Consider the following 115,343-nt stretch of genomic DNA (forward strand, 5'->3'; position numbering starts at 1 on the left):
GAGGTCATCTTCACCGCGCGCGGCCACTCCTTCTCCAGGTTGGCGACCCAGCGGCGCAGCGTCAGGGCGTAGTGCTCGCGGAGCGACTCGACGTCGCGGGCCTCGAAGCCGGCTTCTTCGAGGGTCGCGACGGTCCGGCCCACCGGGGCCAGTTCGCCGTCCGGGAAGACGTAGGCGTCGATGAACTCGTCCACGTGGTACGCGGACTCGTCCTTCTCCGGGCGGCGGGCGATCTGGTGGTTGAGGAGGCGCCCGCCGGGCTTGAGGAGTGCGTAGAGGTCGTCGGCGTACTCGCGGTAGCGGACCGATCCGACGTGTTCGGCCATGCCGATCGACGAGATGGCGTCGTACGGGCCGTCCCTGACGTCCCGGTAGTCCTGGACCCGGATCTCGATGCGGTCGGTCAGGCCCTCCTCGGCGATGCGCTTCCTGGCGAAGGCGGCCTGCTCGACGGAGAGGGTCACCCCGGTGACCCGGGCGCCGTACGTGCGGGCGGCGTGGATGGCCATGGATCCCCAGCCGCAGCCGACGTCCAGGAGGCGGTCGTCCTCCTTCAGTGCGAGCTTGCGGCAGACCAGGTCGAGCTTGTCACGCTGGGCGTCCTCCAGGTTCCCGCCGTCCTCCCAGTAGGCGCAGGAGTAGACCATGGACGGGCCGAGGACCAGTGCGTAGAAGTCATTGCCCACGTCGTAGTGGTGGCTGATGGCCTCCTTGTCGCGGCGCTTGGTGTGCAGCGTGCCGCTGCGCCGGCGTACCTCCTCGGGCGGCGGCGGGGGCGGCGGCCACGGGCCGGCCAGGTGCAGCAGTCCCTTGGCCGCGGCGCGCAGCTTCGGGTCGCGGAGCGGGTGGACGCTGTCCTTCGCCTCGCCGCCGCGCTCCCAGATCAGCCCGGCCATCAGGTCCAGGGCCGCGTACAGGTCGCCTTCGATGTCGAGTTCCCCGGCCACCCAGGCCCGGGCGAGGCCCAGTTCGCCCGGCTTCCACAGCAGGCGGCGCAGGGCACGGCGGTTCCTGATGACGAGGACGGGGGCGCCGGGAGGGCCGGATTCGCTGCCGTCCCAGGCCCGGATGCGGACCGGTAGGGGGTCTCCCAGCAACTCCTGGGCGAGAGCGGTCAGCCGCAATGCGGCGTCTGCCATGGCGCACACCTCCGTGATGGTGTTTCCCAACGTGCCCAGACATGCCCACGCATGTCCCGGACCACGCCCCGGCACCCTGGGCTCCGCGGCGAGGTACACCCCTTCAACAGTTTCCGGCGGCCGGGCCATCCCGCTACCGCGCAATGGAACGGCAAAATGCCTGTACCCCACACGCATCCGCCGGGGTGCTGGTCCCCGCGCTCCCGCACCGGCTGCGGCGCCGGCCTGCGCCGATACGCCGAAGGGGCCGTCCGCACCACGGATGGCGGACGGCCCCTTCGGGCGTCGTGCGACTGTCTGTCGCGGATCCGGAGATCCGCGCGCCGGGCGGGAGGGCCGGGGCCCTCCGTCCGGTCCTAGGCCTTGGCCTTCTCGCTCACGGGCTTGGCGGCGGCGGGGGCCGGAGCCGGCTTGGCGGCCTCGTAGAACTCCTCGCGAGGAGTCTCCATGGCGCCCAGCGAGACGACCTCGCGCTTGAGGAACATCGCCAGGGTCCAGTCGGCGAAGATCCGGATCTTACGGTTCCAGGTCGGCATCGCCATGCCGTGGTAGCCGCGGTGCATGTACCAGGCGAGACGGCCCTTGAGCTTGATCTTCACCTTGCCCATGACGATCATCGCGACGCCCTTGTGCAGGCCCAGACCGGCGACCGCACCCTTGTTGGCGTGGCTGTAGTCGCCCTGCGGGAAGCCGCGCATCCCGGAGATGACGTTGTCACCGAGGACCTTGGCCTGACGCAGCGCGTGCTGGGCGTTCGGCGGGCACCATGCGTTCGGGTTGCCGGCCTTGCGGCCGATCATGTCCGGCACCTGGGCGTTGTCGCCCGCGGCCCAGATGTAGTCGGTGCCCTGCACCTGGAGCTTCTCGGTGGTGTCGACGTGGCCACGCGGGCCGAGCGGCAGGCCGAAGCGGGCCAGCGCCGGGTTCGGCTTCACACCGGCGGTCCACACGATGGTGTTGGAGTCGACCTCGAGGCCGTTCTTCAGCACCACGTGACCGTCGACGCAGGAGTCCATGGAGGTCGAGAGGAAGACCTCGACACCGCGGGACTCCAGGTGCTCCCGGCCCCAGGTGCCCAGCTTCGGGCCGACCTCGGGAAGGATCTTGTCGGCGGCGTCGACGAGGATGAAGCGCATGTCCTCGCGCTTCACGTTCGTGTAGTACTTCGCCGCGTCGCGGGCCATGTCCTCGACCTCGCCGATGGTCTCCGCACCGGCGAAACCGCCGCCCACGAAGACGAACGTCAGCGCCCTGCGGCGGACGTCCTCGTCGGTCGTCGAGTCAGCCTTGTCCAGCTGCTCGAGGACGTGGTTGCGCAGGCCGATGGCCTCCTCGATGCCCTTCATGCCGATGCCCTGTTCGGCCAGGCCGGGGATCGGGAAGGTACGGGAGACGGCGCCCATCGCGATGACCAGGTAGTCGAAGGGCAGCTCGTAGGCCTCGCCGACGAGCGGCGCAACCGTGGCGACCTTGCGGTCCTGGTCGATGGTCGTGACGCGGCCGGTGAGGACCTCGGCCTTGGGCAGCACGCGTCGCAGCGGGACGACGACATGCCGAGGCGAGATGCTGCCGGCAGCAGCTTCGGGGAGGAAGGGCTGGTAGGTCATGTACGACCGGGGGTCGACGACCGTGACGGTCGCCTCGCCGTAGCGCATCTTCTTCAGAATGCGCCGAGCTGCGTACAGGCCTACGTACCCACCGCCTACTACGAGGATCCTGGGACGCTCCGTGGTGCTCATGCCATCGAGTATCCACCCCCCTCGGGAGGCACGCTCGTGAGCCCCTTCACAAGGTATGACCCACCCTCTGCTACACTTCGCCGCCCACGTGACCCAGGTCATGGGCCGACAGGGGAACCACGGCGCCTCGGCGAACGTTGTTCACCGCTTGTGAGCTGGCCGTTGAGCCTCCGAGCGGGGTGAACCACCCCTCCAGTTCACACATCCGCAACGCACCCGGAACCGCCCCGCATGCGGGCCGGGCGGCCCCGCACACCCTCCCGCGGGCCCGTTCGGAGCAGAAGTCCGCCCCTGGGGGCCCAATTCCTTGTGAAGAAGTTCACGAACTTCGTGACGACGTGTCGGCGAAGGCACCCCCGAGGCCCTCCACCGGCCTCCCCGACGAGCTCAGAAGTGCAGGCCGGAGTGCCGATGAGCAGGGTCCGCGACTCCCCGCCGACCTGCGCTAACGAGCCGCGTAGAAGGCGATGCCGTCGAGGATGTCGTGCTCGCTGACGACGACCTCGCGCGCCCCGGTCCGCTCCATCACGGCCAGCAGGATCAGCGCCCCGGAGGTGATCACGTCGACCCGGCCCGGGTGCATCGCGCCGATGGCCGCACGCTCGGCGTGGGTCGAGGCGAGGAGCCGTCCGGCGATCTCCCGGACCTGCTCCAGGGAGATCCGCGTGTGGTGGATCGCCTCGGAGTCGTACTCCTCGAGCCCCAGCGCGATGGCGGCCACGGTGGTGACCGTTCCGGCGAGTCCGACGAGTGTGCCCGCCGAGGTCAGCGGCACGGTCTCCTCGGCCAGGTCCAGCGCGGCGGCGACATCGGCACGGATCGCGGCCGCCTGCTCCGGCGCGGGCGGGTCGCTGACCGCCCCGTCCCGCACGAGGTGGCGCTCGGTCATCCGGACGCAGCCGATGTCCACGGACCGGGCCGCCCGGACCCGGTCGTCGCCGACGACGAACTCGGTGGAGCCGCCGCCGATGTCCACGACGAGGTACGGCTTCGCGAGGTCGTCCCGCCCGGCGAGCTCCTTGGTGGCCCCGTCGAACGAGAACGCGGCCTCCTGGTCACCGGTGATCACCTCGGGCTCGACGCCCAGGATGTCCAGCACGCCGCGGACGAAGTCGTCCCTGTTCTCCGCGTCCCGGGAGGCGGAGGTCGCGACGAAGCGGATCCTCTGCGCACCGTGCTCCTTGATCACCGCGGCGTACTGCCGGCAGGCGGCGAAGGTCCGCTCCAGCGCCTCCGGGGCAAGCCGCCCGGTCCGGTCGACCCCCTGCCCCAGCCGGACGATCTCCATCCGCCGGTCGAGCTCGACGAGCTCTCCCGCGACGGGGTCGGCGTCCGCGACCAGCAGACGGATCGAGTTGGTACCGCAGTCGATGGCGGCCACGCGTGTCATGACTTGAGCCTCTCCGGCAAAAAAGCCCCTCGGGCGATCGAGGAGCGGGGGTCCGGGGGCAGGGCCCCCGGCAGGAACCTCAGTCCTCGTCCGCGTCAGGCGTGCCGCACGGTGTCACGCACGGCCCCTTGCGCCACCACTCCGGCAGCATCGCGATCGCCTCGTCCCCGAGCGGGTTCACGCCCGGCCCCGCGGCCAGCGAGTGCCCGACGAGCACGTGCAGGCACTTCACCCGGTCCGGCATGCCGCCCGCGCTCGGGAAGCCCTCCAGCACCTCGATGGCGTCGCGGCGCGCGATGTAGTCCTCGTGCGCGGCCCGGTACGCCGCGGCCAGCTCGGGGTCCGTACCGAGGCGCTCGGTCATCTCCTTCATGACCCCGTTCGCCTCCAGCGTGCCGATCGCGGACGCGGCGCGCGGGCACGTCAGGTAGAACGTCGTCGGGAACGGCGTACCGTCCTCCAGCCGGGGCTGCGTCTCGACCACGTCCGGGTTGCCGCACGGGCAGCGGTGCGCGATCGCGCGCAGACCCCGCGGCGGGCGTCCCAGCTGCTGCTGGAAGGCGGCGATGTCCGCGTCGGTCGGCGCGGTGGACTCGGTCTGGGGAGGGGGCGTTTCCATGCCTGCCTAGGGGTTCTGATCGGTCGGACTGCTCGAACTGCGGTTCTGCAGATGTACGGGTGTACGGGCGTGCGGATGTACGGGGGCGGGACGTACGGCGAAGAAGGGAGACGGCTCAGCCGCGGTCGGCGCTGTCCACACCGTCCCACAGGTTGGAGTGCCAGGGCCGGTCGGTCTCCTCCTGCGTCCCGTTGCGCTCCTTGACCGCATCGGGATCGACCACGGTGTAGCCGGTCTCCCCGGGAAGAAGGTAGTGCAGGTGCTGGCGGGCCAGCCGCTTGATGTACGCGTCGTCCTGGAGCCGCGCCTTCTCGTCGCGCAGCTCCTCGGTGCGGGCCTCGGCCTCCTGCGCCAGCCGCTCCTGATCGGCGATCTCGTCGCGCTGCGACACGTACTGCCGCATCGGATACGCGAGGGCGACGATCAGCGAGCAGACCACCAGGGCCAGGAAGGCGGCCCGGCCGGTGAGCCGGGAGCGGCGCGCCTGACGGCGGTTCTGGGAGCGGTAGACGCGGGCGGCGGTCTGCTCACCGAGCAGCCGCAGCCGGGTCGCGGTGGAGAACCGGTCCCGGTCCTTCGCGGCCATGTCTCCGCCTCCCCATTACGCACGTCCGTCCCCGCACACGGTACGGGACCGAGTGCGGGGACGGACGGAGGCCGGGGCACTTGACCCGGCCGGGCTTCACCGGGCCCGGATGTCAGCCCTTGAAGCGCGGGAACGCCGAGCGGCCCGCGTACACCGCGGCGTCGTCGAGGATCTCCTCGATGCGCAGCAGCTGGTTGTACTTGGCGACGCGGTCCGAGCGGGCCGGGGCGCCGGTCTTGATCTGGCCGCAGTTCACGGCGACCGCGAGGTCGGCGATGGTGACGTCCTCGGTCTCGCCGGAACGGTGCGACATCATGCACTTGAAGCCGTTGCGCTGGGCCAGCTCGACGGCGTCCAGGGTCTCGGTCAGCGAACCGATCTGGTTGACCTTGACGAGCAGGGCGTTGGCCGAGCCCTCCTCGATGCCGCGGGACAGCCGCTCCGGGTTGGTGACGAAGAGGTCGTCGCCGACGATCTGCACCTTGGCGCCGATCTTGTCGGTGATGACCTTCCAGCCGGCCCAGTCGTCCTCGTACAGCGGGTCCTCGATGGAGACCAGCGGGTACGCGGAGACGAGCTCCTCGTAGTACTCGGTCATCTCGGCGGCCGAGCGGGACTTGCCCTCGAACTCGTACTTGCCGTCCTTGTAGAACTCCGAGGCGGCGACGTCGAGCGCGAGCGCGATGTCCTTGCCCGGGGCGTAGCCGGCTTCCTTGATGGCCTCGACGATGAGGTCCAGGGCGGCGCGGTTCGACTCCAGGTTCGGCGCGAAGCCGCCCTCGTCACCGAGACCGGTGGACAGGCCCTTGGTCTTCAGGACCTTCTTCAGCGTGTGGTAGACCTCGGCGCCCCAGCGCAGGGCCTCGGAGAAGGACTCCGCGCCGATCGGCGCGATCATGAACTCCTGGATGTCCACGTTGGAGTCGGCGTGCGACCCGCCGTTGAGGATGTTCATCATCGGGACGGGCAGCAGGTGCGCGTTCGGGCCACCGAGGTAGCGGAACAGCGGCAGGTCCGAGGCCTCGGAGGCGGCGTGCGCCACGGCGAGCGAGACGCCGAGGATGGCGTTGGCGCCGAGCGAGCCCTTGTTCTCCGTGGCGTCGAGGTCGAACATCGCCTGGTCGATCAGCCGCTGCTCGGTCGCGTCGTAGCCGACGAGCTCCGGGCCGATCTGCTCGATCACGGCGAGGACGGCCTTCTCGACGCCCTTGCCGTGGTAACGGCTGGGGTCGCCGTCGCGAAGCTCGATGGCCTCGAACGCGCCGGTGGAGGCGCCGGACGGAACGGCAGCACGGCCCGTGCTGCCGTCGTCGAGGCCGACCTCGACCTCGACCGTGGGGTTTCCGCGGGAGTCGAGGATTTCCCTGGCTACGACGACGTCGATGGACGGCACGAGGCATCTCCTTCTGGGATGTGACGCTTGTGGTGCAGGGTCGCTTTGGCCTTGCGACAAGAGCCTAACCGGCCGGGCCACCGCAACCGGCCGACCGCCCGTCCCCTGGGACGAAAAAGGACCCAAGGGCAGGCACAGCGGGGCAAAAGGCCAGAAATTTACTGGCTAGTAACTACAACAGTTGAACGATCAACGCAGAAACCGGCTCACCCCGGACCGGCACGCACGGGGGGAAGGTGCGCACCGGGCCGGGGCGGCCGGGGTCATCGGCGAGGAGAGATCGCGACTACTTCGTCAGGTGGAGCTGCTGACCCGGGTAGATCAGGTCGGCGTCCGTGACGATGTCCTTGTTCAGCTTGAAGAGCTGCTCCCAGCCGCCCTCGACCTTGTGGTCGGCGGCGATCTTGCTCAGGGAGTCGCCGGTGACGACCTTGTACTCGCCGTCACCCTTCGCGACCTTCTTGCCGGTCGGGGTGGTGACGGTCTTCTTCGGAGCGGCGGCGCGGTCCGAGCGGTTGGTGGCGGGGGCCTCGGTGCGCTCGGCCTTCTTCGGCTCAGCCTTCTGGACCGGCGCGGACTCCTGCTTCGGGGCGGCCTCGGTCTTGGCGGCGGAGGAGCCGGTGTCGACGCCCGGGTCGACACCGTCGTTGCTCAGGTTGCCGGCGCCGGCGCAGGCCCAGGCGCCCGGGCCCTGGAGGGCGAGGAGCTTCTCGGCGGTGGCGATCTGCTGAGCCTTGGTGGCCAGGTCGGCGCGGGCCGCGTACTGGGTGCCGCCGGCGGCGGCCCAGCTGGACTGCGAGAACTGCAGGCCGCCGTAGTAGCCGTTGCCGGTGTTGATGGACCAGTTGCCGCCGGACTCGCACTGGGCGACGGCGTCCCACGTGGAGACGGAGGCGGCGGAGGCGCCGGTCGCGCCCATCAGGGGCACGGCGATGGCGGCACCGGTGACACCGGCGAGCGTGGCGATACGGACGGCCTTGGACGGGCGACGGTGCTTGTTGCCCTTGCTGTTGAGCAGCATCGAGACTTCTCCTCACCGACGCCTGCGAGGTGAGCTGTCGGGTTCGGGCCAAGTGAGTTGCCCGGTCGCACGTCCTAGCGCGCGACTTCACCCCAAGCCGGTCCTGATGCGTCTTGCGACGATCGGGCCCGGCGCTTACCTGGGTCCCCCGCTCCTGCCTACGGCGCTTTACGCGTCTGTTCCCTTCGACCGACGGCAGGATTCGGCGTGACGGTCGACGGGGCCCGCGGTGCGAGCGGTTCCGACCGTAAACACAACCAACCCGCATATCCAAAGATGGACATACCGTATAAACAGCCCTTACTTGCACCCGAAGAAGTACTGTTTGCGCAGGTGGGAACGGATGCGGCGGGACCTCCCGGACAAGACACGCCAGTTCACGCAAAGAGACCCATGTCTCACTTGGTCAAAAGTGGGACATAGACCTCTTAACTACCCCAATATTTGGGGTGTTTTCAGCTGATCATCAGACCGCGCTCATTCGGCCTTCACGCCGAGATCGAGGCTCTGGCCAGGCAGGATGAGGTCGGGGTCGGAGCCCACCTCGGCCTTGTTGGCCTCGTACAGGGCCGTCCAGCCGCCGGGCAGCTCCTGTGCATCAGCAATCGCCCACAGGTTGTCGCCCGCGCGCACGGTGTACGCGCCGTCAGCAGCCGGGGCTCCGGTGTCGCGTGCGCCACTGTCACCGCGCGAGGCGTGCCGGCCCGCGTCCCGGCCGCCGGCGCTCCCAGGGGTCTCCTCGGGAGCCGGGGCGCCACGGTGCTTGCCGCCCTTCTCCTGCCCCTCGGAGGAACCCTTCCCGGCCCCGGAGGCGTCACCCGGGGGCGTCGCGGAGGGCGTGGCCGACGGGGACGCCGACGCGTCCGGCTTCGCGTCCTCGTCCTTCGCGTCGCCCGACGGTGCCTTCGTCTTCGTCTTCGAGGACGCGTCGTCCGACGGGGTCGCGTCCCCGGACGGATCGGCGCTCGCGGACGGATCGGCGCTCGCGGACGGGTCCACGGTGTCCGCCGGGTCGGCGGACGGGGCGCTGCCCGGGTCCACGCCCGGCAGCCCGCTGTCCACGGCGAGGCCCGAGATGACCGCGCAGCTGGGCCACGCCTTCGGCCCCTGGTCCTCCAGGACCTTCTCCGCCACGGCGATCTGCTGCGAGCGGCTGGCGAGGTCCGCGCGCTCGGCGTACGACTCGCCGCCGTACGACTTCCAGACCTCCTGCGAGAACTGCAGACCTCCGTAGTAGCCGTTGCCGAGGTCGGCGCTCCACATGCCGCCGCTCTCGCACTCGGCCACGCGGTCCCAGGTCGAGGCGTCGGCGGCGTGCGCACCCGCCGCACCGAGCAGCGGGATGGCGATGGCCGAGCCGGTCACGCCTGCGGCGACGATGATGGCGGGTGCCTGCCGAGGGCGACGGTGTCTGCCGTTCGCGGAGCCCATGGGAATGCCTTCCGTGTGACTGACGGGTGACGGGTGAGTCGAACGGTGAACCTAGCGGGACTCGAACGCATGTCACAAGTCGATGCAGCGCAGATCACGTGAAAGTCACAGAGTTGACAGAGTGTCACCTTCGTCGCGTACCGGCCCGGGCGTGAACTCCACCGGCAGCGTACGCAGTCCGCGCATGATGAGCCCGCCACGCCACCGCAAATCGGCAGGTTCTCCCGCAAGTCGCAGGTCGGGCAGGCGCTTCAGGAGGGTGGCGAGCGCGGCCTGCCCCTCCAGCCGGGCCAGCGGCGCTCCCAGGCAGTAGTGGATTCCGTGACCGTAGCCGAGGTGCTGATTGTCACGCCGCGCAAGGTCCAGCGTGTCCGGTCCGTCGAAGCGCTCCGGGTCCCGGTCCGCGGCCGCGAGCACGACGAGGACGGGGTCGCCCTCACCGACGCGCTGCCCGCCGATCGTCAGCGCCTCGGTGGCGTACCGCCAGGTCGCGAGCTCCACCGGACCGTCATGGCGCAGCAGTTCCTCGATCCCCGTGGCGAGCAGCTCCGTCTCCCCGGCGGCCAGGGAACGCTGGAGCTGCGCGCGCTGCTCCGGGTGGCCCAACAGGGTGTGGACGCTGTTGCCGATCAGATTGACGGTGGTCTCGAAACCGGCGAACAGGAGGATGAAGGCCATCGCCGCGGCCTCGTTCTCCGTCAGGTGTTCACCGTGGTCGCTCGCCCGGATCAGCCCCGAGATCAGGTCGTCCCCCGGGTTCTCGCGCTTGCGGTGGATCAGTTCGAGGAGGTAGCCGCGCATCTTCTTCACGGAACGGGCCACCCCGCCGCGCGGGCCGCCGCCGTGGCGGATCATCATGCCCGCCCAGTCGCGGAAGTCGTCCTGGTCCTCGCGGGGCACGCCGAGCAGGTCGCAGATCGCGTAGATGGGGAGCGGGAAGGCGAACTCGTGGATGAGGTCCGCCTCTCCCTTCTCGATGAACCCGTCGATGAGCCGGTCGGTCAGCTCCTGCACGCGCGGGGCGAACTCCGCGATGCGCCGGGGCGTGAACGCCTTGGACACGAGGCGGCGCAGCCGGGTGTGGTCGGGCGGGTCGATGTTCAGCAGATGCGTCATCAGCTCCGCGTTGCGCTCGCCCGGGATCCCCGTCTTCCCCTTGGCGTGCGCGGACTCGGCGTGGTGCGCCGGGTTCTTGGACAGCCGGTTGTCGGCGAGTGCCTCCCGGGCGTCCGCGTACCGCGTCACCAGCCAGGCCTCGACCCCGCTGGGCAGCGTGGTGCGGTGCACGGGGCTGTGCTCGCGCAGCCAGGCGTAGGCGGGGTACGGGTCGGTGGCGAACTCCCACGTGAAGAGTTCGGGTGCGGGTGGCGTCGCGTGGGCGGGGCAGCCAGTGGGGGCGTCGGCGGGTCGGTCGTTCACCCCCCGACGGTATCCGCTGTCCTCCGCCGCTAGCCGACGCCCTCCGCCGCCCGGATCGCGTCCCGGTACGCACGCCCCGCCGCCCTCAGTGCCGCCTCCGGGTCGATGCCGTCCTCCTGGGCGTGCACGGCCAGGGCGAGGAGCCGGTAACCGATGCCGCCGTCCTCGTCTCCCTTCCCGCCCTCGGGGAGCGCCACGTCGAGTCCGGCGGTACGGACCCGGCTCGCGAGCTTCGCGGCGAGCGCCAGGCCGGGCTGGCCGAGCGGCACCCCGTCGGTGACGGACTCGCGCTGCTTCTCGATCGCCTTCGTCCGCAGCCAGTGCGCGTGGACGTCCTCCGGTGTCTCGGCGGTCTCGTCGCCGAAGACGTGCGGGTGGCGGTGGATCAGCTTCTCGACGAGGGTGGCGGCGACGTCGTCGACGGAGAAGGGTTCCTCTTCGTCCTCCTCCGCGATGCGCGCGTGGAAGACGACCTGGAGCAGTACGTCCCCGAGCTCCTCGCGGAGCTCCTCGCGGTCGCCGTCCTCGATCGCCTCGACGAGTTCGTAGGCCTCCTCGATGGCGTACTTGGCGAGCCCCTCGTGGGTCTTCTGCGAGGTCCACGGGCATGCGAGGCGGATCCGGTCCATGACCTGGACCAGGTCGAGGAGCCGGGCGCCGGGAAGGTCGTACGAACCGGGCAGCAGCTCCAGGTTCGGCATGTGCACCCGTCCCGAACCGGCCAGCCGGGCCAGTCCGTCGGTCAGCGGCTGGTTGCCCTCGCCGCCGGTGAGGACGACCACGGTCCGGCCGCCCGCGCACGCGTCCACGAGCTCCTGCGCGTCGGGCACGCCGGGCGTCACGGTGATGCCCGCCTCGCGGAGATACGGCAGCTGCGGCTGGTCCTGCTCCCCGCAGTGCACCCGGTCGGCGGCGTGCAGGGTCTGCCAGGCGGGCCAGGACAGCAGTCCGGGCGCGACGCGGTGGCTGGCGGTGAGCAGGACGATGCGGCCGGGGTCTTCAGCGTTCACGACTCGAATCTACCCCGGCCGTCGGACAGTCCTCAGGCCCCGGCCTCCGCGGCCGACTGGGCCGGCTTGGTGACCTGGCTGATCCAGGGCGCCTTGTACTCGGCGAGCTGGATCTGCTGGTTGTTCCAGGCCCCGAACCTCGGGTTGACGTCGACCTTCAGTGCCTTGGACGCCTTCGTCAGGGCGTCGCCGAGGACCTTCGTGCCGGCCGGGGTCGTCGGGTCGGCGCCGAGCGCCTGGCCGAGCTTGGTCAGCTGGATCTGCTCGCGCAGGAAGGCGTCGATCTGGTCCGGGGCGATCCAGCGCTCCTGGAGCACCGCGGCCCGCAGCCCCGCCTCCCCCTGGTACTGGGCGGCGGCCTGCTGCCGCATCTGCTGGATCTCGGCGCGGGTGACGGTCACCCCGGCGTCCGCGGAGGCCTTGTCCAGGACCCGGTCCAGGATCATCCCGTGCAGCTTCGCGCGGCCGAGTTGCCCGGACTGGTTGGTGACCTGGGCGGCCTGCTTCGAGGCGTCCTGCGCCCGGCGGACCTCCTCCACCTGGCCCTGCACGGTGGCCACCGTGATCCGGTCCCCGCCCACGACAGCCGCGGCACCGGGGTGGGCCTGGCTGCCGCATGCGGCGAGGAGTGGCGCTGCGCCGAGCAGTGCGGCGGAGACGGTGAGCGCGGTGCGACGGCGGCGGTGCAAAGGAGCCTCCCGAGGAGATTGTGCGGCGGTGCACAAAGCCTTGCGGTGATCGATGTTAGGCAGTGGAACGGGTCCGGGCCACTGATTCGACCAACGATTCGGCAGGAGTTGGGGATGTGGGGTGTCGGCTTCGCGGATCAGCCGACCCGCTCGGCCGTTCTCCGCGGGGTGTCGGGCCGCAGCATGATCGTGCGCGACACGACGAACGTGATCGGGATGGCGGCCGCGGCCGCCACCAGCGGTGCGTAGCGGCTGCTGAATCCGGCCAGGTCGACCAGCAGGTAGACACCACCGGTCGTGATGACGAAGTTGGCCGCGTTGGTGAGCGGGAAGAGCAGGAACTTCCGCCAGGTGGGCCGGGTGCGGTAGGTGAAGTACGAGTTCAGGAAGAACGACCCGGTCATGCTGAGCGCGAAGGCGAGCACATGCGCCGCTATGTACGGCAGCCGGTGCAGCAGGACGAGGTAGCAGCCGTAGTACGTGCCGGTGTTCACGGCGCCCACCAGGGCGAACCGGGCCATCTGTGCCTTGACCGTCATCGGCGTACGAACTCCATGGGCTCCGGCTCCTGGGCAGGCCGGTGCGCGCGGGTGTTGGTGGCCTTGACCAGGAAGTGCGGGCGGCGCTTGACCTCGTAGTAGATACGGCCGACGTACTCCCCCACCACCCCGACCATCACCATCTGGACACCGGCGAGGGCGGTGAGGACCACGAGCAGGGTGACGTATCCGGGGGTGTCGACGCCCTTCACCAGGGCGACGCCGACGATCCAGGCGGCGTAGACGAGGGCCACGGACATCAGGAGCATGCCGAGGTAGAGCGCGGCGCGCAGCGGCTTGTTGTTGAAGGAGAGGAGTCCGTCGAGGCCGTAGTTCAGCAGCTTGCCGAAGGTCCAGGCGGAGCGGCCCTGTTCCCGGACGGCGTTCTCGTAGCTGAAGGTCGTGGTGGGGAAGCCGACCCAGGCGAAGAGGCCCTTGGAGAAGCGGTTGTACTCGGTGAGTTCGAGCACGGCGTCGGCGGCCCGGCGGGACAGCAGCCGGAAGTCGCCCACTCCGTCCACCAGTTCGACGTCGACGAGACGGTTGATCAGCCAGTAGTAGGCGCGGGCGGTGAGGGTGCGGGTGACGCGGTCGCCCTTGCGGGTGCGGCGGGCGATCACCTGGTCGTAGCCCTGTGCGTGCTCCCGGAGCATGCGGCCGACGAGCTCCGGCGGGTGCTGGAGGTCGGCGTCCATGATGACGACGGCGTCGCCCTCGGCGTGCTGGAGGCCCGCCAGCATGGCGGCCTCCTTGCCGAAGTTGCGGCTGAAGGAGACGTAGCGGGCCCGGGGGTCGGCGGCCGCCAGTTCCTGGAGGATCGGCAGCGTCCGGTCCGCACTCCCGTCGTCCACGTAGACGAGTTGGAAGGCATGGCCCAGGCGGGTCATCTCATCCGTCACGCGTTCATGGAAGCGTTCGAGGATGTCTTCCTCGTTGAAGCAGGGCACCACCAGCGAGATCAGCACGAATGTACATCAGCCGGTCAATGTGTCGGTGGCGGATGGCGGGCGTGGCCTGAGGGCGACGATTGGGTGAATTGAGCTTGCGGAGGAACCCGCTTGAGCGCGGTCTGCCCTGCCGCTTGGATGAGGAACCATGACCCACGACAGAATCGTTCACCCCAGCCGCCGCTCGCTCCTCGCGTGGAGCGGCGCTGGCGCGCTCACCGTTGCCGGCGTCTCGGCCGGCACCGGCACGGCCTCCGCCGCCGACCACCCCACGCCGGGTTCGGCACTGCTGGTGCCGTCGCCCCGGCTCGACCTGAACAGCGCGTCGGACAACTGGATACGCGAGAAGCCCCTGCGTGACACCACGATCATGCAGTCGTTCGGCTACGACAACGCCAACGGCCACATCTACGTCGCCCAGGTGACCCAGGGCGGCCTGAAGCTCGCGGGCGAGTCCGCCGCGGTGAGCAGCGCCGACCGCAACCGGCACGGCGACCTGACCATCACCAAGTGGGACATGTCCGGCAACACGCTGGGCTACATGTACCTGCGCGGCTTCGGCCACGGCATGAGCATCGGCGTCGAACCGGCCGGCGGCAAGGCCTATCTGTGGACGGAGGCCGACGGCCAGGAGGTCCCGGACCCGGTGCACCCGGACGACCCGACCAAGACCACCAGCCGCGGCAGGCGCCTGGCGCGCTTCCCCTTCGTCAACGGCCAGGTGCTCGACTCCGGCTCGGCCGGCCTCACCATGTACGCGCCGGTCCCGGGCGCCACGACGTACACGGCCTCCGTCGACCCGGTCTACGGCCGACTCGCCATCCGCTTCCGCGACACGGACGGCGTGATGGTCTTCCAGGTCCACGACCTGGATCTGGCCCGCCTCGGCATCTGGAGCCAGCCGCTCGCGAACGTCCGCGAACCGAGACTCACCGCGGTTCCCGGCTGGCCGCTGACCACCTACGGCGACCCGTTCCTCCAGGGGTACGTCGCTGTCGGCCAGTACCTCTACATGCTGCACGGCAACAGCTACGGATCCGTCCAGAAGATCAACGGCCAGGACACGGTGATCTCCGCACCCGGCGTCGGCAACACGTTCATCACCTCGGTGAACCTCACCACGGGCTCCCTGGACCCGGCGCCGCCCTCGCCGTTCAAGGAAACCGTCAACCCGGCCCACACGGCGGCCGCGTACACCCTGGACTACCGCGAGCCGGAGGGCTTGGGAGTCCTCGTCCCGAACCCGGCCCAGCCAGGCGTCTTCAGCATCGGCATGGGCTTCGCCTCGGGAGTGGCGGGGGCCCGGGCGGCGACGATCTACGGCAAGGCGGGGCTCGTTCAGCCCTCATAACGCATTGGCCCAGACCGCAGGGCCCCGGGCGGCGCAATCGGCTCGGGGCCCTGCGCCGCCGGCATCACCGAAGCTTCGCGGGCGGCGTCGAAAGCACCTCAAGCCCCGCCGGATACGTTCCGGCGGGGCTTGAGGTTTGCTGCGCCAGTCAACCGATTGCCCGAGCGTGAAGGCAGCGGTCGAACAATTCCATCCGGCCGAAGCACTGACTCCTCATGCGAGACAGACTCCAGCCGGAAAACGATGGCGCCGATCAGGCGTGGCGTCCAGGATCGCCGCGTCGAAGCAACCGAAGGCGGTCTACCGCAATACGCCTCACGCGCTTCGTACCGCCTGTCTCCGCGAGACGGGTCAGCAGACTTGAGTCTGTGGAGACCTCCGCCGCCCGCAGCTGGAGCCAGACAGACCAGTCACCCGGCCCGCCATCCACGGTTCCCCCTTCGCCAAGGGTCTCCATGACGCAATAATCCCTGGCCCGCTGTTCGGCGAATTGGCGATTCTTGCCCGGAGGCAGTCTACGGACCCACTCTCGGGATTCCACCGATGGCAGGCGCTCCATCATCTCCAGGACGATCGAAAGGGCCACGGATTGATCCGGTTCGACCTCGACCGCCCGAAGCAGCAACTTCCTGCCCTCAGGCGAATCCATGGCGCGAAGGTAGAGATGCCACCTGTCATGCTCGGATTCGACCTCTGCGGCCACGCCTCCAAGGTGGGCGGAAATCTCGGAAACTACGGCACCGACTTCGAATTCATTTGACATTTCAACACCCACCCCCTCTGTTCGCCTTGTAAGCGGCCATGCTTTTACGGATGGCCTTTCGAATTGACCCCAGATTGTCGTCGATCACCTTTTGCTGCGCCCGCGACAACTGAACGTTGTCCTTGAGCGGCTTCCCGTTTTGACCAATCTGAATTCCGTGCCCCTTAATTCCAGGGCCCATCAGGTGGCCATGAGCAGGACCATGGTCGTTTGAGAAGATTTGGAATCTGTGTGAACCGTCTCTGAATACCTCCCCTGCCGCATCATCCTGATTGTGCACGAGAACAGGTGTTGCGCCTGCCAGCACATAGTACGTGTGCAGACCCTCGATACTCAGGTCGTACGTGACGCGCTGCGCTGTGTACGCCTTGGTGTCGATCACCACCGCAGGCCCGCCGGTGTCGTTCTGGAGTTTCTGGCCGGCCTTGAGATCGGCAGCCTGGGTCCAGGCATTCTTGGTGGCTTCGTAGAACTGGTGGTGCTTGGTGGTCTGGATCGTCTTCGGGCCGGACTTCGTATCGACGACGACGTCGACGTAGTCGCGGTCCGTCTTGGTGACGATAACCGCCTTTACTTTGTGCTTCTCCGTCTTCTTCTTGCCCGGTTCGGCCGTCAGGACGTAGTCCCCGACCTTTACCTCGGAGATCGGCTTGGTCGTGCCGTTCGCCAGCAGCACCCCGGTCAGGCCCGTGAAACTGTGCGGAACACCAACCCGGCAACTACCACCCGGAGACGTCGGCTCACCGTCCGGCTCCTGCTTCCCCGTCGACTTGCGGCCGAACTTGCTCCCTGCCGCACCGAACACGCCACCGGTCGCCGCGCCGACCGCCGAGGCCTTCGCCGCGCCGGAGACGCTGCATCCTTCCTCGCTGGCCGCACAGGAGATGCCGTAGCCGACCGCGCCTTCCGCAGCGCCTCCCGCGGCGCCCATCGCCGCGCCGTTCAGCGCCTTGCCGCCGACACCGGCGAGCAGGCGGCCCACCGCGCCGGAGGCAGCTCCGCCGGCCGCGCCGCCAAGGGCGCCGGTCAGGGCTCCCACGCCGACCGCGGTCGCGAATCCGCCCAGGGTCTTGGGACCGTCGCTCATCGCGTAGCCGACCGCGTTGGCAGCGGCACCCGCGAGCATGCCGCACGCGACGACGCCTCCACCCAACGTCGCGCCCGTGCAGCCCGCGAAGACCGCCACACCGACCGCCACCGAGGCGATCGTCGAAGCGTGCTGCTTCACGAAGTTGGCTGTGGCCTTCGCCGCCTTCTTGACGGCCTTACCGACCTTCTTGGCGGCCTTGACCACCTTGTGCGCCACGCTCTTGACGGCCTTGGCGACCTTGCGGACGGTCTTCTTGACCTGCTTGACGACCTTGTGGACGTATTTCTTTACGCGCTTGTACGTGCGCTTGACGTATCTCTTGACCTTTTTGACACTGTCGGCCACGTAGTGCACGGCTTTCCGCACCACGCGCTTGGCCTTCTTGACGACCTTCTTGACCGCCTTCTTGATCTTCTTGGCGGCGGCCTTGACCTTCTTCGCGACCTTCTTGACGGCCTTCTTGGTCTTCTTCCAGGCCGACTTCGCGACCTTCTTGACCTTCTTCTTGACCTTCTTGATGGCCTTGTCGACGAAGCTCGGCCAGTGACCCGTCGGGTCGGTGGCCGTCATCGGGTTCTGGTCCGCGTACGCGTAGCGGTTCGCGGACACCGACGTCGGCAGCGGGTTCATGCCCACCGTGTCGCGGCTGTTGAACTGGCCGGTCTCCGGTGAGTACCAGCGCGCCGCCATGTTGACCTTGGCGGTCTCCGGGTCCGTCCACCCCGACTGGTAGCCGAGGTGTCCGACCATGCCGGTGGACTCCTCGACCTTCCCGAACGGGGAGTACGTCGTCGAGCCGGTCAGCGCCTCGCCGTCCGCGGTGAACTGGCCCACCACGTCGTCGTGGATGTCGGTCAGCGCGAGCACCGAACCGATCGCCGACTTGATGCCCATCAGCGAACCGTCGACGTTGCGGCTGTACGACGTACCGCCGTCCGACGCCACGTCGTTGCCGGCCCCGCTGTAGGCGAAGTCGTACATCGTGCCGCCCTGGCCGTCGCTCGCCTTCAGCGTCCGGTCCAGGCCGTCGTAGGTGTAGGTCCGCTCGCCCTCGCTGATGACGCGGTTGAAGGCGTCGGCCTTCACCGACGTCTGCACACCGGCCTCGTCGGTGACCGAACTCATCGTGCCGCGCGCGGTGTACGTGTACGCACCCTGGCCGTCCGAGGTCAGGCGGTTGCGGGCGTCGTACGTATAGGTGTCACCGCCCACGCGGGTCCGGTTGCCGGACGCGTCGTAGCCGTACTGCTCGGTCGCGCTCCCGTTGTTCCAGGACGACAGGCGGTTCGCCCAGTCGTACGTGTACGTGTTGGTAGTGGCCCCGGCGACACCGGTCGTCGTCTTCGACGTCTCGTTGCCGTTGAGGTCGTAGCCGTAGGTGGACGACGCCAGCGACTTGCCGGTCGGCGACGTCAGCTTGTCCGTGGTCAGCTGGCCCAGGGAGTCGTACGAGAAGTCACGCCGCCCCTTGCCCTGGCCGTACTCGATCGACGTCACGTTGGACTCGGTGTCGTACCCGTACGTCATCGACGTACCGGTCGCCCCGTCCTGCGCCGTCTTCAGACGGCCCGCCGTGTCGTACCCGAAGGTCGACGTGCCCGACGCGTCCTTGCGCGAGGTCATCGCGCCGTTGCCGTCGTAGGCGAAGGAAGAGGTGCCCGACGGTCCGTTGGCGCTCAGGAGCAGACCGCGGTCGTCGTAGGAGAAGGTGTTCTTCTCGTCGTCCGCGCCCGCCACCGAGGTGACCTGGTCGTCGTCGTCATACGTGTAGGTGTGGTCGGTGGTCTCCGCCTCCGCGCCCGTGCCGTGCTGGCGGACCAGCCGGCTCCGGTCGTCGTACTCGTTGCTGACGACGACCCCGCCCGGGGAGCGCTGCTCCTGGGGACGGCCCGCCTTGTCGTAGACCATCGTGAACGTGCGGTCCACGAGGTCGGGATGTGTCGGGGTGGAGGGTTCGATCTCCTTCTCCGCCATGCCCCACGTGTTGTACGTGGTGAGGAAGGCGTTGCCGCGGCCGTCGGTGAAGCGCGTGCGGTTGCCCGCCGCGTCGTAGCCGAAGGTCGTGGTGATCGACTCGGTCTCCGAGACCGGCTGGACCGCCTTGGTGATCAGGCCCGTCGCGTCGCTCGTGAGCGTGACGGTGTGGCCCCGGTAGTCGGTCACCGACGTCGGGTTGCCCACCCGGTCGTAGGTGGAGCTGCTGGTGCGCAGCACCTTGCCCGTGGCGTCCAGGTCCTTGGTGGCGGTGAGCTGGCCGTAGCCGTCGTAGGTGTTGACGGTGCTGGTGCCGTCGGCGTCCACCGACGTGAGCGGCCGGCCGTCCATGTCGTACGTGAAGCGGCTGGTGGCGCCCGCGGCGTCGGTCACCTCCGTCGTCTCGCCGAGGACGTTGTACTTGTAGGACTCGCTCACCCCGGTCGGGCTGACCGTCCGGGAGAGTTCGCCTCCCGGTGCGTTGTACTCGTTGATGGACGTGTACGCCCGCTCGGTCGGCTGGCGCACGATGTCCGTGTCCGTGACCGGGCGGCCGAGGTAGTCCCAGGTGGTCTCCTGGCGGGCGCCGCCGGGCCGGGTGGCCGACAGCTGGTCGCCGTTGGCGGTGTACGTGTACCGCGTCGTGGCGCCGCCGGGCTCCTTGACCGAGGCCAGGTCGCCGAGCTGGGTGTAGGCGTACTCGGTGCGCTTGCCCAGCGGGTCGACCTCGGCGGTGACCTGACCGAGCTTGTTGTACTCGTTCCAGGTCGCGGCCGTGATCGGGGCCGAGGCCCCCGGCGGGGTGTAGTTCGGCATCGTCGTCGAGGACTCCTGGCCCTCGGCGTCGTACGCCGTCGTCACCACGTTGCCCAGCGGGTCGGAGGACTCGGTGTCCTCGCCGAACGTGTTGTAGCCGGTCATCGACACCGGGCGGACCGACACCGGGGTGCCGCCGCCGGTCTCACTGTTGACCGCCGGCTCGGTGACGCTGGTCTGCTGACCGGCCTCGTCGTAGCCGTAGTCGGTGGTGACTCCGTTCTCGTCGGTCATGGACAGCGGCAGGCCGCGCTGGTCCAGCTTCCAGCTGGAGGTGCGCACGGAACTGCCCGCGGCCGGCAGGGTGCCGCCCTTGAGCGCGGCCACCTGGGTCGCGGTCAGCGCCTCGCCGTAGACCTGGATGTCGCTCAGCGCGCCGTTGGTGTTCTCCTTGCCCGGGATCCTGCGGCCGATCTGGAGCGGCCCCGTGGCGTCCCAGGGCGTGGTGAACGCCGTAGAGGTGCCGGCCTGCACGCCGTTGACGTACAGCCGGATCTGGGCGGCCTCCTTGTCGTACACACCGGTCAGGTGGGTCCAGGTGCCCGTGGTCACCGCGGCGGTGCCGGAACTGGCCCTCACGATGACCGGGCTGGCCATGTCCGAGCTGTGCCGGTTGAACGTCCAGCCGTACGCCGTGGAGTAGTACAGCTGGAAACCGCTGGCGGACTCTCCGGACTGGGCCAGGAAGGTGTTGTTGGCCGCCGTGGAGTTCAGCTTGACCCATGCCGAGACGGTGTAGGAGCCGCCGGTGTTGACCACCGCGCCCTTCGTCTCGCCGTAGGCGTTGGCCGTGCCGTCGAAGACGGCGGCGCCGCCGTGCTCGGTGGAGTGGGTGACCCCGCTACCGAAGGTGACGGTCCGGTTGCCACCGGAGGAGTCCGCGGCCGACGTGCCACTGGTCTCGCCCAGCTTCCAGCGGGCCACCGGTGCGGTGGTGCCGTCGTGGAGCGTGGATCCGGTGACGTTGCCGAGGTTGTCGTAGAGCGTGTCCTCGGTGCTGGTGCGGCCCGCGGCCGGGTCCAGGTCGGTCTCCGAGACGACGTTGTCGTCGGGGTCGTAGCTGACCTTCGTGGTCCGGGCGAGGCCGCCCGGGTCCATCACCGTGGACGTGGTGCGGTCGGAGGCGTCCACCGTGAACGTGGAGACGGTCTGGCCGTCGTTGGTGACCTGCTTGACCAGGTTGCCGGCCGCGTCGTAGGTGTTGGCCTCCTCGGTGAAGGACAGGCCGTTGGCCGGGTCCTTGCGCATCACCGAGGCGGAGAGTCCGTCGTCGGTGTACGTGTACGCCGTGACGAGGCCCATCGCGTCGGTGATCGACGCGAGCCGGCCAGCCGGGTCGTAGGCCCGGGACTCCTGCACGAGGGTCGTGGCCGGCGAGGGGTTCGCCGGGTCGCCCGTGTAGTTCAGCAGGTTGGTGGTGAGGGGCCTGCCCTCGCCGTCGAACGTGTACGTGTTGACGTTGCCGGCCGGGTCGGTCTCCTTGACCTTGTTGCCGTACACGTCGTACTCGAACGACGTGGTGTCGCCGCCCGGGTCCGTCCTCGACGCCATCCGGTTGTACGCGTCGTACGTGATCGACGTGGCGCGGGAGGCGTCACCGCCCGTCAGGTCGGAGACCGTCTGGGAGAGGACGTTGCCGTCGGGGTCGTACACCGTGCTCGTGCGCCCGGTGTGGACGGCCCCGGTGACCCGGTTGGTGACCGGCGGGTCCGTCTCGGTGAGGACCTGGTCGTCCTTGTCGTACGTCAGGGTCGTGGTGATGCCGCCCGGCTGGGCGTCGGTCACCTCGGTCCTGGTGAGCTGACGGCCGAGGTTGTCGTAGGTGCTCTTCTCCTTCGCCCCGTTGGCGTCCGTGGTCTCGGCGACGTCACCGTTGGCGAAGTAGGAGTACGCGGTCTTCCGGCCGCCCGGTGTGACCACTTCGGCGACCAGTCCGGCCGGCGCCTTCGCGGTGCCGCCCTCCGCCGCCGCGGTGGTGGCGGTCGTGTACGCGGTGGTGGCGGTCCGCCCGTTCGGGTGGCCCGGCACCGGGGGCGTCGTCACCGAGGTGAGGTTGCCCGCCGTGTCGTACGCGTAGCTGGTCAGGTACGTGTTGTCCGTCGGGCCCGAGGAACGGCCGTCGCGCTCGGTGAGCACCAGGTCGTTGCGCGGGTCCATCGGCGGGAACGCCGTGGTCGAGTCCGGGTAGTACGTGTAGTAGTCGGTGGCGCACTTGCCCGCGGAGGTGTCCTGGCACATGGTCTGGGAGACCGTGTTGCCGCGGATGTCGTGGCCGGTGATCGAGCGGTTGCCGTTGGCGTCGGTCACGGTGTGCAGGAAGCCCGCCGTGTCGTAGCCGTAGGTGGTCCGCTTGCCGTTGGTGTCGATCGCGGTCAGCAGACGGTTGCCCATCTCCGCGTCGTACACGTAGGTCATCGTCTTGTCGGTGGGGTCGGTGAGCTTCACCGTCCGCACCGGGGCGACGCCCGCGGATGCCTTGTACGCCGACCAGTGCTGCTCGACCTGCTCCTCGGTGAGTCCGCCCGCGTGCACGGCGACCTCGGCGATGGAGCCGGTGAAGTAGCTGACGTCGGCCGGAGCGCTGATCCAGCCCTTGGCGAAGCCCGCGCCGATGAACGTGCGGGTGTTCGTCTGGTCGTTGGGCGCCCCGGTGAAGTCGGCCTGCTTGACTCCGTCGACGTACAGGGTCTGCGTGGTTCCGGTCGCCGAGAGCACCGCGTGGTGCCAGGTGTTGTCGGTGACCGTCGCCTTGGACCCGAAGTCCGTGGCGGCCGAACCGGACACGCTGTACCAGTGGCCGCGGAGCTTGCCGTCGGCACCCACGTACAGGACGGGGTCGATGGGACCGCTCGCCCCGGCCGCGTCGTTGGGGGCCTTGGTCTGGTCGGACACCAGCACGCCGGGCTTCGCGGTCTTGAACCACAGCTCGACGGAGCGGTCGCCCTTGCCGTGCCAGTTGGCGTACGGGATCTCCGCGTAGGAGCTGGTCCCGTTGAACTGCGCCGCCGTGACGTCACCGGTGCCGAACGGCCCGGCCACGCCCTGGGTGACGCTGTTGTACGTGCCGAAGCCGGTGTGCAGCTCGTTCGCGGCCTGGGCCGCGCCCTGGGTGTCGTCCAGGCGCCAGTATCCGGCCGGCGCCGATCCCATCACCGCGGAGCGGTAGACCTGGGACGAGCCGGTGACCGTGGCCGGGTTGAGCTTCCAGGTACCGCCGTCGCCGTCGGTCGCCTGGACGACCAGGTCGTCGGTGGTGCCGTAGGTCACGGCCGACTGGGTCTTGCCGTTCGGCGTGGTGATCTTGTTGAGCAGTCCCGCGGACCGGGTGGCCGCCTGGTACTGCGCGGTGATGACCGAGGGGTCGAGCGCCTCGGTGTAGACGGCGACCTCGGCGAGCTGTCCGGAGTAGTGCCCCAGCTTGTCGGAGGCGTTCATGGCCGGCCAGCCGTCGGTGTTCACCCCGGCACCGAAGGAGATGTAGGGCTGCTCCCAGTCGTTGATGGTGCCCGCGAGGGTGCCCTGCTTGGCGCCGTCGAGATAGAGCGTCTGGGTGGTCGCCGCTCCGGTGAGGGCCACGTTGTGCCACTTGCCGTCCGTGACGGTGGCCGTGGACGCGATCGTGGTCATGCAGCCCGGGGACATGGCGAGGCAGCCACGGAGCTTGCCGTCCGTGCCGACGTACACCGCCGGGGTGTTCTTCTTCGTGTTCGCGACCGGGTCGGCGTCACTGAGCGGCTTGTCCCCGTAGTAGAAGAGGACACCGCCCGCCTGCGTGGTCTTGAACCACAGCGACACCGTCGTGTACGAGGGCGTGGCGCCGGGGGCGCTCGGGATCTCGACGTACGACGTGGTGCCGTTGAACGTGGCTGCCTTCTGCGTGGACCCGGTCAGCGGACCGGTCCCGCCGAGGGTCACGTTGCGGTAGAGGCCGTTGAACCGGCCCTGGTTCAGGTCGACCGTGTCGCTCGCGACCGTTCCGCCGGTCTCTCCCAGCCGCCAGTACGCGAACGGGTCCGCGTCCATGACGGTGGTGCGGTAGTGGTTGCCCGTGGCGTAGCCGTAGACCGTGCACTTGGTGGGGTCGGCGGGCGGGCAGACCTTGGTGAGCTGGTCGCCGGTGTAGCCGTAGTTCCAGACCTGGGCGGTGCTCGTGTCCCCGGCCTTGGCGGGGTCGGTGGTCACGGTCGCCACGTGCGGGGCGGTGGCCCCGGCCGGGGTCTGCCAGGTGAAGGTCAGCGACCGGTTGGAGGTGGTGTTGGTGACCTTGCTGAGCTTGCCGCTCGTGTAGGTGAAGGTCTCGGCGCGGTTCGCGTAGTCCTTGATGGAGGAGATCGCGAACGTGCCGGCCTTGCCGGTCACCGCCTGCTGGAAGCTGTAGGCGGTGAAGTCCTTGTCGGTCAGCGTGTAACCGCCGCCCGACGCGGCCGGTGCCAGGCGTGCGTACCGTCCCATCGGCGGGACGAAGGTGCCGTCGGAGTTGCGGCCGAAGGCGACCTGCTCGCCGCCCGGGTAGGTGATGATGACGCTGGTCAGGGTGCCGGCGCCGTCCTTCACCTCCGCGGCCGTCATGTCGGTGACCGTCGCCCAGCCGGCGCCGAAGCCACCGTCGGTGCGCGGGTCACGGCTGTTGTAGGAGCGCTCCACGGACAGCGAGGGTCCGACGACCTCGATCTCGGCGTCGGTGTCCTCGGTGGTGTAGTTGGCGTCGCTCGGGTCGAACTCGTGGCCGTCGGTGTTCTGGGCGAGGCCCGAGGTGACCGGTGGCTGCGGTACGGCGGTGGCGAAGCGGCTCGCCGAGTACATCACCGAGTCGTATCCGTCGGTGACGCTGACGTACCAGTCGTAGTTCTTGCTCCACTTGAGCTTGCCGGCGGGTATCTTCCAGCTGCTCTTGGCGATCATCCCGGAGGAGGCGACGGGCGTGGTGCTGTCGCTGTCCGCGTCGTACACCTCGAAGGCGTACGTCAGAGCGGCCATCGGCCACTTGTCGGCATCGCTCGCGTAGACGAGCAGCTCCGGCTGGAGCGTGTTCGACTGGTGGTTGACCGGCGGGTACTGGGCGTTGATCTGCGGCGCCGTGTTGGGCGTGTAGGTCAGGTCCAGCGCGGGCCGGAAGCCGGCCGTGGTGCTGTTGTCGGAGTGGAACTTCTTCCAGTGCAGCCCGTCGCCGGTCGGCGCGGTGAGCGCCAGGCCGTAGTTGGCGCTGCCGGTGGCGACGCCGTCGAACCAGTCGGTGGACAGCTTGACCGGCATCTTCGTGCCGATGCTCAGGTCGTTGGTGCCGCCGGCGTTGTTGGTGCAGGAGGCTCCCGGGGCGGGCGTGGCGGTGCCGATCGCGGCGCCGTAGGCCGGTCCGGGGTAGGAGGTGACTCCGGACGGGGTCCAGGACTTGGTGATCGGGCTGACCGAGAACGGCTCGGCGGTGCAGGTCGCGGACCAGACCGCGTACACGTTCAGGGTGGCGGCCGTGACCCGCTGGCCCTTGAGCGTGGTGCCCAGCGTGGAGAACTGCAGGAACGAGTTCGCCTTGTTGGTGCCGGAGTCGTAGCTTCCGACCTTGATCTGGTTCTCGGTGGAGTGGTCGCCGCCGATGGTGTTCTGCGCGTACGTCGTGTTTCCGGCGGTGACCGTCGGGTCCACGGTGACGGGATAGGCCCGGGCCGGGTCGTCCAGCCAGTCGCGGTCGGCGGTCAGCCGCAGAGCGGGCTTGCCGTCGGCGGTGGTCAGTTCATAGGTCACCGCGCGGGAGATCGCCGCGTCGCCGGAGCGGGGGTCGATCCTGGAGTCCTCCATGAAGGCGTGGGGAATGGTGGCGGTCACCTCCCCGTCCCCGTCGGTGAACTCCACGTCCCCGTTGTCCGCGATGCGAGGGGTGAGTCCCTGGACGTCGAGGGGGAACAGCCAGGAGTTGGGCGCGTCCTTCGAACGCAGGACCAGCCGCTCCTTGAAGCCTTCGGCGAGCGGTGAGAGCAGCAGGTCGGTGTCCGGCAGGACATCGGCGTACGTCGCCGTGTTCTCGGCGTCGACGGTGGCGACGGCCTTCTTCGCCCCGCGGAGCGAGTAGGCGAGGCGCCGGCCGGCGCCGAAGTCCACGGAGGCGAGCTGCTGGTCGTTCGCGTCCGGGGCGAACTCGACGTCGAGGGAGTTGGCGGTCTGCTGGAGCCTGCCGTCCTCGCCCTCGGTCAGATCGGTGTCGATCGGCTTCCAAGCGCCGTCGGCACCCTTGAAGTTGGACCGGCCGGCGTAGTGCCGGACGGTGGTCGACCCGTCGGTGTTGACGAAGTAGTCGGACGTCGCCGTCGACTTCTTCGCGTTCCGCTTGCTGGTCTTCGCGTCGAAGCTCTTGGCGTTGCCGGCTGCGCGGTCGGTCACCACAGTGCCTGGGCGGTCGTCCGCCCGGGCATAGGCGTCGAGTTCGCCCTTGCCCTTGCCTGCGCTGTGCCCGACCGCGGTCCTGCTGCTGGTCTGGTCCGCGGTGGCGGTGTGGCTCTTGCCGCGCGCGGTGCCGCTCTCCTGGTCGGGAGTGTCCAGGGAGGACTTGTCCAGCCACTCCCAGAGCCCGGACAGGGACATCTTCGGCATCGAGAGCGCCGGAAGGGTCTCACCCGTGGCGGACGCCGTCTCGGTCGTGAGCATGCACGAGAGCGAGACGAGTACGGCAACTGCCGTGCCTCGCGCCCTGCGTCGCCCAACGGGACCTGGTGGAAACAACGATGATGGTCTTCGCCATCGAGCACGCATGGGAGCTGCTTTCTCTTCACAAGGCCTACATATGGCCTCGCGAGATTGCCCCATACACCGATCCGAGTTCCACCAAATCCGGGTCGATCTTATGCGATCTTTATCTCATCTCATGAGTTTGGGCGTTTCGCCTCTTGTGGAACGTCCTTGACGGCCCGTCGGACCGCATCCGCGACCTCGTCGGCCAGCCCGGCGCCCGGCGCCACAACGGTGAGGTTCCCGGCCGCGACGTCCCCCGCCGCGGATCCCACCACCACGAACCTCACCCCCGGGTGGTCCCCCGCCGCCTTGCGCACCGTCTCGGTCTGCGCCGCGCCGGTGGCCAGCACGACCTCGCAGTCCCGCTGGACCAGCCCGTTCAGGTGCGGCAGCGCGTTCGCCGCGGTCTGCTCACCCATGACCGGGACATGAGTGACCCGGGCCCGCGTGTCACCGGAGGCCGCTTCCATGCCCTGCCAGACAGCGGCAGCGGGGGTGCCCGCCTTGATGCCGTCCTCATCCGTGAGCAGGCACGCGTCGAAGTCCTGGTACTGACGGGCCCTGGCGTCGGGCGGAGCCGCCGCGTCGTCGTCGCCGCCGAACAGCCACACCGCCACCAGGGCGCAGACGACCAGCAGCGCCCCGCCGCCCACCCATGCGCCACGCCGCCCGCGCAGCAGGGCCGCCGTCCGGTCGAGGAGCAGCCGCACGCGGGGCATGCGCTGCCGCGGCGCGGGAGTCCTGCCGCGCCATGTACGCCGCGTCCTCATGCCGTGCCCTCCGCTCCCGGGGCGGGGGTCCGCCACCAGGACCCGGCGAACAGGGCGTGCGCCGCCGCGCCCGGCATGGTGACCAGCACCAGCAGCAGGTCCGCGGCGAACTCCGCGCCCTGCGTCTCCTCCGGGGTCAGTGCCGCCCAGAGCACCCAGGCGACGTTGGCGGCCGTGAACCCGGCGCAGGCCAGCCAGTCGGCGGCCCGCCGTCGCCGGGCGGCGATGACGAGGGACGGCACGAAGGACAGCATGCCCAGCGTGACCACGGGCACCGCGGCGAGCAGGACGCGCGGGGCGGCCGTCACCACCACCGCCACAGGCCTGCGGGGGCCCGCCTCGGCGGGTACGGGCACAGCAGACTTCACGCTCTGTTCCTTACGGGAGGGGCGCGGGCCACAGTCCCGCTCGGAGGGGCCGGGGCCACTCGCACAGACGCCCGACGGATTCGGACGCCGTAGCGTACACCTACCCTTGACAGGTCCGGCACAGCGGTCGCCCGGCCGGGGCCGCGGAGGCGGTCAGCCCCCGCACAGCTCCAGCATGACCTTCTTGTCCGCGGTCGTGACCGGCAGTTCGTACTTCAGCGAGACCTGGGCGAAGCGCAGCGCGTACGAGCAGCGCACCGGCTTGTACGGCGGCAGCCAGGACGCGGGGCCCGAGTCGCGCTTGGCGTTGTTGGCCGGGCCGTCCACGGGGAGGAGATTCAGCGGGTCGTTGGCGATCTGCTGCCGCTTGGCCTCGTTCCAGCGGGCGGCGCCCATCTGCCAGTCGTACGAGAGCGGCATGACGTGGTCGATCTGGACCTTGGTGGCCTGCTGCTTGCGCCACTCGATGGATGAGCCGGTGTACGGGTCCATGAGCGTCATGGCGACGACCACGCAGTCGGAGCCCGACCGGAGCGTGACCTTCTTGCCGTCCCGGGCCAGCAGGTCGTTTCGCGTGTCGCAACCGTTGCGCGAGAGCGGGACGCCGTCGACCGAGTCCTTCCAGGCGTACCCGAACTTGTCCCGTTCGTAGCCGGTCTTCGGCCCGCGCCCCTTGGTCGCCACCTTCTCGATGACCTTGCGGGCCGCCGCGCGGTCCGCGTCCGAGGTGAGGGGGGCGAGGCCCGGCTTCGTACCGTCCGGGTTGTCCAGCGGGCTGGCGCCGAAGCCGGTGGCGGACTGGCCGGCGCCGTTCGGGCTGCCGCTCGACCGGCCGGCCCCGGAGGACAGCTGGTCGGGGTCGCAGCCGGTCAGGGCCAGCAGCGTCACCACGCCCAGGGCGGGCACGATCATTCGACTATCGCGGGGAGATATCACTCGAAGCCGTCCTGACGGGGAGAAAGCCGAACCAACCAGGGAATCCTACGGTCGTCTGCCCCGCCAGGGCGTGTTCATGGCATCCATGCGCTCCGGATGCGGCCGGGATCACACCTTGCCGATGCCCAGCGTCGTCTCCATCGGCAGCAGCCCGGAGCCGATCGCCGCCACCCACAACGGCCCCAGCAGTTCGACGAGCCGCTCCCGCTCCTCGTCCCGCAGCACCCGCCACGGCCCGGCCGCCGCCTCGTCCGTCCGCCGCTCGACCTCGGCGCGCAGCGCCCCGCCCGCCTCCGTCGCCGTGCCGTCGTCCGCCAACAGGCCGCGCTTCACGAGGCGTTCGCGGGCCCCCGCCCATTCCTCCGCGCTCCACCCCCGGCTCGCGAACACCTCCGGGCGTGCCGCGCCGATGGCGGCGAACGAGACCAGCGCCTCGACCGGGTCGAGTCCGGCGTCGGCGAGTGCCGCGAGATGGCCGTCGCCCCGGTGTTCGCGCAGGACGGTCGCCGCGTGCCAGAGCGCGAGGTGCGGCGCGTCCGGCCGGGGCAGCGCGGCGTTGGCGGCGGCGAGCGGGCGGCCCGCCGTGTCCGCGGCCCCCGCGACGCGGCTCAGGAGCGCGGCGGCCTCGGCCGTGTCCGGTGCGGTGACCGCCTCTCCGAGGATCGTCCGGTACGCCCGGTCGACGGCCCGGCCCCGGGCGGCGAGCACGGCCTCGGGCGAGGCGGCGGACCAGACGGCGGGGACGTACGCGTCCACCATCGCCGGGCTGAAGCTGTAGAAGGTCTCGGCGACCCGGCCGGCCCCGGCGGCCCCGAGCGGCGCCGCCCGCCAGGCGAAGTAGCCCGGCCAGCGCTCGCCGACGACGTACCCGAGCGCCGCGGCCTCCTCGAAGGCCTCCGGCGCGTAGTAGAGCACGGCGTGCAGGGGCTCCAGCAGATGCCACATCTGCCGTACGCGGCCCAGTTCGTCGGACATGTCTCCGCCTTCCGCAGCAGCTTCCAATCTTGCCAGTGACAAGATCCCTCGGCAGCCAGAGTGCACACCATCCCGCTAACTTGTCAATGACTAGATTCTGCGTAGTCTGCTGTCCATGAGCAGCGACCGCACCTACCACCACGGCGACCTGCGACGGGCCGTCCTCGCCGCCGCCCTCGACGTCATCCGCGCCGAGGGCCCCGCCGCGATCAGCCTGCGCGATCTGGCCCGCCGGGCCGGCGTCTCCCACGCCGCGCCCGCCCACCACTTCAAGGACCGCACCGGCCTGCTCACCGCCATCGCCGCCGAGGGCTACGGGCTCTTCGCCGACGCCCTGGCCGACGCGCCGGACCTGCGGGAGCGGGGCGTGCGGTACGTACGGTTCGCGGCCGAGCACCCGGCCCACTTCCAGGTGATGTTCCAGCCGGACCTCTACCGCGCCGACGACCCGGACCTGCTCGCGGCGAAGGAGCGGGCGACGGCCGAGCTGCGTGCGGGCGTCACCGCCCTGCCCTCCGGCGGCGGGGACGACGCCCGGCTCACCGGCGTGGCGGCCTGGTCCCTGGCCCACGGTTTCGCCACCCTGCTGCTCAGCGGAAACCTGAGCGGCGCGGTCGGCGACCGGGACCCGGAAGAGGTGTTCCGGGCGCTCGCCACGCCGGTCTTCGCGCCGGGCGGTCCCAACTGACGCTCGCCCGTGGGGAATAGCCGACGCCTCCGCGCGATTGGCCATGTCGTGCGCACGTGATCCACGAGACGGTCATCCGAAGAGAACGAAGGCGGGAACCATGGAATCCACGAAGGCGGCACGGCGTACGGGCGTCGCGCTGTTATCGGCACTCGCTCTGGTGGCGCTGCCGGTCGTCGGCGGACAGTTCACCGGCGCCCGGGCGCAGGCCGTGACGGCCGGTCACGGCACCACACCGCAGCCGGACCGCGGTGCGTGGCAGGGCGGCTGGGCCGCCTCGCCCCAGGCACCGGCCGAGGTCTTCACGCCGAACTGGTCGCGGCAGGGCTTCGCGAACCAGACGGTCCGCCAGGTCGTACGGGTCAGCACCGGCGGCGCCCGGGCCCGCATCGAACTGTCCAACCGCTACGGCACCGCCCCGCTGCGGATCACCGGTGCGACGGTGGCCCGCACGGAACAGGGTGCATCGGTCCGCGCGGGCTCGGTCCGGCAGCTGTCCTTCGGCGGACACCGCTCGGCCACCGTCCCGGCGGGCGCCGACGCGACCAGCGACGCGCTCGGATTCAGGACCCACGCCCTGGAGTCGCTCACCGTCACGCTCTACCTGGCCGCTCCGACCGGCCCCGCCACCTTCCACATGATGTCGTCGGCCACGAGCTACCGGGCGCAGGGCGATCACCGGGCCGACCGCGACGGCTCGGCCTTCACGGAGACCAGCGAGTCCTGGTACTACCTCACCGGCGTCGAGGTCGGCGGCGGTGGCGCCCCGCGCGGGAACGGGGTGGTGGCGTTCGGCGACTCCATCACCGACGGCGTCGGATCCACGCCGGACACGAACAACCGGTACCCCGACGAACTGGCGGAGCGCTTCGCGGCCACCGGAAGGCCGCGCAGCGTCCTCAACCACGGGATCGGCGGCAACCAGGTCACGAACGACACGGACTGGGCCGGGGAGAAGGCCGTGGTCCGCTTCGAGAAGGACGTGCTCGACGAGCCTGGCGTGGGCACGGTCATCGTGCTGGAGGGCATCAACGACATCGGGGCGAGCGGTGCGGGCGGCGTCGGCGCGCCCACGCCGGAGGTGTCCGTCGCCCAACTGATCGCCGGGCACCGGTCATTGATCCGCCAGGCGCACGCAAGGGGCCTCAGGGTGATCGGCGCGACGCTGACGCCGATCAAGGGCTCGTTCTACGACAGCCCCGTCAACGAGGCCAAGCGCGACGCGGTCAACGACTGGATCCGCACGTCGGGCGCGTACGACGACGTGGCCGACCTGGACCGTGCCGTGGCCGACCCCGCCGACCGGGACAGCATCGCCCCGGCCTACGACTCGGGCGACCACCTGCACCCGAGCGACGCGGGCTACCGGGCGATGGCCGCGGCGCTGGACCTGCGCAGGCTCTGACGGCACCGCCGGCCTCTCCGCCGCCTGCGCGCGGCGGAGGGGCCGCGGGAGCTTTCCGGCCCGTTCGCCCAGCCGTGAGCCCGTACTGCGTGCGAGCCGGCGCAGGGCACGGGGGATGCGAGCGCGTGTCCGTCGTTGACCTGGAGCTCCCGGAGCTCCCGGAGCTCCCGGAGCTCCCGGAGCTCCCGGAGCTCCCGGAGCTCCCGGACAGCGCTCGGCCGATCGAGTGCAAACAGGGCACCGGCCTTCACTTCCCGGCATCCGGCTGCCGACAACAGCGGCATGATCATTTCTCCCTCACGGCGCTCCAAGGTGCTCGCGGCCGCGGCCGCCGCGGTGTGTGCGGTCACGGTGTCGGGCGCGATGCCCGCTTCGGCGTCCGGGGGCGTACCGGCCGCCGCGGAAGCGCCGTTGCTGGTCTCCCTGGGCGACAGCTTCATCTCCGGCGAGGCCGGCCGCTGGGCCGGCAACAGCAACGAGCGCCGGAACGGCTGGTCCGGCACCGACCGGGCCTGGGACCCGGCGACCGACGACAGCGATCCGTCCCGCGTGTACGGGGCGTCCTACGACAACGGGTGCAACCGCTCCGACGTGGCCGAGGTCCGGTCCGTCACCCTGGACGTCCGGCGCGTCAACCTCGCCTGTTCGGGCGCGACTTCCGCGGCAGTGCTGCTCCCGGAGAACGGCGGTGCGCCGTTCAAGGGAGAGCCCTCGCAGGCGGAGCAGCTGGAGGACGAGGCGACCGGCAGGAGCCTGCGCGCGGTCGTCGTGTCGATCGGCGGCAACGATCTCGGCTTCTCCGACATCATCACCGACTGCGCGACCAACTTCCTCAAGCCCTTCGGCGGCTCCCCGTGCGCGCCGGACGCGTCCGGACAGGTCGCGGATCGCCTGCCCGGCGTACGGCAGGCGGCCGTCAACACCCTGGCCGACGTGCGGACCGCACTCGACCGGGCCGGCCATCCGGCCGGTTCCTACCGGCTCGTCCTCCAGTCCTACCCGTCCCCGCTCCCGAATGCCGCCCGCATCCGCTACCCGGGCGAGAAGTACGACCGCCTCACCACCGGCGGCTGCCCCTTCTTCGACAAGGACCTCACCTGGGCGCACGACGACCTGGTCCCCGAGATCAGCTCGGTCCTGGCGGAAGCGGCACGTGAGGGCGGCGCGGAGTTCCTCGACCTGTCCCGGTCCTTCGAGGGACGCGAAGTGTGCTCCACCGCCACCCGTCAGGCCGACGCCGCCCATCCCCCCACCGGCGGGACCAGCGAGTGGGTCCGCTTCGTGACCTCCGGCGCCGGACAGGGCCAGAAGCAGGAGTCGCTGCACCCCAACAGCTTCGGCCAGCAGGCCCTCGGCACCTGTCTGACCCTCCAGCTGGAGCAGCCGTCCGCCGACCACCGCTGCACCAACACCGCCGGCCAGGGGCCCACCGCGATGCGCCTGCGGCCTCTCGGCTGACACCCCGGCCGGCCGACGGGTGCGGTGCGCCGTCCGCGTACCGCACCCGTTCCCGTTCCCGTGTTCAGGGAACCCGACTCGTCACCGGGTCACGACCCCAGGATCGTCGTCAGGAACTCCCCCGTCCACGCCAGCAGTTCGCGTCCCACGACCGGCTTGCCGCCGATCTTCCCGCCGGTCGGCCGCGGCACCAGGATCTGGTGCAGGGCCGGCTTGATGACCGTCTTGGGGTAGAGGCGCTTCAGGCGCAGCTCCTGCGACTCGCGCAGCTCCACCGGCGCGAAGCGGATGTTCGGGCCCTGGAGCACGATGTCGCCGACGCCGCAGGCGCGGGCCAGCATGCGCAGGCCCGCGACCAGGAGGAGGTTCTCGACCGGCTCCGGGAGCTTGCCGTAGCGGTCGGTGAGCTCCTCGCGCACCGCCCTGATGTCGTCCTCCGAGGAGGCCGAGGCGATCGAGCGGTAGGCCTGGAGGCGCAGCCGCTCGCCGGGGGCGTAGTCGTGCGGGACGTGCGCGTCGACCGGGAGCTCGATCTTGACCTCGAGCGGCGGCTCCTCCTCCACTCCGCCTTCGAGGGAGGCCCGGTAGCCGGCGACCGCCTCGCCGACCATGCGGATGTACAGGTCGAAGCCGACGCCCGCGATGTGGCCGGACTGCTCGCCGCCCAGCAGGTTGCCCGCGCCGCGGATTTCGAGGTCCTTCATGGCCACGTACATGCCCGCGCCCATCTCGGTGTGCTGGGCGATCGTGGCGAGGCGCTCGTGGGCCGTCTCGGTGAGCGGCTTCTCCGGCGGGTAGAGGAAGTAGGCGTAGCCGCGGTCGCGGCCACGGCCGACGCGGCCGCGCAGCTGGTGGAGCTGGGAGAGGCCGAAGTTGTCGCCGCGCTCCACGATCAGGGTGTTGGCGTTGGAGATGTCGATGCCGGACTCGACGATCGTCGTGGAGACCAGCACGTCGAACCTCTTCTCCCAGAAGTCCACCACCACTTGTTCCAGAGCCTGTTCGGACATCTGGCCGTGGGCGGTGGCGATCCGCGCCTCGGGCACGATCTCGCGGAGGCGGGCGGCGGCCCGGTCGATGGACTCGACCCGGTTGTGGATGTAGAACGCCTGGCCCTCGCGGAGCAGTTCACGGCGGATGGCCGCGCCGATCTGCTTCTCCTCGTACGGTCCGACGAAGGTGAGGACCGGGTGGCGCTCCTCGGGCGGGGTGGTGATCGTCGACATCTCGCGGATGCCGGTGACCGCCATTTCGAGCGTACGGGGAATGGGCGTCGCGGACATGGTCAGCACGTCCACGTTGGCGCGGAGCTTCTTCAGCTGCTCCTTGTGCTCGACACCGAAGCGCTGCTCCTCGTCGACGATGACCAGGCCCAGGTCCTTGAACTTCGTCTCGGAGGAGAAGAGGCGGTGGGTGCCGATGACGAGGTCGACGGAGCCCTCACGGAGTCCTTCGAGCGTCGCCTTGGAGTCGGTCTCGGACTGGAAGCGGCTCAGTGCCCGTACGCTGACGGGGAACTGGGCGTACCGCTCGGTGAAGGTGTTGTAGTGCTGCTGGACCAGGAGGGTCGTGGGGACGAGGACGGCGACCTGTTTCCCGTCCTGGACCGCCTTGAACGCCGCGCGCACGGCGATCTCCGTCTTGCCGTAGCCGACGTCGCCGCAGATCAGGCGGTCCATGGGGACGGACTTCTCCATGTCCTCCTTGACCTCGGCGATGGTGCTGAGCTGGTCGGGCGTCTCCGCGTACGGGAAGGCGTCCTCCAGTTCGCGCTGCCAGGGGGTGTCCGGGCCGAAGACATGGCCGGGGGCCGCCATCCGGGCCGCGTAGAGCTTGATCAGGTCGCCCGCGATCTCCTTGACGGCCTTCTTGGCGCGCGCCTTCGTCTTCGTCCAGTCGGCGCCGCCCAGCCGGTGCAGGGTCGGGGCCTCGCCGCCGACGTACTTGGTGACCTGCTCCAGCTGGTCGGTCGGGATGTAGAGGCGGTCGCCGGGCTGGCCGCGCTTGGCCGGGGCGTACTCGACGAGGAGGTACTCGCGGGTGGCGCCCTGCACCGTGCGCTGCACCATCTCGATGTAGCGGCCCACACCGTGCTGCTCGTGGACGATGTAGTCGCCCGTCTCCAGCGTCAGCGGGTCGATGCTCTTCCTGCGGCGGGCCGGCATCCGGCCCAGGTCCTTGGTGGCGGTGCGCTGGCCGGTCAGGTCCGTCTCGGTGAGGACGGCGATCCTGAGCTCGGCGTCGACGAAGCCGTGGTCGATGGCGCCGCAGGAGACGTGGACGAGGGACGGGGTGATCTCGGCGAGGTCCGCGTCGAGGCGGGCCGGGACGCCTTCGCCGCTCAGCACCTCGACGGTACGGGAGGCGAGGCCCTGGCCCTCGGTGACGTACACCGTGCGCCAGCCGTCGGCCAGCCAGCCCTTGGTGTCGGCGAGCGCGCGGGCGGTGTCGCCGCGGTACGCCTCCGGAGCGCGCATGCGGAGCTTGAGGGTGTCCTCGTCCAGCTCCTCGTCGGCGGCGAACGGGGAGACCGACCACCACATCATGTTCAGCTCGCGGGCCCGGTCGCGGACGTCCGCGATGCCGCGCAGCGAGGCCGCGCCGACGTCGATCGGGGCCTCGCCGCCGCCGGCGGTGGCGGCCCAGGACGCCTCCAGGAACTCCTGGCTGGTGGCGACCAGGTCCGCGGCCCGGGTGCGGACCCGCTCGGGGTCGCACACGATGGCCATGGAGCCCTTGGGCAGGACGTCGATCAGCAGTTCCATGTCGTCGACGAGGACCGGGGCCAGGGACTCCATGCCCTCGACCGCGATGCCCTCGGCGATCTTGTTGAGGAGTTCGCCCAGCTCGGGATGGGCCTCGGCGAGCTCGGCCGCGCGTTCACGGACCTCGTCGGTCAGCAGGAGCTCGCGGCAGGGCGGCGCCCACAGGCCGTGCTCGGCGATCTCCAGGGACCGCTGGTCGGCGATCTTGAAGTAGCGGATCTCCTCGACGTCGTCGCCCCAGAACTCCACCCGCAGCGGGTGCTCCTCGGTCGGCGGGAAGACGTCCAGGATGCCGCCTCGTACGGCGAACTCGCCTCGCTTCTCGACGAGTTCGACCCGGGAGTACGCGGCTGCCGCGAGCGCCTCGACCGTCCTGCCGAGGTCGGCGCTCTGCCCGATCCGCAGCGCCACGGGCTCCAGGTCGCCGAGCCCCTTGACCTGCGGCTGGAGCACGGAGCGGATCGGCGCGACGACGACGGAGACCGGCCCGGTCTCCGGGTCGTCCGGCCTCGGATGCGCGAGGCGCCGCAGCACGGCCAGCCGGCGGCCCACGGTGTCGGAACGGGGCGAGAGGCGCTCGTGCGGCAGGGTCTCCCAGGACGGGAACTCAGCGATGGTGTCCGGCGGCAGCAGGGTGCGCAGCGCGGCCGCCAGGTCCTCGGCCTCGCGCCCGGTCGCGGTGACGGCGAGCACGGTCCGCTGCGCGTCGCGGGCGAGCGCCGCCACGGCGAAGGGCCGGGCGGCGGGCGGGCCCACCAGGTCGATGTGCATCCGGTGCCCGTCCCCGGCGGCCTTCACCGCTTCGTCGAGCGCCGGATCACGTACGACGACATCCAGCAGACCGTGCAGGCTCATGAAGGGCTTCCGTCCGGGTAACGAGGGCGAGAATCTGGCAGCCGGCTGCTGCCAGGGGCAACGCGAAGGGCCCGACACGTCAGACGGGCCGGGGGTTACCCCAGCGTACGACTCCGGGGTGAGCGCCGCGCCCGCAACCGGGCAGCGCGCCGCGCGGCGGGGCGTGCGGGTACGGAATCCGGAAAGGTCCCCGCAGACGAAATCCGGCCCCGGGCGCTTGGAGGAGCGTCCGGGGCCGGAACCGTCAGTCTATGCGGGACGTCCTGCTCACCCGTCCGTGGCGATGGCGTTCAGGACGTTCATCCGTCCCGCCCGGAACGCCGGGACCAGGGCCGCGAAGAGTCCGACGAAGGCCGAGGCGACGAACACCGTGATGATGGTCGGCCACGGGATCTCCAGGACGCCGAGGCCCTCCAGGGCCAGCAGCTTCTGGGCGGAGGTGCCCCAGCCCATGCCCAGGCCGAGGCCGAGCAGGGCGCCGAACAGGGCGATGACGACCGACTCCAGCCGGATCATCCGGCGCAGCTGGCGGCGGGAGAGGCCGATGGCGCGCATCAGGCCGATCTCGCGGGTCCGCTCGACGACGGAGAGCGCCAGGGTGTTCACGACCCCGAGGACCGCGACGATGATCGCGAGGGCGAGCAGGCCGTAGACGATGTTCAGCAGCTGGCTGATCTGGTCCTTCAGATCCTGCTTGAAGTCGGCCTGATTCTGCACCTTGTACTGCGGGTACTCGGCGAGCGAGCTCTTCAGGGCGGCGTAGGCCTCCTTCTCCTTGCCGTCCTGCGCCTTGGCGAACATGATCACGTTCTTGGGCATCTTGTCGGCGGGGACGTACCGCTCGGCGGTCGCGGTGTTCATGTACATCGCGCCCTGGTCCACGGTGGTGTCGTCCGAGGTGATCGCGGCGACCTTCAGCTTCGCCGGCTCACCCGCCTTGAACGCGACGGTGATCGTGTCACCGACCTTGATGCCGTGCTCGGTGGCGTAGTCGTCGCCGACCGACATGGCGTCGTCCCCGTACGCCGCGGACAGGTCGCCGGCCACGGTCTCGCGCTGGAGGTCCTGCGGGTAGGTCGGGTCGGCGGCGGTGACGTCCTCGTCGGACGTCGAACCGTCGGGGTTGGTGAGCTTCGCGCCGATGGCCTTGTAGTTCGTGATGTGCTCGATGCCGGGCGCGGTCTCCAGCGCCTTCGCGGCCTGCGGCACGATCAGCTGGCCGGTCGACGACTGCACGATGAAGTCCGCACCCACCGAACGGTCCAGCTCGTCGGTGGCCGAGGCGACCATCGAGGAGCCCACCACCGACAGGCAGGCCACCAGGGCCAGGCCGATCATCAGGGCCGCACCGGTCGCACCGGTCCGGCGCGGGTTGCGCAGCGCGTTGCGCTCGGCGAGCCGGCCGACCGGGCCGAAGAGCCTGAGGACGACGACGCTGAGCGCCCGTACGACGACTCCGGCGAGCAGCGGGCCGATGACGATGAAGCCGATGAGGGTGAGGACCACGCCCAGGCCGAGGAAGAGCGAACCGTCGCCCGCCTCGTCCGCCTGCGTCGTCGCCCACAGGGCTGCCGCACCGGCGCCCGTGAGGACCAGGCCGATGCCGGCCCGGATCCAGCCGGACTTGGCGTCGGCCGGTGTTCCGGCGTCGCGCAGCGCGGCCATCGGGGAGACCTTGCCGGCCCGGCGGGCCGGGATGTAGGCGGCGAGGACGGTCACGATGATGCCGAGCGCGAGACCGGTCACGGGGGTCGTCCAGGCGACCGTGAGGTCGCCGGTGGACAGCTCCATGCCGATGGCGCCCATGAGCTTCATCAGCCCGACCGCCAGGCCGACGCCGGCGGCGACGCCGAGGATCGATCCGACGATGCCCAGGAGCACCGCTTCGAGCAGCACGGACCGGTTGACCTGCTTGCGGCTGGAGCCGATGGCCCGCATCAGACCGATCTCGCGGGTCCGCTGGGCGACCAGCATCGAGAAGGTGTTGACGATCAGGAAGATGCCGACGAGGAAGGCGATCCCGGCGAAGCCGAGCATCGCGTACTTCATCACGTCGAGGAAGTCGCCCATGGAGTCCTTGTTGGACTCCGCGGCTTCCTTCTGGGTCTGCACCTTGTACGCGGCCGAGCCGTCCAGTGCGGCGGCGACGTTCTGCTTCAGTTGGGTGTCGCTGACACCGGGTTCGGCGGTGACGGAGATCTGCGTGAAGACGTCGGGGCTGCCGAGGAGCTTCTGCTGGGCGGTGGCCGTGTCGAGGTAGACGATGGCCGCGCCCGGGTTGGTGACCTTGAAGGTGGCGATGCCGCTGATGCGCGCCCTGACATCGCCGGTGACCGCGATGGTCCGCAGCTCGTCGCCGATCTTCAGATCGTGCTTGTCCGCGGTGTCGGCGTCGACCATGACCTCGGTCGGGCCGCGCGGGGCGTGGCCAGAGGTGATCTCCATGGAGCGCAGGTCGTTGGAGGTCCAGTTGCCGGCCAGCGTCGGGGCGCCCGTGTCGGAACCCATGTTCTTGTTGTGGCTGTCGACGACCGTGACCGACGAGCTGGAGATGGCGCCTTCGGCCTTCTTCACCCCGTCCGCCTTCTCGACCCGGGCGACGACGGAGGCGGGCAGCGACTGCGGCTTGCCGTTCTCCGGTGTGTCGTCGACCCTCGCCGTCTTCGGGCTGACGGTGACGTCGGCCGAGGTCGCGGCGAAGAGCTTATCGAACGTGGTGTTCATCGTGTCGGTGAAGACGAGCGTGCCGCACACGAACGCCACCGACAGCAGGACGGCGACGGCGGAGAGCGCCATGCGTCCCTTGTGCGCGAAGAAGTTACGCATCGAGGTCTTCCAGACGGTCATGACGTCCGCCCGCGCGCGTCGAAGTCCTTCATGCGGTCCAGCACCTGGTCGGCGGTCGGGTTGAGCATCTCGTCGACGATGCGCCCGTCCGCGAGGTACAGCACACGGTCGGCGTAGGAGGCCGCGACCGGGTCGTGGGTGACCATGACGATGGTCTGGCCGAGCTCGTCCACGGACTTGCGCAGGAAGTTCAGCACCTCGGCGCCGGCCCGCGAGTCCAGGTTCCCGGTCGGCTCGTCACCGAAGATGATCTCCGGCTTGGCGGCGAGCGCCCGGGCCACCGCGACACGCTGCTGCTGACCGCCGGAGAGCTCGGTCGGCCGGTGCTTCAGCCGCTCGGCGAGACCGACGGTCTCCACGACCTGGCGCAGCCAGGCGGCGTCCGGCTTACGGCCCGCGATGTCCATCGGCAGCGTGATGTTCTCCAGCGCGTTGAGCGTCGGCAGGAGGTTGAACGCCTGGAAGATGAAGCCGATGCGGTCGCGTCGCAGCTGGGTGAGCTTCTTGTCCTTGAGCCCGGTGATCTCGGTCTCGGCGAGGTGGATCTGCCCGGAGGTCACGGTGTCCAGACCCGCGAGGCAGTGCATCAGCGTGGACTTGCCGGAGCCGGACGGGCCCATGATGGCCGTGAACTGGCCGCGTGCGATGTCGACGTCGACGTGGTCGAGCGCGACGACCCGGGTCTCACCGACGCCGTACGCCTTGACGACCTGCCGCGCTCGCGCAGCCACGGCCGTACGCCCTCCAGTGCCCCCGTGCCTGGGAATGGTTACAGCCGTTGTCACGGTTTTACTCCTATGTCGGTCGATGACAGCTCGTCGCTGTCTGCTGTGAAGTCTGGTCGTGGGAGGGGGTGCGGCGCGCTGGTGCCCAGCGCAGTCTTCGGGTGGGGTTTTCCCCACCCCGCCCCCTGTGGTCTGCCGCAACCCCGGTACATGACCACGCTACGGAGCGGATGGGGCGGGGCACGTCCTCCGCCGGGAGGAACGGTCCCTGGCCAGATGTAAGGAGCTCCCCCTAGGGGTCTGGTCCCCCGGGTGGACACCTTTCTCAGGGACTGCGCCCAAGGGTCCACACCGCTGGGTGGAGCGGCAGGGCCCGGCCGTACGGAAAAGCCCTGCTGAGGGGCTTCAGCCGCGGCGGCCCGGGGCCGGGGCGGCCGTGATGCGCGGCCTCGGGGCCAGCGCCGCCGCCAGGGCCGGGGTGAGGACGGTGCGCGCCTGGGCCGGGGTGAGGGAGGCGGGGGTGGCGAGCGGGTTGAGGTAGCGGGTGTAGATGAGTCCGCCGAGGATCGTCACGACGGCGGTGGCGCGGGCGGTCGCGTCCCGGCCGCCGAGGAATTCAACGAGCCGGGCCAGCAGCTCGCGTTCCAGGTATTCGCGGATCACGGCGGCGGCCTCGTCGCCCTGCGCGGTCAGCCGGCGGAAGTCGGCGTCCTCCCACAGGTCCGTGACCGCGTCGATCAGCCGTCCGGGAAGCGTGGCCGGGTCGCCGCCCAGGACCTCGTCCACCGCCAGCGCGTTGGCGCACTGGAACTGCATCACGTCCGCGAACAGGCCCTTCTTCGAGCCGAAGTGGTACGCGATCAGGGCCGGGTCCACCCCGGCCGCGCCGGCCACCGCGCGCAGGGTCGTGGCCCGGTAGCCGCGCTCCAGGAACAGCGCACGCGCCACCGGGACGATCGACTCGCGGGTCGGCGGATTCCCGCGGGGCCGGCCCCGGGAGCGGCCGGGGGCGGGTTCGGCGTTATTCATCAGCGTTGAGCCTGCGTTTCGTGATCGGCACAGTCAAGGGCGTTCCGGCCACCACACGAAGGAATGACCGACACCATGCGCATCGCAGTCTTCGGCGCCAACGGACCGACCGGCCGCCATCTCACCGAACAGGCCCTCGCCGCAGGCCACGAGGTCGTCGCCGTGACCCGCCGCCCCGGCTCCCTGCCGGAGCGCCCCGGCCTGACCGTCGCCGTCGCCGACGCCACGGATCCGGCGGCCGTCGACGCCGCGGTCGACGGCACGGACGCCGTCCTCTCCGCGCTCGGCGCCCGCTTCAGCAAGCAGGCCGTCACCCTGTACTCGGCGAGCGCCGCGGCCCTCACCGAAGCCATGTCCCGCCACGGGATCAAGCGGCTCCTCGCCATCAGTTCCAGCATCGCCGACCCCGGCTGGCGTCCCACCGGAGCGCACTTCTTCAACCATGTGCTCGACCCGCTGGTGAACCGGCGCCTGGGCCGCACCCTCCACCAGGACATGCGCCGCATGGAGGACGTGATCCGCGGAACCGGCCTCGACTGGACCCTCGTACGGCCCTCGGGCCTCTTCGAGCACCCCGTCGTCACGGACTACCGCACCGCGCCGGTCAGCGCCGACGGCGTCTTCACCGCCCGTGCCGACCTCGCCGCGAGCATGCTGCGCGAACTGGAGGAGCGGCGCTACGTCCGTTCGGCGATGGGCGTCATCACCACCGCGGTGAAGCCGAACATCGCCAAGATGATCTGGAACGAGGGAGTGAAGAAGCAGTGACCCCGGCCGCTCCCGAACTCCCCGCCTCCGCACTGGAGTTCCTCGCCCTCCCGCTCACGGCCACGTTCACCACACTGCGCCCGGACCGCACCCCGCACGTCACGCCGGTCCGGTTCACCTTCGACGCGTCCACCGGTCTGGCCCGGGTGACCACCAGGGCGCGGGCCCGCAAGGCCCGCAACGTGGCGGCAGGAGGCGCGGCGGCCCGTGTCGCGCTCTGCCAGGCGGACGGCTTCCGCTGGCTCACCCTGGAGGGCCGGGCCGTGGTCGGCGACGACCCCGTGCGCCTGGCCGAGGCGGTCGGCCGCTATACCGCCCGCTACCGGACGGCCCCGCCCGCCCCGCCGGACCTGGTCGTCGTCGAGATCGCCGTCGACCGCGTCCTGAGCCTCGGCCTCTGACCCGTACACCCACCACCCACTTTCCCGACCCGAAAGCGACGTGACACCGCCATGCCCACCGTTCCCGTTCTCGGCACCACCATCCACTACCGCGAGTCCGGCGACCTCGACGGTCTGCCGTTCGTCTTCCTCCACGGCAATCCCACCTCCTCCCACCTGTGGCGCAACGTCACGCCGGGCGTGGCCGCGCCCGGCCGGCGGCTGCTGGCCCCCGACCTGATCGGCATGGGCGAGTCCGGGAAGCCCCGCCTCGACTACTCCTTCGACGACCACGCCCGCCATCTCGACGCCTGGTTCGACGCACTCGGCCTGACGGAGGCTGTGCTGATCGGCCATGACTGGGGCGGCGCGCTCGCCTTCGACCGGGCCGCCCGCCTCCCGGGCACCGTCCGCGCCATCGCCTTCACCGAGACGATCGTCAAGCCGCTGACCGGCGACGAATTCCCGCCTGCGGGACGTGAGTTGTTCACCCTCCTGCGCACCCCCGGCGTGGGCGAGAGCATGATCCTGGAGCAGTCTCTGTTCATCGAGAAGCTCCCGGACACCGTCACCACTCCGCTCGCCCCCGCCGATCTCGACGTCTACCGGCACCCCTTCCCGACCCCGGACAGCCGTCGCCCGATCCTGGCCTGGACGCGCATGATGCCGCTGGACGGTGAGCCCGCGGACGTCGCGGCCCGCGTCGAGCGGTACGACGCCTGGCTGGCCGCCAGCCCCGAAGTCCCCAAGCTGCTGGCCGCGTTCGAGCCGGGACCGGGTGCGATGACCGACCGGGGCGCCGTGGCCTGGTGCGAGGAGAACATCGCGGGCCTGGAGGTCTCCCGCCACGGCGAGGCCGGCCACCACACCCCGGAGGACCGCCCCGAGGAGCTGGCAGCGGCGATCGACGCCTGGGCCCGGCGCCACGGCCTGGCACGCCCGACGCCGGCCGGCTGAGGCACCGTCCTCCTCGGGTACGAGGTCCAGGGCCTCTCGTCCGGATCAGGCCGGGCTCGCGGGGCCCGGTGCGTGATCCGGCCTGACCCGGACGGAAGACCCCAGCCGCGCCAGCTCCGCCTCGCTCAGCTCGGTCTCCGCGGCCAGGGCCGAGTCCTGGATCGAACCGGGCCGACTGGCCCCCGGCACCGGGACGACCGCCGGGGAGCGGCTCAACAGCCATGCCAGGGCGACCCGTTGCGGACTCACCCCGCGCTCGGCAGCGATGTGGTGGAAGGCCGTCCCCACGGAGGCCGGTCCCGGCCGGCCGTCGAGCGCGCTCCGGGAGATGCCTCCCAGCGGGCTCCACGGCAGGAAGGCGAGGCCCAGCCGCTCACTCAGCCGGAGCTCCGGCTCACCGATGCGCACAGCGGGCGAGTACTGGTTCTGCACGGAGACCAGTCCGGCGCCGAGGATCGCGTGCGCCTCCCGGATCTGGCCGGTGGACACGTTGGAGATCCCGGCGGCCCGGATCGTGCCGGCGTCGAGCAGGTCACGCAGCGCGCCGACGGATTCGGCCCAGGGCACGGCCGGGTCGGGCTTGTGCAGCTGGTAGAGGCCGATCGCTTCGACGCCCAGGCGCCGGGCGGAGTCCTCGGCGGCACGCCGGAGGTGTCCGGGGGTGCCGGTGACCGTCCAGCTGCCGTCGCCGGGCCGCCCGCGCCCGCCCTTGGTGGCGAGCAGGACGCCGCAGGTGCCGCCGCCGTAGCTCCGCAGCGCGCGGGCGAGGAGGAGTTCGTTGTGCCCCCTCTCGCCGGCGTGCCAGTGGTAGCTGTCGGCCGTGTCGATGAGCGTGACGCCGGCATCGAGGGCCGCGTGGACGGTGGCGACGGCCTGCCGCTCGTCCGGACGCCCCTCGATGGAGAGAGGCATGGCGCCCAGCCCGATGGCGCCGACCGTGAACCTGCCGATGGTGCGCTGTCGCATGGCGGTGTCCTCCTCAGACCACGGGGGTGCTGGACGCGGCGAGGGATTCCGCGGCGGCGCCGGGCAGCCATGCGGCCGTGCTCGAAAAGGCGAAACCCAGTTCTCTGGCACGGGTGTTGCTCATGGCGTAGTACCGGTCGAAGGAGAACGGACCGGCCTGCTCCCCCGCGGTCACGGTCCGGTACACGGGGCGACGGCCCGTCCGCGCGGCCAGGATGCCGGTGAGGTCGCGCACGTCGAGCAGACCGTCGGAGCACGCGTTCAGCGGGCCGGTGCAACCGGTGGCCGTCGCCGCCCACAGGAGCAGGTCCGCCAACTCCGCGTAGTGGATGAACACCGTGGGCAGCTCCCGCGCGTGCACGGCGATCTCCGCCCCCCGGACGAGCCGGTCGGTGTAGTACGCGAGCCGGCCGGTGAACTCCAGGGCGCCGCCGCCCAGTACGTGGGCGCTGCGCACGGAGGCGAAGGAGAACCGGCCGTCGCCGGTGAAGACGGCCTCGGCCTGCCGCTTGCCCTCGGCGTAGTGGGCCTCGCGGTAGGACGCGTCGTGCCAGGGCAGGTCCGGCCGTACCGGCCAGGTGGCCGGGTCGACGCGTTCCTCCGGCACGGGGGTGTGCGGCGCGGTGGCCGGCAGGGCGGCGGTCGCCGGGTCGTAGACCTCGATGGTGGAGGTCATGACGTAGCGCGGGGTGCGTCCGGAGAAGGCGCGGACGGCAGCCTCCGCCTGCACCGGCGTGTAGCAGACCTGGTCGACGACCGCGTCGAACGAGCGCGACCCGAGCGCGGCGGCGAGAGCGGCCTCGTCGTCGCGGTCGACGACGAGATGCTCGGCACCCACGGGATGCGGGGCCGAACCGCGGTTGATGAGCGTGACCTGGTGCCCGGCCGCCAACAGCCGCTGGACCAGGAGCTTTCCGAAGTACCGGCTACCGCCGATGACGCAGATCCTTTGCATGCCCCCATGCTGGAGACCTACCGTCATCAGTGGAAGTACCGGCTTGCTGGATGGGTAGTAAGGGAAACTGTTGATCGATGTACAGCGGCTCCGCGTCCTGCGGGCGGTGGCGGAGCACGGCAGTTTCAACCGGGCGGCCGTGGCCCTGCGCCTGACCCCCTCGGCCGTCTCGCAGCATGTGGCCGCCCTGGAGCGCGGCCTCGGCTCCCAGGTCGTCACCCGCAGCACGCGCGGGGTCAGCCTCACCCCGGCCGGCCGGATCATGGTCGGTGCGGCCGAGTCGGTGGCCGCCGAGATCGAGCACGCGCGCCTGCAGGTGACCGAGCTGGGGACGGGCCGGGTGCAGCTCACCGTCGCGACGTTCACCAGCGGCGGCAGACTGCTGCTCCCCGGCGCCCTCGCCGAGCTCACGGCGGCCCACCCCGGCACCGTCCTGCATGTCCGGGAGTACGAGCCCGAGGACAGCCTGCCCCTGGTCCGCCGGGGTGCCGTGGACCTCGCGCTCGCCTACCACTTCGACGGCCCGCTGCCCGGCCGGACGGGCAGCGGCCCCGCCCCGGAGTGGACCCCGCTCATGGACGACCCGCTGCACGTCGTCCTGCCCGAGACGCACCGCCTGGCCGGGCGCGAGGAGCTCGCCCTGACGGAGCTGGCGGGCGAACCGTGGGTACTCGGCTGCCTCAAGACCGAGGCGTACCTGCGTCGTTACGCCGAGCGGGCGGGCTTCGACCCCGAGGTGCGCGGGACGACGACCGACTACTTCTTCGCCCGCTCGCTCGTCGCCGCGCACATGGGCGTCTCCCTGATCCCGTCCATCGCGCTGACCCCGCGGGTGCCGGGCCTGTGCACCGTTCCGGTCAGGCAGCCGGCCCCGGCCCGCCACATCGGCGTGGCCACGAGCGGCCACCGCCGCGCCCATGCGGAGGTCACGGCACTGGTGCGGGCGCTGCGAAGGCAGGCTGCCGGCCACGCCGGACCTCGCTGAAGACGAGGGGCACCGCCGCCCGTCGCACGGTCCTCGGACCGCGCACGGGCCGTCGAGGAGCGACGGGCGGACGAGGCGGAGAAACCGAGGATCCTCGCGGACCCGCCGCCGGCGGACCGGACCCAGGGGGCCACGGTCCCGGTCTGCTGCGGCCTGCCTGCCCGCGGACCGCTGCGCCTACTCGGGCAGCCTGGCCCAGAAGTGGTCGACGATCTCCTCGACGTAGCGTCGCCCGTCCTCGCCGGACGCGGTGCTGCCGCTGGCCCGGCTGAGGGTGGCCGCCATGAGCGCCTGGTACTCCTGGTACATGGAGTCCAGCGGCCCGTGCAGCTGTTTGCGCTCCACCGAGATGAGCTTGGCGATGGCGCGGGCATGGGCCTGCCACCGGGTGCTGACGGCCTCGGTGAGCAGGCGGGCGAGTTCGTCCTCCAGGCCGGTGATCGCGATGTGGTCGCGCGGCGGGAGACCGAGCAGGCTGCCGAGTTTCGCGGACTGCCGCTGGTCACCGGTCCACCGGCCGGTCTCCTCCATGTGGACGTAGGCGTCCAGGGACAGGCCCGTGGCGCGGGCGACGTCCTCGGCGGACATCCCGCGGGCGATGCGGTGCTCGCGCAAGGTGCGCGGGTGACCCATGACCTCGCTCGGGTGGCACCACAACGCGCCGGCGAGCGCCGCGAGTTCATGCGGATCGGGCAGGGCGGACCCGCGTTCCCACGCCGCGATGTGGTCGGCGGTGACATGAGCCGTCCCGAAGGACGTCCTCATCGCGTACGCGACGTGGCCGGGAGCCATCCCGAGCTTTTCGCGCAGGGCCCGGGCCGCACGCGCATTGAAGGGGGGTGGTGGATGCACGCACAGAACGTATGGGCATCGTCACCGGAAAATCCATGACCGCTGTCGCCTGAATCACGGTTTGCCTCCATAGATCACCGACGATTCCGTAGGAACCGACAGACGGATTCGCGTCATCAACGCCGTTATGCGGCAAGGCACTTGAGAGATCTGCGACGGCACGTATGATCCGCTCGCAAGAAGCCGCATGTGTGTTCGCACCACTGCCTGTCACCCGTGCCGGGCAGGAGCGGCTTTTTTCCCTTTTCCCTTCCCCCAGTCCGTTGCAGGCCCAGGAGACGTCCCCATGCAAGCCAACAAGACCAGCCCGGCCGACATACCGCCGACCAGATCCGGCGGCAGCGCCCTCGACCGGTTCTTCCGCATCACCGAACGCGGATCGACCTACGGCCGGGAAGTCCGCGGTGGCTTCGCCACCTTCTTCACCATGGCGTACATCCTCGTGCTCAACCCGATCATCCTCGGTGGCGCGAAGGACAAGTTCGGCGAGCAGCTGGACACCGTCCAGCTGGTGACCGCCACCGCGCTCGTCGCCGCGGTGATGACGCTCATCATGGGCGTGGGCGGCAATCTGCCGCTCGCTCTGGCCGCCGGTCTGGGCATCAACGCCGTGGTCGCGTACCAGGTCGCTCCGCTCATGGCCTGGGACGAGGCGATGGGCCTCATCGTGCTCGAGGGCCTGCTGATCTGCGTGTTCGTGGCGACGGGTCTACGCGAGGCGATCATGCACGCCATCCCGCAGGCGCTCAAACAGGCCATCAGCGTCGGCATCGGCCTGTTCATCGCCTTCATCGGCTTCGTCGACGCCGGCTTCGTCACCCGCATCCCGGACGTCGCGAACACCACCGTGCCCGTCCAGCTCGGCAGCGGCACCCTCACGGGCTGGCCCATGCTGGTCTTCTGCCTCGGCGTGATCATGACGATCGTGCTCCTCGCCCGCAAGGTCAAGGGCGCGATCCTCATCAGCATCGTCGTGATGACCGTCGTCTCCGTCGTCATCAACTCGCTCGCCGACGTGAAGTCCTGGGGCCTGACCGTCCCCTCGATGCCCGACAAGCCCGTCGCCGCACCCGACTTCGGGCTGCTCGGCCAGTTCGACCTGTTCGGCTCGTTCGGCCAGATCAGCGTCCTGACCGTGATCCTGCTCATCTTCACGCTCATCCTGTCGGACTTCTTCGACACGATGGGCACCGTCGTCGGCGTCACCGCCGAGGCCGGGCTCCTCGACGAGCGGGGGCAGGTGCCGGGCCTGGGCCGGGTCCTGCTCATCGACGGCGCGGCCGCGGTCGCCGGCGGTGCCGCCTCCTCGTCGTCCGCCACGACCTACGTCGAGTCCGCCGCCGGTGTCGGCGAGGGCGCCCGTACCGGTTTCGCCAACCTGATCACGGGCGGCATGTTCGCCCTGGCCCTCTTCTTCTCGCCCGTCCTGACCATCGTGCCCATGCAGGCCGCGTCGCCGGCACTGGTCGCGGTCGGATTCCTGATGATGACCCAGGTCAAGCACATCGACTGGGACCGCTACGACCTCGCCATCCCGGCGTTCCTCACGATCACCGTCATGCCGTTCACCTACTCCATCACCAACGGCATCGGTGCCGGCTTCGTCAGCTACGTCATCATCAAGGCGTGCCTGGGCAAGGCCCGTGAGGTCCACTGGCTGCTCTGGGGCACCGCGGCACTCTTCCTCGTCTACTTCGCGATCGACCCGCTGGAACAGATCCTCGACATCAAGTAGCCCGCCGGTACACGCCGAGGCGGTCCTCCGGGTGCGCACCGCGCCACCCCGGGGGACCGCCTCGGCGGGTTCTGTGTCCGGGTCAGTTCTTGGCCGCGGCCACCTCGGGAGCGGCGGCCGCCCCGGCCTTGTCACCGGCGGACGCGCGCACGGCCGGGATGAACGTCGAGATCACCACGGCGACGAGGGCGACCCCGCAGCCGAACATCAGGCCGGTACGGAACCCGGCCTCGGACGTGAAGGTGTAGCCGGCCGTCTCCGTGGTCATCTGGCCGAGGACCGCGCCGATCACCGCGGCACCGATCGAGGTGCCGAGCGCGCGCATGAGGGTGTTGAACGCGTTGGCGGCGGCCGTCTCGGACGCCGGGACCGCGCTCATGATCAGGGCGGGCATCGCTCCGTAGGCGAGGCCGACACCGCTGCTGCTGACCATGAGGAACAGCATCAGGCCCCAGGCGGAACCCATCAGGGCGATGCCCAGACCGTAGGCCGCCGCGATGACCAGCACGCCGCTGATCAGCGTGAACTTCGGACCGCGGGCGTCGGTGAGCTTTCCGCCCAGCGGGGAGACGATCATCATCATGATGCCGCCGGGGGCCATCCACAGACCCGCCTGGAGCATCGACTGGCCCAGGCCGTAGCCCGTGGCCTCGGGGAACTGCAGCAGCTGCGGCGCGATCAGCATGCCGGCGTACATGCCGAAGCCGACGAAGAGCGACGCGAGGTTGGTGATCAGCACCCGCGGGCGGGCCGTGGTCCGCAGGTCGACCAGCGGGTCCTTGGTGCGCAGCTCCCAGAAGCCCCAGGCGACGAGCACCACGACGGCGGCGGCGAACAGGCCGATCGTCGTCGCGGAGCCCCAGCCCCAGTCGGCACCCTTGGAGACGCCGAGGAGCAGGCAGACCAGACCGGCGGCCAGGCCGAGGGCGCCGGGCATGTCGAAGCGCTGCCCCTTGGCGGCGGCCGGGACGTCCGGGATCAGGAACCAGACCAGGGCGAAGATGGCGAGGGCCAGCACGGCGGAGCCCCAGAACAGCACCCGCCAGTTTGCGTACTGGGCGACCGCCGAGGCGATCGGCAGGCCGAGGGCGCCGCCGATCCCGAGGGAAGCGCTGACCAGGGCGATGGAGGAGCTCAGCTTCTCCCTCGGCACCACGTCACGCAGCAGGGCGATGCCGAGCGGCACCATGCCCATGCCCATGCCCTGCAGTCCACGGCCGACGATCATGGGGACGACGGTCGACGACAGCGCGCAGACCACCGAGCCGGCGAACAGCGGCACCGCGCACACGAGCAGCATCCGGCGCTTGCCCAGCAGGTCGCCCAGCCGTCCGGAGACCGGCACGCACACCGCCGAGACCAGCAGGGTGGCCGTGATCACCCAGGCGGCGTTGGAGGAGGTCGTGTCGAGGATCTTGGGCAGCTCCGCGATGAGCGGCGTGACCAGGGTCTGCATGACCGCCGCCACGGTGCCGGCGAAGGCGAGCGTGGCGATCACACCGCCTGATCTGGCTGTCGGCTGGGGGGCATCCATGAGGGAGGAACTCCTTGGGGTCGTGGTCCCGTCCACCGGGACAGCGACGTGCATCGTACATGCCTAATGTGTCATACACATGCCGTGCTCCGTGCACACCGCATGAGAGCATGGAACGTCGCCCAGAATCCGACGCGCGACCGATCCCGGCACGGAAAATCGACCGATCCCGGCGCGGAAGCAGCAGAAGCAGGAGGCCGCAGACATGCCGAGGCCCACGGAAGAAGTGGAGTACGAGCAGATGCTGCTCGGGCGCCACAGCCTCGCCGACCACCGGGGCGGACGGCACAAGAACGCCCTCCTGGACCGGAGCGCCTACACCCTGCTCAGCCGGCTCCGCGTCCAGGGCCCCATGTCCAACGGCGAACTGAGCGACGCCTTCGGCCTCGACGCCTCCACCCTCAACCGCCAGACAGCCGCCGTGACCCGCGCCGGACTGGCCGAGCGCATCGCCGACCCCGACGGCGGCATGGCCCGCAAGTTCCGCATCACCGGCAGGGGCACGGAACTGCTCGACGCGGAACGCGAACGCGTCGTCCACTCCCTGGACCAGGTCATGAAGGACTGGCCGGACGACGACATCGCCGCCTTCGCCGGCTACCTCAAGCGCTTCAACACCGGGATCGAGCAGATCTCCCGACGCCCCTGGCCACGCCCCTGACCCGGACGCGACGGCCCCGTCAGTCCTCCGACGGAGCCACCCGCCCGGTCAGCGCCGCCAGCGAGTTGCGCACATGCGCCATGTGCGCCTGCACATCCTCGCGCCCCTCCGCGTGCTCGCGCAGGATCCGCTCCGTCTCCCGCACCACCCGCTCCTCACGGACCCGGGCCCCCGCGATCAGCTCGGCCCCCCGCGCCACCGCGTCCTCGTGACCGTGGCGCGCGGCCTCCTCCGCCTCGGCCCGCGCCCGCCGCGCCGCGGCGAGACCGGCCTCCGCCCGCTCCGTCAGCTCCGCGTGCTCCGCCGACTGCGCCGCCGCGGCCCCTTCCAGCTCCTCCCCCAGAGCCTTCCAGCGCTCGCCGTGCTCCTGCGCCTGATGGGCCAGCACGCTGTCCGTACGGCTCACGGTCGCCGCCATCGCGGCCCCCGCCTCCTCACGGGCCCGCGCCGCCTCCTGCCGGGCCGCGGCCAGTTCCTCACCGGCGGCACCCTCGGCAGCGCTCAGCACCCGCTCGGCATGGGCCGTCGCCGCCGCACGCATCGCCTCCGCGTCGGCCCGCGCCGACTCCCGCAGGATCCGCGCCGCAGCGTCCACCTCGTCCCGCAGCGCCTGCGACTCCTCCGCGGCAGCGGCCCGGACCACCTCCGCCTCGCCCTCAGCCAGCGCCAGGATCTGCTGCGCCCGCTCCCCCAACGACGCGTAGTCCTGCGGCGCCAGCGCGGCGACGGCCTCGTCCAGCCGCGCCGACTCGGCCACCAGCCGCTCCGCCAGCGCCGTCAGCTGCGCCTCCCGCTCCCGCGCCCCGTCCCGTTCCGCCGACAGCGCGGCCACGGTCCGGTCCACCTGCTCCGGACGGTAACCACGGCCACGTACGCCGACGAAGCCGTGCGCGGACACCGGTGCAGAACTCATCCTTGACGCCTCTTTCCGACTCTCGGACCACTGAGCAATACGTCAAGGATGCGGCAATTGGCCAAGAAGTCGGAATCGTTTCGATGTTTTCAGGCCGGAAGCGACAGGCGTCACAGCCCGCAGAACAGCTGTGGCGCCCCTCCCCCGAAGGGAAGAGGCGCCACACCCGCACTGCCGGGACGGCCGGACCGTCAGATCAGCCCGTCCCACATCTGCTCCAGCAGGACCGACCACCAGCTCTCCGGCGACGCCAGGGCCGCCGGGTCGACCGCGACCAGCTGCGCCTGGAAGTCAACCGTCCAGCGACCCGCCTGCTCCGGGTTCAGCCCGTACCGCAGCCGCCACATCCGGCCCAGCAACGCCATCGAACGCGTGAACTCCGGCAGCCCGGTGTTCACGAACTGCGGCGGCACCGACTGCCCGCCCGGCCCCGCCTCCACCGGCACGGCCACGATGTTCGCCGTCCCGTACTGCACACAGATCGCCCGGCCGAAGTCCGAGCCCATCACCAGGTACGACCCCGCGTCAGGAGCCGCCTGCACCTGCCGCTGACCCGCCAGCTCCGCCAGCGTCGGCACCACCGGCTGCCCCGGCTGCGCCCAGAAGAACGGCCCGAAGTCGGCCGGCAGCCCCGCCCACACCAGGGTCCGCGCCACGATCTCCGGCACACCCTGGCGGGACACCGCGCGCTGATCGAAGCGCAGCACCCCCTGCGGACCGAACGTCTGCAGCATCTCCTCCGCGATCGCCTCCGGCGGCACCTGCACCGGCGGCGGCGCCTGCGGCAGCGGAGCCCGCACCGGCGCCGGCCGCGCCGGACCGTCCGCGACCTGGTGCAGCTCGCCCTGATGGGTCAGCAGATGCTGCATGCCCTGCTGCCGGCTCGCGTGGTCCGTCCCGTACGGAGCCACGCTCGTGATCCGCACCTGCGGCCATGTCTCACGGATCATCCGGGCGCAGTAACCACCCGGAAGCTCGCACGACTCCAGCTCCGTGTGCAGCTCGATGACCTGCTGCGGCGGCACGTTCATCGCCCGCAGCTCGTGCAGCATCTGCCACTCGGGGTGCGGAGTACCCGGCGCCGAACGACGGATCAGCTGCTGCTCACTGCCGTCCGGTCCCCGGTACCGCAGCACGGCCTGGTAGCCGGGACCGACGGTCGGCTGACCGGCCGGCGCCTGCGGATACCCGTACGCGGGCGGCGGTACGGGACCCGGGGCCCCGCCCAGCGACCCGCCCTGCACCATCGGCGCACCGGGCGGACCGGGCGGACCGGGCGGCTGCGGGGCCGACGGCCCGACCTGGCCCGGACCCGCGAGCATCGTCGCCGCGTGGTGCACGTTGCCCCCGCCGGGCGGCGGCGTGGAACCGGGCGGCGCGGGCGGCTGCGGCACACCGGGAGCCCCCGGAGCACCCGGCGGCTGCGGCGCACCGGGCGCACCGGGAGGACCCGGCGGCCGGGGCCCGGACGGACCCATCGCGTTCGGGTCGGCGAACATCGTCGCCGCGTGGTGCACGTCGCCCCCGCCGGGCGGCGGCGTGGAACCGGGCGGCGCCGGCGGCTGCGGCACACCAGGAGCCCCCGGAGCACCCGGCGGCTGCGGCGCACCGGGCGGGCCCGTCTGCGGCACGAGCTGCGTCGGCAGGTACCCGCCCGCCGGAGCGCCCGGCGTACCGGGCCCCGAAGGAGGCGGCAGCGGCGCACCGGGCCGGGCACCCGGCGTACCGGGGGCACCGGGCGGCGGCGGAGCCATCGGCCCACCGCCACGCGCACCGCGCGGCGGCACCACGGCCTTGCTGGTCGCCTCGTCCGCGATGTCACCGGAACCGGGGCGCGGCCCCGGACCGGCCGGACGGCCCGGCGCGGGAGCGCCCGGCGTGGAGCCCGGAACGGGAGCCGGCGGAGCACCGGGGCCGCTCTGCGGCGGCAGACCCGGCACGATCGCCGTCGGCGGCAGCTGGCTGCCGCCCGACATCAGCGCCGTCGGCGCCTCGGCGGACACCACACGGGGCGGCGCGCCCTCGTCGTCGGCACCCGAGAGCGGCGGCGCGAACACGGTGGCCGGCAGCCCCACTTCGCCCTCGTCGGACCCCGCGTTGGTGTCGGTCCCGGCCCACGGGGTGGCCCCGACGGGCGGCTGCGGCGCGGACGCCTGAACACCCGGGGAAGCCGACGGCTCGTACGGAACCGGACCGCCCTGCGAAGAGGGGGAAGAGGACGGGGGCGGAGGCGTCTGCCCCGGCACTTCCGCCCGCCGGTCCGGAATACCCAGCTTGTCCGCCGCCTCCTGGAGCCACTCCGGCGGGCTCAACAGGAACGACGTCTGGTTCAGATCGATACGCTGCGGCGGCTCGGGGGCGGACGGCGCACCCGCCGTCGAGCCGTACTCCTCCTCGTACCGCCGGATCACCTCACCCACCGGCAGCCCCGGCCACAACGTCGCCTCGCCGCTGTCCCGGGCGATCACCAGCCGCTGCCGCCCGCCGTCCGACACCGGCCCATCGGCACGGTCCTCGGCCCACACGACGAAGCCCAGCTCGAACTCACGCACCCGCACCTCCCGGTGCTGGTACGCCGGAACGTCACCGTTGACCCACTCGTCCGCGCGCTCCTGCGCCTGCGCAAAGGTCACCATCGCGCTCACCCCTCCACCGGGACAGCACGCGCGAAGCCGCCGTCCACCATCAGGTTCGCCACCGTCTCCAGCTCCGGCGGATTGCCCGCGAGACGCTGGAGGAACGCGTCGAAATCGGCGCCGCACGGCAGCAGCAGCCGGTCCACCCGCTCCTGCACGCTCCAGCCGTCCCGGTCACGCGCGTCGTCGTACGCGCAGAACCAGACCGAACCGATGCCCTCCCCGCGGACCTTCACCGCGAGAATGCCGCCCTGGACGAAGGCCACGCCCAGGTAATCCTTGGTCAGATGGTCCCGCAGGCACTTGTTGACGTACACCAGATCATTCACGCCCGCTTCCTCGCGGACCGTGAAGAACGGCTGGTCGACCAGCAGACCGAGCTCCGCGTCGAGCGCCGTACCGACCGGAGCCGAACCACCCGCCGCCTTCAGGAACGAGCGGTACGCACCCGGCAGCCGGTAGCCGAGGTCCTCCTCGACGCCCTGGATCTGCTGCTCGCTCACCGCCACGGCACCCTTCGGCAGCCGGAAGTGCGCGGGCCGGGTCTCCTGGAGCGGACGCGTACCCCGCTTGTCCTGGTCCACCGCCGTCGTCGCCAGCCCACCGTGGTGCCGCAACAGCGCCTTCACCTCGACCGGGACCAGCTCCATCCGCCGGCCGCCCGGAACGTGGTGCCAGGTCCAGCCGTGCGGGGTGGCCACCGCGGGAATCGTGCCCCACAGTTCGTGGCCGCTCGCCGCCAGCGCCGCGTTCGCCGACACGTAGTCCGTGAGGCGCAGCTCGTCCACACCGAACCCCTGCGGGGGCTCGGCGATCTCGGCGGCGGCGCGCGCGTAGGGCGCGAAATCCGGACAGCCGTTCCCGTCCATACGCACCCCACCGGGGTGACGGGACGCCCGGACCGGATCCGGGAAGTGCACGAGCTGCCCGGCGTAGGCCGCGTTCGGTGGCGCGGCTTGCTGCCCGAGCCGACCTGTCGTCATGGCGGTTGCCCCCTGCTGCGTCTGGCTGATGAGGACCGACCTGCCCATGGGGGCGGTCCGGACACAGCCTATGCGGTGAGCCCTGAACAGTCTTTGCCCCTCCGCCCCACGGCCACTTCCGTCACCAACCGTCACAACCGGGTGACGGACGAGCGACGATCGGGCCACTGAAGCGCGACACGCAGACACGTTTCCCCGACCCCGCTTTCACAGGACCCGACACATTTGGCAGGCTGTCACCCGCATACACGGGGGCGTGCACATTCGGCAGCAGCCGCTGCGGGCACGGGAGGGACACTGCACCATGCACACCGCACACTCCGCACAGACCGTCACCACCGGGGACCCCCGACTCAGCTGGAGCAGCAACGAGACCGGCCACACCCCGCGCCTGATCCACCGCCGCGACGGCATCCTGCCCGCGGTGGCCGCAGCGCTGTCCGTACGCGGGGAAACGCTCACCTGCACCGCCGGCAAGGGCGACCAGCCGCCCGTGCTGCACCACCTCGTCCAGGACTTCCTGGACACCCTCCCCAGCGCCCAGCGCGAACGCTTCACCGGCCGCTGCCCCGAAGCCATACTGCTCTCCCGGCACCTCACCGCAGCCGAATCCGGCCGCTCCAAGCGGGCCCAGCGCAAGCCCCTCACCAACGGCGAGGCCCGGCGCGCCCTCAAGCACGCCCGGCTCACCGCACGCCGCATCCGCGAGGACGGCGACCCGCTCCACGGCAGCTACGCGGCCCCCTGCCGCTCCTGCTCCGTGATGCTCGCCCACTTCGGCGTACGTCCCGTCGACCTCACCACGACCGGAGCGGCGACCACCGCCGAGAAGGGCTGACCGCGCCCCCATGCACGACCGAACCGACCTCCCCGCACAAGCCGGCCCCGCGGCCCGCGACCGCCACAGCTCCACGCGCTTCCCCGTCGCCGTCGACGCCGCCCTGCGCGCCTGCGGCTGGGAACCCGGCCGCTGGGACATCCGCCAGGCCGAGGAGTGGGCCGACGCCCTGCGCTCCCACGCCTCACCCGCCGGACACCAGCACGCCGTCTTCCCCGCGGCGGTGGAGGCCTGGGCCGAATTCGGCGGACTCCTCATCACCGCCACCGCACCCGGACGGCAGATCGCACCCCCGCCCGTACGCGTCGACCCCCTGAGCGGACTCCACCTCGCCCGCACCCTGGGAGACCTCGGCCGCGCCCTGGAGACCGAAGTCGCCCCGCTGGGCGAGGAAGGCGACGCGCAGGCCGTCCTCGCCATCGACGCACAGGGACGGATCTACAGCATCGACCACACCGGCGACTGGTACCTCGGCCCCGACATCGACAGCGCCCTCGCCACCCTCGTCACCGGCATCCAGCCGGAACGCCTGGTCTCCGGCTGAGAACCCGGCGCCCTCACGCCGCTCCGACGTCCGGCAGGACCGCCGACACCCGGAAACCACCCGCATCCGTCGGACCGGACACGAAGACGCCCCCCAGCCCCAGCACCCGCTCCCGCATGCCCACCAGCCCGTTGCCACCGCTCGGCAGCCCGGCGTCCGCCGTCGCCGCGTCCGACGGACCGTTCTCCACCTGCATGGCGACCTCGGCGCCCCGATGCGCGAGCCGCACCCACGTCCTCGCGCCCGCCGCGTGCTTGTGCACGTTCGTCAGAGCCTCCTGGACCACCCGGTACGCCGTCTGCTCGACCTCGGGCGCGTACGCACGCGCATCGCCCTCCACCGACAGCTCCACCGTCATCCCGGCCGCCCGCGACTCCCCCACCAGGGTCTCCACCTCGTCCAGCCGCGGCCCGTCCTCCGTCGCCGACGGGACCGCACGCCCCACGGACGCCAGCGGGACCTTCGTCACCCGCTCCACCACCGGCGCCCCGGTCCGCAGCACCCCGAGCATCTCGCGCAGCTCCGTCAGCGCCTGCCGCCCCATGTCGCCCACCAGCGCCGCGTTCCGCACCGCCTTCGCCGGGTCCTTCGGCGCCACCGCCTGCAAGGCCGCCGCGTGCACCACCATCAGGCTCACGCGGTGCGCCACCACGTCGTGCATCTCGCGGGCGATCCGGGTCCGCTCCTCGGTACGCGCCCACTCCGCCCGCTCCTCCGCCCGGTCCGCGAGCAGCGAAAGCTCCCGCTCCAGCGAATCCGCCCGCTCGCGCAGGCTCTCCATCAGCCGCCGCCGCGCCCCTATGTAGAGGCCGAACAGCACCGGCGGCGCGGTCAGGCCCACCGCCATGAAGAGGGACAGCATCGGGACGTACCAGTCACCGGGCCCGAAGTCCGCGTCGGCGTCGACGCCCTGCCGCAGCCGGACGTACGTGACGATGAACGTCCCCACCAGCGACATGCTCATCAGCACCGCGGTGATCCGCCGGGGCACATCGGACGCGGCCAGCGTGTACAGGCCGGCCAGGCCCATCAGGAAGCCCATCTCGGCCGGCGTCGTCGCGATCGACACCAGGACCACCGCGATCGGCCACTTCCGGCGCACCAGCAGCACGGACCCCGCCAGCACCCCGAACACCACCCCCAGGGGCACCGGCAGCCCGGTATCGCCCGCGAACACCACTCCTTCCAGCCCGCACTCCAGCGCCGAAGCCAGCGCCAGTCCTCCGTCCAGTGCGACACTCCGTCGCCGTTCCCACCACCAGTAGCCGCGGGTGGTCGATCCCGCCGCCTCCCGGTCTGCCCCCGTTGCGGTCATGGCATCCAGCGTACGGGCGGGCGCATCTCATTTTCGGGTGACCTGCGCAGCACGTCGGGGCGTCGAACGGATTCGAATCATGTGCTCATCACCCGATCCGGTGGGCGCACACCGAAACGCCTACGTGCGTCCGCATTCCGGACGACGATCGCCGAATGACGGAAGAACTCACGAAATACGGCGACTTCGAAGGCTTGCGCGCCCAGGCCGTCGCCCTGCGCCGGGAAGGCCTCAGCCGCCGCCAGATCCGCGATCGGCTCCAACTCCACAACAACGTCCTCCTCAACCGACTGCTGGAGGGCGAGCCCGCACCGGAGTGGACGAAGCGCCCGCGCGCGAAGGACGATCTGCGGGCCAGGGCGCGGGAGCTGCGGCTGGAGGGGAAGACGTACGACCAGATCCAGGTGGAGCTGGGGTGCTCGAAGGGGTCGATCTCGCTGTGGGTGCGGGATCTGCCGAAGCCCCCGCGGCGCAGCCGCGAGGACGCTTCCGCCATCGCCCGGCGCGGCTGGGAGGCGACGCTTCAGCGGCGCGAGGCCGAGCGCCAGGAGACGAGGAACGCGGCCCGCCAGGAGACCGCCTCCCTGAGCAACCGCGAACTGTTCCTGGCCGGAGTGGCGCTCTACTGGGCCGAAGGTTCCAAATCCAAGCCATACCGCCGATCGGAACGCGTTTCCTTCATCAACAGCGACCCCGACGTGATCAGCGTCTTTCTGGCCTGGCTACGCCTGCTCGGCATCCCGCCCGAGCAGCTCAAGTTCCACGTGAACATCCACGAAACCGCAGACGTGCCCGAGGCGGAGCACTTTTGGAGGAATCACACCGGGGCTGCCGCCTCAAGGTTCGGCAAGACCACCCTGAAGAAGCACCGCCCCCTCACCATCCGGAAGAACGTCGGTGGGAACTACCGGGGTTGCCTTGCGATCCATGTACTACAAAGTGCTGATCTCTACCGTCGCATCGAGGGCTGGTGGTACGGCATAGTGGGTGCTGCGCTTTCGCCCGAACCGCAAATTCGGACATAAGCGCAAAACCATCCCGGGTCGTCTAAAGGCAGGACAAATGGTTTTGGTCCATTGAATGAGGGTTCGATTCCTTCCCCGGGAGCCCTTTGTCGCGGGCCCCGACCGAACCGGTCGGGGCCCGCACTCATGCCCGCCCCAAGGCCCCCCGGTATCCTGCGGATGTCCGTCACCCGAAGCCGAAGGGCCTATCCGTGAGCTCCGTACGCCCGGCAGCCGTCGTCGTCCTCGCAGCGGGTGAGGGCACCCGCATGAAGTCGAAGACCCCCAAGGTCCTGCACGAGATCTCCGGGCGTTCGCTCGTCGGTCATGTCGTCGCCGCCTCCCGCGAGCTGGACCCGCTCCACCTCGTCGTGGTTGTCGGCCACGCGAGCGAGCAGGTCACCGCCCACCTCACCGCCGCGGACGCCCAGGTGCGCACCGCCTACCAGGCCGAGCAGAAGGGCACCGGGAACGCGGTGCGCGTCGGGCTGGACGAGCTCGGCGGGACCGTCGACGGCACCGTGATCGTCGTCTGCGGCGACACCCCGCTGCTGTCCGGCGAGACGCTCGCCGCACTCGCCGCCACCCACACCGCCGACGGCAACGCCGTCACCGTGCTCAGCGCCGAGGTCCCCGACGCGACCGGCTACGGCCGGATCGTGCGCGACGCGGCGACCGGAGCGGTCACCGAGATCGTCGAGCACAAGGACGCCACCGAGGCGCAGCGGTCGGTCCGTGAGATCAACTCCGGGGTGTTCGCGTTCGACGGGCAGCTGCTCACGGACGCGCTCGGCAAGGTCCGTACGGACAACAGCCAGGGCGAGGAGTACCTCACGGACGTGCTGTCCATCCTGCGCGAGGCCGGCCACCGGGTCGGCGCCTCGGTCGCCGCTGACCACCGGGAGATCCTCGGGATCAACAACCGGGTGCAGCTCGCGGAGGCCCGCCGGCTGCTGAACCAGCGGCTGCTGGAGCGGGCGATGACGGCGGGCGTGACGGTGGTGGACCCGGCGTCCACGCTGATCGACGTGACCGTGACGTACGAGCGTGACGCGATCGTGCACCCCGGTACGCAGCTGCTCGGTGCCACGCATCTCGCGGAGGACGCCGAGGTCGGCCCGAACTCGCGACTGAAGGACACCGTCGTCGGGGCGGGCGCGCGGGTGGACAACACGGTCGCGGACGGGGCCGAGGTCGGCGCCGGTGCGAGCGTCGGTCCGTACGCGTATCTGCGGCCGGGCACGCGGATGGGCGCGAAGTCCAAGGTCGGTACGTACGTCGAGCTGAAGAACACCACACTCGGCGAGGGCACGAAGGTCCCGCACCTGAGCTATGTCGGGGACGCGACGATCGGCGAGCAGACCAACATCGGTGCGGCGAGCGTCTTCGTGAACTACGACGGCGTGAACAAGCACCACTCGACGATCGGGTCGCACTGCCGGACCGGTGCGGACAATATGTTTGTGGCGCCTGTCACGGTCGGGGACGGGGTCTACACCGCGGCCGGCTCGGTCATCACGAAGGACGTGCCGGCCGGCTCGCTGGCCGTGGCCCGTGGCCAGCAAAGGAATATCGAGGGTTGGGTGGCCCGCAAGCGTCCGGGCAGCGCGGCCGCGCAGGCGGCCCAGGCGGCGGCGGAGGACACCGGCAGCGAAAGCTGACCGGAAACAGGTGCGTCGCGCACGGCGTACCGTGATAGATGCTCACCCCATTTCGGCTGGCTCGTTGCACATCGGGACATCTGCGTGCAGCGCCAGGAACACGTCTGAGGAGACTGTGCTGTGACCGGGATCAAGACGACCGGCGAGAAGAAACTGATGCTCTTCTCCGGCCGCGCCCACCCCGAGCTGGCCGAGGAGGTTGCGCACCAGCTGGGTGTCGGCCTCGTGCCGACGAAGGCCTTCGATTTCGCCAACGGTGAGATCTACGTCCGCTTCCAGGAGTCCGCCCGCGGCGCCGACTGCTTCCTGATCCAGAGCCACACGGCTCCGATCAACAAGTGGATCATGGAGCAGCTGATCATGCTGGACGCGCTGAAGCGCGCGTCGGCCCGTTCCATCACGGTGATCGTGCCGTTCTACGGCTACGCCCGCCAGGACAAGAAGCACCGCGGCCGCGAGCCGATCTCGGCCCGCCTGATCGCGGACCTGATGAAGACGGCGGGTGCCGACCGCATACTGACCGTCGATCTGCACACCGACCAGATCCAGGGCTTCTTCGACGGTCCGGTCGACCACCTGTTCGCGCTGCCGATCCTGGCCGACTACGTCGGCGCCAAGGTCGACCGCTCGAAGCTGACGATCGTCTCGCCGGACGCCGGCCGTGTCCGGGTCGCCGACCGCTGGTGCGACCGTCTGGACGCGCCGCTGGCGATCGTGCACAAGCGCCGCGACAAGGACGTGCCGAACCAGGTCAGCGTCCACGAGGTCGTGGGCAACGTGAAGGGCCGGGTCTGTGTCCTGGTCGACGACATGATCGACACGGGCGGCACGATCTGCGCCGCCGCGGACGCCCTGTTCGCGCACGGTGCCGAGGACGTCATCGTGACGGCGACGCACGGTGTGCTCTCGGGCCCGGCCGCCGACCGGCTGAAGAACTCGAAGGTCAGCGAGTTCGTCTTCACGGACAGCCTGCCGACCCCGGGCGAGCTGGAGATCGACAAGATCACGGTGCTCTCGATCGCGCCGACGATCGCTCGCGCGGTGCGTGAGGTCTTCGAGGACGGTTCGGTCACGAGCCTCTTCGAGGAGCAGTAGACCTCAGGGGTCCAGAAGATCCACTTTGGGTGCGGCCTCCCCGCCGGGTAGACTCAGCGAGTTGCTCGGCGAGGGAGGCCGTACTCATAGGTACGGCGGTCCGTTATCGACGCGCTCTTCGTAGCAGGCCTGTCGTGGGCCGGGTGACCATCCGTAGTTTTGTCACCTTACGAGGAGTGCAGTCATGGCCGAGATCAAGCTCGCCGCCGAGGTCCGTTCCGAGTTCGGCAAGGGCGCCGCCCGCCGTACCCGTCGCGCCAACCTGGTTCCCGCCGTCGTCTACGGCCACGGTGCCGACGCGGTCCACATCACGCTGCCGGCCCACGAGCTGCAGCTCGCGCTCCGTACCGCCAACGTCCTCATCGGTCTCGAGATCGACGGCAAGGACGCCCTGGTCATCCCGAAGGCCGTGCAGCGCAACGCCCTCAAGGGCAACATCGAGCACGTCGACCTGCTGACCGTGAAGCGCGGCGAAAAGGTCGAGGTCGAGGTCGCGGTGCACGTCGAGGGCGAGCTGGCCCCGGGCGGCAACCTGCTCGAGTACGTGCAGAACACCCTGCTCGTCGAGGCCGAGGCCACCCACATCCCCGAGTCCGTGACGGTCTCCGTCGCGGGCCTGGACGCCGGTGACTCGATCCTCGCCAAGGACATCCCGCTGCCTTCCGGTTCCGTGCTGGCCGGTGACGAGGACGCCGTCGTGCTCCAGGTCGTCGCGGCCCAGGTCGAGGAAGCCCCCGCCGAGGAAGCTCCCGCCGAGGCCTGACCGGCCCCTCTGAGCCTTGCCTCACCTGCTTGACTGACGGGGTGGCGGATCTCCGCGAGGAGGCCGCTGCCCCGTTTCCCTGTCTGCCACCCGCCCGTACGCGAGGAGACCCAGCGCGATGTCCGACGCCAATGACCCCTGGCTGATCGTGGGCCTGGGCAATCCCGGTCCCGAGTACGCGGCGAACCGGCACAACGTCGGCTTCATGGTCGCCGACCTGCTCGCGGAGCGGATCGGCGGGAGGTTCAAGCGTGCCCCCAAGGCCCAGGCGCAGGTGCTGGAGGGCCGGATCGGCCCGCCCGGGCCGCTGAGCCGCCGGGTGGTCGTGGCAAAGCCGATGTCGTACATGAATCTGTCGGGCGGCCCGGTCACGGCGTTGCGCGACTTCTACAAGGTGCCGCTGGACCATGTCGTGGCGGTGCACGACGAGCTGGACATCGACTACGGGACGCTGCGGCTGAAGCTGGACGGCGGCGACAACGGGCACAACGGCCTGAAGTCGATGACGAAGTCGATGGGACCCGGCTATCACCGGATCCGGTTCGGGATCGGGCGTCCGCCGGGGCGGATGCAGGTCGCGGACTTCGTGCTGAAGGACTTCTCGTCCACGGAGCGCAAGGAGCTCGCGTTCCTGGTGGACCGGGCGGCGGACTCGGTGGAGTGTCTGCTGGCGGAGGGTCTGGAGCGGGCGCAGAGCGCGTACAACTCCTGAGCGGCGCGGGCGGGCGCGCGGACGGTTGCTCGGGAGGGCGCGCGGGCGGGCGCCGAGGAGGGCGCTCGGGCGGGCGGGAATCCCGACATACCCGTCGGCAAGTGGGCTGTTTTCGGCCACAGCTTGACCGACCGCAGGGCCCTGGCCAAGGATCGGCCCCCATGAAGCGCAGCTCCTCCCACCGTGCCCTGCAGTACGGCCGCAGCGCGGCGCTCGGCCTCGTCGTCCTGCTGCTGCTCGTCGCGGGCGTGCTGTCGTCGTGGGACTCGGCGCACCACATCGTGCTGGCGAAGGGCCGCGAGCACGGGACGATGACGGTCACGGGGTGCGGCAGCGAGGTCTGCACCGGCCCCTACACGCCGACCGACGGCGGGGCCGCGCGCTCCCGGGTGTCGGTCGAGAAGTCCGTGGCCGTGAAGAAGGGGGATCGTTTCCCCGTCGTCGTGAAGCCCGGCACCTTCGAGGTCGTACGCACCGGGACGCCGGGTTTCCTGCATGCGTGGATGCCGCTGGGCGGGGCGCTGGTGCTGGCCGGACTGGTGATCGGCGGCGGTCTGCGGCTGCCGCGGGTGGGCTGGGGTGCCGGGATCGCGGGCGGGGCCCTGCTCGTGGCGACGTTCATCGCCCTGTGAGGGGGCCCCGCCCCGCGACCGCGTCGGTCAGCCGGTGTTGCGCAGCCCGGCCGCGACTCCGTTGACGGTGAGCAGCAGGGCGCGGGCGAGCAGCGGGTCGGCTTCCTCGCCGCGTGCCGCGGCCTCGCGCTGGCGGGCCAGCAGCGACACCTGGAGGTAGGAGATCGGGTCCAGGTAGGCGTCGCGGATGGCGAAGGTCTGCTGGAGCACCGGGCTGGTGCCGAGCAGTTCGGTGCTTCCGGTGACCTTGAGGACTTCCTGCACGGTCAGCGCGTGCTCGGCCTCGATGGCGTCGAAGACGTGCTTGAGCTCGTCGGGGACGAGGGTGTCGACATAGTGGCGGGCGATGCGCAGGTCGGTCTTGGCCAGGGTCATCTCGACGTTCGAGAGGAAGTTCCGGAAGAAGTGCCAGTGCTCGTGCATCTCTTCCAGGACGGTGTCCAGACCGGCCTCGCGCAGGGCCCTGAGGCCGGAGCCGACGCCGTACCAGCCGGGCACGATCTGCCGTGACTGGGTCCAGCCGAAGACCCACGGGATGGCGCGCAGGCCGTCGAGCGAGACGCCCGAGCCGGGGCGGCGGGAGGGCCGCGAGCCCAGGTGCAGGTCGGCGAGCTGGTCCACCGGGGTGGAGGCGAGGAAGTACGTCGGCAGGTCGGGGTCCTCGACCAGCTTGCGGTATGCGGCGTGGGCGGCGTCGGAGACGGTGTCCATGGCCGCGTCCCAGCGGGCCAGGGCCTCGTCGGACTGGCGGGGTGCGGTGTGCAGCGCGGAGGCCTGGAGGGTGGCCGCGACGGTCAGCTCCAGGTTCTCGCGGGCGAGCGCCGGGATGAGGTACTTGTCCGAGATGACCTCGCCCTGCTCGGTCACCTTGATCTCGCCCTCCAGCGTGCCCCACGGCTGCGCGAGGATCGCGTCGTGCGAGGGGCCGCCGCCGCGGCCGACGGTGCCGCCGCGGCCGTGGAAGAGGCGCAGGCGTACGCCGTAGCGGTGGGCGACGTCGCGGAGGCGGCGCTGGGCGCGGTGGATCTCCCACTGGGAGGTGGTGATGCCGCCGAACTTGGAGGAGTCGGAGTAGCCGAGCATGACCTCCTGGACGTCGCCGCGGAGCGAGACGAGGCGGCGGTAGGAGGGGTCGGCGAGCATCTCGTCGAGGATGACGTCGGCGGCCTTGAGCTCGTCGGTGGTCTCCAGGAGCGGGACGATGCCGATCTTGGCCCAGCCGCCGTGCAGGTCGAGGAGTCCGGCCTCGCGGGCGAGGACGGCGGCGGCGAAGACGTCGTCGGCGCCCTGGCACATCGAGATGATGTAGGACTCGATGACCTCGGGGCCGAAGCGCTCGAAGGCCTGGCTGATGGTGTGGAAGACGCCGAGGGTCTTCTCGCCCGCGGCGTCCAGCGGGGCCGGGGTGGGGGCGAGCGGGCGACGGGAGCGGAGCTCCTTGGCGAGGAGCTTCTGCCGGTAGTCGCGCGGCATGTCGGCGTAGCGCCAGGACTCCTCGCCGAGGCGGTCGAAGAGCTGGCCGAGCGCGTGGTGGTGGGCGTCGGCGTGTTCGCGGACGTCCATGGTGGCGAGCTGGAGGCCGAACGCGGAGAGCGTGCGGATGGTGCGGTCCATGCGGCCGTCGGCGACGATGCCGCCCTTGTGCTCGCGCAGCGAGGTCTGGATGAGGGCCAGGTCGGCGATGAGCTCGGCGGTGCCGAGGTAGTCGCAGCCGGGGCGGTGCGGGGTGCCGGAGGCGAGGCGCTCGCGGGTGTTGACGAGCTTCTGCCGGATGCAGGTGGCCTTGAGCCGGTAGGGCTCCTCCGCGTTCAGCCGCTTGTAGCGCGGGCTGATCTCGGGGAGCGCCTCCAGGTCGGACTGGAGGGAGGTGAGGAGCTCGTCGGTGGCTCCGGTGTAGCGGATGGAGTTGGAGAGCAGTCCGCGGAGCTGGTCGACGAGTTCGAGGGCGTCGGTGATGCCGTGCTCGTGCTGGAGGATCAGCACGTCCCAGGTGACGGTGGGCGTCACGTTGGGGTTGCCGTCGCGGTCGCCGCCGATCCAGGTGCCGAAGGTGAGGGGGCGGGTGCCGGCGGGCAGTGCGACGCCGACGCGCTCCAGTTCGGCGGCCAGGTCCTCCAGGACGTCGCCCACGGCGTTGGCGTGGAGTTCGTCGAGGTAGTAGATGGCGTTGCGGGCCTCGTCGGCGGGCTCCGGGCGGACGACGCGCAGTTCGTCGGTCTGCCAGATGAGGTCGATGTTCTCGGCGAGCCGGATGTCCTGGCGGCGCCGGTCGGCCTCGATGACCGGGGTCTCCAGGAGGGCGGCGATGCGGCGGAGCTTGTTCAGTACGGAGCGCCGGGCGGCCTCGGTCGGGTGTGCGGTGAAGACCGGCCGGACGTTGAGGTTCTTGACGGTCTCGCGCAGGTGCTCGGGGTCCGCGTCCTTGAGCCGGTCGGCGGTCCGGGCGAGGAGTCCGCCCTCGGCGGCGCGCCGGTCGCGCATCTCGTGGGCGCGGTGGACCTGCTCGGTGACGTTGGCGAGGTGGAAGTAGGTGGAGAAGGCGCGCACGAGCTGTGCGGCGGTCTCCAGGTCCGTGTCGCCGAGGAGTTCGGCCGCGGCCTCGCCGTCGGTGCGGGTCAGGGCGCGGACGCGCTCGACGAGGTCGAGGAGTTCCTGCCCCTCCTGGCGTACGAGGGTCTCGCCCAGCAGGTCGCCGAGGCGGCGGATGTCGGCGCGCAGCTCGGGGCTGGCGGCAGGGGTCTGGTCGGCACTGCTCACAGTGTGCGGCTCCTTGCAGTGGTTGAGCACGGGATCCGGGGCCCGCGGCCGGCGCGGTGCCGACGCGACCCCCCGGGTGGCAGGGTGCGGACCGCGCTGTCCGACCTCTCCAGGATAGGTGTCCGTGCTGTCGGTGCTGTTCGCGCCCCGAGGCGTGCCCGCTGTTCATCGCGGGTACGTGCGGGGTGCGTCCTGTGTCCCCTACCCCGTACGGCGTCGTACGTGCCCGGTCCGTCGTCCTCTCGTGCAGCGGGGCTTCGCGCTGCCATACTTACGACGCCGTAGGTTACGGGTGCGTAGCCCCACATGTCCGCCGCATTCCTACCCACAGGGGACTCCCCAATGACGTCCAGTCCCGAAGTGATCGAGGCCGCCGAGGCGGCTGATGGTCAGGTTCTTCCTCCCGCCACGCTCGGCGGGGACCAGAAGCGGTCGATCGAGCAGATCGCGCTCCTGCTGTTCATCGTCGTGCCGTTCGCGGCTCTGGTCGCGGCTGTGCCGCTGGCCTGGGGCCGCGGTGTGAGCTGGCTCGATCTGGGTCTGCTGGTGGCGATGTACTACATCGGCTGCCATGGCATCACGATCGGTTTCCACCGGTACTTCACCCATGGTTCGTTCAAGGCGAAGCGTCCGCTCCGTATCGCCCTGGCCGTGGCCGGTTCGCTGGCCGTGGAGGGTCCGGTGGTCCGCTGGGTGGCCGATCACCGCAGGCATCACCGTTTCTCGGACGCGGAGGGCGACCCGCACTCGCCGTGGCGTTTCGGCGAGACCGTGCCGGCCCTGATGAAGGGCCTCTGGTGGGCGCACATCGCCTGGATGTTCGACGAGGAGCGGACGCCTCAGCAGAAGTACGCCCCCGATCTGATCAAGGACCCGGCGATCCGCGGGATCTCCCGTCACTTCCTCTCCTTCACGATCCTCTCGCTGGCCATTCCGCCGCTGGTGGGCGGCCTGGTCACGATGTCGTGGTGGGGTGCGGCGACCGCGTTCTTCTGGGGCTCGCTGGTCCGGGTGGCGCTGCTGCACCACGTGACGTGGTCGATCAACTCGATCTGCCACGCGGTCGGCAAGCGCCCGTTCAAGTCCCGTGACAAGTCCGGCAACGTGTGGTGGCTGGCGGTCCTGTCGTGCGGCGAGTCCTGGCACAACCTGCACCACGCCGACCCGACGAGTGCGCGGCACGGAGTGATGCGGGGTCAGATCGATTCGAGCGCCCGGCTGATCCGCTGGTTCGAGAAGCTGGGCTGGGCGACCGACGTGCGGTGGCCCGACTCCGCGCGTATCGACTCCCGGCGCCGGCCCGTGCGGGCCGACGCGGCATGATTGACGACGTGGCGACCGATGGAAGCACGAGCAGCGAGAACACCCGCGCACCCTCCGCCCGGCGTACGCGCCGGGTGCGGATGACCGGGAAGGAACGCCGCGAGCAGCTGCTGGACATCGGTCGCACCCTCTTCGCCGACAAGGGGTTCGAGGGCACGTCGGTGGAGGAGATCGCGGCGCGTGCCGGGGTCTCCAAGCCGGTGGTGTACGAGCACTTCGGCGGCAAGGAGGGGCTGTACGCCGTGGTGGTGGACCGGGAGATGCGCCAGCTCCTGGACATGGTGACCAGTGCGCTGACCGCGGGGCATCCGCGGGAGCTGCTGGAGCAGGCGGCGTTCGCGCTGCTGGACTACATCGAGACGTACACGGACGGTTTCCGCATCCTGGTCCGTGACTCGCCGGTGGCCCAGTCGACGGGTACGTTCGCCTCTCTCATCAGCGATATCGCCACGCAGGTGGAGGACATCCTGGGGCTGGAGTTCAAGGCCCGGGGCTTCGACCCGAAGCTGGCTCCCCTGTACGCGCAGGCGCTGGTCGGCATGGTGGCGCTGACGGGTCAGTGGTGGATGAACGCGCGCAAGCCGAAGAAGGCGGAGGTCGCCGCTCATCTGGTGAATCTGGCGTGGCACGGTCTGGAGAACCTGGAGTCGAAGCCGCGGCTGATCGGACATCGCAAGAGTTGAGAGCGGGTCTCCCGTTCGCTCACCCCCTGCTTCCCGTCGTGCTGCGCCCCGTCGCGTGGCCGGATCGAGATGTCGTTCACCGCTAAAACACTTCAGTCCCGCTGGTCGCAGTTGTAGAGTCTGTGACCATCCCGGGAAAGCTTCACCCTGCATGTAATGCACCTGTGAAGGCGTTTCTCCCGGTTCCACCATTTACCCCTGGGGGGGCTTTGTCTTCTGTGGAACCCGGCCGTCGTACCCTGCCCGCGCGCTCCAGGCGCGCGGGCCGGATCGCGGCCTGCACCGCTCTCGTCCTCTCGGCCGGCATGCTGCTGGCCGCCCCGGCCTCGGCCGATGACACCGCGCCGCACCGCAGCGCGGTCGAGCAGTCCGCGCCGGCCATCGGCGCGCTGCCGTCCCTCTCGCTCCCGAAGCACCCGGCGAAGAAGTCGGGTGCGGCGGCCGTCGAGGGTGCCGGCGCCGCCGCGGTCGTGCCCGCGAAGCCGCGTCTCGACGTCGACGGCGACGGTTACAGCGACACGGTCTACCGCGGTATCGACGGCGTCGTGTACGTCTCCACGAGCACCGCCGAGCACGAGTACACGATCAACGGCGACTCCTACGAGCAGTACAAGGATCTCGTCGCGCCCGGCGACCTGAACAACGACGGCAGTCCCGAGATCCTGGCGCTCACCGCCACCGGCACGCTCTCGCTCCACCAGGGCACGAGCGAGAGCGGTACCGGTTTCGCCGGCTGGTCCGGCAAGGGCTGGGCCATGTACAACAAGCTGGTCGCCGGCGGCGATCTGACCGGCGACGGCCGAGGCGACGTGCTGGCCCGCACCCCGTCGGGCGAGCTGTACCTGTACGCCACCACCGGTGCGGTCACCTCCAACCCGTTCAAGTCCCGGGTCAGGGTCGGCAGCGGCTGGGGCGTCTACGACCAGCTGGTCGGCGCCAACGACGTGACCGGCGACGGCATCGGCGACCTCTTCGCCCGTACGCCCGCCGGTGAGCTGTACTTCTACGCCGGCACCGGCAACGCCGCCAAGCCGTTCGCGGGGCGGGTGAAGGTCGGCAACGGCTGGAACGCGTACAACCAGATCGTCGCCGTCGACGACGCCAACGGTGACGGTCTCGGCGACATCATCGCCCGGACCGCGGCCGGCGCCGTGTACTTCTACGAGTCGACCGGCGCGGGCAGCTTCGTGTCCCCTTCGGGCGGCGGCACCGGCTGGAACGTGGCGTCGCTGTTCGTCGGAGCGGGCGGCAACCCCGACTTCGGCAAGAACGAGATGCTCGGTCTCGACACCAAGGGCAACCTCTACTGGTACTACCCGAAGAACAACGGTCTGTTCGCCGCCGCGCAGAAGGTCGGTGCGAACTGGGGCGGGGCCAACATCACGTTCGCGTCCTCCCTGGACAGCGACGGCCGCGCCGAGCTGATGGAGCTGTACGCCGGCACGCTCTACAACGGCGACTACACCATCGGCAAGGGCTGGGGCGTCTACAACAGCCTCGTCGGTCCCGGCGACCTCAGCGGCGACGGCAAGGGCGACCTGCTGGCCCGCACCTCCGGCGGCACGCTCTACCTGTACCGGGGCCTCGGCACGGGTGCCGGGTTCGCCTCCCGGATCAAGGTGGGCAGCGGCTGGGACGCGTACAACAAGCTGGTCGGCGCCGGTGACTACAACGGTGACGGCCTCACCGACCTGCTCGCCCGCAGCAAGAGCGGCTACCTGTACCTCTACCCGGGTACGGGCGTCGCGTCGAAGCCGTTCAAGGCGCGCCAGACCATCGGCGGCGGCTGGAACACGTACAAGAAGCTGGCCGCGCCCGGCGACCTCAACGGGGACGGCAAGGCCGACCTCGTCGGTGTCGACGCCAAGGGCGACCTGTACCGCTACCCCTCGACCGGCACCGGCAAGTTCGGCGCCCGGGCCAGGATCGGCGGCGGCTGGGCGACGTACGTCAACCTGTACTGATCCACCGCACGGACGCATCATCACGTTCCGACGGGGCCCCGTCACCGGCACTCCGGTGGCGGGGCCCTGGACGTTGCACCAGATACCCCTGGGGGGGCCATGTTTTCAGTGAGATCCGGCCGTAGCGCCGTGCCCGCACGCTCCACGCGGGCGCGCCGCCTCGCGGCCTGCACCGCACTCGTCCTCTCGGCCGGCATGCTGCTGGCCGCCCCGGCCTCGGCCGATGACACCGCACCGCGGCACACGGTGACCGAGCGGCCCGCGGCCTCGGCCGACCTGCAGCCGTCCCTGAACCTGCCGCAGCACACCGACCGGCTCCGGTCGGCCCTGAAGCCCCGTGCGGACTTCGACGCCGACGGCTACTTCGACCTGGTCCTGCGGACGTTCGAAGGCGGACTCGGCATCATGCCGAGCAGCGCGGAGGGGGTGTACGACTTCGAGATCCCCGGCAAGGACGCGCACGCGCACAAGGACATCATCCCGGTCGGCGACCAGACGGGTGACGGGTTCTCGGACCTGCTGACGCTGTCGCCGTACGGCTCGCTGACGTTCCGCTCGGGCGTGTCCGGGGCGGGCACAGGCAACGCCGAATGGACGGGCAAGGGCTGGCAGATCTACAACAAGGTCCTCTCGCCGGGCGATCTGACCGGCGACGGGCGGTCCGACCTGCTGGCCCGCACGCCCGAGGGCGAGCTGTACCTGTACCCGGCCACCGGCGACACCTCCACCGCACCGTTCGGCGCACGGGTCCTGGTCGGCAAGGGCTGGGGCACATACGACCAGCTCATCGGGGCGAACGACGTGACCGGGGACGGCATCGCCGATCTGTACGGGCGGACCGTCTCCGGCGACCTGTACTTCTACGCGGGCACCGGCTCGGCGAGGACGCCCTTCACCGACAGGGCCCGGGTCGGCCATGGCTGGCACATCTACAACCAGGTGATCGGCGCCGACGACCTGGACGGCGACGGCCGCGGCGACCTGATCGCCCGCGCGGTCAACGGTGACGTCTTCGTCTACTCCTCCACCGGCGACGGCGGCGAACTCGCGGTCCGTGTCGCGGCCGGCTCCCGTCTGAACACGGCGACGCTCCTCGCCGGTGCGGGCGGCGTTCCCGCCTACGGCAGGAGCGACCTCCTCGGGCTCGACACCCACGGCAGGCTCTGGGCCTACTGGCCTTCGAACAACGGCCAGCTGAACCAGCGTGCGGCGATCAGCAGCGCCTGGAAGGGCAAGCCCTTCCTCGCCTCCTCGCTCAACGAGAACACCCTCGTCGACCTGATGAACGTCTCCGGCGGCGAGCTCCGCAACCACAGCTTCGGCCCGGACGACGTCCGCCGGGTCAGCAGCGGCTGGGGCGGCTACAACCTGTCCCTCGGTCCCGGCGACCTGACCGGCGACGGCAAGGGCGACCTGCTGACGCGTGACGCCGGCGGCACGCTGTACCTCCACCCCGGCAACGGCACGGGCACCGGTCTCGCCGCCAGGATCAGGGTCGGCGGTGGCTGGAACGCGTACAACGTGATCATCGGCGCCGGTGACTTCACCGGGGACGGCCGCGCGGACGTGCTGGCCCGTGACTCGGCCGGGGTGCTCAAGCTGTACCGGGGCACCGGTGACGCGTACCGGCCGTTCCTCTCCCCCACGCCCGTCGGCGGGGGCTGGAACACCTACACGAAGCTGGCCGCGCCCGGGGACCTCACCGGGGACGGCAAGGCCGACCTCGTCGGGGTCGACCGCAACGGCAGCCTCTACCTGTACATCTCGAACGGCTGGGGCCAGTTCCCCCGCCCGGTCAGGCTCGGGGGCGGCTGGAACACGTACAGCGTCCTGAACTGATCCGCCGCGCGCGGCCGCGCCCGACGGGGCCCCGTCACCGGTTTTCCGGTGCCGGGGCCCCGTCCGGTTCCAGGAACTCCAGCCGGTTGCCCACCGGGTCGTGGCTGAAGAAGCGGCGGTGGCCCGGCAGGTCGGCGTCCCAGCGGACCTCGGCGCCGTGTTCCGTCAGCCGGGCCGCGAAGGCCTCGATGTCCTGGACGCGCAGGCCCGGGTGCGCCTTGCGGGCCGGGCGGAAGTCCGCCTCGACGCCCACGTGGAGCTGGACCGGGCCCGCCTCGAACCAGCAGCCGCCGCGGGCCGCCAGGACCGGCGGCTTGGGGATCTCCGTCATGCCGAGGATCTGTACGTAGTACGTGCGCAGCGCCTCCTCCGAGCCTTCGGGGGCGGCGAGCTGGACGTGGTCGAGCGCGGCGATCATGGCTTCTCCCGGTGAGCGACGGCGAAGAGGCGGTGGAACGGGAAGACCGTGCCGTGCGGGCCCGCGGGGTAGGCGGCGCGCAGCAGGTCGCGGTACTCGGCGAGGAAGGCGTCCCGGGCCTCGTCGTCGTCGGCGAGTGCGGTGAGGACGGGGCGCAGCCCGGTGCCCTTCACCCAGTCGAGGACGGGGTCCTCGCCGTGCAGCAGGTGGAGGTAGGTGGTCTCCCAGACGTCGGCGGTGATGCCGGGGGCCGTGAGGTGGTGCAGGTAGCCGGCCGGGCTCAGGACCGCGTCCGCGTGGCGCAGGCGGCCGCCCAGGCGGGAGCGCCAGCGCGGGGACTCGGCGAGTTCGCGCATCAGGGCGTGCGAGGGCTGGTCGAAGTTGCCCGGGACCTGGAGGGCGAGGGTGCCGCCGGGGGTGAGCGCGTCCAGCCAGTCCGGGAAGCGGCCGGCGTGGCCGGGGACCCACTGGAGCAGGGCGTTGGAGACGATCAGGTCGTACGGCTGTGAAGGGGTCCAGGTCGCGGCGTCGGCCTCGGCGAAGTCGAGCAGGGCGGTGGCGTGGGCGCGGGCCCGTTCCAGCATCTGCGGGGAGTTGTCGTAGCCGGTGATGCGGGCCCCGGGCCAGCGCTCGGCGAGCAGGGCGGTGACGTTGCCCGCGCCGCATCCGAGGTCGGCGATGCGGGGGGCGGGGGCGTTCGGCGGTTCGGGAACGCGGGCCAGCAGGTCGAGGAAGGGGCGGGTGCGGTGGTCCGCGTGGCGCAGGTACTGCTGCGGATCCCAGACAGGTGCGGTCATGCCGTACAGGATCGGCCCGAAGTATCTTGATGTCAAGACACTTGAATTCAAGAGACTTCATGTCGACAGACCCTCTACACTGATCCACATGGAGGACGAGGTCGACCGGCTGGTCGCTGCATGGCGCCGAGAGCGCCCCGACCTCGACGTGGAACCGCTCGAGGTCCTCAGCCGCGTCTCCCGCCTGGCCCGCCATCTCGACCGGGCCCGCCGGATCGCCTTCGCGGAGCACCATCTGGAGCCGTGGGAGTTCGACGTCCTCACGTCGCTGCGCCGCGCCGGCTCCCCGTACCAGCTCTCGCCCGGCCAGCTCCTCACCCAGACCCTCGTCACCTCGGGCACGATGACCAACCGCATCGACCGGCTGACCAAGAAGAATCTCGTCGAGCGGCTCCCCGACCCCAGCGACCGCCGCGGCGTGCTGGTCCGGCTCACCGCGGAGGGCCGCGACAAGGCCGACCAGTCACTGGCCGGCCTGCTCGCCCAGGAGCGCGCCATCCTGGGCGAACTCTCCCGTCAGCAGCGAGGCGAACTGGCAGGCCTGCTACGCCAGCTGACCGCCCCGTTCGACAACGTTCCCGGCTAGGACCGGCGCTTCCAGGTCGGCCGGGCCGACGCCCGCCCGCCGGGCCAGCGCGACCGCCGCGAGCGTCGAGTGCACGCCCAGCTTCCCCAGCACGTTCTGCATGTGCGTCCGCACGGTGTGCGGGGAGAGGAAGAGCCGCTCCGCCACCGCCTTGCGGCCCAGGCCCGCCACCATGCAGCGCAGCACCTCGCGCTCGCGCGGGGTCAGGGACTCGACGAGCTGTTCGCTCTCGGTGCGGTGCTTGCGGTCCGCCATCAGCTCCCGCAGTACGCCCGTGAGCAGCGCGGGCGGCAGATGCGTCTCCTCGCGCAGCACGCCCCGGATCACCGCGAGCAGCCGTTGCAGCGAGCTGTCCTTGGCGACCCAGCCGCAGGCGCCCGCCTGGAGCGCGAGCGCGGCCCGGCGCGGGTCGTCCTTCTCGGCGAGCACCACCGTACGCACCGGGCAGCGCAGCGAGCGGATGCCCGCGACCAGGGAGATGCCGTCGACCAGGCCGATTCCCCCGGCGTTCGGAGCGGGCACCGGGACCGGGCCCGCGGCCGGGCGGCCGGGCGGGCGCAGGGTGCCCAGTTCGGCGTCGACGAGTATCACGTCGTATCCGCGGCCCTCGGACGCCGCGCGCTCCAGGCAGCGCAGGGCGGCCGGGCCGCTGCCCGCCGCCGCCACGTCGACATCGGGCTCGGCGGCCAGCGCCGCGGCGAGCGACTCGGCGAAAATGCGGTGGTCGTCGACGACGAGAACCCGGATACGGGCCACAGGCACCCCCATGCTGTGCGCTCTGGGGCACGCGAAGGATGCGGCCCCCGGCAGGGACGGACCGGCGCGGGTGCGACGCCCGGAACGGGGAGTCCGATCGCGGTCCACGGCCGCCGCCGTGCACCGACCGCCCTCCCGTCCGGGCGTCGCACCCGGCTGTCTCGTACCCCTGAATCAGCACCGGCCCCCACCGGTGCTGTGCATCAGGGTACGGGCGACGGCTCCGGGGGGAAGGAATTTCACAGAACTGACAGACTGCCGGGTCCTAGTGTGTGGTTCATGTTCCGTCTTGAGACAGAAGTGGACAAAGAACGACGTCAGCTGCTGAACAAGTGGCTGCGTGACGACAACACGGCGCGCTCACCGCGGCTGCGCGCCCTGCGCGATACGCCGGCGGCTCTCGAAGTACCGCTGGAGGTATGGGCGCTGGACGCCGACGACCGGCTCGCCGCGGGACTGACCGGACGCACCTGGGCGACCTGGCTCCATGTGGACCTGCTCTGGGTCGACGCCCGGCATCGTGGTTCCGGGCTCGGCTCGCGGCTGCTCGCCGAGGCGGAACGGGTGGCCGGGGCCGAACGCTCCTGCGTCCGCTCGCGGGTGGAGACCTGGGACTTCCAGGCGCCGGACTTCTACCGGAAGCGCGGTTACGAGGTGCGGGGGCGGATCGAGAACTACCCGCCGGGTATCACCGAGTTCACCCTCGTCAAGGAGCTCTGACCGGTCCGGCCGGGGCGCGCCCCGGCCGGACCGGCCGGCTCAGACGAGCCGGCGGGCTCCCGCGGACGGCACCGCGGGGAACACGCCCGGGGCCGCGTACCCGGCTGCGGCGAACGCCTCCTGCACGGACTTGGCGACCGTGTCGGCCTGCGACTCCTCGACGAGCACGATCGCCGAACCGCCGAATCCGCCTCCGGTCATCCGCGCGCCGAGCGCGCCGGCGGCGTTCGCCGCCTCGACGACCAGGTCCAACTCCACGCAGGAGACCCGCAGATCGTCGCGGAGCGAGACGTGGCCCGCTGTGAGGACCGGTCCGGCCGCACGGACCCGGCCCGCGTCGAGCAGCCCGATGACCTGCTCGACGCGCTGGTTGTCGCCGACCACATGGCGCACGTAGCGCACGACGGACTCGTCGGCGCCGGACGCGGCCAGCGTGTCGAGCGCGGTGCCCAGTTCCGCGTACGGGAGTTCGCGCAGGGTGCGGATGCCGAGCAGACGGGCACCCTCCTCGCAGCCGGCCCGCCGTTCCGCGTAGGCGCCGTCGCCCAGCGCGTGCTTGACGCGGGTGTCGACGACCAGGAGCCGCAGCCCCTGGGCGGCCAGGTCGAAGGGGACCTGGCGCTGGGTGAGGTCACGGGTGTCCAGGTGCAGGGCGTGCCCGTCGGTGCAGCAGGCCGACGCCATCTGGTCCATGACGCCGCACGGGACGCCGACGAACGCGTTCTCGGCGCGCTGGGCGAGGACCGCGAGCTCGGCGGCGGTGAGTCCGAGGCCGAAGAGGTCGCTCAGAGCCAGTCCGGTCACCACTTCGAGCGCGGCGGACGAGGAGAGCCCGGCGCCGGTGGGGACGGTGGAGGACAGCTGGATGTCGGCACCGGTGATCTCGTGGCCGGCCTCGCGCAGCGCCCAGACGACACCGGCCGGGTAGGCCGCCCAGCCGTGGCCCGCATGCGGCGCCAGCTCGTCGACGCGGAGCTGGACGACGCCGCCCGGCACATCGGTGGAGTGCAGCCGCAGCTCGCCGTCGGTGCGGCGGGCGACGGCGGCCCGTGCGGTGTGCGGCAGCGCGAGCGGCATCACGAAGCCGTCGTTGAAGTCGGTGTACTCGCCGATCAGGTTGACCCGGCCGGGGGCGGCCCAGACTCCTTCGGGGGCGGTCCCGTAGAGCTCGGTGAAGGAGGCGGTGAGCTCGGTCGGGGAGGCGTGCTGCTCAGCGTGGTCGGTCATGGTGCGGTGGGCTCCTCTCGGCGGGCGAACGTCCATGCGTCGGTGACGATTCCGGCCAGGTCGGCGCGGGACGGCTGCCAGCCGAGCCGCTCCCTGGCGGTGGCGGCGGAGGCGACGAGCACGGCCGGGTCGCCGCCGCGGCGCGGGGCCGCGGTTTCGGGCACCGGGTGGCCGGTGACCTGGCGGACCGTCTCGATGACCTCGCGGACCGAGAAGCCGTTGCCGTTGCCGAGGTTGCAGATCAGGTGCTCGCCCGCGGTGGCGGCGTCGAGGGCCAGCAGGTGGGCCTCGGCGAGGTCGGCGACGTGGATGTAGTCGCGGACGCAGGTGCCGTCGGGGGTGGGGTAGTCGTCGCCGTAGACGGAGATCGACGCGCGCCGGCCGAGCGCGACCTGGAGGACCAGCGGGATCAGGTGGGACTCGGGGCTGTGCCGCTCGCCGCAGTCGCCGTAGGCGCCCGCCACGTTGAAGTAGCGCAGCGAGACGGCGGCCAGGCCGTGGGCGGCCGCCTCACCGGTGATCATGTGGTCGACGGCGAGCTTGGTGGCGCCGTACGGGCTGGTCGGGGCCGTGGGGTCGGTCTCGGTGATGGGGCTGGAGACCGGCTCGCCGTAGGTGGCGGCGGTGGAGGAGAAGACCAGGGTGCGCACCCCGGCGTCGCGCATCGCGGCGAGCAGGGCGGTGGAGCCGCCGACGTTGTTGACCCAGTACTTCTCCGGGTCGGCGACGGACTCGCCGACCTGGGAGTACGCGGCGAAGTGCAGCACCCCGTCGTAGGAGGAGTCCAGCCACTTGGCGGCGTCCTGGATGCGGCCCTCGATGAACTCGGCACCGGCCGGGACGCCCTCGCGGAAACCGGTGGAGAGGTCGTCGAGGACGGTGACGGTGTGCCCCGCCTCCAGCAGGTGCTGGGCGACCACACTGCCCACGTATCCCGCGCCGCCGGTCACCAGGTACTTCTTCGGGGACTTGCTCACTCGCTCGCTACCTCTCGCAGTCGCTGGGCCGCGGTCTCCGGCGGCACGTCGTTGATGAACACGCTCATGCCGGATTCGGAACCCGCGAGGAACTTCAGCTTGCCGGAGGTACGTCGGATGGTGAAAAGCTCCAGATGGAGCGCGAAGTCCTCCCGCCCCTCGACTCCGAACGGCGCCTGGTGCCAGGCGGAGATGTACGGGGTCGGCGGCTCGCCGGGGCCGAAGATCCGGTCGAATCGCCTCAAGAGTTCCAGATAGACCTGTGGGAATTCCGTGCGGGCCGCCTCGTCGAGCTCCCGCAGGTCGGCGACGCGGCGGCGCGGGTACAGATGGACCTCGTACGGCCAGTGCGCGGCGTACGGCACGAAGGCCACCCAGTGCTCGCCGGCCAGCACGATCCGTGAGCCGTCGGCCTCCTCGCGGGCGACGAGGTCATCGAAGAGGTTGCCGCCGGTAGCGGCGCGGTGGTCCGCCGTGGAGCGGAGCATCAGCTCGGTGCGCGGGGTGACGAAGGGGTAGCCGTAGATCTGGCCGTGCGGGTGGCCGAGCGTGACGCCGATCTCGGCGCCCCGGTTCTCGAAGCAGAAGACCTGCGTGACCTGGGGGAGCTCGGCGAGCTCGGCGGTGCGGTCGGTCCACGCCTCCAGGACGAGTCCGGCCTGTTCCTCGGTGAGGTCGGCGAAGGAGGCGTCGTGGTCGGAGGTGAAGCAGACGACCTCGCAGCGGCCGGAGTCGCCGGCGAGCGAGGGGAAGCGGTTCTCGAAGACGGCGACGTCGTAGTCCGGCTCCGGGATCTCGCTGTGCCGGTCCTCCTGCGAGGGGCAGAGCGGGCACTCGTCGGCCGGGGGGTGGTAGATGCGGCCCTGGCGGTGCGAGGCGATGGCGACGCTGTCGCCGAGGAGCGGGTCGCGGCGGACCTCGGAGGAGGTCGAGACGGGATCCAGCGGGCGCCGGTCGACCGCGTCGCGCACGACGTCGTCACGGCTGTCGTAGTAGATCAGCTCCCGGCCGTCGGCGAGCGTCGTAACCGTCTTCTTCACCAGACTCCTCCCAAACAGAACCGCACACAATGAACCACAAATCAACAGGCGCGTCAATGAGTCGGAGGCGGCGGGAGTGGCGAGGATCTCGGGGGCCCGGAGAGGGTTGAGGCCGCTCTTTTGGGCAACACGATCACAATCCAACAAAGAACCTCATCGGAAGTGTTCATTTCCTGAACACAAGAGCGTAGTTTCCTTCGGGTTCAGTTCGCGCAACGAAGCGAGTACCCCCACATGCAATATCTGGCTGCAGGGCTCCGGCTCCCCACGAACGGGCTCGACTACACGATCCTGGCGATCTACTTCGTCGTCGTACTCGGCATCGGCTTCGCCGCTCGAAGGAGCGTGAGGACGAGCCTCGACTTCTTCCTGTCCGGACGGTCACTGCCCGCATGGGTGACCGGCCTGGCCTTCGTCGCGGCGAATCTCGGCGCCACGGAGATCCTCGGCATGGCGGCGACCGGCGCGCAGTACGGCGTCGCGGTCGTCCACTGGTACTGGATCGGCGCCATCCCGGCCATGGTCTTCCTGGGCCTCGTGATGATGCCCTTCTACTACCGGTCGAAGGTGCGCTCCGTACCGGAGTTCCTGCTGCACCGCTTCGACAGGTCGGCACATCTGCTCAGCTCCATACTCTTCGCCTTCTCGGCCGTGCTGATCGCGGGCGTCAACCTGTACGCCCTGTCGATCGTCGTGGAGGCGCTCCTCGGCTGGCCGCAGTGGGTCGCGATCGTGGTCGCGGGCCTCTTCGTCCTGATCTACATCACCATCGGCGGGCTCTCCTCCGCGATCTACAACGAGGTCCTGCAGTTCTTCGTCATCCTCGCCGCGCTGATCCCGCTGACCCTGCTGGGCCTCAAGCGCGTCGGCGGCTGGGACGGACTGAGCGACTCGCTGGAGTCCAGCCACGGTGCGAACTTCATGACCGCCTGGGGCGGCACCGGCATCGGTGACGCCAACCCGCTGGGCGCCAACTGGCTGACGATCGTCCTCGGCCTGGGCTTCGTGCTCTCGTTCGGCTACTGGACGACGAACTTCGCCGAGGTGCAGCGCGCCCTGTCCGCGAAGAACCTCTCCGCCGCCCAGCGCACCCCGCTGATCGCCGCGTTCCCGAAGATCTTCATCGTGTTCCTCGTGATGATCCCGGGCCTGGTCGCCGCCGTGGTCGTGCCGAACATCGGCGCCGCCGGCTCGGACACGACCTACAACGACGCGATCCCGCTGCTGATGCGGGAACTGCTGCCCAACGGTGTGCTCGGCATCGCGGTGACGGGTCTGCTGGCCGCGTTCATGGCGGGCATGGCCGCCAACGTCTCCTCGTTCAACACCGTGTTCACCACGGACATCTGGGCGCGGTACGTGAAGAAGGACCGGTCGGACGCGTACTACCTGGGCTTCGGCCGCAAGATCACGGTGATCGGGGTGCTGGCCTCCATCGGCACGGCGTTCATCGCCTCCAGCTTCTCCAACATCATGAGCTACCTCCAGACGCTCTTCTCCTTCTTCAACGTGCCGCTGTTCGTGGTGTTCATCATCGGCATGTTCTGGAAGCGCGCCTCGATGAAGTCCGGTGTCTGGGGCCTGCTGGCGGGCACCACCGCCGCGATGGTCAACTACTTCGTGATCTACAAGCAGGGTGTCATCGACATCCCCACCGACCAGGGCGCCAACTTCGTCTCCGCGATCGTCGGATTCGTCGCCGGCGCGGTCGTCATGGTCGCCGTCACCCTGTTCACGGCCCCCAAGCCGGAGGCCGAACTGGCCGGTCTGGTCTACGGAACCGAGTCGCCGGAGGCCGACGAGCTGCCCGAGGAGGGCGACGACGCCTGGTACCGCAGGCCCGCGCTGCTGGGCTGGGGCGCGATCGTGCTCGCCGCCCTGTGCTACGTCCCCTACTCGTTCTGATCGGAGTCACCCACCATGTCCGACCTGCACAAGGAAGTCTCCGATCTGGAGAAGAAGTCCGCCACGGCGGCCCGGCTGTTCGACATCCGGACGATCATCGGCGGTCTCTTCGTGGTCTACGGGGTCATCGTCACCATCGCCGGGATCAGCCCGTCCGACGCGGACCTGAAGAAGGCCGAGGGCGTCCACATCAACCTGTGGACCGGTATCGCCATGCTGGCCCTGGGGCTGTTCTTCCTGGGCTGGATGAAGCTGCGCCCGGTCCAGCCGCCGGCCGCCGCGCCGGACACCACGCAGACGCCGGGTAACTGACGCGCGCTCAGCAGATGGGGCAGGGGCCGGACACCGTCAGCCGACGGTGTCCGGCCCCTGCGGCGTCTCCAGCGCCGCCCGGTCCAGCAGGCCGGTACGGGCGGCGAGCGCCGCCGCCTCCAGCCGGGAGCCGACGCCCAGTTTCATCAGCACACGCTGCACATGGGTACGGGCCGTGCTGGGCGCGATCCGCATACCGGCCGCGATCAGCCGGGTGTCCTCGCCCTCGGCGACCCGGACCAGGACCTCGACCTCGCGCGGGGTGAGCACCTGCAGCAGCCGCCGGCCCTCGTCGTCCGGCTGCGCCGCCGGGTTGAGCAGCTCGGCGAAGGCGCCCTGGAGCAGCTGAGGCGCGATCGCCGCCTCGCCGGCGCGCACCTTGGCCATCGCCCGCTCGACGCCTTCGATGCGTTCGTCGTGCCGGACGTACCCCGCGGCGCCGGCCGCGAACGCCGCCGCGATGCCGCGCGGACTGGGCACGGGGCCGAGGACCACCACGGCGGTCTGCGGGCGCTCGCGCCTGATCCTGACGACCGGGTCGAAGGTGCCCGGTTCGGCGGGTGCCGCCGTGCCGAACAGGCAGATCTCCGGAGCCCTGCTGACGACCAGTTCCGCCGCCCCGGCGGTGGGCGCGGCGGCGGCGAGCACGCGGTGGCCGCGCAGTTTCAGTGCCGAGGCGAGTGCCTCCGCGAGCAGTCGATGGTCGTCGATCACCATGAGCCGCACACCCATCGGGCGCTCCCCCTCTCACCGGCAGGCCCCCCGGCCCTCTACAGACCCGGCAAGTTACACGCTTGTTCGAGGCGGCGGGCGCATTGGCGGGCAGAAGGATCGAGATAGCCGACTTCGGGTGCTTTGAGGGCGAGTTGATGGCTCATCATGGCCGGATACTGACTGTTGTAATCTTCCTGCCGACCTATCCGGATCACTTTCTGGGGGAATCTTGCGTCTCAAGAAGACTCTGCTCGTCTCTGCCGCCACGTGCGCCGTGCTGGCGGGGCCCGCGTTCACCGGGACGGCCGCCGCCGCCTCCAACGTCACGGGCGAGGACGTCTCCACGACGTGGGGATACGCCGAGGTACAGGCGGCCTGGCGGCTGAATCCGTACAAGCTCGACCCGCTCTACCTGTACGTGAAGGACAAGGCCGCCGACGGCCACTCGGTGGGCGTACGGCTGATCACCACCGGCGACGCCGGCACCCACTACTTCCCGATCCACCGCGTCTCCACCGGCGCAGGAACCGCGTGGGGCGCGACCAGCTACGCCAACCCCGGTGGCTGGATCAGTACGGCACGGATCGAGCTGTGCCAGATGGAGGGCACCACGATCCTGAAGTGCGTGTCGTCGGGCATCATGCACCCGGCCTACGACGACAGCAGCAACTCCTGACCCGGCACGGGTGAGGCATGCGTGAGGGGGTGGAGCCGGCCCGGCTCCACCCCCTCACGCATGTCCTGGGGTCAGTTCGTGCTGAACGAGACGACGAGGTACTCCTTGTCGCCCAGCGAACTCTCCCGCGGCTTGCTGACCATCGTCTCCGAGATGAACAGCTTGCCGCCGCCGTAGATGTACTCGGCGTAGTCCGGGGAGAAGCTGGTCTCCGCGTCCCGGACGGACTCGTCGCCCGGGTTGTCCATCAGCACGGTCGACTTGAAGGTCGCGCCGTCGATGGAGACGATCTGGCCGCCCTTGTCGTAGGGGGGCTCCTTGTACGCGATCAGGTTGCCGCCGTCCATGCGGACCGGGAACATCGAGTAGCGGTCGCCGGCGTCGGCCCGGTCGCTGGTCGGCTTGCCGGTGGTCAGGTCGAACGACACGATCTCGTTCGTGTTGCCGTACTCCCCGGTGCCCTCGTGCTCCTCGGTGGGCACGTAGATGCGGTTGTTGCCCACGGCGAGGTGCTGGCAGCTCTCGACCTTCGTGGCGCGGCAGCTCGCCGCGTACTTCTCGCCGTCCGCCGCGATCCGGGTGAGCAGCTTGCCGCTGGCCGCGTCGATGGAGAAGAAGTCCGAGATGCCGCTGCCGTCACCGGCGGTGTCGCCGACGTCGGCGGCGACGACCAGGGGCTTGGTGGAGACGATGCTCGCGTACTCGACACCGGTCGGCATCTTGTACGAGGAGAGCGGGGCGCCCGACGTCGGGTTCAGGGCCTGGATGATGAGCTGCGGGTCGTCGTACGTCCCGCACTTGCGGACCACGGCGAGTGCGTCGCCGCCGCCGTACCCCTTGTCGTAGCAGCCGTCGGTGCTGACCTTCGGCTTCCAGCGCTCGGCGCCGGTGTTCAGGTCGAAGGCCGCGCCGCCCTCGGTGCCGCCCGCGGCGACCGTGCTGCCGCTGAGCGTGACCTCGTCGAACCGGACCGGGCGGTCACCGCCGGTGGAGGCGGTGACCGGCTTGTTCCACATGAGCTTGCCGGTGTTCAGGTCGAGGGCGCCCACCTGGTTGCAGCTGGGGTACTTGTTGGCCGCGGACCGCTTGGCCTCCTCGAAGACGATGGCCGTCTTGAAGTCCTTGCTCATGTGCCGGGAGGTGGCGCACACCTGGCCGTCCAGCGGGATCGACCAGAGCTTGGTGCCCTTGGCCGGGTCGTAGCCGACGATCTCGTTGACGCCCGTCTTCACGTACGCCTTGTCGGTCAGCCAGGAGCCGGAGACCGTGGTGACATCGGTGACCTTGGGCTGCGGGAGCTGGAAGCCGACGCGGGCCTTGGTGTCGGCCGGGGCCTTCTCCTTGCCGCCGCCGCCGATGCCACTGCTGCTGCCCGAACCGCCCTTGTTCTCACCGGTGGTGCCGGCGGAGCTGACCGCCTCGTCCTTCTTCTTGTCGTCGTCGCCGCCACTGGAGGCGAACCAGACACCGGCGCCGACGATCAGCACCACGGCGACCGCCGCGGCGACGATGATCTGGGCCTGGCTGGAGAACTTCTTCGGCCCGTTGCCGCCGGGCTGCTGCGGCGCGTACGGCTGCTGCATCGGGGTGGTCGGGTAGCCGTAGCCCTGCTGCGGCGGCTGGCCCTGCGGGAAGCCGTACCCCTGCTGCGGCTGGCCCTGCGGGGGCGTCTGCGGGAATCCGTAACCGGGCTGCGGCGGCTGGCCCTGCGGGTAGCCGTAACCGGGCTGCTGCTGCGGCGGGCCCGCGGGCGGCGGGGTGCCGTAGCCGCCGGGGGCCGGGGGCGGCGGGGTCGCCGGCTGCTTGCCGAACGGGTCGGCGGGCGGCGGCGTCGGAGCGCCGAAACCACCGGGCGGCGGATCCTGGGGCGCGCCGAAACCACCGGGCGGCGGATCCTGGGGCGCGCCGAACCCGCCCTGGGGCGGGTCGTTGGGCGGCGGCTGGGGCGGCTGCGTCATGGCGTTGCGTACCTCTGGAGAAGGGGGAATCGGTCGGTGGGCCGGATCCGGTCGCGGACGGGTCTGCCGCCGCCCTCGACCGGTGGTGTTCCTTCGGGTGCCGTGGGGAGCTGTTACTTGCCGAAGGCCATCATGGTCTTCGTCTCCAGTTCCTCTTCGTCATTGCTCGCACTGATCCGCCCGCTGACGATGAACGAACGGCCGCCCGCGTAGAGCACGTCCTCGTCCCAGAAGGAGCTCTCGATCTGTGCCGTCGACGCCGGGTGCTGGAGCACCATCCTCGGGGTGCCGCCGGAGGGGGCCAGGGTGGCGATCCCGCCGCCCTTGTTGTAGCCGGCGTCCACGTAGAGGAGCACGTCGGCGCCCTCCATCCGCAGCGGCTTCATGGTCTGCTCGGCCGGGGCCTTCGCCTTCCACTTGGTCCTGCCGGTGTTCAGGTTGAACGCGACGACCTGGTTGTTGCGGCCGGTACCGCTGGTGTCGTCCTGCGTCGCCATGTAGAAGGTGTTGGCGTCGGCCGCGACGCCGGTGCAGCCGTCGAGGCGCTGGCCGAAGACGGCGAACCCGCCACCGCAGTCCGGGGCGAACTTGTCGCCCTTGTCGCTGATGATCTGGGAGCGGAGCGTGCCGTTCTCCCGGAGCGCGAGGATGCTCCACTTCTTGCTGTCGCCGCTGCCCTTGGTCAGCGACACGATGAGAGGACTCACCGAGTAGACCTTGTCGACCTCCCAGCCACGTGCGGGCTTGTAGGTCCACCGGGGCTTGCCGGTGGACGGGTCGAGCTGCTCGATCTGCTGCTGCGGGTTGTCGAGGTCGTCGGTACGGCAATTGGTGGCGGCGATCAGCTTGGCGCCGCCGGCGAAGGCGAACGGCTGGCAGATGCCGGTGCGCTTGCCGAACAGCTCCTTGCCGTCGCTCACCCGGAACGCGTTGGAGGCGCCGGTGCGGCCGACCGTCACGGTGTTGCCGCTGATGGCGAGGGAGATGTCCGACATCAGGTCGAAGAGCCCGCTGCTCTTGACCGGCTTCTTCCAGCCCGCCTTACCGGTGTTGAGGTCGATCAGCTGGAGGTCGGAGCAGTCGGCCTTGTCGGACGTGCCGTTCTTGACCCCGATGACGATCCTGCCGTCCGTGGTGGTCTGCGCCGGGGCGGCGCAGATGTCCGCGGGCAGCTTCAGCGTCCACTTCTGCTTGCCGTCGGCCACCGAGTAGCCGGAGACCGTGCGGTACATGCCCTTGACGATGGTGTCGCCGACGATCCACGGCCCGTACACGTCCGCGCCGTTGCGGGGCAGGTCGACGTCGTTCTTCTGGAGCCAGAGGACCTTCGCCTCGCCGGGCTGGCGCGCGCCGTTCAGGTCGTCGCTGCCCTCACGGCCGGTTCCGTCGCCGTCGCCCTCGTCGACGGTGGGCGAGGCAGTCGGCTTCTGGACCTCGCCGCTCTTCTTCGCCACGGGCTTCTTGTCGTCGTCGTCCCCGCCCGACAGCAGGAAGACACCGCCGCCGACGACCAGGAGCGCGGCGACCGCAGCCGCGATGATCACGGCGGGCTTGCCCTTGAACGGGTTGCGCCCGCCGGGCCCCGTCGGCCCGGCGGGGGCCGGTGCGCCGGGGTACTGCTGCTGCGGGTAGCCGTAACCGGGCTGCTGCGGCTGGCCGTACGGGCCCGTCTGCTGCGCGCCGTACGGGCCGGGCTGCTGCGGCGCGCCGTAGGGGCCGGGCTGCTGCGCGTACGGGCCGGACTGCTGGGGGTAGCCGTAACCGGCCGTGGGCGGCTGCTGGGGGTAGCCGTAACCCGCCGGGCCGGCCGGCGCCTGGGGCGGCTGCGCGGGCGGCGGGGTCTGCGGCGGGCCCTGGGGCGGCTGAGGAACTCCCTGCGGCGGATCCTGCGGAGCGCCGAAGCCTCCCTGCGGCGGTTGCTGGCTGGGCGGCTGGGTCATCAGCGCGTCCCCCTTCATGCGGTCCGGTGCCCGGTCCGGACTCCCCCGCGATCGCGCCGGGGCCCCGGAAGTCGGCGAAGACTCCCCGGATTTCCAGCGAAATGGAGCGAATCGGGCATGGATCCCGCAGTGTTACGTCAGTCGAGCGGGGCTTCTTTGTACCACCCGGCCCGGCATCGGCTCCGGTTCGGTCCACCCCTGTTCCCAAGGGAGAACCGCCCCGTGATGCCGTCGTTACGCCTAATCCGCCGTCAGCTGCGGCAGGTCAGTTGCCGAAGGCGGCGACCGAGCGCGTCTCGATCTCCTCGTCGTCCATCCCGCTGATCCTCGAATGCGTAAGGAAGCTGCGCCCGTCCACGTACGCGACGTGCACTTCGTAGAAGGCGCGCTCGACGACGGCGGCCGCCGCCGGGTGCCGCAGGACCATCTGCCAGGCACCGCCGGTGGACGGGACGGAGGCGATGCCGCCGCCCTTGTTCTTGGCCGCCGCGAGATACATCAGCAGCTTGCCGCCGTCGGTGCGCAGCGGGGTGAGGGGCTGGGCCACCGGAGAGCTGATGGCCCACTTGAACTTTCCGGTGGTCAGGTCGAAGGCGGCGACCTTGTTGCCGTCGCCGGCCTTGAGGTCGACGGCCCCGGTCGCCATGTAGAACGTGTTCGCACCGGCGGCCACCCCGACGCAGCTGTCCAGGTTGGAACCCTGGACGCGCCGGTCCTTGTCGCACTTGCGCAGGAAGTTGCCCGGTCCGCCGGAGAGCTGGGTGCGGTAGGTGCCGTCGGCGTTGAGCACGAGGACACCCCACTTCTCCTTCTCCGCCCCCTGCGTGAGCGAGATGACGACGGGGTCGGCGGAGTAGATCTGCTCGACCTGCCAGCCCTTCTTCACCTTGTACGTCCACTGCACCTTGCCGGTGGCGGGGTCGATCCGCTGCACCTGGTGTTCCTTGTGGTCGTCCGCGGCGGTCTGGCAGCTCGCCGCGGCGATCGCCACGGGCCCGCTGGCGAAGCCGAACGGCTGGCAGTTGCCGGGCAGCTTCCCGAACAGCACCTTGCCGTCGCTGACCCGGAACGCATCGGTCCTGCTGGTGCGCCCCACGGTCACGGTGTCGCCGTTGACCGACATCGCGAGGTCGGAGAGCCCGTCCCAGGCACCGTCGCGGACGTACGCCTTGCGCCAGCCGAGCTTGCCGGTGCTCAGGTCGACCATCTGCAGGTTCTCGCAGGAGGCGTCGCTGGCGGTGCTCGCCTTGATGCCCAGGACGATCTTGCCGTCGGCCGTGGGCTGCGTGGGCGCCGCGCACACGTGGGTGGGCAGCCGCAGGTTCCACTTGAGCGTGCCGTCGGCGACCGAATAGCCGGTGATGTGCTGGTACATGGCCGTGACGACGGTGTCGCCCGCGAACCAGGGGCCGTAGACGTCCTCGCCGCCCTCCGGCAGATCGACGCCGCTCTTGCGGAGCCAGAGGAGCTTCGCCTCGCCCGGCTTGCGCGCCGCGTTGATCTCGGCTGCCTCCTCGCGGGGGGTGACCGTACCGTCGTCGTCGGTGTCGCCCTTGCCGTCGCCCTGGTCCAGGGTCGGCGCGGGGGACGGCGGCGCGGAGCTGTGGCCGCCGTTCGCCGTGGGCTTCCCGTCGTCGCCGGTGGCGAGCCAGATGCCGCCGGCCAGGAGCACCACCGCGAGCAGGCCGCCGAGGAGCATCCCGGTCCGGCCGCGGAACCGGCCGCCGCCCCGCGGTCCGCCGGGCGGCGGGGGCTGCGTCGGAGGCTGCGTCGGGTAGGCGTGGCCCGGTTGCGGCTGCTGGGGCGGGTAGCCGTAACCGAAGCCCTGCGGCGGCTGGTTGTACGGGCCGGGCTGGTTGCCGTACGGGCCGGGCTGAGCACCGTAGGGACCGGCCGGCTGCTGCGGGGCGGGCTGAGCGCCGTACGGACCGGCCGGCTGCTGCGGGGCGGCCGGTGGCGGATACGACCCGGGCGGCGGGTCGTAAGGAGCTCCGAACCCACCCTGCGGCGGCTGCTGTCCGGGCGGCTGGCTCATCGGCCCGTCCCCCTGTTCCGTTGTCGTTCCGTCGGTGCCTGTGGTGCGCGGTGGTCCGGCCGGTGTGCGCCGGGCAAGGTTTCTTTGTACCACCCGCCCCACAGACCCCATCGGCCACACCGGTCACGGCAGTTGCACAGGCCGGTCACGGCAGTTGCACGGGCCGCGCGGCAAGGCGCTCCGGGACGGGGGCCGCTCAGGCGTCCTCGGCCAGCTCCAGCCAGCGCATCTCCAGCACATCGCGTTCCGCGACGAGTTCGCGCAGTTCGGCGTCGAGCTTCGCGACCTTCTCGAAGTCCGTGGCGTTGTCGGCGATCTGGGCGTGCAGCGTCGTCTCGCGGGTCGACATCTTGTCGAGCTGCCGCTCGACCTTCTGGAGTTCCTTCTTCGCCGCGCGTGCCTCCTGCGGCGAGACGCCCGGCGCCGGGGCGGCGGCCCGGGAGGCCGCGGCGGGTGCGCTCGCCGGGGTGGCTTCCGCCGCCCGCTGCGTCCTGCGCTCCAGGTACTCGTCGATGCCGCGTGGCAGCATCCGCAGCGACTTGTCGCCGAGGAGAGCCAGCACCTTGTCCGTGGTCCGCTCGATGAAGAACCGGTCGTGCGAGATCACGATCATCGAGCCGGGCCAGCCGTCGAGGAGGTCCTCCAGCTGGGTCAGGGTCTCGATGTCGAGGTCGTTGGTGGGCTCGTCGAGGAAGAGGACGTTCGGCTCGTCCATCAGCAGCCGCAGGATCTGCAGCCGGCGCCGCTCACCGCCGGACAGGTCGCCGACGGGCGTCCACTGCTTCTCCTTCGAGAAGCCGAACTGCTCGCAGAGCTGGCCCGCGGTCATCTCCCGGCCCTTGCCGAGGTCGACCCGGTCGCGCACCTGCTGCACGGCCTCCAGCACCCGCAGGTTCGGGTTGAGCTCCGCGACCTCCTGGGACAGGTAGGCCAGCTTGACGGTCTTGCCGACGACGATCTTCCCGGCCGCGGGCTGCGCATCGCCCTGCGTGCGGGCGGCCTGTTCCAGCGCCCGCAGCAGTGAGGTCTTGCCCGCGCCGTTGACCCCGACCAGGCCGATCCGGTCGCCGGGACCGAGCTGCCAGGTGAGGTGGGTGAGCAGCGTCTTGGGGCCGGCCTGGACGGTGACGTCCTCCAGCTCGAAGACGGTCTTGCCGAGCCGGGCGTTGGCGAACTTCATCAGCGCGCTGGTGTCGCGCGGCGGCGGCACGTCGGCGATCAGTTCGTTGGCGGCCTCGATGCGGTAGCGCGGCTTGGACGTACGGGCGGGGGCGCCGCGCCGCAGCCAGGCCAGCTCCTTGCGCATCAGGTTCTGCCGCTTGCCCTCCTCGGTGGCGGCGATCCGCTCGCGTTCGGCCCGGGCGAAGACGTAGTCGCTGTAGCCGCCCTCGTACTCGTGGACCGTGCCGCGCTGGACGTCCCACATGCGGGTGCAGACCTGGTCGAGGAACCACCGGTCGTGGGTGACGCAGACCAGCGCCGAGCGGCGGGCGCGCAGATGTCCGGCGAGCCAGGAGATGCCCTCGACGTCGAGGTGGTTGGTCGGCTCGTCGAGGACGATCAGGTCCTGCTCGGCGATGAGGAGCTTGGCCAGCGCGATCCGGCGGCGCTCACCGCCGGAGAGCGGGGCGATGACGGTGTCCAGGCCCTGCTCGAAGCCGGCCAGTTCGAGACCGCCGAAGAGCCCGGTCAGGACGTCACGGATCTTGGCGCTGCCCGCCCACTCGTGGTCGGCGAGATCGCCGATGACCTCGTGGCGGATCGTGGCCTTCGGGTCCAGCGAATCGTGCTGGGTCAGGACGCCGAGACGCAGTCCGCCGTTGTGGGTGACCCGGCCGGTGTCCGCCTCCTCCAGCTTGGCGAGCATCCGGATGAGGGTCGTCTTTCCGTCCCCGTTACGGCCGACGACACCGATCCGGTCGCCTTCGGACACGCCGAGGGACACACCGTCGAGCAGCGCACGGGTGCCGTACACCTTGCTGACCTGCTCGACATTGACGAGGTTGACGGCCACGAACGCTCCAGCTCGAAGGAGAAACACTGACCTTCAGCGTAGTCGCCATGGCGTCGGTCTCCTGACGAGCGCCCGCTCACCTGTACGGGCGGTGCCGGGCGGGGCGCTCCCGCGGACACCCCGGTGCGGTACCTTGCCCGAATTGATCAAGGCCCGGGGCCGGTCCCCGGGTGAGACCCGGGGTGGGGAACTTCATGACACGACGTACGGTTCGCGGGCTGGCGCCCGTCCTGCTGGCAGCCGCGGTGCTGACCGGCTGCTCGTCGGGGTCCGGCGAGGTCGCGCAGTCGGACACGAAGCCGGGCGGCGGCCCGTCGGGGACGAAGGCGACGGCGGAGGCGTCCGCGGCCAAGGGCGGCACGGTCGGGGGCCCGGGCTCCGTGTGCAAGCTGCCCGTCGTCCTCGACACGGCACAGCACTGGACGGCGGAGTCCGTGGCCGCCGGCGAGCCGGGCTCGGACTTCGCCGAGCTGGGCGTCCAGGGCCCGGTCACCCTGGTCTGCGAGATCGACGCGAAGCCCGCCGGGCACATCGGGTTCCTCCGGGTGTGGCAGGGCGACGACGGAGCGAGCACGGCGCGCCAGGCCCTGGAGGCCTTCGTGAAGGCCGACACCAACCCCTCGAAGATCACGTACACGCAGACCACGGCCGGGAAGCTGTCCGTGACCGAGGCCAGCTACACGATCCACGACGACCTCCTGGACGAGTCGCGCCCGAACCGCGCCTTCGCCGTCGCCACCCCGGACGGGCCGGTCGTGGTGCATCTGGGCGGGCTGGACGCGGCGGAGCACAAGGGCATGCTGCCGGCCTTCGAGCTGGCGAAACGGAGCGTGCGGCTCGGCTGAGGCCGTACACGGAGCGCCGTTGCCCTCGCCGGAGCGCCGTACGCCACCCACCTGCACGGACAGCGTCCTGTGCAGCCCCGGAGAGGCAGCCGTGCGGACCGTGACCGTGCTGACGGCGATCGATGGCCTACGGCCGCTGAATCGCCGCCCCCGGCGCCGGTGACGACGCGATCCGGGCGGTGCGGCAGGTCCCCGAGGCGAGCAGCGCGTCGGCGATGGCGCGGGCCGTCGCCTCGTCCTCGGTGAGGAACGCGGTGGTCGGCCCGGAGCCCGAGACCAGCGCGGCCCGTGCGCCGGCGACGGTGCCCGCGGCCAGGGTGTGGGCCAGCGAGGGCCGCAGCGACAGGGCCGGGGCCTGGAGGTCGTTGCTGAGGACTCCGGCGAGGGCGGCGGTGTCGCCGGTCCGCAGGGCGTCCAGCAGCCGGGCGGACACGACGGGTTCGGGCACGTGCGTGCCCTCCGTGAGCCGGTCGAACTCGCGGTAGACGGCCGGGGTGGAGAGGCCGCCGTCGGCGACCGCGAAGACCCAGTGGAAGGTGCCGCCGACCTCGACCGGGGTGAGCTGCTCACCGCGGCCGACCCCGAGGGCCGCCCCGCCGACCAGGCTGAACGGCACATCGCTGCCCAGCTCGGCGCAGATCTCCAGGAGCTCCTCGCGCGAGGCGCCGGTGGACCAGAGCGCGTCGCACGCCAGCAGCGCCCCGGCCGCGTCCGCGCTGCCGCCGGCCATGCCGCCCGCGACGGGGATGTCCTTGGCGATGTGGAGGTGGACATCGGGTGCGATGCCGTACCGCCCGGCGAGCGCCGTCGCGGCGCGGGCGGCGAGGTTGGAGGCGTCCAGCGGTACCTGGGCGGCGTCCGGGCCCGAGCAGGTGACGCTCAGCCGGTCGGCCGGGGTGGCGGTGACCTCGTCGTACAGGCCGACGGCGAGGAAGACGTTGGCGAGGTCGTGGAAGCCGTCGGGGCGCGCGGCGCCGACGGCGAGCTGCACGTTGACCTTGGCGGGTACCCGGACGGTGACGCTCGCGCTCATGCGGTGGGCTCCGACTTGTTCTCGGCGATGGCGGCGAACTCCTCGACGGTGAGGGCCTCGCCGCGGGCCTGCGGCGAGATCCCGGCCGCGACCAGGGCCGCCTCGGCGGCGGGGGCGGAGCCCGCCCAGCCGGCCAGGGCGGCGCGCAGGGTCTTGCGGCGCTGGGCGAAGGCGGCGTCGACGACCGCGAAGACCTCGGCCTTGCTCGCCGTGGTGGCGACGGGCTCGGTCCGGCGGACCAGTGACACCAGCCCGGAGTCGACGTTCGGCGCGGGCCAGAAGACCTTGCGGCCGATGGAGCCGGCGCGCTTGACGTCGGTGTACCAGTTGGCCTTCACCGACGGCACGCCGTAGACCTTGTTGCCGGGCCTGGCGGCCAGCCGGTCGGCGACCTCGGCCTGCACCATGACCAGGGTCCGCTCGATGCTGGGGAAGCGGTCGAGCATGGTGAGCAGCACGGGCACGGCGACGTTGTACGGAAGGTTGGCGACCAGCGCGGTCGGCGGCGGGCCCGGCAGTTCCCGTACGAGCATCGCGTCCGAGTGGACCAGGTCGAAGCGGTCGGCGCGCTCCGGCATCCGGGCGGCGACCGTGGCCGGCAGGGCGGCCGCCAGCACGTCGTCGATCTCGACCGCGACGACCCGGTCGGCCGCCTCCAGCAGCGCCAGGGTCAGCGAGCCGAGACCGGGGCCGACCTCCACCACCACGTCGTCCGGGCGGACCTCCGCGGTGCGCACGATACGGCGGACCGTGTTGGCGTCGATGACGAAGTTCTGACCGCGCTGCTTCGTGGGGCGCACGCCCAGCGTCGCGGCCAGCTCGCGGATTTCTGCGGGGCCCAGGAGGGCGTCGGGCTCTGTGGTGCTCACCTGTTAAGCGTACGGGCTGTCGCCAGGGCCGTTCGCGCGTGCCGGACCCCGCGATCCCCAGCCGGCCGTCCCGGCCGCACGCGGGCCGGTGCCTGCCTTCACGACCTGGCTGACGGGTTCCCGTACGACCTCGGTGGCCAGCACCCGGGGCTTCTGCTGGACGCCGTTGACGGTCCGCAGGGCGTACATGACCCGGCGCGAACCGTCCCGGCCCTCCCGCTCGACCACTTCGGTGCCGGCGGCCAGGGTCCCGTCCCCGGACCGTTCCACGGCGTACGGCAGCAGTTCCTCGCGCACCACCCTGGTCGTTGCGATCCGGAGGACGGAGACCGTCTGGCCCTCGCGGGGGAAGCTGTCCGGGGCCACGGACGTGGTGTCCTCGCCGTGCAGCACGACACCGGCCCGGGCGACGGCCTCGCGGACGGTGGCGGCGTTGGTGCGGACGGTGTGCTCGCGGCCGTCGGCCATCACGGTGACGGTGCGCTCGGTGCGCACGTCCAGCGTCAGCCCGGTGCGCCCGATCGGGGCGGCCCGGGGGACGGAGAGGTAGGCGCCGTCGGCCCGCACGCCGAGGCGGCGCAGCGCGGCGCCGACGGTGGGCTCGGAGGTCCAGACGCGGCGCCGGACCCCGTCGAGCGTGAGCGTCACCGGGCGCGGGCCGCCGACCGTGACCACGTCCCCGTCGCCGAGGCGGGCGGCGGGGGCCGGCGACACCGCCGTGCCGTCACCGGCGTCGACGCCCTGTTCGGCGAGGAGTTCACCGACGTCGTCCGCGAAGGTGTGCAGGGTGCGGGGCTGCCCGTCGACGTCCAGCGTCACCGCCTTGTCCTCGGCGACGAACGCGGTGGTCCCGCCCGCCAGGAACGCGACCACGAGGGCCTGCGGCACCAGGCGGCGCAGCTGCTCGGGCCCGACGGTCACCCGTCGCCGCCGGGCGCCGCGCCGCGCCGCGGACCGGCCGCCGGGGGCCGGCACGGGGAGCGCGGTGACCGTGGGGTCCTGCGCGGTGCGGCCCGGACCGTACGGGCCCCCGCCGGCCTGCGCGGAGCGGGCCGGACCGCCGGTCGGGAGGTCCACGACGGTCGGGGGGTGCCGGGGCCACGCGGCGAGCGTCAGCGCCTCGTGCGGCGGTACGGGGGACGGGCCCGGCACGACGACGGTGGCGGGCCCGCGCGTCCCGGACGGCGCCGTACGCCCTCTCCCGCGTGCTGCACGGTGGCTGCCCTGCGAATTGCTCACGACGCTCGCTCCAGAAGGTCCGTACCGCCCGGCTCACTCTTGGCGCCCGGGACGATAGCCGAGCGGGCGTGACTCTCCAAAGCGGCGCGACCACGCACCGTCGCGAAAGGCCGGTCAGTAGTCGAACGCGCGCGCCGTGTTGGCGGCGATCGCCGATGCCAGGGTGTCCTCGTCGACGCCCCTGACCTCGGCCATGGCGCGGAGCGTGACCGGAATCAGGTACGGGGCGTTGGGCCGTCCGCGGTACGGGGCCGGGGTGAGGAAGGGTGCGTCGGTCTCGACCAGGACCAGTTCGGCCGGCGCCACGGCCAGTGCGTCACGCAGCGGCTGGGCGTTCTTGAACGTCATGTTGCCGGCGAAGGACATGAAGTACCCGGCGTCCGCGCAGATCCGGGCCATGTCGGCGTCGCCGGAGTAGCAGTGGAAGACGGTCCGCTCCGGGGCGCCCGCGTCGGCCAGGATGCGCAGCACATCGGCGTGCGCCTCGCGATCGTGGATGACGAGCGCCTTGCCGTGCCGTTTGGCGATCTCGATGTGGGCCCGGAAGGACTCCTCCTGGGCCGCCATGCCCTCGGGGCCGGTCCGGAAGTAGTCGAGTCCGGTCTCGCCGACGCCGCGCACGTGGTCCAGCGCGGCCAGCGCGTCGATCTCGGCGAGCGCCTCGTGGAGCGCGGCGGTCCCGCCGCCCTCGCGGGCGCCCTGCCGCGACCAGTTGTCCGGGTCGCCGTGCACGATGCGCGGCGCCTCGTTGGGGTGCAGTGCGACGGCGGCGTACACACTCGGGTGCGCGGCCGCGGTCTCCGCCGCCCAGCGCGAGCCCTTCACGTCGCAGCCCACCTGGATCACGGTCGTCACGTTCACGGCGGCGGCCCGGGCGAGGCCCTCCTCGACGGTGCCGTCCTGCATGTCCAGGTGGGTGTGCGAATCGGCGACCGGCACCCGCAGGGGCTCGGGCAGCGGCGGGGCTTCGGAACGGCTCATGGCCACGATCGTACGAGGACCGCGGCCGGGAGCGTCACCGCGCGGGGGTCACCTGCGGTGGAACGGGTGGAGCAGGTCGGAGAGGTGCCAGTGGTGGTCGCCGCCGGAGGCGACGGTCGCGGCCACGGGCTCCTCCGGCTCGGTGCCGGCCTCCGTGTCGACGGCCGGCCGGCGGTTCTGGAGCAGCTGCTGCACCGTGGAGACCCGGCCGGCGCGCATGATCCGGACGACGTGCCCGCCGCAGTTCGTGCAGGTCGGTGTCGAAAGCGGCGACGGCACACGTTCACCGTCCGCCTTGTAGATCACGAATGCGTGGTTCGAGGTGTCGACGTGGTGCTCTATTTCGTAGGCCTGTTCCCAGCCGTATCCACACCTCATGCAGGCGAAGGCATACGCCTCGTGCACGGTGGTTGCTGCGATCTCGCTCATGCCTGCTCCTCTTGTCCGCCGGACAAGCACTCCGGAGAATGCGTCCTGGATCCAGTGGACGCCTTTACCGGCGGGAGCGCACCAGGCCCTGTCGAGTGTTGGAGCGGTTTTGGCCTTCTCGTGGCAAAAAGGCCCGGAACGCGGCTCGCGCTTTGCTTTTCACGATAGTCCTTTACCCTCCGCCGGGCCGGTCCGAGCCGCATTCTTTGCTGCGACGACCGCGTCGAAAACCTCGCGTTTGGGCAGCCCCGCCGCGGCGGCGACGGCGGCGATCGCCTCCTTGCGCCGCTCCCCCGCCTCCTCGCGCACCTGCACCCTGCGCACCAGCTCCTCGGCGTCCAGTTCCTCGGCCCCGGAGTCGGCCGCGCCCTCGACGACGACGGTGATCTCACCGCGTACGCCTTCGGCCGCCCAGACGGCGAGCTCGCCCAGCGGGCCGCGCTTCACTTCCTCGTACGTCTTGGTCAGCTCCCGGCAGACCGCGGCGCGACGGTCGGCGCCGAAGACCTCGGCCATCGCGGCGAGGGTGTCGTCGAGCCGGTGCGGGGCCTCGAAGAACACCATGGTGCGGCGCTCGTCGGCGACCTCGCGGAGCTTGCCCAGGCGCTCGCCGGCCTTGCGCGGCAGGAAGCCCTCGAAACAGAACCGGTCCACCGGCAGCGCGGACAGCGCGAGCGCGGTGAGCACCGCCGACGGGCCCGGCACCGCCGTGACCTTGATGTCCTTCTCCACCGCCGCGGCGACCAGCCGGTAGCCGGGGTCGGACACGGACGGCATCCCCGCGTCCGTGACCAGCAGCACCCGGGCGCCGCCCAGCAGCGCCTCGACGAGTTCGGGCGTACGGGCGGACTCGTTGCCCTCGAAATAGGAGACGACACGCCCCGTCGTGTGGATGCCCAGCGCCTGGGTCAGCCGGCGGAGCCGGCGGGTGTCCTCCGCGGCGACGACATCGGCCGTCTCCAGTTCCGCGGCAAGGCGTGGCGGGGCGTCCGCCACATCACCGATGGGGGTCCCTGCGAGTACGAGCGTTCCAGTCGTTCCAGTCACAACGTCCATCCTCCCAGCACGGGCGACAGCACTCGCACAGATGCGTTCCCTACGATGGCGCGGTGACGAGTACTGCGCCCGAAGCCCGGCAGGGCCAAGACGCCGGGGAACAGCACGGCCCGGAGCCGACTTCCTGGCAGCAGCGGCTGCGCCGCTTCGGCCATTTCCCGCGCCCCGGTATCGGGCTGCGGGAGCGGCTGATTCCGCCGTACACGCGCCCGGGGGGCCAGTTGTGGGCGGTGCTCGCCGTGCCCCCGCCGGTGGCGGATCGACTGGTGCGCTGGTCGGCCTGGGGCGGCCCGCTGCTGGTCGCGGCGGTCGCCGGGGTGCTGCGGTTCTGGAACCTGGGCAGCCCGCACGCGGTGATATTCGATGAGACGTACTACGCCAAGGACTCCTGGGCGCTCATCCAGCAGGGCTACGAGGGTTCGTGGCCCAAGGACGTCGACAAGCTGATCCTGAACGACCCGTCGCAGGTGCCGGTCCCGACCGATCCCGGTTACGTGGTGCACCCGCCGGTCGGCAAGTGGATCATCGGGATCGGCGAGCAGCTCTTCGGTTTCACGCCGTTCGGCTGGCGGTTCATGGTCGCCGTGCTCGGCACGCTGTCGGTGCTGATGCTGTGCCGGATCGGCCGCAGGCTGTTCCGCTCGACGTTCCTGGGCTGTCTGGCGGGCGCGTTGCTCGCGGTGGACGGGCTGCACTTCGTGATGAGCCGCACCGCGCTGCTCGACCTGGTACTGATGTTCTTCGTGCTGGCCTCGTTCGGCTGTCTGCTGATCGACCGGGACTGGGCCAGGCGCAGGCTCGCCGCCGCGCTGCCGGTCGACGAGGACGGCGTGCTGCGGCCGGACGCGGGGGTCGCGGAGGGGCTGCGGCTCGGCTGGCGTCCGTGGCGGATCGCGGCCGGGATCTCGCTGGGGCTGGCCTTCGCCACCAAGTGGAACGGGCTGTACATCATGGTCGCGTTCGGCCTGATGACAGTGTTGTGGGATGTGGGCGCGCGGCGGACGGCGGGCGCGGTGCAGCCGTACAAGGCGGTGCTGAAGCGGGACCTGGTACCGGCGTTCGTCTCCACGGTGCCGGTCGCGGTGTTCACGTACCTCGTCTCGTGGACGGGCTGGATCATCCACGACGACCCCGACCGGCACGGCTACTACCGGGACTGGGCGGCGACCGACGGCAAGGGCGGCAACTGGACCTGGCTGCCGGACTGGCTGCGCAGCCTGTGGCACTACGAGAACCAGGTCTACGAGTTCCATGTGAACCTGACGTCCGGTCACACCTACCAGTCCAATCCATGGAGCTGGATCGTGCTGGGCCGGCCCGTCTCGTACTTCTACGAGGAACAGAACGGCTGCGCCCAGTCGTCGACCGGCAAGTGCGCGCGCGAGGTACTGGCACTCGGTACGCCGCTGCTGTGGTGGGCCGCGTGCTTCGCCCTGCTGTACGTGCTGTGGCGCTGGTTCTTCCGCCGCGACTGGCGGGCGGGCGCGATCGCCTGTGGCGTGGCGGCGGGGTGGGTGCCGTGGTTCCTGTACCAGGAACGCACCATTTTCCTTTTCTACGCGGTCGTGTTCGTGCCGTTCCTCTGTCTGGCGGTCGCGATGATGATCGGCGCGATGCTGGGCCCGGCGGCGGGCACCGGGGAGAAACACGAACTGGGCCTGGCGAAGGGCGATCCGTCAGGTGAGCGGCGCCGGACCGTGGGAGCCGTCGCGGCCGGCGTGCTGGTCCTTCTGATCGTCTGGAATTTCATCTACTTCTGGCCGCTGTATACGGGGACTTCGATTCCGGAGGATTCCTGGCGGGACCGGATGTGGCTGGATACCTGGATTTGACCGGTCTGTGCATGCTGCACCGGATCGCGTTCTGATAACAACCCGCTCCGCTGTCACGGCAGTCCCGTAAAGTGCCGGGAAAGCCTCCTTGAACGCGTTCAAGGAGGCCTCCTGGGGAGGGGGACTGCAGGGATGCGCAGCGGAGCGAAGGTGGCCGTGGTCGGCGGGGTGTTCGCCGTCGTGGTCGGCGGTGTGGGGTACGGGGCGTACAACGTCCTGGACGGGCTCGGCGACAGCGGGGTCGGGGGCGGTTCGGACACCAAGGCCACCTCGGCCGAGGTGAGGACGGGTCCGGTCACCGAGGACGAGATCGCCGAGACGTCGAAGGCGTTCCTCGCCGCATGGGCGAAGGGCGAGGCGACCGAGGCGGCCGATCTCACCAACAACAAGGGCGAGGCCGAGCCCGCACTGGCCGGCTACAGCGAATCCGCCCATGTCACCCGGGCCGTGATCACGCCGGGCCCGGCGACCGGCTCGAAGGTGCCGTACACGGTCAAGGCGACGGTCTCCTACGAGGGGAGGACGAAGCCCTGGACGTACGCCTCCGAGCTCACCGTCGTACGCGGACTGACCACGGGCCGCCCGCTCGTCGACTGGGACCCCTCCGTCATCCATCCGGAGCTGGGCAAGGGCGAGACGCTGGAGACCGGCGAGTCGAAGACCGCGTCGATCGAGGCGGTCGACCGCAACGGCAACGTGCTCACCAAGGAGAAGTACCCGTCGCTGGGCGGCATCCTGAACGAGCTGCGCAAGAAGTACGGCCAGAAGGCCGGCGGAACCACGGGCATCGAGACCTGGATCAACAGCGCGAACGCCGACGGTGTGGACAAGACGCTGCTGACCCTGGTCAAGGGGAAGCCGGGCCGCGTTCCGACCACGCTGGACGCGGGAATCCAGGCGGCGGCCGAGAGGGCCGTGAAGAAGTACGACAAGTCGTCCGTGGCGGCCGTCGAGCCGTCGTCCGGCGCGATCCGGGCCATCGCCAACAACCCGGCGAACGGCTTCGAATCGGCCCGCTGGGCCAAGGTGGCACCCGGCTCGACGATGAAGATCGTGACGGCCGCGATGATCATCCAGAACGGTCTCGGCAGCGCGGACTCGCCGGTCGAGTGCCCGTCCACGGTGCCCTGGGAGGGCCGCACCTTCCACAACCTGAACGACTTCTCGCTGCCGAACGCCACCCTGAAGAGGGCCTTCGCGAAGTCCTGCAACACCACGTTCATCAAGCCGGTCCTGCCGCTGGGCAGCGGCAAGCGGGACACGGCACTCGGTGACGAGGCCTCGCGGTACTTCGGGATCGGCCAGGTCTGGGAGACCGGCATCACCACGTGGGACGGCAAGGTACCGCCCTCCGAAGGCGCGGAGACCGCCGCCTCGTTCATCGGCCAGGGCAAGATCCAGATGAACCCGCTGAACATGGCGTCCATCACGGCGACCGCCGTCAAGGGCCGCTTCCTGCAGCCCTTCATCGTCCCGCAGACCCTGGACAACCGGAAGTTCGCCACCGCGAGTCCGCTGCCCGGGGGTGTGTCGGACCAGCTCAGGGAAATGCTGAAGTACACCGCCACGAACCCCGAGGGCACGGCCACCAAGGCGATGGCGAGCGTGGGCGGCGACAAGGGCGGCAAGACGGGCTCGTCGGAGATCGGCGGTCAGGCCACGTCCGACAGCTGGTTCACCGGATACAGCAACGACCTCGCGGCCGCGGCACTCGTCCAGTCCGGCGGCCACGGCGGGGACGCGGCCGGTCCGGTCGTCGCCGAGGTCCTGCTCGCCGGGCCGTGACCGTACGACAGGGAGAGGAAACACCATGATCGCCGGACTGCCCCTGCTGCTCGTCCTGGCCGTCCTCGTCGCCGCGGGCGCGGCCGGGCGGCAGCTCCACCGCTACCCGGGAGGCTGGAAGTTCGCGTTCGGCGGCGCGTACGCCGCCGCGCGCCACGACCTCGACAACGCGCGGAAGGCGCTGCGTACCCTGGAGCACGCGGCGCGGTGGGAGTTGTCCGGCGCGCAGAACGCCGCCCGGACGGCCGAATCCGACCACCGGCGCCAGGTGCGCAGCGTCGAGGAGCATCTCGCCTATCTGCGTGAGCCGGGCCGCGGCGGGTACCGGAGCGAGATCAGGGACCTCAGCCTCTACGAGCACATCCTCGTGGCGCGCGGCACCGACGACTGGAGCGGCGACCTGCATCTCCCGTTGCACCAGACGTCCATCCGCGCGGACCACTCCGACTGGGAGTCCCACGTCTACCTGACCGGCCCGGACGGACGCCGGCATCTGCTGAGCTACCCGCACACGGAACTGGCCGAGGAGTACGTCCGCAGGTTCGTCCTCGACGTCCAGAACGCCATCGCCGACGACAAGGCCTTCCAGCGGGACCGGCCCACGCTCATCAAGGAGGCCGGGGCCGAACTGAGACGCCTGCGCGGCGACACCGCCGGACCGGCCGAGGCGGAACGCCGGCTCGAAGAGGTCACCGCCCGTCAGAACAACGACCCCCATATCCCCCGGGCCCGTCAGGAACTCGACGCGGCCCACGCACGCTGGCAGGCCCTCACCGGCCGCCGCCCCCGCTGAACGGAATCCCGGGTACCACGTGACACCGCTCGTCGCCATGGCCGTCCTGACGGCCGCCTTCACCCACGCCGGCTGGAACGCACTCGCGCATGCGATCAAGGACCAGTTGCTCTCCTTCACCCTCATATCCGGGGGCGGTGTGCTGATCGGCGCGGCCGCCGCCTCGTTCGTCCCGTTCCCGGCGGCGGAGGCCTGGCCGTACCTGCTGGTGTCGGCCGCCCTGCACGTGGCGTACATGCTGCTGCTGATGCGGTCGTTCACGCTCGGCGACTTCGGCCAGATGTATCCGATCGCGCGCGGCACGGCGCCGCTCGTGGTCACCGTCCTCGCCGCCGCCTTCGTGGGCGAGCGCCCGGACGGCTGGGCGACGGCGGGCGTCGCGGTCGCGTCTGCGGGGCTGGTCGGGCTGGCCCTCTGGGGCATCCGCGGCACCGGCAAACGCCCTGACTGGCCCGCGATCCTGGCCGCTCTCGCCACGGGTCTGGCCATCGCCGGATACACCACGGTCGACGGCGTCGGGGTGCGCGCCTCGGGCAGTTCGCTCGGGTACATCGCCTGGCTGATGATCCTCGAAGGCCTCGCCATCCCCCTCTACGCCCTCTACCGCCGCCGCTCCGCCCTCCCGGCCCAGCTCCGCCCCCATGCGGTACGCGGCCTGCTGGGCGCGGCCCTGTCGGTGACCGCGTACGGACTCGTCCTGTGGGCGCAGACCCGCGCGGCGCTCGCCCCGGTGGCGGCGCTGCGCGAGTCGTCGATCATCGTCGGCGCGGCGATCGGGACGGTGTTCTTCAAGGAACGCTTCGGCGCCCCGCGCATCGCGGCGGCCGGGCTGATGGTGGTCGGCATCGGGCTGATGCTGCATACCAGTTGAGCCGACCGCCGGACTCCCGGGCCTCGGCAGGACATCGGTGAGCTCGCCGAACTGCGTGAGCGGGCGGGCGCGGCCCGGGCCGAAGCCGACGTACGGATGGGCACGGCCCGGGCCGAAGCCGACGTACGGATGGGCACGGCCCGGGCCCAAGCCGCCGTACGGATAGGCCCGGCCCGGCCCCGCGTCTCCCGCCTGGAGCGCCTCCCGGTCCAGGAGCTCAGCCGGCACCGGCTCCGCCGCTGCCTTCGGGCCCCGGAGGCCGGCCTCGTACTGCCGGCCACGACGTCCACGGGCGACGGGATTCCCCTGACCGCCCCCTGACCGCCTCGTCCCGGCGCCTGCGGCAGCGGACACGCCCCACCCTCCCGAGGCGCACGCCACCGGCCCGTCGGCAACAGGTTCACGCATCACGCGGCGGGTGCCGCGCACACCTCCTCGCAGGTCATCGGCCAACTCCACCGCGAGACCGCCGCGTTCCGTCCCCGTCGCGCACCGCAGTCGCGGTTAACCAACTATTGACACGCTCTTGTCAGGAGCGGAACACTCCGAGTTGGGAGAGCGCTCTCCCAACTCCACGCACGCCCCCACGACGCAGCAGGAGGTCTCCATGCCACGGAGGTCGAGAACCCTCACCGGACTGCTCTTGTTCACCTCGCTGACCCTGACCACGGCAGGGATCGCCGGGATCGCGGCGACAGCGAACGCCTCACCCGAGGCACCGGCCTCGGCGGCGGGCACGCATGCCCAGCACGCCGCGTACTCCATGCCCGGGATGCCCGGCATGCCGGCGTCCACCCAGGCCTCGGGCGACGACCCGGACGGCGACGGCTACATCATGGCCGACCCGCCGGTCACCGGGGTCACGCCCTCGATGGAGGTCCCGCCACCGGCGTACTTCCACGAGTTCCAGGCCAAGTGCGCCCCGACGCACACCGCTCCGGACGACCCGATCGTCTACCCGGGGCAGCCCGGAAAGTCCCACGACCACACGTTCATGGGCAACACCACCACGAACGCGAACACCACCACCGCCTCGCTGGAGACGGGCGACACCACGTGTCTGGCCCCCGGCGACAAGTCCGGCTACTGGATGCCGAGCCTGTTCGACGGGAACACCAAGGTCCTCCCCGACGGCGTCCAGACCATCTACTACAAGTCGGGTGTCACCGACTACCGCAGCGTGCGGCCCTTCCCGAGAGGCCTGCGGTACGTCGTCGGCAGTCCGATGCAGTCGCAGGAGGAGTTCAAGAACCTCAAGGGCACCGTCGAGGGCTGGGAGTGCGGTGACAGCTTCAAGAACTACAACTTCCCCGCGACCTGCCCCGACCGCCAGGACGTCCAGCTCAACCTGCGTCTCCAGGCCCCGAGTTGCTGGGACGGCATCCACCTGGACACCCCCGACCACAAGAGCCACATGGCATACCCCGTGGCCGGAGGAGCCAACTACAACTCCTGCCCGCCCGACCACCCCGTCGCCCTGCCGATGATCGAGTTCAAGATGGCCTGGCCGGTCAACGGTGACATGTCGCAGGTGAAACTGGCGAGCGGTGCCGGATTCTCCTTCCACTACGACTTCATGAACGGCTGGGACGCCGCCACGCTCGACGCGATGGTCACCCACTGCGTCAAGGGCGGCCTCCAGTGCGACCCGCGCGGCTACGACGAGAACCACCCCGGCGCCGGCGCCGTGCTCGACGCGAACTACGAACTGCCGTAGCGCACACCCCACCCATCCCCACCGGACGCGAGGCCCTTTTTTCGGGCCGTCTTGGAGAGCGCTCTCCAAGATCGCGTCCGTCATTCCCCCCACTGGCAAGGAGCGTGACATGCACCATCCCCCCACACGCAGGGCCACCCGCCTCGTGGCGCCGCTCGCCGCGGCGGCACTGCTCGGCGGCGGTCTGCTCGCCGTCCAGGCGCCCGCCGCCCAGGCGGCCGGCAACGTCGTGAAGGTCACCGGTTCGCAGGGCGACTGGCAGCTGACCGTGGACGGTTCGCCGTACACGGTGAAGGGCCTGACCTGGGGTCCGTCGGTCGCCGACGCGGAGAGGTACATGCCCGACGTGAAGTCGATGGGCGTCAACACCATCCGTACCTGGGGCACCGACGCCACCAGCAAGCCGCTCTTCGACACCGCGGCGGCCAACGGCATCAAGGTGATCGCCGGCTTCTGGCTCCAGCCCGGCGGCGGCCCCGGCAGCGGCGGCTGCGTCAACTACCTGACGGACACCCAGTACAAGAACGACATGCTCGCCGAGTTCCCCAAGTGGGTCGACACCTACAAGGACAACCCCGGCGTGCTGATGTGGAACGTCGGCAACGAGTCGACGCTCGGCCTGCAGAACTGCTACGGCGGTGACGAACTGGAGGCCCAGCGCAACGCGTACACGACCTTCGTCAACGACATCGCGAAGAAGATCCACGAGGTCGACCCCAACCACCCGGTGACCTCGACCGACGCCTGGACCGGCGCCTGGCCCTACTACAAGAAGAACGCCCCGGACCTCGACCTCTACGCGGTCAACGCCTACAACGCGGTCTGCACCATCAAGTCCGACTGGGAGCAAGGTGGTTACGACAAGCCCTACATCGTGACCGAGACCGGCCCGGCCGGTGAGTGGGAGGTCGACGACGACGCGAACGGCGTCCCGGCCGAGCCCACCGACGTGGCCAAGGCCGAGGGCTACGAGAAGGCGTGGGGCTGCGTCACCGGACACACCGGGGTCGCGCTCGGGGCCACGATGTTCCACTACGGCGTCGAGGACGACTTCGGCGGCGTGTGGTTCAACCTGCTGCCCGGCGGCGAGAAGCGCCTCTCGTACTACGCCGTGAAGAAGGCGTACGGCGCCGGCACCTCCGGCGACAACACCCCGCCGGTGATCACGGACATGGCTGTGGAGGGTGCCACGACCGGCGTCCCCACCGGCAGCGACGTGAAGGTCAGCACGCGCACCAGTGACCCGGACGGCGACGCGATCACCTACCAGGTCCTCTTCAGCAGCAATTACATCGACCAGAACAAGGCCCTGGTCCCCGCCGATACCAAGGACAACGGCGACGGCACCCTGACCGCGAAGGCGCCGAGCAAGACCGGTGTCTACAAGGCCTATGTGAAGGCCACGGACGGCAAGGGCAACGTCGGCATCGAGACCACGTCCGTGAAGGTCGTCCCGCCGAAGGTGGACGGGACGAACGTGTCCCAGGGCAAGGCCGCCACCGCGTCCTCCTCCCAGACCGACCCGACGGGCGGCTGCCCGTGCGGCGCGGCCAACGCGGTGGACGGCAAGTTCGACACCCGCTGGGCCAGTGACTGGAGCGACCCGCAGTGGGTCCAGGTCGACCTCGGCGCCTCGACGAGCTTCAAGCACGTCCAGCTCGCCTGGGACCCGGCGTTCGGCAAGGCGTACGACATCCAGACGTCCGAGGACGGGCAGAGCTGGACCACGGTGAAGTCGGTGACGGACGGCAACGGCGACATCGACGACATCGACGTCAACGGCACGGGCCGCTACGTGCGGATCAACGGCACGGCCCGCGGCTCCGGTTACGGCTACTCGCTGTACGAGTTCGGCGTCTACAACTGACAGGAGGCGGACACTCATGATGGCCACTCGCCTCGGCCGGGCCCAGCCGTACGCGCTCAGCACGTTCCGGTTCGTCGTCGGGCTGCTCTTCACCTGTCACGGAGTCGCCTCGCTCTTCGGGGTACTCGGCAGGCCGATGCTCTCCGTCGGCGCCTGGCCGGGGTGGTACGCGGCCGTCATCCAGCTGGCCGGCGGCACCCTCGTGGCGCTCGGCCTGGGTACGAGAACGGCCGCGTTCGTGGGCTCCGGTTCCATGGCGTTCGCGTACTTCGACGTGCACCAGCGGACAGGCCTGCTGCCGATGCAGAACGGCGGCGAGGCGGCGGTCTTCTTCTGCTGGACGCTGCTCCTGCTCGTGTTCACCGGCCCGGGCGTGCTGGCCGTGGACCGGCTGCTCGCCCCCCGGGACGCCGCCCGCCGGGACACGGGTACGCGGCGGGAGCACCACCTGGGCGTGCCCGTTTGAGGGGACGGGTACCCGCGCACCGGCCTTCCGGAACTGCCTCCGGGAGGCCGGTGCCGTGTGCGCCCCCCGGAAACCGGTACCGTGCGGCCCCAGGAGTCCCGGGTACCGTGCGGCCCCGCGAGCAGCCCTACCCGGGCGGCGCGAGTGCCTGGCGGAAGCCCGTGTTCACCGCGGTCAGTCCACCGTCCACGCACAGCGTCGTGCCGGTGACCCACGCCGCGTCGGACGAGGCGAGGAAGGCGACGGCCGCCGCGATGTCCTCCGGTTCGCCGACCCGGCCGAGCGGGTAGAGGCCGCTCACCCGGGCCAGTTCGGCCTCGCGGCCCGCCCAGCCGCCCGTGCGGACCGTGCCGGGCGCGACCAGGTTGACCCGGACCCCGCGCGGTCCCGCGTGGCCCGCGAGGGTACGGGTGAGGCTCGCCAGGCCCGCCTTTGCGGCGCTGTAGGCGTGGTTGCCGAAGTCCTGGACCCCGTTGACCGACCCGATGGACACGATCGCGCCCCGGCCGGACGCGGCCAGGTGGGGAAGGGCCGCCCGCGCGCACCGGTAGGCGCCGGAGAGCGTGACGTCCAGGTCGCGCTGCCAGACCTCGTCCGGCTCGTCCTCGAAGAGCGCGGCGTCCGGGGTGCACGCGTAGGCGTTGTTGACCAGCACGTCGAGGCCGCCGAACAGCGAGACGGCATGGTCCACCGCCGCCCCGACGGCCGCCCGGTCGGCGACGTCGCAGGTCAGCGGCTCGGCCTCGCCGCCGCCTTCCCGGATCCCGGCCGCCACCGCCTCGGCCCGGTCGCCGTCCAGGTCGGTGACCAGGACCCTGGCCCCCTCGGCGGCCAGCCGGCGGGCGGTGGCGGCGCCGATGCCCTGGCCGGCGCCGGTGATGAGGACGCGGTATCCGTCGAATCGCGGGAGAGCGGAGGAGAGCGCGGCAGAAGTCATAGTGCCGAACGTACTGCGCGCACCAGTGCCTGGGCACGGGGGTCGGCGGTGACTCCTTTCTGCAGACCGTTCGTCACATAGCCGAAGGCGATGCCGGATTCGGGATCCGCGAACCCCAGCGAACCGCCCCGCCCGGGGTGGCCGAAGGAGCCCGGGGCGAGCAGCGGGGCCGCCGGTCCGTGCAGCATGTAGCCGAGACCGAAGCGGGTGCCCACGACCAGGACCCGGTCCGGGCCCGCCGACTCCTCGGTGCGGGCCAGGGTGAGGGTGGCGGGGGCGAACAGCCGGTGGCCGTCGACCGGGCCGATCATCGCGGCGTAGCAGCGGGCCAGGCCGCGGGCGGTGGCGATGCCGTTGGACGCGGGGAGTTCGGCGGCCCGGTAGCCGGGGTCGTTCTCGTCGGGGAACGGGTCGATGGCACCGAACGCCCGGCGGGTCAGCGAGTCCGGGTCCCGGTAGGCGTCGACGACCGAGCGCTTGGGGCGTATCCGCAGCGCGCCCGTGCCGTCGCCGGCGGGCGGTTCGACCGGGCCGATCCGGCCCACCCGGTGTGCCTCGTCCGCCGGGATCCCGAACCAGAAGTCCAGGCCGAGCGGGCGGGCGATCTCCTCGGCGACCCAGCGGCCGACGGTCCGGCCGGTGACACGCCGCACCAGTTCACCGACGAGCCAGCTGTAGGTCTGCGCGTGGTAGCCGTGGTCGGCGCCGGGCTCCCACTCGGGGCGCTGTGCGGCGACCGCGCGCGGCCCGCTCACCCCGTCGGCCGCCTGGTCCGGCGTCAGGGGGTGGTCCAGGGCCGGGATTCCGGCCCGATGGGCGAGGAGGTGGCGGACGAGGACGCGTTCCTTGCCGTTCGCCTTGAACTCCGGCCAGTACGTGCCGACCGGGGCGTGCAGGTCGATCTGGCCGCGCTGGTGCAGCAGCAGCGGGACGGCGGCGGCGATGCCCTTGCCGGCCGAGCGGACCACCTGCACGGTGTCGACGGCCCATGGTTCGGCTCCGTCGACATCTCTGGTGCCGGCCCACAGGTCGACGACCTTCTGCCCGTGCCGGTAGACGGTGACCGCTGCCCCGCGGTCGCCACGCTGTTCGAAGTTACGGATGAAAGCATCCCGGACCGGTTCGAATCCGGGCGCTGCCGTGCCCCGTACGTCCACGCCTGCTCCTGCGCTCCCGCTCATGTCCCCATGGTGCATTGCGCCGCAGGTCGCGGGTGGGGCGGGTCACCTCATGTTCACCGTCACGGAACGAGAACCGTCACGGAACGCGAGTCGCCATGGAACGCGAACCGTCACGGACCGCCAACCGTCACGGAACCCGAACCGTCACCGATCGCGGGTCGAACCCGAAAGGAAGCTCCAGCCGGTGCGCGCGCATCAGTTCCTCGTCGCACAGGAGGTCCTGGGTGCGGTCGTCGGCGGCGATGACCCCGTCGCTGAGGATGACCGCCCGGCCGCAGAGCTCCAGGGCGTACGGCAGGTCGTGCGTCACCATCAGCACGGTGACGTCCAAGGACCGCAGGATGTCGGCGAGTTCGCGGCGGGAGGCCGGGTCCAGGTTGGAGGAGGGTTCGTCCAGGACGAGGATCTCCGGCCGCATCGCGAGGACCGTGGCGACGGCGACGCGGCGGCGCTGGCCGAAGGAGAGGTGGTGCGGCGGCCGGCTCGCGTACTCCTCCATGCCGACCTGCTTCAGGGCTTCGGTGACGCGTTCCTCCAGCTCCGCGCCGCGCAGCCCGCCGGAGGCCGGTCCGAAGGCGACGTCCTCGCGGACGGTGGGCATGAAGAGCTGGTCGTCGGGGTCCTGGAAGACGATGCCGACGCGGCGGCGGATCTCGGCGAGGTTGCGCTTCTCCACGGGGAGTCCGGCGACGCGGACGGTTCCGGCGCCGGCTTCCAGGATGCCGTTGAGGTGGAGGACGAGGGTGGTCTTGCCGGCGCCGTTCGGTCCGAGCAGGGCGACGCGCTCGCCGCGGGCGACGGTCAGGTCGACGCCGAAGAGCGCCTGGTGGCCGTCGGGGTAGGCGTAGGCGAGACCGCTGACCTCCAGGGAGGGCGGCGGTACGGGTGTGGCGGGGGGCTGGCTCATACGGTCCATCCCAGCAGACACACGACGAGGGCGAGCACGGGGAGTGCCGCGGCGTACGCCCACTGGGTGCGCGAGGCCGTCACCTCGTCGATGACGGGCATGGAGCCGGTGTAGCCGCGGCTGACCATCGCGAGGTGGACGCGCTCGCCGCGCTCGTACGACCTGATGAACAGGGCGCCCGCCGACTTTCCGAGGACACCCCACTGCCGTATGCCGCGCGCCTCGAATCCGCGGGAGCGGCGGGCGATGGACATCCGGCGCATCTCGTCGGTGATCACATCGCCGTACCGGATCATGAAGGAGGCGATCTGGACGAGCAGCGGCGGCAGCCGCAGGCGCTGGAGGCCGAGCAGCAGGGAGCGCAGTTCGGTGGTGGAGGCCAGGAGCACGGAGGCGGCGACGCCGAGGGTTCCCTTGGCGAGGACGTTCCAGGCGCCCCAGAGCCCGGGGACGCTGACGGAGAGCCCGAGGACCTGCGTCTGCTCGCCGGGGACGACGAACGGCATGAGCAGGGCGAACGCGACGAACGGCACCTCGATCAGCAGCCGCTTGAGGAGGAAGCCGGCCGGGACGCGGGCCACGGCGGTGGCGCCCGCGATCAGCAGCGCGTAGAGCCCGAAGGCCCACACCGCCTCGCGCGGGGTCGTGACGACGACCACGACGAAGGCGAAGACCGCGGCGAGCTTGCAGTGCGGCGGCAGGTCGTGGACCGGCGAGTGACCGTGCCGGTAGAGCTTGTGGGCGTGCCCGGCGCCCATCAGACCTTCTCGCCGGTACGGGTGTCGCTGCCCGCGGGCTCGTCGTTCGTACGGCGGCGACGGCTGACCACGTAGAACGCGCCGCTGCCGACGACGAGGGTGGCCCCGACGCCGATGATGCCGGCCAGTCCGCCGGAGAGCCGGGCGTCGGAGACGTCCTTGACGCCGTAGTCGGCGAGCGGCGAGTCCTTGGTCGCGTGGTCCTTGGCCTCCTTGTCGATGCCCTGGTCGGTGGCGACCTTCTCCAGGCCGTCCGGGTTCGCCGAGGCGTAGAAGGAGACGAAGCCGGCGAGGACGAGGGCGGTGACCAGTCCGGTGGCCCACAGGCCCTTGGTGGAGCGGTGGGCGGGGGCGGGCGTGGGCGCGGCCACGGGCGCGTCGACGAGTTCGCCGTCGATACGGAGCTTGAGCGGGGCAGTGAGGCCGCGGGCGCCGTGGACCAGGTCGGGGCGCACGGCGATGACGGCGCCGACGGTCAGCGCGGTGATCGCGGCCTCGCCGAGGCCGATCAGGACATGGACCCCGACCATCGCCGTGAAGACCTTGCCGATCGGGATGTCGGTGGTTCCGCCGATCCAGTACAGCAGGGTGAAGGCCGCGGCCGCGGCCGGTACGGAGACCAGCGCGGCGACGAAGGACGCGGCGGTCATGGAGCGGCGGGTGCGCGGCAGCACGCCGACGAGGCCGCGGAACAGCGCGTACGCGACGACGGTGGTCACGACGCCCATGTCGAGGATGTTCACGCCGAGCGCGGTGAGCCCGCCGTCGGCGAAGAGGATGCCCTGCATCAGCAGGACGACGGATATGCAGAGCACTCCGGTGTACGGCCCGACCAGGATCGCGGCGAGCGCCCCGCCGAGCAGGTGCCCGCTGGTGCCGGCCGCGACGGGGAAGTTCAGCATCTGCACGGCGAAGATGAAGGCGGCGACCAGCCCGGCCAGCGGCGCGGTGCGCTCGTTCAGCTCGCGCCGGGCACCCTTCAGGCTGACGGCCACGGCGCCGGCGGCCACGACTCCGGCGACGGCGGACACGGGGGCGTTGATGAATCCGTCGGGTACATGCATGGGGGAGGCTCCGCTTCCTGCGTTCCTGCGTTGCTGCGCGGGGTCGTGAACCTCTCAATGATAGAGCCTTGTTGCGAACGGTTCGCAAGAGCGGGGTCGTCACAACTGACACGACTTCCCATCATGCTCTTTTGCGAAAATATGGGACATTAGATGACGAAGACGCATACACAGGAGGAGCCGGCCCATGTCCCCCGTGATCAAAGAACATGCCCGAGCCCGGCTCGTCACCGACGCCCGCGATCTGCCCGTGGTGCACGTCGAGCTGCGTTACGACACCGCCGCCGCCCCCGACACGATCCAGGCCGCCTTCCCCGGCGGCACGCAGTGGGCCGTCCCGCGCGATCTGCTGGAGCGCGGGATGCGCGCCCCCGTCGAGCAGGACGGCCTCCGGATCTGGCCGTGCGGCCGGGTCCAGCTGGTCGTCGAGCGCCATACCGCGGACGGCGTCGAGGTGGTGCAGTTCGACTGCGCCCCCCTGATCCGTTTCCTGCGGCGCACCCACAGCCGGACGGTGGCCGACTCCAAGCCGGAGGCCGCGCCCGCCTGACCGGCGACGACAAGACGAGAGCCCCCGTGCGCATGCGCACGGGGGCTCTCGTCGCCCCGGTCCCCCGTCCCCACAGGTAACCGGTGCTTTCCGGGGCCGCGCTCCGCTCAGACGCGGCCCCGGAGGTCAGCGGCTCGTCGAGCAGCCCTGGGGCTGCTCACCGGCCGGTCAGACCCGGGTCAGCTCACGCTCGCCGGCGTCCGGGCCGGCGTCGTCCGCGGCGGGGCCGGTGAGCTCCTTGCGCAGCCCCTCGCCCTCGACGTCGACGTTGGGCAGCGCCCGGTCCAGCCAGCGCGGCAGCCACCAGGCACGCTTCCCGAGCAGCGCGAGGACCGCGGGCACGATGGCCATGCGGACGACGAACGCGTCGAAGAAGACGGCGATGGCGAGCGAGAAGCCGATCATCTTGATCATCGACTCGCTGGAGCCGATGAATCCGGAGAAGACGGCCATCATGATCACGGCCGCGGCCGTGACGACCCGGGCCCCGTGGTTGAAGCCGGTGACGATGGCCTGTCCGGGCTTCTCGCCGTGGACGTACGCCTCGCGCATCCGGGTGACGAGGAAGACCTCGTAGTCCATCGCGAGACCGAAGACCACGCCCACCATGAAGATCGGCATCATCGACATGATCGGACCGGTCTGCTCCACTCCGAAGAGCGAGCCGAGCCAGCCCCACTGGAAGACCGCGACGACCGCGCCCAGGGCCGCGACGACCGAGAGCAGGAAGCCGAGCGCCGCCTTCAGCGGCACCAGGATCGACCGGAAGACCACCATGAGCAGCAGGAAGGCGAGGCCGACGACGAGCGCCAGGTACGGCAGCAGCGCGTCGTTCATCTTCTGCGAGAAGTCGATGTTCATCGCGGTGGCACCGGTGACCAGGACCTCGGCGCCGGTGTCGGACTTTATGTCCTTGCCCGCGTCGCGGATCGCGTGGACCACGTTCTCCGTCTCGACGGAGCTCGGGCGGTCCTCCGGGACGACGGTGATCATCGCCGCGTCGCCGGCCTTGTTGAAGGTGGCCGGGGTGACGGCGACGACACCCTTCATGCCGGAGATCTCGTCGCCGACCTGCTTCGCCGCGGTCTTGCCGTCGGAGCTGTCCGCCGTGTCGACGACGACCAGCAGCGGGCCGTTGAAGCCGGGACCGAAGCCCTCGGACAGCAGGTCGTAGGCGCGGCGCTGGGTGGTGCTGGTGGGCTGGGAACCGTCGTCCGGCAGACCCATCTCCAGCGAGGCGGCCGGTACGGCGATGGTGCCCAGGCCGATGACGCCGACGAGCAGCACCCAGACGGGCTTGCGCAGCACGAACCGCGCCCAGCGGGTACCCATGTTCGGCTTGGCGTCGGGCTTGTTCTCGGCCTCGGCGGCCTTGCGCGCCTTGCGTCCCATGACCCGCTTGCCCACGAAGCCCAGCATGGCCGGGACGAGGGTGAGGGCGATGAGGACGGCGATGGCGACCGTGCCGGCCGCGGCGAAGCCCATCTTCGACAGCATCGGGATGTTGACGACCGCGAGGCCGACCAGGGCGATGACGACGGTGAGCCCGGCGAAGACGACCGCGGAACCGGCCGTGCCGACCGCACGGCCCGCCGCCTCCTCGCGCTCCCGGCCCTCGGCCAGTTCGGCGCGGTAGCGGGAGACGATGAAGAGCGCGTAGTCGATGCCGACCGCGAGGCCGATCATCATCGCGAGGGTCGAGGTGGTCGAACCCAGGTCCAGCACATTGGCCAGCGCGGTGATCGACGAGACGCCGATCCCGACCCCGATCAGGGCGGTGAGCAGCGGCAGACCTGCGGCGATGAGCGAGCCGAAGGTGATGACGAGCACCACCGCGGCCAGCGCGATCCCGATGACCTCGGTGGCACCGGTCTCCGGCATCACCTGGAGCGCGTCACCGCCGATCTCCACGGTCATCCCGCTCTTCTGCGCCGATTCGCCCGCCGCCTCCAGGGAGTCCCGGGTCTCGTCGGTCAGCTCCATCGAGTTGACCTTGTACGTCACCGAGACATACGCGGTCGAACCGTCCTTGGAGACGGCCTTTCCGGCGTACGGGTCGACGACCGAGGCGATCTGGTCCGAACCGGCCTTCAGCTGACCGGTGAGCTTGTTGACGTCGGCCTTGTTGGCCGGGTCCGTCATCTTCTCGCCGTCGGGGGCCTTGAAGACGATGCGCGCGGTCGCGCCGTCGGCGCTGGACGCGGGGAATCGCTGTTCCAGCAGGTCGAAGGCCTTCTGGGCCTCCGTACCCGGGATCGAGAAGGAGCTGGAGGTGGCGGTGGACGCGGAGGCCGCGCCGAATCCGGCGAGTGCCAGCAGTGCCACCCAGATCAGGGCGACATAGCGGCGGCGCCGGAAGGCGAGCCGTCCGAGCTTGTAGAGGAATGTGGCCACGGAGGCGTACTCCCGGTCAGGTCGTTGAGTGGAAAAGGGCGTGAGGAACCAGCCCGACGACGAGAGCGGCGTGTCAGGTGGGGCTTGGGGAGGGGGCCGTGCACGGTGGAGCAGGGACGGGGTCAGACTCCGAGAGCGGGGAGAATCGCGGAGTCGACGTAGTCGAGGAGGAACGCCTGGTCGACGGCACAGTCCTCGACCAGTTCGCGGGCCACGAAGGCGCCGATCATCATGTGGGACACGTACTTCAGCGCCGGGTTGTCCGGACGCAGCTCTCCCCGGTCCACGGCTCGGCGCAACAGCGTTTCGAGTCCGGTCAACTCCGGCTCGATCAGCAGTTCACGCAGGGCCTGGTGCAGATCGGGATTCTCGTGGACGGCATGGCTCAGGCCCCGCATCAGCGCGGAGTCCTTCTCCATCTGGCAGTCGTCGCTCCGGCTCAGGACGGCATGGAAGTCACCGCGCAGCGAGCCGGTGTCGACGTCGCCGAGGGAAACGGGCTTGTTGTGCCGCAGAGCTGTGACGACGAGGGTCGGCTTGCTCCCCCACTGGCGGTAGAGGGTGGCCTTGCTGGACCTGGTGCGTGCGGCGACGGCGTCCATCGTCAGGGCGTCGTAGCCGACCTCGCGGAGCAGGTCGAGCACGGCGGCGTACAGCTCGCTCTCACGCTCGGGCGTGAGCCGTGTGCGTGCCATGTGTCGACCTCCTGTTCCCGTGAGCCCGGTCCGTCGGTACGTCAGTCCATCGAACGAAACTGTTTCGTACACCTGGACCGTACCTCG

At 70.8% G+C, this 115,343-nt stretch carries 92 protein-coding genes, 1 tRNA gene, 1 pseudogene and 1 riboswitch (1 of these 95 only partly in view); of the genes and pseudogenes, 38 read left to right on the forward strand and 56 right to left on the reverse strand.

The window, feature by feature from the left end:
* From ACIQMX_RS30815 to ACIQMX_RS30875, 13 genes are all read right to left on the reverse strand, one after another.
* Nucleotides 1-1,139 carry the 5' portion of a class I SAM-dependent methyltransferase gene (locus tag ACIQMX_RS30815; protein ID WP_402482959.1) on the reverse strand. 166 nt of this gene lie to the left of the window's left edge, so 1,139 of the gene's 1,305 nt are visible here — the first part of the coding sequence; its start codon is at nt 1,137-1,139; the stop codon falls past the left edge of the window.
* Between the two features lie 356 nt (nt 1,140-1,495).
* A complete protein-coding gene (locus ACIQMX_RS30820; protein ID WP_363067449.1) occupies nt 1,496-2,878 on the reverse strand; it encodes an NAD(P)/FAD-dependent oxidoreductase in 1,383 nt (460 codons plus the stop codon).
* A gap of 445 nt (nt 2,879-3,323) precedes the next feature.
* Nucleotides 3,324-4,268, reverse strand: a complete 945-nt coding sequence (locus ACIQMX_RS30825) for a Ppx/GppA phosphatase family protein (protein ID WP_363067447.1) — start codon at nt 4,266-4,268, stop codon at nt 3,324-3,326.
* 79 nt (nt 4,269-4,347) lie between these two features.
* Nucleotides 4,348-4,887 carry a DUF501 domain-containing protein gene (locus ACIQMX_RS30830; protein WP_363067445.1) on the reverse strand — a complete coding sequence of 180 codons (540 nt, stop codon included), beginning with the start codon at nt 4,885-4,887 and terminating at the stop codon, nt 4,348-4,350.
* Nucleotides 4,888-5,002: 115 nt separating this feature from the next.
* On the reverse strand, nt 5,003-5,473 hold the full coding sequence (locus ACIQMX_RS30835; RefSeq protein WP_363067443.1) for a septum formation initiator family protein: 471 nt from the start codon (nt 5,471-5,473) through the stop codon (nt 5,003-5,005).
* A gap of 112 nt (nt 5,474-5,585) precedes the next feature.
* Nucleotides 5,586-6,866, reverse strand: coding sequence for a phosphopyruvate hydratase (gene eno / locus ACIQMX_RS30840; protein WP_363067441.1), 1,281 nt, complete (start codon nt 6,864-6,866; stop codon nt 5,586-5,588).
* A gap of 286 nt (nt 6,867-7,152) precedes the next feature.
* The gene (locus tag ACIQMX_RS30845) at nt 7,153-7,887 is read right to left on the reverse strand and encodes a transglycosylase family protein (RefSeq protein WP_402482965.1); all 735 of its coding nucleotides are present in this window, start codon (nt 7,885-7,887) and stop codon (nt 7,153-7,155) included.
* 4 nt (nt 7,888-7,891) lie between these two features.
* Nucleotides 7,892-8,063: riboswitch (cyclic di-AMP (ydaO/yuaA leader) on the reverse strand.
* A gap of 301 nt (nt 8,064-8,364) precedes the next feature.
* Nucleotides 8,365-9,318, reverse strand: coding sequence for a transglycosylase family protein (locus ACIQMX_RS30850; RefSeq protein ID WP_402482968.1), 954 nt, complete (start codon nt 9,316-9,318; stop codon nt 8,365-8,367).
* A gap of 105 nt (nt 9,319-9,423) precedes the next feature.
* On the reverse strand, nt 9,424-10,737 hold the full coding sequence (locus tag ACIQMX_RS30855) for a cytochrome P450 (RefSeq protein WP_363067435.1): 1,314 nt from the start codon (nt 10,735-10,737) through the stop codon (nt 9,424-9,426).
* Nucleotides 10,738-10,766: 29 nt separating this feature from the next.
* Nucleotides 10,767-11,747 (reverse strand): nucleoside triphosphate pyrophosphohydrolase, encoded by a 981-nt coding sequence (locus ACIQMX_RS30860; protein ID WP_402482971.1) that lies wholly within the window; start codon nt 11,745-11,747, stop codon nt 10,767-10,769.
* 32 nt (nt 11,748-11,779) lie between these two features.
* Entirely contained in the window at nt 11,780-12,436 is a 657-nt protein-coding gene (locus tag ACIQMX_RS30865) for a SurA N-terminal domain-containing protein (protein ID WP_363067431.1), read from the reverse strand.
* A gap of 137 nt (nt 12,437-12,573) precedes the next feature.
* Nucleotides 12,574-12,975 (reverse strand): GtrA family protein, encoded by a 402-nt coding sequence (locus ACIQMX_RS30870; RefSeq protein WP_402482974.1) that lies wholly within the window; start codon nt 12,973-12,975, stop codon nt 12,574-12,576.
* Nucleotides 12,972-13,940 (reverse strand): glycosyltransferase family 2 protein, encoded by a 969-nt coding sequence (locus ACIQMX_RS30875; protein WP_363067427.1) that lies wholly within the window; start codon nt 13,938-13,940, stop codon nt 12,972-12,974. Before ACIQMX_RS30875 ends, ACIQMX_RS30870 begins: the two co-directional genes overlap by 4 nt.
* A 130-nt stretch (nt 13,941-14,070) precedes the next feature.
* On the opposite strand from ACIQMX_RS30875, the gene ACIQMX_RS30880 reads away from it, so the two are divergent.
* Entirely contained in the window at nt 14,071-15,273 is a 1,203-nt protein-coding gene (locus tag ACIQMX_RS30880; protein WP_402482977.1) for a teichoic acid biosynthesis protein C, read from the forward strand.
* A 253-nt stretch (nt 15,274-15,526) separates the two neighbouring features.
* Here ACIQMX_RS30880 and ACIQMX_RS30885 read toward each other — a convergent pair whose 3' ends face one another.
* The 6 genes from ACIQMX_RS30885 to ACIQMX_RS30910 all read right to left on the reverse strand — a co-directional run bounded on the left by ACIQMX_RS30885 (nt 15,527) and on the right by ACIQMX_RS30910 (nt 29,685).
* Nucleotides 15,527-16,036, reverse strand: a complete 510-nt coding sequence (locus ACIQMX_RS30885) for a hypothetical protein (protein ID WP_363067423.1) — start codon at nt 16,034-16,036, stop codon at nt 15,527-15,529.
* Nucleotide 16,037: 1 nt separating this feature from the next.
* On the reverse strand, nt 16,038-26,552 hold the full coding sequence (locus tag ACIQMX_RS30890; RefSeq protein ID WP_402482980.1) for a LamG-like jellyroll fold domain-containing protein: 10,515 nt from the start codon (nt 26,550-26,552) through the stop codon (nt 16,038-16,040).
* Nucleotides 26,553-26,767: 215 nt separating this feature from the next.
* On the reverse strand, nt 26,768-27,406 hold the full coding sequence (locus tag ACIQMX_RS30895; RefSeq protein ID WP_402482982.1) for a BMP family ABC transporter substrate-binding protein: 639 nt from the start codon (nt 27,404-27,406) through the stop codon (nt 26,768-26,770).
* The gene (locus ACIQMX_RS30900; protein WP_363067417.1) at nt 27,403-27,774 is read right to left on the reverse strand and encodes a hypothetical protein; all 372 of its coding nucleotides are present in this window, start codon (nt 27,772-27,774) and stop codon (nt 27,403-27,405) included. Before ACIQMX_RS30900 ends, ACIQMX_RS30895 begins: the two co-directional genes overlap by 4 nt.
* Nucleotides 27,775-27,927: 153 nt before the next feature.
* Nucleotides 27,928-28,686 carry an HNH endonuclease family protein gene (locus tag ACIQMX_RS30905; protein WP_363067415.1) on the reverse strand — a complete coding sequence of 253 codons (759 nt, stop codon included), beginning with the start codon at nt 28,684-28,686 and terminating at the stop codon, nt 27,928-27,930.
* A gap of 132 nt (nt 28,687-28,818) precedes the next feature.
* Nucleotides 28,819-29,685 carry a hypothetical protein gene (locus ACIQMX_RS30910; RefSeq protein WP_402482986.1) on the reverse strand — a complete coding sequence of 289 codons (867 nt, stop codon included), beginning with the start codon at nt 29,683-29,685 and terminating at the stop codon, nt 28,819-28,821.
* Between the two features lie 115 nt (nt 29,686-29,800).
* Between ACIQMX_RS30910 and ACIQMX_RS30915 the strand changes: the two genes are divergently transcribed.
* The 3 genes from ACIQMX_RS30915 to ACIQMX_RS30925 all read left to right on the forward strand — a co-directional run bounded on the left by ACIQMX_RS30915 (nt 29,801) and on the right by ACIQMX_RS30925 (nt 33,236).
* Nucleotides 29,801-30,373 carry a TetR/AcrR family transcriptional regulator gene (locus tag ACIQMX_RS30915; RefSeq protein ID WP_402482989.1) on the forward strand — a complete coding sequence of 191 codons (573 nt, stop codon included), beginning with the start codon at nt 29,801-29,803 and terminating at the stop codon, nt 30,371-30,373.
* 100 nt (nt 30,374-30,473) lie between these two features.
* Nucleotides 30,474-31,778 (forward strand): SGNH/GDSL hydrolase family protein, encoded by a 1,305-nt coding sequence (locus tag ACIQMX_RS30920; RefSeq protein WP_402482992.1) that lies wholly within the window; start codon nt 30,474-30,476, stop codon nt 31,776-31,778.
* Between the two features lie 282 nt (nt 31,779-32,060).
* Entirely contained in the window at nt 32,061-33,236 is a 1,176-nt protein-coding gene (locus tag ACIQMX_RS30925) for a GDSL-type esterase/lipase family protein (RefSeq protein WP_402482995.1), read from the forward strand.
* A gap of 89 nt (nt 33,237-33,325) precedes the next feature.
* Here ACIQMX_RS30925 and mfd read toward each other — a convergent pair whose 3' ends face one another.
* The 4 genes from mfd to ACIQMX_RS30945 all read right to left on the reverse strand — a co-directional run bounded on the left by mfd (nt 33,326) and on the right by ACIQMX_RS30945 (nt 41,457).
* Nucleotides 33,326-36,856, reverse strand: a complete 3,531-nt coding sequence (mfd, locus tag ACIQMX_RS30930; RefSeq protein WP_363067405.1) for a transcription-repair coupling factor — start codon at nt 36,854-36,856, stop codon at nt 33,326-33,328.
* A 267-nt stretch (nt 36,857-37,123) separates the two neighbouring features.
* Nucleotides 37,124-39,703, reverse strand: a complete 2,580-nt coding sequence (locus ACIQMX_RS30935) for an FtsX-like permease family protein (RefSeq protein ID WP_363067403.1) — start codon at nt 39,701-39,703, stop codon at nt 37,124-37,126.
* Nucleotides 39,700-40,488, reverse strand: a complete 789-nt coding sequence (locus ACIQMX_RS30940; protein ID WP_363067401.1) for an ABC transporter ATP-binding protein — start codon at nt 40,486-40,488, stop codon at nt 39,700-39,702. The genes ACIQMX_RS30935 and ACIQMX_RS30940 overlap by 4 nt, the downstream gene beginning before the upstream one ends.
* Nucleotides 40,489-40,833: 345 nt before the next feature.
* Complete coding sequence (locus ACIQMX_RS30945; RefSeq protein WP_402483000.1) at nt 40,834-41,457, reverse strand: TetR/AcrR family transcriptional regulator; 624 nt, start codon at nt 41,455-41,457, stop codon at nt 40,834-40,836.
* A 75-nt stretch (nt 41,458-41,532) separates the two neighbouring features.
* On the opposite strand from ACIQMX_RS30945, the gene ACIQMX_RS30950 reads away from it, so the two are divergent.
* From ACIQMX_RS30950 to ACIQMX_RS30960, 3 genes and pseudogenes are all read left to right on the forward strand, one after another.
* A complete protein-coding gene (locus ACIQMX_RS30950) occupies nt 41,533-42,225 on the forward strand; it encodes an NAD(P)-dependent oxidoreductase (protein WP_402483003.1) in 693 nt (230 codons plus the stop codon).
* Nucleotides 42,222-42,626, forward strand: a complete 405-nt coding sequence (locus tag ACIQMX_RS30955; RefSeq protein WP_402483006.1) for a pyridoxamine 5'-phosphate oxidase family protein — start codon at nt 42,222-42,224, stop codon at nt 42,624-42,626. The genes ACIQMX_RS30950 and ACIQMX_RS30955 overlap by 4 nt, the downstream gene beginning before the upstream one ends.
* Before the next feature lie 45 nt (nt 42,627-42,671).
* Nucleotides 42,672-43,562, forward strand: a pseudogene (locus ACIQMX_RS30960) (haloalkane dehalogenase); the annotation flags it as partial.
* A 45-nt stretch (nt 43,563-43,607) separates the two neighbouring features.
* On the opposite strand, the gene ACIQMX_RS30965 reads toward ACIQMX_RS30960, so the two are convergent.
* The gene (locus ACIQMX_RS30965; RefSeq protein ID WP_402483009.1) at nt 43,608-44,528 is read right to left on the reverse strand and encodes an aldo/keto reductase; all 921 of its coding nucleotides are present in this window, start codon (nt 44,526-44,528) and stop codon (nt 43,608-43,610) included.
* A gap of 13 nt (nt 44,529-44,541) precedes the next feature.
* Complete coding sequence (locus ACIQMX_RS30970; RefSeq protein ID WP_402483012.1) at nt 44,542-45,483, reverse strand: NAD-dependent epimerase/dehydratase family protein; 942 nt, start codon at nt 45,481-45,483, stop codon at nt 44,542-44,544.
* A 70-nt stretch (nt 45,484-45,553) separates the two neighbouring features.
* On the opposite strand from ACIQMX_RS30970, the gene ACIQMX_RS30975 reads away from it, so the two are divergent.
* The gene (locus tag ACIQMX_RS30975) at nt 45,554-46,468 is read left to right on the forward strand and encodes a LysR family transcriptional regulator (RefSeq protein ID WP_402483015.1); all 915 of its coding nucleotides are present in this window, start codon (nt 45,554-45,556) and stop codon (nt 46,466-46,468) included.
* Between the two features lie 177 nt (nt 46,469-46,645).
* Here the strand turns inward: ACIQMX_RS30975 and ACIQMX_RS30980 are convergent, their stop codons facing one another.
* A complete protein-coding gene (locus ACIQMX_RS30980) occupies nt 46,646-47,320 on the reverse strand; it encodes a helix-turn-helix transcriptional regulator (RefSeq protein WP_363067387.1) in 675 nt (224 codons plus the stop codon).
* 286 nt (nt 47,321-47,606) lie between these two features.
* On the opposite strand from ACIQMX_RS30980, the gene ACIQMX_RS30985 reads away from it, so the two are divergent.
* Complete coding sequence (locus ACIQMX_RS30985) at nt 47,607-49,055, forward strand: NCS2 family permease (protein WP_363067385.1); 1,449 nt, start codon at nt 47,607-47,609, stop codon at nt 49,053-49,055.
* Between the two features lie 82 nt (nt 49,056-49,137).
* On the opposite strand, the gene ACIQMX_RS30990 is transcribed toward ACIQMX_RS30985, so the two are convergent.
* Complete coding sequence (locus ACIQMX_RS30990) at nt 49,138-50,589, reverse strand: MFS transporter (protein WP_363067383.1); 1,452 nt, start codon at nt 50,587-50,589, stop codon at nt 49,138-49,140.
* Between the two features lie 205 nt (nt 50,590-50,794).
* Between ACIQMX_RS30990 and ACIQMX_RS30995 the strand changes: the two genes are divergently transcribed.
* On the forward strand, nt 50,795-51,250 hold the full coding sequence (locus ACIQMX_RS30995) for a MarR family winged helix-turn-helix transcriptional regulator (protein ID WP_402483019.1): 456 nt from the start codon (nt 50,795-50,797) through the stop codon (nt 51,248-51,250).
* A gap of 19 nt (nt 51,251-51,269) precedes the next feature.
* On the opposite strand, the gene ACIQMX_RS31000 is transcribed toward ACIQMX_RS30995, so the two are convergent.
* The 3 genes from ACIQMX_RS31000 to ACIQMX_RS31010 form a co-directional block, all read right to left on the reverse strand.
* Nucleotides 51,270-52,163 carry a cellulose-binding protein gene (locus tag ACIQMX_RS31000; protein ID WP_363067379.1) on the reverse strand — a complete coding sequence of 298 codons (894 nt, stop codon included), beginning with the start codon at nt 52,161-52,163 and terminating at the stop codon, nt 51,270-51,272.
* Between the two features lie 191 nt (nt 52,164-52,354).
* A complete protein-coding gene (locus ACIQMX_RS31005) occupies nt 52,355-54,799 on the reverse strand; it encodes an SUKH-4 family immunity protein (protein ID WP_402483022.1) in 2,445 nt (814 codons plus the stop codon).
* A 5-nt stretch (nt 54,800-54,804) separates the two neighbouring features.
* Entirely contained in the window at nt 54,805-55,782 is a 978-nt protein-coding gene (locus ACIQMX_RS31010) for an SMI1/KNR4 family protein (RefSeq protein ID WP_402483025.1), read from the reverse strand.
* A 304-nt stretch (nt 55,783-56,086) separates the two neighbouring features.
* Here ACIQMX_RS31010 and ACIQMX_RS31015 point away from each other — a divergent pair, with 304 nt between their 5' ends.
* Nucleotides 56,087-56,620, forward strand: coding sequence for a YwqJ-related putative deaminase (locus ACIQMX_RS31015; RefSeq protein ID WP_402483028.1), 534 nt, complete (start codon nt 56,087-56,089; stop codon nt 56,618-56,620).
* A 10-nt stretch (nt 56,621-56,630) separates the two neighbouring features.
* Nucleotides 56,631-57,164, forward strand: coding sequence for an SUKH-3 domain-containing protein (locus ACIQMX_RS31020; protein ID WP_402483029.1), 534 nt, complete (start codon nt 56,631-56,633; stop codon nt 57,162-57,164).
* A 13-nt stretch (nt 57,165-57,177) separates the two neighbouring features.
* On the opposite strand, the gene ACIQMX_RS31025 is transcribed toward ACIQMX_RS31020, so the two are convergent.
* A complete protein-coding gene (locus ACIQMX_RS31025; protein ID WP_363067369.1) occupies nt 57,178-58,479 on the reverse strand; it encodes a histidine kinase in 1,302 nt (433 codons plus the stop codon).
* Nucleotides 58,480-58,634: 155 nt separating this feature from the next.
* Here ACIQMX_RS31025 and ACIQMX_RS31030 point away from each other — a divergent pair, with 155 nt between their 5' ends.
* The 7 genes from ACIQMX_RS31030 (at nt 58,635) to ACIQMX_RS31060 (ending at nt 64,346) form a co-directional block, all read left to right on the forward strand.
* Nucleotides 58,635-59,504: a hypothetical protein gene (locus ACIQMX_RS31030; RefSeq protein ID WP_402483032.1), complete on the forward strand. Its 870-nt coding sequence runs from the start codon at nt 58,635-58,637 to the stop codon at nt 59,502-59,504.
* A gap of 11 nt (nt 59,505-59,515) precedes the next feature.
* A tRNA-Gln gene (locus ACIQMX_RS31035) sits at nt 59,516-59,586 on the forward strand.
* Nucleotides 59,587-59,695: 109 nt separating this feature from the next.
* Complete coding sequence (gene glmU / locus ACIQMX_RS31040) at nt 59,696-61,144, forward strand: bifunctional UDP-N-acetylglucosamine diphosphorylase/glucosamine-1-phosphate N-acetyltransferase GlmU (RefSeq protein ID WP_363067365.1); 1,449 nt, start codon at nt 59,696-59,698, stop codon at nt 61,142-61,144.
* Nucleotides 61,145-61,264: 120 nt separating this feature from the next.
* Entirely contained in the window at nt 61,265-62,239 is a 975-nt protein-coding gene (locus ACIQMX_RS31045; protein ID WP_219573288.1) for a ribose-phosphate diphosphokinase, read from the forward strand.
* 184 nt (nt 62,240-62,423) lie between these two features.
* Nucleotides 62,424-63,002, forward strand: a complete 579-nt coding sequence (locus ACIQMX_RS31050; RefSeq protein ID WP_363067363.1) for a 50S ribosomal protein L25/general stress protein Ctc — start codon at nt 62,424-62,426, stop codon at nt 63,000-63,002.
* Between the two features lie 118 nt (nt 63,003-63,120).
* Nucleotides 63,121-63,714: an aminoacyl-tRNA hydrolase gene (pth, locus tag ACIQMX_RS31055; protein WP_402483037.1), complete on the forward strand. Its 594-nt coding sequence runs from the start codon at nt 63,121-63,123 to the stop codon at nt 63,712-63,714.
* A 161-nt stretch (nt 63,715-63,875) separates the two neighbouring features.
* Nucleotides 63,876-64,346: a hypothetical protein gene (locus tag ACIQMX_RS31060; protein WP_363067359.1), complete on the forward strand. Its 471-nt coding sequence runs from the start codon at nt 63,876-63,878 to the stop codon at nt 64,344-64,346.
* Nucleotides 64,347-64,373: 27 nt separating this feature from the next.
* Here the strand turns inward: ACIQMX_RS31060 and ppc are convergent, their stop codons facing one another.
* The gene (gene ppc, locus ACIQMX_RS31065) at nt 64,374-67,103 is read right to left on the reverse strand and encodes a phosphoenolpyruvate carboxylase (protein WP_363067357.1); all 2,730 of its coding nucleotides are present in this window, start codon (nt 67,101-67,103) and stop codon (nt 64,374-64,376) included.
* 342 nt (nt 67,104-67,445) lie between these two features.
* Here ppc and ACIQMX_RS31070 point away from each other — a divergent pair, with 342 nt between their 5' ends.
* The 4 genes from ACIQMX_RS31070 (at nt 67,446) to ACIQMX_RS31085 (ending at nt 72,912) form a co-directional block, all read left to right on the forward strand.
* A complete protein-coding gene (locus ACIQMX_RS31070) occupies nt 67,446-68,426 on the forward strand; it encodes a fatty acid desaturase (RefSeq protein ID WP_363067354.1) in 981 nt (326 codons plus the stop codon).
* A complete protein-coding gene (locus ACIQMX_RS31075) occupies nt 68,423-69,109 on the forward strand; it encodes a TetR/AcrR family transcriptional regulator (protein ID WP_363067352.1) in 687 nt (228 codons plus the stop codon). The genes ACIQMX_RS31070 and ACIQMX_RS31075 overlap by 4 nt, the downstream gene beginning before the upstream one ends.
* Nucleotides 69,110-69,414: 305 nt before the next feature.
* Nucleotides 69,415-71,073, forward strand: coding sequence for a VCBS repeat-containing protein (locus ACIQMX_RS31080; protein WP_363067638.1), 1,659 nt, complete (start codon nt 69,415-69,417; stop codon nt 71,071-71,073).
* A 129-nt stretch (nt 71,074-71,202) separates the two neighbouring features.
* Nucleotides 71,203-72,912 carry an FG-GAP repeat domain-containing protein gene (locus ACIQMX_RS31085; RefSeq protein WP_402483042.1) on the forward strand — a complete coding sequence of 570 codons (1,710 nt, stop codon included), beginning with the start codon at nt 71,203-71,205 and terminating at the stop codon, nt 72,910-72,912.
* 34 nt (nt 72,913-72,946) lie between these two features.
* Here ACIQMX_RS31085 and ACIQMX_RS31090 read toward each other — a convergent pair whose 3' ends face one another.
* Both ACIQMX_RS31090 and ACIQMX_RS31095 read right to left on the reverse strand, forming a co-directional pair.
* Nucleotides 72,947-73,330: a VOC family protein gene (locus tag ACIQMX_RS31090; RefSeq protein WP_363067348.1), complete on the reverse strand. Its 384-nt coding sequence runs from the start codon at nt 73,328-73,330 to the stop codon at nt 72,947-72,949.
* The gene (locus tag ACIQMX_RS31095) at nt 73,327-74,127 is read right to left on the reverse strand and encodes a trans-aconitate 2-methyltransferase (RefSeq protein WP_363067347.1); all 801 of its coding nucleotides are present in this window, start codon (nt 74,125-74,127) and stop codon (nt 73,327-73,329) included. The genes ACIQMX_RS31090 and ACIQMX_RS31095 overlap by 4 nt, the downstream gene beginning before the upstream one ends.
* Before the next feature lie 88 nt (nt 74,128-74,215).
* On the opposite strand from ACIQMX_RS31095, the gene ACIQMX_RS31100 reads away from it, so the two are divergent.
* Nucleotides 74,216-74,713: a MarR family winged helix-turn-helix transcriptional regulator gene (locus tag ACIQMX_RS31100; protein WP_148019081.1), complete on the forward strand. Its 498-nt coding sequence runs from the start codon at nt 74,216-74,218 to the stop codon at nt 74,711-74,713.
* Here the strand turns inward: ACIQMX_RS31100 and ACIQMX_RS31105 are convergent.
* Nucleotides 74,672-75,469 carry a LuxR C-terminal-related transcriptional regulator gene (locus tag ACIQMX_RS31105; protein WP_402483230.1) on the reverse strand — a complete coding sequence of 266 codons (798 nt, stop codon included), beginning with the start codon at nt 75,467-75,469 and terminating at the stop codon, nt 74,672-74,674. The two genes, ACIQMX_RS31100 and ACIQMX_RS31105, sit on opposite strands and share 42 nt — an antisense overlap.
* Before the next feature lie 279 nt (nt 75,470-75,748).
* Here ACIQMX_RS31105 and ACIQMX_RS31110 point away from each other — a divergent pair, with 279 nt between their 5' ends.
* Complete coding sequence (locus ACIQMX_RS31110) at nt 75,749-76,189, forward strand: GNAT family N-acetyltransferase (protein WP_363067344.1); 441 nt, start codon at nt 75,749-75,751, stop codon at nt 76,187-76,189.
* Nucleotides 76,190-76,228: 39 nt separating this feature from the next.
* Here ACIQMX_RS31110 and galK read toward each other — a convergent pair whose 3' ends face one another.
* From galK to galT, 3 genes are read right to left on the reverse strand one after another with little or no spacing between them, the layout of a single operon-like run.
* Nucleotides 76,229-77,416, reverse strand: a complete 1,188-nt coding sequence (gene galK / locus ACIQMX_RS31115; RefSeq protein ID WP_402483047.1) for a galactokinase — start codon at nt 77,414-77,416, stop codon at nt 76,229-76,231.
* Nucleotides 77,413-78,393, reverse strand: coding sequence for a UDP-glucose 4-epimerase GalE (galE, locus tag ACIQMX_RS31120; protein ID WP_363067340.1), 981 nt, complete (start codon nt 78,391-78,393; stop codon nt 77,413-77,415). Before galE ends, galK begins: the two co-directional genes overlap by 4 nt.
* Nucleotides 78,390-79,433, reverse strand: a complete 1,044-nt coding sequence (gene galT / locus ACIQMX_RS31125; RefSeq protein ID WP_402483050.1) for a galactose-1-phosphate uridylyltransferase — start codon at nt 79,431-79,433, stop codon at nt 78,390-78,392. The genes galE and galT overlap by 4 nt, the downstream gene beginning before the upstream one ends.
* Nucleotides 79,434-79,667: 234 nt before the next feature.
* Here galT and ACIQMX_RS31130 point away from each other — a divergent pair, with 234 nt between their 5' ends.
* On the forward strand, nt 79,668-81,338 hold the full coding sequence (locus ACIQMX_RS31130; protein WP_363067336.1) for a sodium:solute symporter family protein: 1,671 nt from the start codon (nt 79,668-79,670) through the stop codon (nt 81,336-81,338).
* Between the two features lie 15 nt (nt 81,339-81,353).
* Entirely contained in the window at nt 81,354-81,650 is a 297-nt protein-coding gene (locus tag ACIQMX_RS31135; RefSeq protein ID WP_363067334.1) for a hypothetical protein, read from the forward strand.
* A gap of 36 nt (nt 81,651-81,686) precedes the next feature.
* On the opposite strand, the gene ACIQMX_RS31140 is transcribed toward ACIQMX_RS31135, so the two are convergent.
* Nucleotides 81,687-82,382: a LuxR C-terminal-related transcriptional regulator gene (locus tag ACIQMX_RS31140; protein WP_363067332.1), complete on the reverse strand. Its 696-nt coding sequence runs from the start codon at nt 82,380-82,382 to the stop codon at nt 81,687-81,689.
* A 211-nt stretch (nt 82,383-82,593) separates the two neighbouring features.
* Here ACIQMX_RS31140 and ACIQMX_RS31145 point away from each other — a divergent pair, with 211 nt between their 5' ends.
* Nucleotides 82,594-83,040, forward strand: a complete 447-nt coding sequence (locus tag ACIQMX_RS31145) for a hypothetical protein (protein ID WP_363067330.1) — start codon at nt 82,594-82,596, stop codon at nt 83,038-83,040.
* 71 nt (nt 83,041-83,111) lie between these two features.
* Here ACIQMX_RS31145 and ACIQMX_RS31150 read toward each other — a convergent pair whose 3' ends face one another.
* The 4 genes from ACIQMX_RS31150 to ACIQMX_RS31165 form a co-directional block, all read right to left on the reverse strand.
* Complete coding sequence (locus ACIQMX_RS31150; protein ID WP_363067328.1) at nt 83,112-84,998, reverse strand: PQQ-binding-like beta-propeller repeat protein; 1,887 nt, start codon at nt 84,996-84,998, stop codon at nt 83,112-83,114.
* Between the two features lie 113 nt (nt 84,999-85,111).
* Nucleotides 85,112-86,938: a PQQ-binding-like beta-propeller repeat protein gene (locus tag ACIQMX_RS31155; protein ID WP_402483055.1), complete on the reverse strand. Its 1,827-nt coding sequence runs from the start codon at nt 86,936-86,938 to the stop codon at nt 85,112-85,114.
* Nucleotides 86,939-87,203: 265 nt separating this feature from the next.
* The gene (locus tag ACIQMX_RS31160; RefSeq protein ID WP_402483057.1) at nt 87,204-88,973 is read right to left on the reverse strand and encodes a PQQ-binding-like beta-propeller repeat protein; all 1,770 of its coding nucleotides are present in this window, start codon (nt 88,971-88,973) and stop codon (nt 87,204-87,206) included.
* A gap of 196 nt (nt 88,974-89,169) precedes the next feature.
* Entirely contained in the window at nt 89,170-90,987 is a 1,818-nt protein-coding gene (locus ACIQMX_RS31165) for an ABC-F family ATP-binding cassette domain-containing protein (RefSeq protein ID WP_363067322.1), read from the reverse strand.
* A gap of 194 nt (nt 90,988-91,181) precedes the next feature.
* On the opposite strand from ACIQMX_RS31165, the gene ACIQMX_RS31170 reads away from it, so the two are divergent.
* Complete coding sequence (locus ACIQMX_RS31170; protein WP_363067320.1) at nt 91,182-91,832, forward strand: lipoprotein; 651 nt, start codon at nt 91,182-91,184, stop codon at nt 91,830-91,832.
* A 127-nt stretch (nt 91,833-91,959) separates the two neighbouring features.
* Here ACIQMX_RS31170 and ACIQMX_RS31175 read toward each other — a convergent pair whose 3' ends face one another.
* The 6 genes from ACIQMX_RS31175 to rsmI all read right to left on the reverse strand — a co-directional run bounded on the left by ACIQMX_RS31175 (nt 91,960) and on the right by rsmI (nt 97,439).
* Nucleotides 91,960-92,865 carry a 4-(cytidine 5'-diphospho)-2-C-methyl-D-erythritol kinase gene (locus ACIQMX_RS31175; protein WP_363067318.1) on the reverse strand — a complete coding sequence of 302 codons (906 nt, stop codon included), beginning with the start codon at nt 92,863-92,865 and terminating at the stop codon, nt 91,960-91,962.
* On the reverse strand, nt 92,862-93,734 hold the full coding sequence (gene rsmA / locus ACIQMX_RS31180; protein WP_363067316.1) for a 16S rRNA (adenine(1518)-N(6)/adenine(1519)-N(6))-dimethyltransferase RsmA: 873 nt from the start codon (nt 93,732-93,734) through the stop codon (nt 92,862-92,864). Before rsmA ends, ACIQMX_RS31175 begins: the two co-directional genes overlap by 4 nt.
* A gap of 3 nt (nt 93,735-93,737) precedes the next feature.
* Nucleotides 93,738-94,973, reverse strand: a complete 1,236-nt coding sequence (locus ACIQMX_RS31185) for a ubiquitin-like domain-containing protein (RefSeq protein ID WP_402483061.1) — start codon at nt 94,971-94,973, stop codon at nt 93,738-93,740.
* A 114-nt stretch (nt 94,974-95,087) separates the two neighbouring features.
* Entirely contained in the window at nt 95,088-95,954 is an 867-nt protein-coding gene (locus ACIQMX_RS31190) for a TatD family hydrolase (protein ID WP_402483064.1), read from the reverse strand.
* 48 nt (nt 95,955-96,002) lie between these two features.
* Nucleotides 96,003-96,383, reverse strand: coding sequence for a hypothetical protein (locus ACIQMX_RS31195; RefSeq protein WP_363067312.1), 381 nt, complete (start codon nt 96,381-96,383; stop codon nt 96,003-96,005).
* Between the two features lie 159 nt (nt 96,384-96,542).
* Nucleotides 96,543-97,439, reverse strand: coding sequence for a 16S rRNA (cytidine(1402)-2'-O)-methyltransferase (gene rsmI, locus ACIQMX_RS31200; protein ID WP_363067311.1), 897 nt, complete (start codon nt 97,437-97,439; stop codon nt 96,543-96,545).
* Nucleotides 97,440-97,492: 53 nt separating this feature from the next.
* Between rsmI and ACIQMX_RS31205 the strand changes: the two genes are divergently transcribed.
* The 8 genes from ACIQMX_RS31205 to ACIQMX_RS31240 all read left to right on the forward strand — a co-directional run bounded on the left by ACIQMX_RS31205 (nt 97,493) and on the right by ACIQMX_RS31240 (nt 106,770).
* A complete protein-coding gene (locus ACIQMX_RS31205; protein WP_402483068.1) occupies nt 97,493-99,271 on the forward strand; it encodes a dolichyl-phosphate-mannose--protein mannosyltransferase in 1,779 nt (592 codons plus the stop codon).
* 132 nt (nt 99,272-99,403) lie between these two features.
* Complete coding sequence (locus tag ACIQMX_RS31210) at nt 99,404-101,056, forward strand: penicillin-binding transpeptidase domain-containing protein (RefSeq protein WP_402483070.1); 1,653 nt, start codon at nt 99,404-99,406, stop codon at nt 101,054-101,056.
* Between the two features lie 25 nt (nt 101,057-101,081).
* Nucleotides 101,082-101,849: a hypothetical protein gene (locus ACIQMX_RS31215; protein ID WP_363067308.1), complete on the forward strand. Its 768-nt coding sequence runs from the start codon at nt 101,082-101,084 to the stop codon at nt 101,847-101,849.
* A gap of 19 nt (nt 101,850-101,868) precedes the next feature.
* Nucleotides 101,869-102,720, forward strand: coding sequence for an EamA family transporter (locus tag ACIQMX_RS31220; RefSeq protein WP_402483073.1), 852 nt, complete (start codon nt 101,869-101,871; stop codon nt 102,718-102,720).
* A gap of 96 nt (nt 102,721-102,816) precedes the next feature.
* Nucleotides 102,817-103,041 carry a hypothetical protein gene (locus tag ACIQMX_RS31225; protein ID WP_402483076.1) on the forward strand — a complete coding sequence of 75 codons (225 nt, stop codon included), beginning with the start codon at nt 102,817-102,819 and terminating at the stop codon, nt 103,039-103,041.
* A gap of 286 nt (nt 103,042-103,327) precedes the next feature.
* A complete protein-coding gene (locus ACIQMX_RS31230; protein WP_363067306.1) occupies nt 103,328-104,437 on the forward strand; it encodes a DUF1996 domain-containing protein in 1,110 nt (369 codons plus the stop codon).
* A 109-nt stretch (nt 104,438-104,546) separates the two neighbouring features.
* Nucleotides 104,547-106,304, forward strand: a complete 1,758-nt coding sequence (locus tag ACIQMX_RS31235; RefSeq protein ID WP_402483079.1) for a discoidin domain-containing protein — start codon at nt 104,547-104,549, stop codon at nt 106,302-106,304.
* Nucleotides 106,305-106,323: 19 nt separating this feature from the next.
* Nucleotides 106,324-106,770 carry a DoxX family protein gene (locus ACIQMX_RS31240; protein WP_363067632.1) on the forward strand — a complete coding sequence of 149 codons (447 nt, stop codon included), beginning with the start codon at nt 106,324-106,326 and terminating at the stop codon, nt 106,768-106,770.
* A 127-nt stretch (nt 106,771-106,897) separates the two neighbouring features.
* Here the strand turns inward: ACIQMX_RS31240 and ACIQMX_RS31245 are convergent, their stop codons facing one another.
* From ACIQMX_RS31245 to ACIQMX_RS31265, 5 genes are all read right to left on the reverse strand, one after another.
* On the reverse strand, nt 106,898-107,707 hold the full coding sequence (locus ACIQMX_RS31245; RefSeq protein ID WP_363067304.1) for an SDR family NAD(P)-dependent oxidoreductase: 810 nt from the start codon (nt 107,705-107,707) through the stop codon (nt 106,898-106,900).
* A complete protein-coding gene (locus tag ACIQMX_RS31250) occupies nt 107,704-108,864 on the reverse strand; it encodes a serine hydrolase domain-containing protein (RefSeq protein ID WP_363067630.1) in 1,161 nt (386 codons plus the stop codon). The genes ACIQMX_RS31245 and ACIQMX_RS31250 overlap by 4 nt, the downstream gene beginning before the upstream one ends.
* A gap of 151 nt (nt 108,865-109,015) precedes the next feature.
* Nucleotides 109,016-109,795 (reverse strand): energy-coupling factor ABC transporter ATP-binding protein, encoded by a 780-nt coding sequence (locus tag ACIQMX_RS31255; protein WP_402483082.1) that lies wholly within the window; start codon nt 109,793-109,795, stop codon nt 109,016-109,018.
* Nucleotides 109,792-110,553, reverse strand: a complete 762-nt coding sequence (gene cbiQ, locus ACIQMX_RS31260) for a cobalt ECF transporter T component CbiQ (RefSeq protein WP_363067302.1) — start codon at nt 110,551-110,553, stop codon at nt 109,792-109,794. Before cbiQ ends, ACIQMX_RS31255 begins: the two co-directional genes overlap by 4 nt.
* Nucleotides 110,553-111,617, reverse strand: a complete 1,065-nt coding sequence (locus ACIQMX_RS31265) for an energy-coupling factor ABC transporter permease (RefSeq protein WP_363067301.1) — start codon at nt 111,615-111,617, stop codon at nt 110,553-110,555. The genes cbiQ and ACIQMX_RS31265 overlap by 1 nt, the downstream gene beginning before the upstream one ends.
* Nucleotides 111,618-111,804: 187 nt before the next feature.
* Between ACIQMX_RS31265 and ACIQMX_RS31270 the strand changes: the two genes are divergently transcribed.
* Nucleotides 111,805-112,167 (forward strand): SsgA family sporulation/cell division regulator, encoded by a 363-nt coding sequence (locus ACIQMX_RS31270; protein ID WP_363067300.1) that lies wholly within the window; start codon nt 111,805-111,807, stop codon nt 112,165-112,167.
* A gap of 168 nt (nt 112,168-112,335) precedes the next feature.
* On the opposite strand, the gene ACIQMX_RS31275 is transcribed toward ACIQMX_RS31270, so the two are convergent.
* The gene (locus tag ACIQMX_RS31275; protein WP_402483086.1) at nt 112,336-114,561 is read right to left on the reverse strand and encodes an MMPL family transporter; all 2,226 of its coding nucleotides are present in this window, start codon (nt 114,559-114,561) and stop codon (nt 112,336-112,338) included.
* 122 nt (nt 114,562-114,683) lie between these two features.
* Entirely contained in the window at nt 114,684-115,256 is a 573-nt protein-coding gene (locus ACIQMX_RS31280) for a TetR/AcrR family transcriptional regulator (protein ID WP_363067298.1), read from the reverse strand.
* Between the last annotated feature and the right edge of the window lie 87 nt (nt 115,257-115,343).

This window comes from Streptomyces sp. NPDC091416, from assembly GCF_044756845.1.
Classification (GTDB): Bacteria; Actinomycetota; Actinomycetes; order Streptomycetales; family Streptomycetaceae; genus Streptomyces.

Excerpts from the sequence above, each read along its gene's own strand:
- ACIQMX_RS31160 (WP_402483057.1), bottom strand. The coding sequence starts at position 88,973 with ATGAGCCAGCCGCCCGGACAGCAGCCGCCGCAGGGTGGGTTCGGAGCT.
- pth (WP_402483037.1), top strand. The coding sequence starts at position 63,121 with ATGTCCGACGCCAATGACCCCTGGCTGATCGTGGGCCTGGGCAATCCC.
- ACIQMX_RS30925 (WP_402482995.1), top strand. The coding sequence starts at position 32,061 with ATGATCATTTCTCCCTCACGGCGCTCCAAGGTGCTCGCGGCCGCGGCC.
- ACIQMX_RS31005 (WP_402483022.1), bottom strand. The coding sequence starts at position 54,799 with ATGGTGACCTTTGCGCAGGCGCAGGAGCGCGCGGACGAGTGGGTCAAC.
- ACIQMX_RS31175 (WP_363067318.1), bottom strand. The coding sequence starts at position 92,865 with ATGAGCGCGAGCGTCACCGTCCGGGTACCCGCCAAGGTCAACGTGCAG.
- ACIQMX_RS30890 (WP_402482980.1), bottom strand. The coding sequence starts at position 26,552 with ATGCTCACGACCGAGACGGCGTCCGCCACGGGTGAGACCCTTCCGGCG.
- ACIQMX_RS31265 (WP_363067301.1), bottom strand. The coding sequence starts at position 111,617 with ATGCATGTACCCGACGGATTCATCAACGCCCCCGTGTCCGCCGTCGCC.
- ACIQMX_RS31130 (WP_363067336.1), top strand. The coding sequence starts at position 79,668 with ATGCAATATCTGGCTGCAGGGCTCCGGCTCCCCACGAACGGGCTCGAC.
- ACIQMX_RS30895 (WP_402482982.1), bottom strand. The coding sequence starts at position 27,406 with ATGAGGACGCGGCGTACATGGCGCGGCAGGACTCCCGCGCCGCGGCAG.
- ACIQMX_RS31050 (WP_363067363.1), top strand. The coding sequence starts at position 62,424 with ATGGCCGAGATCAAGCTCGCCGCCGAGGTCCGTTCCGAGTTCGGCAAG.
- ACIQMX_RS30850 (WP_402482968.1), bottom strand. The coding sequence starts at position 9,318 with ATGGGCTCCGCGAACGGCAGACACCGTCGCCCTCGGCAGGCACCCGCC.
- ACIQMX_RS30970 (WP_402483012.1), bottom strand. The coding sequence starts at position 45,483 with ATGCAAAGGATCTGCGTCATCGGCGGTAGCCGGTACTTCGGAAAGCTC.
- ACIQMX_RS31190 (WP_402483064.1), bottom strand. The coding sequence starts at position 95,954 with ATGAGCCGTTCCGAAGCCCCGCCGCTGCCCGAGCCCCTGCGGGTGCCG.
- ACIQMX_RS30885 (WP_363067423.1), bottom strand. The coding sequence starts at position 16,036 with ATGTCAAATGAATTCGAAGTCGGTGCCGTAGTTTCCGAGATTTCCGCC.
- ACIQMX_RS31030 (WP_402483032.1), top strand. The coding sequence starts at position 58,635 with ATGACGGAAGAACTCACGAAATACGGCGACTTCGAAGGCTTGCGCGCC.
- ACIQMX_RS30935 (WP_363067403.1), bottom strand. The coding sequence starts at position 39,703 with ATGACCGTCTGGAAGACCTCGATGCGTAACTTCTTCGCGCACAAGGGA.
- ACIQMX_RS31020 (WP_402483029.1), top strand. The coding sequence starts at position 56,631 with ATGCACGACCGAACCGACCTCCCCGCACAAGCCGGCCCCGCGGCCCGC.
- ACIQMX_RS30905 (WP_363067415.1), bottom strand. The coding sequence starts at position 28,686 with ATGATCGTGCCCGCCCTGGGCGTGGTGACGCTGCTGGCCCTGACCGGC.
- ACIQMX_RS31000 (WP_363067379.1), bottom strand. The coding sequence starts at position 52,163 with ATGAGTTCTGCACCGGTGTCCGCGCACGGCTTCGTCGGCGTACGTGGC.
- ACIQMX_RS31110 (WP_363067344.1), top strand. The coding sequence starts at position 75,749 with ATGTTCCGTCTTGAGACAGAAGTGGACAAAGAACGACGTCAGCTGCTG.
- ACIQMX_RS31210 (WP_402483070.1), top strand. The coding sequence starts at position 99,404 with ATGCGCAGCGGAGCGAAGGTGGCCGTGGTCGGCGGGGTGTTCGCCGTC.
- ACIQMX_RS31270 (WP_363067300.1), top strand. The coding sequence starts at position 111,805 with ATGTCCCCCGTGATCAAAGAACATGCCCGAGCCCGGCTCGTCACCGAC.
- ACIQMX_RS31090 (WP_363067348.1), bottom strand. The coding sequence starts at position 73,330 with ATGATCGCCGCGCTCGACCACGTCCAGCTCGCCGCCCCCGAAGGCTCG.
- ACIQMX_RS30950 (WP_402483003.1), top strand. The coding sequence starts at position 41,533 with ATGCGCATCGCAGTCTTCGGCGCCAACGGACCGACCGGCCGCCATCTC.
- ACIQMX_RS31010 (WP_402483025.1), bottom strand. The coding sequence starts at position 55,782 with ATGACGACAGGTCGGCTCGGGCAGCAAGCCGCGCCACCGAACGCGGCC.
- ACIQMX_RS31245 (WP_363067304.1), bottom strand. The coding sequence starts at position 107,707 with ATGACTTCTGCCGCGCTCTCCTCCGCTCTCCCGCGATTCGACGGATAC.
- ACIQMX_RS30830 (WP_363067445.1), bottom strand. The coding sequence starts at position 4,887 with ATGGAAACGCCCCCTCCCCAGACCGAGTCCACCGCGCCGACCGACGCG.
- ACIQMX_RS30965 (WP_402483009.1), bottom strand. The coding sequence starts at position 44,528 with ATGCGACAGCGCACCATCGGCAGGTTCACGGTCGGCGCCATCGGGCTG.
- galK (WP_402483047.1), bottom strand. The coding sequence starts at position 77,416 with ATGACCGACCACGCTGAGCAGCACGCCTCCCCGACCGAGCTCACCGCC.
- ACIQMX_RS30845 (WP_402482965.1), bottom strand. The coding sequence starts at position 7,887 with ATGCTGCTCAACAGCAAGGGCAACAAGCACCGTCGCCCGTCCAAGGCC.
- ACIQMX_RS31070 (WP_363067354.1), top strand. The coding sequence starts at position 67,446 with ATGACGTCCAGTCCCGAAGTGATCGAGGCCGCCGAGGCGGCTGATGGT.
- ACIQMX_RS31170 (WP_363067320.1), top strand. The coding sequence starts at position 91,182 with ATGACACGACGTACGGTTCGCGGGCTGGCGCCCGTCCTGCTGGCAGCC.
- ACIQMX_RS31255 (WP_402483082.1), bottom strand. The coding sequence starts at position 109,795 with ATGAGCCAGCCCCCCGCCACACCCGTACCGCCGCCCTCCCTGGAGGTC.
- ACIQMX_RS31225 (WP_402483076.1), top strand. The coding sequence starts at position 102,817 with ATGGGCACGGCCCGGGCCGAAGCCGACGTACGGATGGGCACGGCCCGG.
- ACIQMX_RS31060 (WP_363067359.1), top strand. The coding sequence starts at position 63,876 with ATGAAGCGCAGCTCCTCCCACCGTGCCCTGCAGTACGGCCGCAGCGCG.
- ACIQMX_RS30835 (WP_363067443.1), bottom strand. The coding sequence starts at position 5,473 with ATGGCCGCGAAGGACCGGGACCGGTTCTCCACCGCGACCCGGCTGCGG.
- ACIQMX_RS31230 (WP_363067306.1), top strand. The coding sequence starts at position 103,328 with ATGCCACGGAGGTCGAGAACCCTCACCGGACTGCTCTTGTTCACCTCG.
- rsmI (WP_363067311.1), bottom strand. The coding sequence starts at position 97,439 with ATGGACGTTGTGACTGGAACGACTGGAACGCTCGTACTCGCAGGGACC.
- ACIQMX_RS31095 (WP_363067347.1), bottom strand. The coding sequence starts at position 74,127 with ATGACCGCACCTGTCTGGGATCCGCAGCAGTACCTGCGCCACGCGGAC.
- ACIQMX_RS30820 (WP_363067449.1), bottom strand. The coding sequence starts at position 2,878 with ATGAGCACCACGGAGCGTCCCAGGATCCTCGTAGTAGGCGGTGGGTAC.
- ACIQMX_RS30990 (WP_363067383.1), bottom strand. The coding sequence starts at position 50,589 with ATGGATGCCCCCCAGCCGACAGCCAGATCAGGCGGTGTGATCGCCACG.
- ACIQMX_RS31100 (WP_148019081.1), top strand. The coding sequence starts at position 74,216 with ATGGAGGACGAGGTCGACCGGCTGGTCGCTGCATGGCGCCGAGAGCGC.
- ACIQMX_RS31080 (WP_363067638.1), top strand. The coding sequence starts at position 69,415 with ATGCTGCTGGCCGCCCCGGCCTCGGCCGATGACACCGCGCCGCACCGC.
- ACIQMX_RS30880 (WP_402482977.1), top strand. The coding sequence starts at position 14,071 with ATGACCCACGACAGAATCGTTCACCCCAGCCGCCGCTCGCTCCTCGCG.
- ACIQMX_RS31280 (WP_363067298.1), bottom strand. The coding sequence starts at position 115,256 with ATGGCACGCACACGGCTCACGCCCGAGCGTGAGAGCGAGCTGTACGCC.
- ACIQMX_RS30920 (WP_402482992.1), top strand. The coding sequence starts at position 30,474 with ATGGAATCCACGAAGGCGGCACGGCGTACGGGCGTCGCGCTGTTATCG.
- ACIQMX_RS31240 (WP_363067632.1), top strand. The coding sequence starts at position 106,324 with ATGGCCACTCGCCTCGGCCGGGCCCAGCCGTACGCGCTCAGCACGTTC.
- ACIQMX_RS30825 (WP_363067447.1), bottom strand. The coding sequence starts at position 4,268 with ATGACACGCGTGGCCGCCATCGACTGCGGTACCAACTCGATCCGTCTG.
- ACIQMX_RS30915 (WP_402482989.1), top strand. The coding sequence starts at position 29,801 with ATGAGCAGCGACCGCACCTACCACCACGGCGACCTGCGACGGGCCGTC.
- cbiQ (WP_363067302.1), bottom strand. The coding sequence starts at position 110,553 with ATGGGCGCCGGGCACGCCCACAAGCTCTACCGGCACGGTCACTCGCCG.
- ACIQMX_RS31235 (WP_402483079.1), top strand. The coding sequence starts at position 104,547 with ATGCACCATCCCCCCACACGCAGGGCCACCCGCCTCGTGGCGCCGCTC.
- ACIQMX_RS31215 (WP_363067308.1), top strand. The coding sequence starts at position 101,082 with ATGATCGCCGGACTGCCCCTGCTGCTCGTCCTGGCCGTCCTCGTCGCC.
- ACIQMX_RS31140 (WP_363067332.1), bottom strand. The coding sequence starts at position 82,382 with ATGGGTGTGCGGCTCATGGTGATCGACGACCATCGACTGCTCGCGGAG.
- mfd (WP_363067405.1), bottom strand. The coding sequence starts at position 36,856 with ATGAGCCTGCACGGTCTGCTGGATGTCGTCGTACGTGATCCGGCGCTC.
- ACIQMX_RS30870 (WP_402482974.1), bottom strand. The coding sequence starts at position 12,975 with ATGACGGTCAAGGCACAGATGGCCCGGTTCGCCCTGGTGGGCGCCGTG.
- ACIQMX_RS31155 (WP_402483055.1), bottom strand. The coding sequence starts at position 86,938 with ATGACCCAGCCGCCCAGCCAGCAACCGCCGCAGGGAGGCTTCGGCGCT.
- ACIQMX_RS31195 (WP_363067312.1), bottom strand. The coding sequence starts at position 96,383 with ATGAGCGAGATCGCAGCAACCACCGTGCACGAGGCGTATGCCTTCGCC.
- ACIQMX_RS31150 (WP_363067328.1), bottom strand. The coding sequence starts at position 84,998 with ATGACGCAGCCGCCCCAGCCGCCGCCCAACGACCCGCCCCAGGGCGGG.
- ACIQMX_RS31075 (WP_363067352.1), top strand. The coding sequence starts at position 68,423 with ATGATTGACGACGTGGCGACCGATGGAAGCACGAGCAGCGAGAACACC.
- ACIQMX_RS30985 (WP_363067385.1), top strand. The coding sequence starts at position 47,607 with ATGCAAGCCAACAAGACCAGCCCGGCCGACATACCGCCGACCAGATCC.
- ACIQMX_RS30945 (WP_402483000.1), bottom strand. The coding sequence starts at position 41,457 with ATGAATAACGCCGAACCCGCCCCCGGCCGCTCCCGGGGCCGGCCCCGC.
- ACIQMX_RS31015 (WP_402483028.1), top strand. The coding sequence starts at position 56,087 with ATGCACACCGCACACTCCGCACAGACCGTCACCACCGGGGACCCCCGA.
- ACIQMX_RS31025 (WP_363067369.1), bottom strand. The coding sequence starts at position 58,479 with ATGACCGCAACGGGGGCAGACCGGGAGGCGGCGGGATCGACCACCCGC.
- ACIQMX_RS30910 (WP_402482986.1), bottom strand. The coding sequence starts at position 29,685 with ATGTCCGACGAACTGGGCCGCGTACGGCAGATGTGGCATCTGCTGGAG.
- ACIQMX_RS30995 (WP_402483019.1), top strand. The coding sequence starts at position 50,795 with ATGCCGAGGCCCACGGAAGAAGTGGAGTACGAGCAGATGCTGCTCGGG.
- ACIQMX_RS31135 (WP_363067334.1), top strand. The coding sequence starts at position 81,354 with ATGTCCGACCTGCACAAGGAAGTCTCCGATCTGGAGAAGAAGTCCGCC.